Consider the following 115343-nt stretch of genomic DNA (forward strand, 5'->3'; position numbering starts at 1 on the left):
TTAAAGCGTTTAGAGAAGAACCAATTGTTCCAACCAAAACCGCTATCATCACACAGATTACCAAACCGTTCATTCCGCTCGGAAAAAGATTCGTAACCATGGTCATATAAGCCAAATCAGAATTGCTTCCTAATTCTGGATATAGCGCATAACATAAAATTCCAGGTAAAATAAATAACGGAAGCGCCATCACTTTTAACCATCCAATAAAGTTTACTCCTAATTGCCCTTGTTCTAAGTTTTTCGCTCCCAAAACACTTTGAACCATCGATTGATCGGTACAGAAAAAAGCCACTGCGGCGACAGGATATCCTAACAAAATAGCAGGCCATGGATAATGCGCATCATCTGAAGGTCGGACTAAATTCCAAAAATTTGAAGGAGTTTTGGCTATTAAAACATCAATTCCGCCTAACTTTTGTAAACCTAAAAAGGAAAGAGTTAATGAAACGACAATCAGCAGAATCATCTGAAAAACATTCACTTTAGCAATTGCTTTTAATCCTCCTGCGAAAGTAAAAATTCCAGAAAAAATCACTAAAACCGTAACGCTCTGCCACATCGGAATTCCCAGAATCTGACGAACTAAAACGCCTCCACTGAATAATCCTAAAGACAACCAGCTTACTAATATTTTTACCAAAGCATACCAAGCCAAAATATTCTGCGTACTGTCGCCGTAGCGTTTTCCCATATATTCGGGCATCGTACTTACTTTACTTGCAATATATCTTGGCGCAAAAACCATTGCTAAAAGCAGTAAAAACACAAAAGCATACCATTCGAAATTTCCTGCTACAATTCCCGTCGCGTAACCAATACTCGCAAAAGCCAATAATGACGAAGGCCCAACGTTGGTTCCCCACATATTAAACCCGATGCTGTACCAGTTTAATGAGTTTCCGGCTAGAAAAAGCGTTTCGTTTTTCTTTCTCTGTTTCATACTTACCACATATCCAATGACTAATAAAGCCACTAAATAACCCGCAACAATTACAAAATCGAGCGTGGTTAGTTTATCGTAGATACTGTTCATAGCCCGTATTCGTTAAGAATATCTGCAATTTTAACTGGTGCGCCACTTTGCAAAGATCGATCCATAGCCTGAAGTAATGCTACAGTTCCAATTCCTTCCTCCATATTTGGATAAGCTTCAAAACCTTGTTCGATACTATCTGTAAAATATTCTAAATAATTCTGATATTCCCCACCGTGATGACTTTGTCCTTCAAAACGGAAATAATATTTTATCGTGCTGTCGCCCCAAGTAATTACTTTTTCTTCGCCAGTTTTATCTGTAACGGCATAACGCAATTCATGATAATCGGCCTGGCTTGCTCCTTCTGTTGCTCTTAAAATTGTGCTCATGCCGCTGTCACGTTGCGCTGGCTGTGTTGGTGAAGTGTAAACACCACTCACACGTGCAATTCTTCCATCAGTTGCTTTGAAGATAAAATGCATAGTATCTTCATTTTTTAATCCAGCATTTTTTCCGTTACTGCTAATCATTCCGTACCCCATCACTTCTTCGATATTTGGAAGATACCATCTGATAAAATCAACGGGATGACTCAAACCTCCGTACAACCATTTAAACGATTGCAAAAGCGACCATTCTTTCTTTAAAAACCATCTGTGATCAGCGTGATATTGCGCTTCGATTGTGATTAAATCCCCAATTAAACCTGCTTCATAATCGGCTCTTTGTCTTTTTGCTGGTTCGAAGAAACGGGAACTTTGACCAATAAAAACTTTCTTTCCAGTCGATTTGCTTAATTCTAACAGCTCTTTGGCATCCGAAAGGTCATCAATAAAAGGTTTTGTACATACGACATGTTTTCCGTGCAGTAAAGCTTGTTTTACATGTTGAGCATGAAGATGATCTGGTGTATAAATCGCGATAATATCAATTGATGCATCATTCAATAAATCATCATAATTGGTGGTGTACGAATGAAAATCGAATTCTTTTGCTCTTTGTTTACACAATTCTTCGTTTCGATCGCATATTTTAACGAGTTCTAGTTTTGAACTTTCTATAGCAGCCGACATTGTGCTTCGTCCTTCTCCAAGTCCCAGAATGGCTATTTTTAACATTGGTAGTTATTTTAGGTTTTTGATAGTTATTTTTTTTTAGCCACGAATTCACGAATTATTTTTTTACAATCTGGATGTAATATTAATTCGAATTATTCGAAAAAATAATCGTAAAGATTTTCAAATAATAATTCGTGAATTGCTTCGCCTGTTCGCTATCGCTCGAGTCGTGGCTATTTCTCTTTTATTTCGTTTCTACTTTATTCAAGAAAATCCAAGTTTCATCTGGTTTTGCACCTTCAATTCCAGATTGGTATTTTTTCATTAAGGCGTTCCAATCGTCAACTCTTGGATTATTTTGGGTGGTTTTTGGATTTAATTTATCCAAATTTTCCCCTTTCGGAATACTGATTACCAAAATTAATTGTCTGTCTTTTTTGAAAACCTGCAATTGCTGAAAATCGGCATTACAGAAACCTTTGGCAACTTCTGGCCATTTTTCGAATTGCGTTTTATGATACTCCACATATTCTTTTTGCAATTTTTCATCTACAGGAAGATTGGCTGTTAAAACCACATTTTCCCAATCTGATGCTGGTTTTGAGTCTTTACATCTTTCGAAATTTTGGAAATCGTAAACCAAATCTTCATAGATTTTAATTTCTAAAGAAGGAAAAGCGCCTGCCAGTTTTCGTTTTGTTCTTTCGGGTTGATTCATCTTTCCGTAAATAACCAAATGATTTTTCCATTGGTACAATTCCTGACCAACGATTCTAAATCCCGTTAAAGTTGATTTGATTTTTTCGATATCAAAATCAGAACCAATCAATTCAATTGCATACGGTTTTGGCATTTCTTGCAATCCCCATTTTTCGTCGATTACAACTTCTTTTTCTAAATCTTTATACGGTTCTCTAATTCCGGCTGCATCTTTTATTTTGGTGCTTACATATGGATCATTGTGTTCCCAGATATTTCCTTTTGGTCCATTATGGTTTTTAAGGATTTTCTTTTCGGCAATCCAGTTGTTTTTAATCGTAAAACCTTCACTTCCTTCATCAGTATACAAATACAGCCATAAAAACGGATCGTGTGCATACGGACTGTTGTAAACCTTATCAATATAATTTTCTTCAATTCGGCTGTTTGGCTGAGCCGAAAGTGTATAAATTCCCGCTACATCATGTAAATGTTTGGCATAATGATGAATTTTATTTCCTAGAATTTTATTGTTCTGCATCACGTTTGGCGTATGTGTCCAACCCCAGCCCATTGCCATTCCAGAATACGATACATCCGAAATTTCGTTGTGTTCAATCGTAATATTTCGAACAAAACCAGCGCTGATTCCCAGCGTTCCCCAATCTTCATTGGTTACGTTTGTAATCAAATTATCTGAAATCACTTCATCAGAACACATTTCTCTTTCATCTTTTATGATTAAAGGCAAATGTGCTTCAAAAGCTTCTTCAGAGAAAATTCCAACATTGATGGCACTTCCGCCAATATCTTTAAATAAATTTCCTTTTACGGTATTGTGATTTGTTCCTTTACTTAAATCTAAACCAGTTGAAGCCAAATGCTCAAAACGACAAGATTCAAACTGAATATTATTAGCATAATTTACTTCAACCGCAGCGCGAGGCCTTCCAACCCAAGCTTGATTTTCTAAACTCGCCTGATTTGGCGTTCCAGGAACTTTTAATTTATAAGCGTCTAACAAATATAAACCGGATTGCAACGGCACATGACCTTGCTGAGAAGGGCGAAGCCAGTTGCTGTACTGAAACGAAATTCCTTTAAACTGAAAATGATGAACAGGAGAATCGATTGTTCCTTTTACTTCTACAAGATTTTCTAAAACTGGAGCTGTAACGGTAACCGAATTAATCTCTTCTCCAGCTCTCGGAACATAATAGATTTTAGCATTTTTCTTGTCCAAATACCATTCCCCAGGCTCGTTTAAAAGTGAAAAAGCATTGTTTAAGAAATAAGCTGAGTTTCCATTATTTTTAGAAATCCATGGCGCTGGCCAAGGGTGTTCGCTTTGAATACGGCTTTCTGGTTCTTCAAACGAAAGTTTGGCGCTGTCTTTTTGCACTTCAATATTTTTGATGCGAAGATTGGCATTTGACCACCATTGTACAATAAACATTTCCATTCCCGGCTCAAACTTAACCGACTTATCTTTAAACGGAATCCAGCAGGTTTGTTCCTCGTGATTCCACGATAAAATACGCTCCATTGTAGTTCCAGCAGTATTTTTGGCTCTTACGGCTTTTTTACCATCTACCCATAATTGTCTGTAATCAATCAGACTTCCTGCTTTTTTAGGAGCATCGGCCACCCAAACGGCGCCTTTTTTCAATCCGTTGATAACGGTTGTCGATTTTGTCCAGTTTTTAATTTCGATTCCACCATTTATAATTGGTTTAGCATTTATATCGGCTTGAATTGTTGTTGGACTTTCTGCTGTTCCTGAATCTTCAGGGCGAACAAACAAAGGTTCGCTTAAATAATACGTTCCATTCATTACTATGATTCGGATTCCGTCTTTTATCGATGGATCTTTTAAGCGACGAAGTTCTCTAGCTTTTCGCATTGCCATGTGAATCGTTGCCAACGGGTTTGATTTTGTTCCGATGTTCGAATCTTTTCCTGATGGTGAAACCCAGATTTCAGCTCCACTTGCCGAAAACGAGAATATCAGTAAAAAAACGACCAGTAATTTGTTGAAAGGAATTAAACGCATTATTTATAGTATTGATTTTTTTCTTAAGCTAAAATTATGAGGCATTTATTTAAAGCGCTATAATTTTTACAAATAATTGTATTTTTAACACTTTTACCAAATAACAGGGACAATTTAAAAGAATATAAAATCACAAGCATCCTGTACCCTCCTGTAATATTGACTTTAAGTCGGGATTCTTTAAAAACTCACTTTTCACTATCTTATGATTTTATAAATAGAAAAAGTTAAATTCATAAAAAATCTGTGATAAACTGGCTAAAACTACTATTTCGTATTATTTTTTTAATAGATTTGTGTAATCGATTACATTTAAAGATTATTATTTATAAGAACTTAAATTTTCATATAAATAAAATAAACACCAAAAAAATTACTAACAATGAAAATCAACCGACTACAATTTGCTTCTCTTGCACTCGCTATCATGATGTGTTTGAGTTCTAAAAACCTTACTGCTCAAAATACCTCAAATGGTGCTTATCAAAACATTGAGTTTAAAATGTCTAAAATTAATGAGCCTGTTATTCCTAACAATACTGTAAACTTAAAAGATTACGGTGCTGTAAACGGAGGTTATATTTTAAATACTAAAGCATTTGCTGATGCTATTGAGGCACTTTCAAAAAAAGGTGGAGGAAAGCTAATTATTCCACCTGGGATTTGGCTTACAGGACCGATTATATTAAAAAGTAATATTGAGCTGCATGCAGAAAGAGGTGCTCTGATAAAATTTTCTCCAGACAAAACTTTATATCCTTTAGTAGAAACCAATTTTGAAGGTTTGAATACTTGGCGTTGCATCTCTCCTATTTATGGTAAAAACCTTGAAAATATTGCTTTTACTGGAACTGGAGTTTGGGATGGTTCTGGAGAAGTATGGAGACAGGTTAAGAAAAGCAAAGTGACAGATAGCCAGTGGAAAGAAGTTATTGCAAGAGGCGGTGTTTTAAATAAAGACAAAACAAGCTGGTATCCATCAGAGGTTTTTATGAATGCTTCTAAAGGTGCTGACCAAAATGTACGTCCGGATTTAAAAACAAAAGAAGAATTTGAAACCATTCATGATTTTCTTCGTCCGGTAATGGTAAGCATTCAAAATAGTAAAAGGGTTTTATTTGACGGCCCTGTTTTTCAAAATTCGCCAGCTTGGAATATCCATCCTTTTATGGTGGAAGATTTGATTGTTCGAAATGTAAGTGTTCGCAATCCTTGGTATTCTCAAAACGGAGACGGTCTTGATGTGGAATGCTGTAAAAACGTATTAGTTGAAAATTCAAGTTTTGATGTAGGAGATGATGCAATCTGCATTAAATCCGGAAAAGATAAAGACGGACGTGAAAGAGGTGTTCCTTGCGAAAACATCATTGTGAGAAATAACATTGTGTATCACGGTCACGGCGGTGTTACGGTTGGAAGTGAAATGTCTGGTGGTGTAAAAAATCTTCACGTATCGAATTGTACTTTTATGGGAACAGATGTAGGTCTGCGTTTTAAAAGTGCCCGCGGAAGAGGTGGTGTCGTAGAAAACATCTTTATTTCGGATGTGTTTATGACTGATATTCCATCACAGGCTATCTCGTTTAATTTGTATTACGGAGGAAAATCGATTGCCGAAACATTAGAAGAAGGCGGAGACAAAGTGGTCAACAAGGCGATGCCTGTGACAGTTGAAACTCCTCAGTTTAAAAACATTTCGATTAAAAATATCACTATCAAAGGTGCCCAGCAAGCCGTATTTTTACAAGGTCTTCCAGAAATGAATTTAGAAAATATTGAAATCACAAACTTAATCGCCAAAGCTGAAAAAGGGTTTTCGATTATTGACGCTAAAGGAATAAAATTAAATAACTTACAATTAGATATTGAAGCTAAAAATGCATTTGAGATTTACAATGCACAAAACCTTTCTTTAAAAAATGTAGCATTTAATCCTTCCTCTTCAAATACCATTACAATTGCAGGAGAAGCCAGTAAAAATATCGATTTAAGCGGTTCTAATTTATCAAAAACTACTACTGTCGATAAAACTGTTCCTAAGAAAGCTGTTAAATTTTAAAACGGAGATTTTATGTTCAATTCCATAAACAGCTCGAAATTATTGGCATCAGCGTTTTGTGTCTTTTCATTTTTGTATTCAAATGCACAGACAAACAGCGAGATCAGTACAAAACCTTTTACAGACGGCACCAATCATTGGTATTTTATCAAAGACAAAACCAATATCATAAATCCGATTCCGAATCAGCCGAAATATGCCGAAACGGATTATACGAAAATTGCCGATAATATTCTGTATTTCCAACGTGATAATGGAGGCTGGCCTAAAAATTATGATATGAAAGCTATTTTGACAACACAACAAATTGATAGTGTAGTCAAAACGAAATACATTGAGCATACGACCTTTGATAATGAAACAACTTACACTCATATTCATTATCTGGCGCAGGTTTATACACTTAGCAAAGATCCAAGATATAAAGATGGGTGTCTACGAGGTATTAATTTCACTATAAAAGCACAATATTCAAACGGAGGCTGGCCACAATATTATCCGCTCGAAAAAGGCTATAGTCGCCATATTACCTTTAATGACGGAGCCTATATGGGAATTATGAATCTCTTAAAAAAGATTGTAAACAATGATCCTGATTATGCTTTTATTGATGCCAAAACTAGAAAAAAAGTAGCCACCGCATATCAAAAAGGACTAGAGTGTATTTTAAAAATGCAGATTAAAGACAACGGAGAATTAACCGCTTGGTGCCAGCAACACGACGAAATAACACTTGAACCTGCTTGGGCGCGTAAATTTGAACCGCCAAGCATCTGTAATGCAGAAAGTGTTGATGTAGTTTTGTTTTTAATGGATATTGATAATCCGAATGAAAAGATTATTAATGCCGTACAAGGTGCAGTAAAATGGTTTCAGGATTCTAAAATCTACAATACCAGAGTTGAAAGTTTTGCAGCTGAAGAAATGGAATCCAAATACAAGAAAATCAAAAATGACGTAAGAATCGTAAACGACCCAACAGCACCGCCAATCTGGACTCGTTACTATGAACTAAAAACACATAGACCTTTGTTCTCTGATCGTGACAGCGAGTTTTTATATTCTCTAGCTGAAGTAAGCCGTGAAAGAAGAACGGGTTATGCGTGGTATACGGATAAACCTGAAAAGGCGTTGAAAAAATATCCAGAATGGCAGAAGAAATGGGCTCCGGAAAATAATGTTTTGAAGAATTAGAAATTTTTTTGCCATTTCGAGTGAAGTCCAATTTTCAAATATACCCCGTGGTTTCAACCACTGGAACGCAATATTGTAACGGCCTGTATTGTGTTCCCGTGGTTGAAACCACGGGCTATAGTAGACAAGTTTGCGAGTAGAATCTTTGTCAATGTTTTAAACTTTGACAAATAGGAAGAAAAAAAAAGCGTAAATATTAAATTTACGCTTTTTTAAATTCTCTATTTATTTAGATCATAAAACGCATTCGCATTCTCAAACCAAATCTTATTCTGGTCTTCAATAGAAAACTTCGAAATATAATCTTCTAAAGTTCTAACCACTTCATTATAATCCGAAGCAACATTGAGAACTGGCCAATCTGAACCATACATTAATTTATCAACTGAAAAGTTTTCAAAAATTACATCTAAATAGGGCTTTAAATCTTCTCGTTTCCAGTTTTTCCAATCGGCTTCTGTGACCATTCCTGAGATTTTACACCAAACGTTGTCATACTTTGCGATTTCTTCAATGCCGCTTTTCCAAGAATCAATGCTCCCTGATTTAATATCCGGTTTTGCAATATGATCAATTACAAATTTTTGGTCTGGAAAATCTTTTACCAAACTTATTGCAGCTGGTAATTGACGTTCAAAAATCAATATATCATAAGTATAATTGAAGAATTTTAAAGCTGTGATTCCTCTTCTGAATTCTGTTCCGGACATAAAATCATCTGGTTCTCCTTGCACAACATGTCTGAAACCTTTCAGTTTTTTTTGATCTGAAAAGAATTGTAAACGTTCTTCAATGTTTTCATTTCTCAAATCGATCCAGCCTACAACTGCTTTTATGAAATCATTTTTAGAAGCCAAATCCAATAAAAATTCAGTTTCTTCTTCTGATTGGCTTGCCTGAACTGCTACACAACCTTCAAATTGATTGACGTTTAATAGCGGCTGTAAATCTTCCGGAAGAAAATTTCTTTGGATATTTTGCATCGTTTCATCAATCCAGCTGTCTCTAACTGGGTCAAATATCCAAAAATGCTGATGGGAATCTATTCTTTTACTCATAACTTTTTAATTAACATCGCTGATTAAAGCGCGGTCTAAATGTACGTAACCTCCATCCACAAAAACAAATTGTCCCGTAGTATGCGATGATTTTTCAGAAATAATGAAAAGGGCCGTATCTGCAATTTCTTCTGTTTTGGTCATTCGGCTTTCTAATGGAATCGTTTTACTAATTTTTTTCAAAACTGCCTCTCCATCTGGCAAAGTTTTAATCCAATCTTCGTAAGCAGGTGTATAACTTTCAGCAATAATAATCGCATTTGAACGAATTCCGTACTGAATCAAATCTACTGCCCATTCTCTAGTTAAGCCCAAAACTCCACCTTTCGCAGCAGCGTAACCAGAAGTGCCGCCCTGACCTGTTAAAGCCACTTTTGAACAAATATTTAAAATATTTCCTTTTGATTCTTTTAAAAATGGAAGCGAATATTTAGCCAATAAAAAATAACTTACCACATTCAATTTCAAAGAATTCATAAAATCCTCGTAGCTTGAATCTAATCCTGCACCGTCATTCACGCCAACATTATTAATTATAGCATCAATTCTTCCATATTTTGCTCCGATTACTTTTACAGCATTTTCTATTGCAACAGGGTCGGTTACGTCAGTCTGTACAAATAAAGAATTAACTCCTCTTTTCTGAAGTCTTTCCACGTATTCGAAACCTCTTGCATTTCTGTCAACTAAAACCGGAATTGCGCCTTCATCTGCCAATCTATTAATGATTGTTTCTCCAATACTGCCTTCTTTTCCAGCCGAACCAGAAACGACAACTATTTTGTTTTTTAAGTTTAAATCCATTTTTGTGGTTATTTAAGATTCATTTTTAAACACATAAAAACATAGTTTTGGAACCGCATAAAGGCGTTTCACTTGCATTAATTCACATAGTTCTATGTTTTAGAAACTAGTTTCTTTCTATTCTCTTTCAAGAAACAAAAAAATCTATGTTTCTATGTGTTTTAAAAAAATTATTCTATTTCAATCAACGCCTTAATTACATTATTTTTAGGGTCAATCAAATTCCCAAAATCAGTAATCATTTCATCAAAACTAGTTCTGTGCGTAATGTATTTCTTCGGATCGATTTTTCCTTCTTTCAAACATTTCATCACATATTCGAAATCTTCGATTGTTGCATTTCGGCTGCTCATTAAAGTCGATTCTCTTTTGTGAAAATCGGGATGACTAAAACTTAATTCTCCTTTTTGAAGTCCGACCAAAACAAATCTTCCGCCATGCGAAATATAATTAAAAGCGCTATTCATTACTTTCTGATTTCCAGTAGCATCAATAACCACATTCGCCATATCACCGTTTGTCAATTCAGCTAATTTTTGAGCAACATCATCGTTCAACGGATTAATCGTTTCATCAGCATTTAGTTCTGTTTTACAGAAATTTAATCTGTAATCGTTGATATCCATTACGATTACTTTTGCTCCAGCAATTTTAGCAAACTGAATCAAACCAATTCCAATTGGTCCTGCTCCCATTACTAAAACGGTATCTGTCGGTTTTACAGTTGCTCTTCTAACGCCATGCGCTGCAATTGCCAAAGGCTCAACCAAAGCCAATTCATCATAATCTAAACCTTGACCGTGCAATAAATATTGTTCTGGAATCGACACATATTCTGCCATTCCGCCATCAATATGAACGCCGAAAACTTTAATATTTACACAGCAATTTGTTAGTCCGTTTCTACAAGCCACACATTTTCCGCAGTTGAAATACGGAATAAAAGTTACCTTATCACCTGGTTTAAAACCTTCTGCATTTCCTTTTACATATTCAGCTGCTAATTCGTGACCTAAAATTCTTGGATATTCAAAATAAGGCTGAGTCCCACCAAAAGCATGGATATCAGTTCCACAGATTCCGATTCTTTTAATTTTCAATAAAACTTCACCTTCTTTTGGTTCCGGAATACTGGTTTCTTTTAGTAAAAATTCCTGCGGTTTTTCGCAAACTATATATTTCATTTTATACTTTCTTAATTTTTATTTTTGATATGCTACAGCCTTTTGTTTACTTGTTCCTAAACCTTCAATTCCTAATTCAACAACATCGCCAGCTTTAATATAAATCGGATCTGGTTTAATTCCTAAACCAACTCCCGGAGGCGTTCCTGTACTGATAATATCACCCGGAAGCAAAGTCATAAACTGACTTAAATAATGTACCAAATAAGGAATCTTGAAAACTAGATTTAGTGTATTACTATCTTGGTATTTTTTACCGTTTACCGTCAGCCACATCTTTAAATTGTCCACATCTGCGACTTCATCTTTTGTAGCCAAAAATGGTCCAAGAGGCGCAAAAGTGTCACTCCCTTTTCCTTTTGCCCATTGTCCTCCACGCTCTAATTGAAAAGCTCTTTCGCTATAATCATTCAATAAAGCGTAACCCGCAACATAATCTAAAGCTTCTGCTTCTTCAACATAACTTGCTTTTTTGCCCACGATAAAAGCCAATTCTACTTCCCAGTCTGTTTTTTCACTATTTTTTGGAATAATCAAATCATCGTCTGGACCGCACAAAGAAGTTGTTGATTTGAAGAAAATAATTGGTTCTGTCGGAATCGGAGCATTTGTTTCTTTACAGTGATCAATATAATTCAATCCAATACAGATAATTTTTGAAGGTCTTGCCACTGGCGAACCTAAACGTATTGAAGCATCTACTTCTGATAAAGTTGGATTGCTTTCTAATGCTTTTTGTAATTTTTCTAATCCGTTTTCTTCAAAGAAACTTTCGTTAAAATCGGTTACAATCGAAGAAACATCATATCTCTTTTCTCCAATCAAAACTCCTGGTTTCTCTTTTCCGATTTCTCCAAAACGTATTAATTTCATAATCGTATATTTTTAGTTGTTAGTTTATAATTTGTAGTTATTCTTCATTCATCAATTCAAAATTCTTCAAAAAGAACATAACAAAATTAATAAATGTAAAAATCACAATTACAAAAATACTTTTTAAAAATTAATATCCGAGAGATATTTCGTTTTCCTATTCTTAAAATAACTAAACTTTAAATTTTTATAACATTTTTTAGATCGTTTGTAAAAATTATATCACTAATTATCGATTTATGTAAAAAAGATTTCTTAAAAAGAAAGGATTTCTTGTGCATTTAAATCTTATTTCTACTTTTGTAATTGTAAATTTTACATTTATTATTTCAATCGATTTCACTACTCAAAATTCCTATATCCAAATGATAAAATTAAAAGGCATAACTTGGAACCATACAAGAGGTTTGCTTCCAATGGTTGCTACATCGCAGCGTTTTACAGAATTACATCCTGATGTTGAAATTTCTTGGGAGAAAAGAAGTTTACAAGAATTTGCAGATGCTTCTATCGAAGACTTAGCCAAAAGATTCGATTTATTGGTAATCGATCATCCTTGGACAGGTTTTGGAGCGCAGACCAAAGCGATTCTTCCGTTATCTGATTATTTATCAAACGAATATATTAAAGATCAAGAAAATAATACTGTTGGAAAATCGTACGAAAGTTATGTTTTTCATGATAAATTATGGGCGCTTCCAATCGACGCTGCAACTCCGGTTGCCTCTGCCCGCTTGGATCTTTTAGAAAAAAATAATTTAGAAGTTCCAAAAACTTATGACGATTTATTGGCTTTAGCGAAAAAAGGCTTAGTCGCTTTCGCTGGAATTCCGGTAGATGTTTTAATGAGTTTTTATATGTTTTGCTGTAGTTTGGGCGAAGCTCCTTTTCTTTCAGAAGAAAAAGTGATTTCTGAAACTACAGGAATCAAAGCACTTCAAATGTTTAGAGAACTGGCTCAGTTAATTGATCCAGCTAACTTTAATAGAAATCCTATACAAGTTTACGAAGCAATGGTTAATTCAGACGAAATTGCCTATTGCCCATTTGCTTACGGTTATTCTAATTATTCTCGTATTGGCTACAGCCGTAAACTTTTACATTTTTACGATTTAGTAAGTTTGAATGACAATCCAATGATTTCTTCTTTGGGCGGCACTGGATTAGCGGTTTCTTCATTCAGCCAACATATTGAAACTGCCATAAAATATGCTGAATTTACGTGTTCATCACAAGTGCAGCAAAATATTTATACCGATAATGGCGGTCAGCCAGGTCATTTGCAAGCTTGGAAAAACGAGCGAATTAATGGTGTAACGCACGATTATTTCAAAAATACACTTCCTGCATTAGAGCGCGCTTTCCTTCGTCCGAGATATTATGGACATATGTATTTCCAAGATCATGCTGGAGATGTGGTTCGTAATTATTTAATGAATGGCGGAGATGAATTAAAAGTATTGGAAGAAATGAATTCGCTTTACGCGGAATCTCTAAAAATCCAGACCATATGAGACCTTTAGAAGGATTAATTGTTCTGGAATTCTGTCAGTTTTTAGCAGGACCCTCGGCTGGATTAAAACTGGCTGATTTGGGTGCACGCGTCATCAAAATCGAGCGTCCTGTAAAAGGTGAAGCCTGCAGACAATTGAGCATAAAAGATTTATTTGTAGACGACAGCAGTTTACTATTTCATACGATTAACAGAAATAAAGAATCTTTTGCAGCCGATTTGAAAAATCCAGACGATTTGGTTTTGATTAAAAAACTAATCCAAAAGGCTGATATTATGACGCATAATTTTAGACCCGGAGTAATGGAAAAAATCGGTTTAGATTTTGAAAATGCTTTGGCTATTAATCCACAGATTATTTACGGAACCATTACAGGTTATGGAAATGAAGGTCCGTGGGCAAAAAAACCGGGACAAGATTTATTGTTACAATCGCTTTCCGGATTAAGCTGGTTAAGCGGACGCAAAAGTCAAGGCCCAGTTCCGTTTGGTTTGGCTGTAGCCGATTTAATGTGCGGGAATCATTTTGTACAGGGAATTTTAGCCGCACTTCTAAAAAGAGCTAAAACCAAAAAAGGAGTTTTGGTAGAAGTTAGTCTGCTGGAATCTATTTTGGATGTGCAATTTGAAGCGATTACTTCTTTCCTAAATGATGGCGGTCAATTGCCTGAACGTGGTGATATTAAAGGAAGTGCACATGCTTTTTTAAGTGCGCCTTACGGAGTTTATCAAACACAAGACGGTTATTTATCTCTAGCAATGGGCGATTTACTTTTTATTGGAAAAACATTAGGTTTAGATTTAAATGCCTTTGCAGATAAACATCTTTGGTTTGAAAAAAGAGATGAGATCAGAACGATTTTGAGCGAAAGAATTCAAACCCAAACTTCTGATTATTGGATTGAAATCTTGCAGAAAGAAGGTATTTGGTGCGGAAAAGTTTTCAATTACGAAGAACTGGACAATCAGCCTTTTGTAACTGAATTACACCTAAAACAAACCGTAAAAAATACCGAAGGCGAAACTTTGGTAACCACCAGAAGTCCGATTCAGTTAGACGGTGAAATTTTATTAAGCGAAAAAGCCGCTCCAAAAGTAGGACAAGATAATTTAGTAATACATAAAGAGTTTATTCAACAATAAGCTAAAATTTATTATTCATCAGTTTAGATTAAAATCAGCCTAATCTGCTTTAATCTAAATAAATCTGCGTGACAAAATTTATACGCAAAAAAAGTATTTCGCGCAGATTTAAAATGATTTGAGCAGATCAAATTAGATTTTTAATTGTTGAATAAAACGATTAAACAAATAAACCATAATAAACGGTTAAACAGAAAAAATGAAACCATTAGAAGATTATTTAATTATAGATTTCAGTCAGTTTCTTTCGGGGCCGTCAGCGAGTTTGCGTTTGGCAGATTTGGGAGCGCGCGTAATAAAAATTGAAAAACCGGGAACGGGAGATATCTGCCGTACTTTATATACTTCTGATTTGATTATGAACGGCGAATCGTCTGTTTTTCATACCATCAACAGAAACAAAGAATCTTTTGCGATTGATTTTAAACAGCCAGAGGAACTTCAAAAACTAAAAAAATTATTAGCCAAAGCAGATGTTGTCATGCATAATTTCAGACCTGGAGTAATGGAACGCATTGGTTTAAGTTATGAAGACGTAAAAAGCATTAATCCAAATGTAATTTATGGGGCAATTTCAGGTTTTGGAGAACATCCAGATTTAAAGGATTTACCGGGTCAGGATTTGCTTTTACAATCTTTAACCGCTTTAACTTGGCTGAGCGGTAATCAAGAAGATGGACCAGTTCCAATGGGATTGTCGATTGTAGATATGCTTGCCGGAGCTCATTTAGCGCAAGGAATTTTAGCTGCTTTATACCGAAAAGCAACTCATAACATTGGCGCACAAATTCAAGTGAGTATGCTGGAATCTGCTTTTGATTTTCAGTTTGAAACGATTACGACTTATTTTAATGATGGAGGCGAATTGCCTGTTCGAACTAAAACCAATAACGCACACGCTTATTTGGGCGCGCCATATGGAATTTACAAAACCCAAAACGGTTATTTAGCCTTAGCAATGGGTTCCATTCCTGTTTTGGCTTCTTTGCTAAAATGTGATGCTTTATTGGCTTTCCCGGAAAATAAATTTACGCTTAGAGACGAAATCAAAAATATTCTTGCCGATCATCTGCAAACACAGGAAACACAGTTTTGGTTAGATATTTTAGAACCAGCCGACATCTGGTGCGCAGGAGTTTTAAACTATCAGCAGTTATTTGCAGAAGATGGATTTAAGGTTTTGGATTTTACACAGCAAGTCGAAATGTTGGATGGCTATACTTATAAAACAACACGCTGTCCGATAAAAATTGACGGCGAATATCTGACTTCTGGAAAAGGTTCTCCAAAACTGGGTCAGGACAACGAGAAAATTATTAAAGAATTTATTGACTGTTAATGGAAAAAATTAGAATCGCTGTTCGTAAATTCGATCCTTTCGAAAGTACAATTCAAAAATTGTGGGATGCTTTCTGTCTTCAAAACAACATAAAAATGGAAGCAGAAATGGTTGCCTTAGAACTTCATGATTTATATGAAACTACAATTTCAGAAAAAGGTCTAAAAGAAGGAAAATGGGATATTGCTCATATCAATACCGATTGGATTTTTGATGCTGCAAACGAAAATGCGGTTCTAAATTTGTTTTCCTTAATTGGAGAAAATCCACCTGAAAATTATCCTTTTGGATGGCATAAATCGCTTTTACATTTACAAAAGCTGAGTAACGGTATTTTTGGACTTCCGTTTCACGACGGGCCTGAATGTCTGATTTACCGAAAAGATTTGTTCGAAAACGAAACAGAGAAAGAGAATTTTAAAAAGCAGTTTGGTTATGAACTTGCTACACCAAAAACATGGCAGGAATTCGCAGAAATAGGCACATTTTTTAATCGTCCCGAACAAAATTTATACGGTGCTGTTTTTGCCAATTATCCAGACGGACACAACATGGTTTTTGACTTTTGTCTGCAATTATGGACACGCGGCGGTTCTTTATTAAACAAAAAAAATCAGATTGACATTCATAATGAAGCAGCGATAAAAGCATTGGATTTTTATCGAAAAATGGTCAATGACAAAAATGCGGTTCATCCAAAATCGAGAGAATTTGGTTCGGTTGAAGCAGGTTTGGCTTTCGCCGAAGGACAAGCTGCAATGGCAATCAACTGGTTCGGATTTGCTTCTATGGCAGAAGTAATTGAAGAATCGAAAGTGAAGGGAAAAATCGACATCACTTCTCTCCCATCCGATCCTGGTCATAAAACGGCTTCTTTAAATGTTTATTGGCTGTATACCATAGGCTCTGGAAGCAAACACAAAAAACTGGCTTACGATTTTTTACGTTTTGCCACAACGCCAGAAAGCGACAAATTATTGACCACAGAAGGCGGCATCGGATGCAGAAAATCAACTTGGAAAGATGCAGAAATCAATACTTTGATTCCGTTTTATCATAAACTGGAAATGCTTCATGAAAATGCATTAACACTGCCTCAAACACCAATCTGGCCAAAAGTAGCCGAACTGATTGACGGCACTGTTTTAAAAGCCATTGAAACGGATATTCCATCAGCAATACTTTTAGAAGAAACTCAGAAAAAAATTAGAGAATTAAGTCAAGGAACAACATTACACAGCTCTGTCAAAAATTAAACTTGGCAGACTTAATTTCAAAATATAGAACAAATGAATATTCCCTATAAACCTTTACTTCCCCAAACAGAACAGCCCATTGTAATTATTGGAGCGAGCGGTATTGTAAAAGATGCGCATCTTCCTGCTTACGAAATGGCTGGTTTTAAAGTTTTTGGTATTACCAACAGAACGATTTCGAAAGCATACGATTTACAGAAACAATTCAAAATCGATCATGTTTTTGAAAGTGTTGCTGATGCGGTTAAAAATGCGCCTTCAAACGCTGTTTATGATATTACCGTTTTACCTGATCAATACATCGAAATTTTAGAACAATTGCCAGACGGAGCTACAGTTTTGATTCAGAAACCAATGGGAAATGATTTGGCTCAGGCTCGTGAAATTGTAGAAGTCTGCGAAAGAAAAAATTTGGTTGCTGCAATCAACTTTCAATTGCGTTTTGCTTCTTTTGTAAGTGCAGCCAGATATTTAATCGATCAGGGCATTATCGGCGAATTATACGATTTAGAATTTAAAGTTACCGTAAATACGCCTTGGGAATTATTTCCTTTAATTAAAGAACATCCGAGATTGGAGATTCTTTTTCACAGTGTGCATTACATTGACTGCATTAGATCTTTTCTGGGAAATCCGAAAAGTGTATTGGCAAAAACGGCTAAACATCCGCTTAAGAAACTATCTTCAAGCCGATCTACAATTATTCTTGATTATGGCGAAGATAAACATGTTGTGATCAATACGAATCATGATCATCATTTTGGTCCAAAGCATGAAGAAAGCTACATCAAATGGGAAGGAACAAAAGGCGCTGTTAAAGCAAAAATGGGTCTGTTAATGAATTATCCTGACGGTCTTCCTGACGTTTTTGAGTACGCGCTGCCAAAAAAAGATAATGAAAATGAATACGAATGGACAGAAGTAAAATTAGAAGGTTCTTGGTTTCCAGAAGCTTTTATTGGTGCAATGTCTAATCTGATGCGTTACAAAGAGGGTTCTGATTCAATATTATCTGCCAGCGTTCAAGATGTTTTAGGAACAATGAAAGTTGTGGAGGCTTGTTACGCCAGCAGTAAAAACGGTGGGATTTCTTTTGATGAAGTGTAATTAAAACACTATATTTCAAAACCAAAAAAACAAATTTCAGTCCTCTTCAAAACAAACGTGTTTTTTAGCATTAATTTGAAAGAGCAAGACGGATAAAAATATCAAGATTATGTATTTTAAATCTACTTTTTTCGAAGATTATCAAATCGACGACAAACGAGTAACATTAGGCAGAACAATCACAGAAACTGACTTCGTAGTTCACGCCGGACACACCGGGGATTTCTTCCCGCACCACATGGACGAAGAATGGTGTAAAACACAACCTTTCGGACAAAGAATCGCTCACGGAACGATGGTTTTTGCGATCGGAATCGGATTAACTGCTTCAGAAATAAATCCAGAAGCTTTTTCTAGAGGTTACGACAAAATGCGTTTTGTAAAACCCGTTCATATCGGCGACACCATTCACTCTGAAATTACGATTTCTGAAAAAGGAGAAGCCAAAAATCCAGAAATGGGAACCGTAACAGAACATGTAGAAATCATCAACCAACGCGGTGAAGTCGTTTTGGTATGTGATCATTTACTTTTAGTGAAGAAAAAATAATTTTTCTTAAAGTGACAAAGAGACAAAGTTGCAAAGTGACAGAGGTTTCTACACTTTGAACCTATGATTTTTTTGCCACTTGACCTTTAATAAAAAACAACACCAAAGAGACATGAGTTTAAAAAAACTTTGAGCCTTTGTCTCTCTGTCACTTTGAACCTAAAAAATAACAAAAAACTATCTAAACAATGCAAATTACAAACCAAGCTGGTGATCAACACGAAGTGCCGACAGAAGGCGGAAAAGGAAATCAATATCTTTTGCCTTTCATTCTTGTTACCTGCCTATTTTTTCTTTGGGGAATGGCCCACAACTTAGATTCTGTTTTGATTCCGCACTTGAAAAAAGCGTGTGAATTAAACAATCGTCAATCTACTTTAATTGATACTTCTGTATTCTTTGCTTATTTTATTATGGCAATACCTGCAGGAATGCTGATTAAAAGATTTGGTTATAAAAACAGTATCATAACGGGATTATTAGTTTTTGCTGTGGGAGCATTTTTGTTCGTTCCAGCGGCTAATACTAGAACTTACGAATTGTTTTTATTTGCACTTTTTGTTATTGGGTGTGGTTTAACTATTTTAGAAACCAGTGCGAATCCTTACGCAGCAATTTTAGGACCTGCAGAATCTTCTTCTAAAAGATTGAATTTAGCGGCTTCTTTCAACGGATTAGCCGCAATGGTTGCTCCAATTGTAGGTTCGTTATTTATTCTTTCAGGAACCAATCATACGCCGGAACAAATGGCAGCAATGCCTGAAGTAGAAAAAGCGGCATATTTATTAGGCGAAGCAGCTTCTGTAAAAATGCCTTATATCGTTTTGGGAAGTATTTTGGTTTTGGTAGCTATTATATTTTACTTCGTACAATTGCCTTCTATGAAAGCAACTCATTCAGAGGCTGAAATTAAACCTGGGTTTTTCTCTGTTTTAAAATTCAGACATTTAAGCTGGGGCGTTGTGGCTCAGTTTTTCTATGTTGGAGCGCAGGTTTGTATTACAAGTTTCTTTATCCGTATTGCACAGCAAGGGGCTGGATTAGACGAAAAAACGGCTGGATATTATTTAGGAATTTATGGTTTCCTTTTTATGGCTGGACGTTTTATTGGAACATTCTTTTTACGTTTTGTAAAGGATTATGTTTTATTATCTATTTATTGTGTAATGAGCGCTGTTCTTTGTCTAGTTGCTATTTACGGTTCTGGAATTGTGGTTATTTACGCTCTTGGAGGAATTGGATTCTTTATGTCGATTATGTTCCCAACCATTTTCTCTTTGGGAATTAAAGGCTTAAAATCAAATACGGAAACAGGTTCTTCTTGGTTAGTAATGTCAATTGTTGGTGGTGCGATTATTCCGTACGGAATGGGAACTTTGATTGATATGAATCATGATGATATTCAGTCGGGATATATTATTCCTTTAATCTGTTTCTTGATTATTCTTTCTTTTGGAGCTATTGGACATAAAGTAAAAACGGTTTCGGAATAATAAATACAAGAAGTTACATAATTGAAAAAAGGCTTTCTCCAAAGAGAAAGCTTTTTTTATTAATACCAATTGCTTCAGAGAAGCAAATAAAATTATAGCATCAAAATAAAGCTCCAGAAGAGCGACATAAATGTTACAATGATACGTTTCCCGTGGTTGAAACCACGGGCTATGTTGAAATACTTGGATAGTACAATGTCTTTATTTTTTTTATAAAATCAAAAACGCCTCCAATTTGGAGGGTTTTTATTACAGCCTATTTTCAATTAACGATGATTTCCGTTAGAATGATTTTGATCGTGGTTTTTGTCTGACTGTTGTTTGGAGTTATTATTTCCTTTGTTTTTTCCTTTATTATTACCTTTATCGTTTCCGTAATGATTTCCATTGTTGCCTTTAGGTTTTTCTCCTCTGTTTTTTTGAGGAGCGCCGTGGTAACCTTTTGGATACGCTTTTCTGTGATTTGTATGATAACTATAAGGCGAATCTCCTCTATAATCTGTCAAAACAACTTTGTAGCCTGAATACAAATCATAGTTTCTGTATCTTGAAGGAAGCCTTTTTTCACGAATCCATTTTCCACCATTGTCGTAGATAAATACGCTTTGATTAACGTCATAATATACATCGATATCTGGCAGGTAATAATATCTGCTGTCATCGTAGCCTTGTGGTCCCCAATTTGGCGGTGTTCCAATATTTACATTGATTGACACTTGCGCTTGGGCGAAAAAAACACTCATAAAGAGTACTGAGGCAAATACTAATTTTTTCATGATCTTTAGTTTTAAATATTAATTTTAGTAGATATCAATCTAAAGTAATGCCAATATTTAACACAGGATCATTCATTATACAGAACGGTAAAAATAATCGACGAATAGTCCTTTTCAGCCGATATAGATTTCAAAAAAAAAACGCCTCATTTCTGAGGCGTTTTATAGTCATGTTTTTATTTAAATTAAGTGATCATCGAATGATCTTGATCGTGGGAACTTAAAAGTATACTTTTATTTTAACCGTTTCAAAGGTAAATCCAATTCTATAATAATTAATAATTTATTAGACGAAAGGTGCAGTATTTCCGACAAACGGTTATTTTTATAAAATTTAAAGCGTTTTTACTTCCAGCCTCCACCTAAAGCTCTGTATAAATTTACAACAGCCTGTAACTTTTGCAGATTATCATTTATACCGCTCAATTGCGCAGACAAAAGATTTTGCTCTGAAGTCAATACGTCTGTATAATTAGTAGCTGAACTATATTCCAAAAGCTGTTGCGTAAAATCAACTGCTTTTTCTAAGGCTTCAATCTGTTTTTGTCTTGAATCTTCTTTTTCAACTGCCATTTCATAAGAATACAAAGCATTTGAAACTTCCTGACCTGCTACTAATAAAGTCTGCTGGAAATTATTATACGCTTGTAATTGTTGTGACTGAGCTGTTGTCAATCTCATTTTATTCAATCCTTGATTAAAAATTGGTTGCGTTAAACCTCCAATTATCGAATAAAAAATAGAGTTACTGAAAAAGTCTTTCAATTCTAAATTAGAAAAACCTGTACTAGCAGTAAGCGTCAAACTTGGATAAAAATAGGTTTTCGCCAAGTTGGTAGATTCAAAAGCAACTCTAAAATTAAATTCCGCTTGACGAACATCAGGACGATTGTTTAATAATTGAGCAGGCATACCAAGAGCAATATTTTCAGGAATAATTTGAGTTCCTAACTCTCCTCTATCAATTGGCCCTGGTGCTTGTCCTAACAAAATATTCAAAGCATTTTCTGTTTCGCGGATATTCTGTTTCAAATCTGGAATCAAAACTTCTGCAGCATGTTGATTAGCTTCACTCTGAACAACTGCAGCTCCTGTAACAATAGCACCTTCTTTTAAAGCTTTAATTGTCTCCACATTTTTGATACGGCTTTCCAAAGTCTCCTGCGTAATTTTCAATGATTTATCATAAGCCAATAACATAAAATAATTATTCGCAATATCTGAAATCAATTGTGTTTGAACAGCTTGTTTTGCAGCATCGGTTGCTAGATAAGTTGCTAAGGCCGCTCTTTTGGAACTGCTTAATTTTCCCCAAACATCAAGTTCCCAAGACGTACTTGCACCCAATTTATAAGTGGTAGTCAAAGTATTGATATTAATTCCCGCAGGAAAGTTAAGTCCTGCTTGAGACTGCTTGTTATGAGTAGCACTTGCATCCAATTGTAAAGTTGGATAATAAGCTAATTTGCTCTGACGCAGAGAAGCACGAGCTTGTACAATATTCTCTATCGCATTTTTCAGATTCAGATTTTGATCTAAACCTTTTTGAATTAATGCGTTCAATTTTTCATCTTTAAAAACACTCTGCCAAGGCATATCAGCAATTGTAGTCGAATCTGTAGAAGATTGATCACGATACAACTGATCTGTTTTTAAGGTTGTAGGACGTTCGTATTTCTTGGTAACAGAGCACGCGCTAATTAGTGCGGCTGTTATTACCATTAAAATATATTTATTTGAACTATTCGTCATTTCTTTCTTAATTAAATTTTACTCTTTGTGAGCTTCTATTAAATGAATTTCCTCTTCATCGTCGTCATCGTCATAACCATCTTTCGCTGGGCCACTTATCTTTTCCTGTAAGTTTTGGAAAATGATAAATAGAACTGGAATTACGAAAACCCCTAAAATGGTTCCTATTAACATACCTCCAACAGCTCCAGTACCAATCGATTTGTTACCAACAGCTCCCGCTCCAGAAGCAAACATCAATGGAACTAATCCTAAAATAAAGGCGAATGAAGTCATCAAAATTGGACGTAAACGTGCTACTGCTCCTTCAATTGCAGCTTGCACAACTGGCAGTCCTTTTCGTCTTCTGTCTAAGGCAAATTCGACAATCAAAATACCGTTCTTGGCGAGAAGTCCAATCAACATGATTAAGGAAATCTGTAAGTAAATGTTACTATTCAATTTGAAAATAATCGAGAACAAATAAGCTCCAGCTAATCCAAACGGAATTGACAATAATACCGCAAATGGCAGAATATAACTTTCGTACTGCGCACTTAATAAGAAATAAACGAACACCAAACACAGCACGAAAATGAATATCGTTTCACTTCCAGAAGCTAATTCCTCACGGGTTAATCCAGAGAATTCATAACCATAACCCGCTGGAAGATTTTCTGCAGCAACTTCCTGAATTGCTTTAATCGCATCTCCAGAACTATAACCTGGTTTTGGTGCTCCCGTAATCGAAATTGACGTAAATAAGTTAAATCTCGAAATAGATTCTGGCCCAAAAACTCTCGTCATTTTTACAAACTCAGTAATTGGTGCCATATTTCCAGCGCTGTTACGAACAAAGATTTTATTCAATCCCTGCGTATTCGCTCTAAACTCTGGAGAAGCCTGAACCATTACACGGTATTGTTTTCCGAACTTATTGAAGTTGGAAGCATACAATCCTCCGTAATAACCTTGCATTGTTGAAAGAATTGTATTTACAGAAACTCCCGCATCTTTCGCTTTCGCTAAATTAATATCCATCATATACTGAGGGAATCCAGGGTTGAAAGGCGTTGTTGCGTACTGAATTTCTGGACGTTCAGATAACTTCGCTAAGAATTCGTTATTTACTTTGAAGAATTCAGCAGTAGTATGCCCTCCTTTATCCTGTAATTGGAATTCGAATCCACCACTTTGTCCAAAACCTTGAATAGTTGGCGGCGAAATAAAGAATATACTAGCCTCACGAATACCGCTTGTTTTAGCAAAAAGCTGTCCGATTACATCATCAACACTTAAATCACGCTGATCCCAAGGATATAATTTCACGATTACCATACTGTAAGCACTACCTGCTCCAGCTGTAAAGTTCTGCCCAACAATTCGAAGTGTATTTTTTACTCCAGGAATTGTCTTCGCAATACTATCGACTCTTTTGGCAATAATATCCGAACGCTCCATAGAAGCTGATGGCGGTAAGCTGATATTCGCGAAAACTGTTCCCTGATCTTCCGAAGGAACGAAAGCAGACGGCGTAGTTTTCATCATATAAACCAATGCCAAACCAGCAATGATAATAGAAGCTAAAGCAATCCATTTTTTAACAGAAAGGAAACTTACAGAACGTTTGTATCGCTGCGTTACATTATCAAATGCAACGTTAAATGATGTATAAAAACGCTGTAAAAAGCTTTTATGTTTGTGATCGTCAGCATGTGGTTTCAATAAAAGCGCACACAAAGCAGGACTTAATGTCAAGGCATTTACTGCCGAAAGAATAATCGCTACAGCCAGTGTAATACCAAACTGTTTGTAGAAAACCCCTGTTGATCCCGTAATAAAGGTTACTGGAATAAATACCGCTGCCATTACCAATGTAATCGAAATAATCGCTCCCGAAATTTCATCCATTGCATGAATAGTCGCTTTTTTAGCCGATTTGTATCCGTCATCCAATTTGGCGTGGACGGCCTCGACGACGACAATCGCATCATCGACCACAATACCAATAGCGAGTACCATCGCAAAAAGTGTCAATAAGTTGATCGTGAATCCGAATAAATTCAGGAAGAAGAACGTACCCACAATCGCAACCGGAACTGCAATTGCTGGAATTAAAGTCGATCTAAAATCTTGAAGGAAAATAAAAACTACGATGAAAACTAAGATAAATGCTTCAACCAAAGTGTGAATTACTTTCTCAATAGAAGCATCTAAGTTTTCGTTGACATCTACCATGATGGTATATTTCATACCTTTTGGAAAGCTTTTTGCCGCTTCTTCAATTAATTTTTTAGAATTGATAATTACATCACGTGCATTTGATCCTGGAGTCTGGCTGATTGCCATTGCTGCAGATTCTACACCGTTTGTTTTAATTGTGGAAGAATAACTTAAAGATCCTAACTCTACTTTAGCCACATCTTTAAGTCGCAGCATCTGTCCATTTCCAACAGATTTAATGATAATCTCCTCGAATTCTTTAGCCGATGTTAAACGTCCTTTGTACTTAATAACATATTGAAATGCCTGATTTCCGTTTTCTCCAAATTTACCTGGAGCTGCTTCTATATTCTGCTCTGCTAATGCTGCCGAAATATCGCTCGGAATCAATTTATATTGCTGCATTACGTCTGGTTTCAGCCAAATTCTCATTGAGTAATCTTTTGCACCAAAAACGGTCACATCTCCTACTCCAACTACACGCTGAATCTGTGGTACAAGATTGATTTTAGCATAGTTTTGAAGAAACGTCTGGTCGTAAGCTTTATCATCACTATATAAAGAGAAAATCAATAAGTTACTACTCTGACTTTTGGTTACAGTAACCCCAGCCTGCGTTACCTCGACAGGTAATAAACTTGTTGCTCTGGAAACTCTGTTCTGAACGTTTACCGCAGCTAAATCAGGATTGGTTCCAACTTTAAAGAAAACTTTAATAGAAGCATTACCATCGTTTGTTGCTGTAGAAGTCATATAAGTCATGTTTTCTACACCATTAATCTGCTCTTCCAGCGGAATTACGATACTTTTAAGTACCACATCCGCATTGGCTCCTGTATAACTCGCTGCCACGTTTACCGTTGGCGGCGCAATATCCGGATATTGGGAAATCGGTAACTCAATTAGGCCTAAAACACCTAAAATAACGATAATAACAGATATTACCGTCGAGAGTACGGGTCTTTGTATAAATTTTTTAAACATTCTTTTTTTATTTTAAATCAGCGTAAACTGTTTCTGGACTTTGCTTTTGCGCTTTAATTTCAGTTCCTTCTTTTAGAGAAGCTACTCCTTCTAAAACTATTTCGTCTCCTGCCTGCAAACCGCTTGTTACTACATAATAGTTTCCTGCCGTATTTTCAAGTACTGTGATATTAGCATTTCTTGTTTTTCCGTCTTTTCCTAAAACAACTGCAAACATTTTATCTTGAAGTTCGAATGTTGCACTTTGAGGAATAATGATTCCGTCTTTTACTTCTTTTGGAATACGAACTGTAGTACTGCTTCCGCTTCTGATAATTCCTTTTGGATTTGGGAAACGCGCTCTAACGTTTACCGTTCCAGTTTCAGTATTGATTAATCCGTTTACAGTTTCAATATGTCCTTTTTCATCGTAAGCAGAACCATCTGAAAGCAATAAAGAAACTGCTGGCATACTTTTTAATTTTTGGTTTAATGAAGCTCCTGAATCTTTAGTAAAATTCAATAGTGTTTTTTCATTCATTGCAAAATAAGCATACACATTACCGATACTTGAAACTGTGGTTAAAGGTTCTGTAGTATTTGAACTTACCAAACTTCCTAAACGAAACGGAATAGAACCTACCACTCCATTTACTGGACTTGTTACAGTAGTATATCCTAAATTAACTTTAGCATTTACTAAAGCTGCATTTGCCTGAGCCAAAGCCGCCAAAGCTGACTCATAAGTATATTGCGCCGATTCTAAATCATATTTACTGATGATTCCTTTTTCAACCAAAGGTTTTACTTTATTCACAGCCAGTTTAGCCGAACTTAAATCTGCCTGAGCACTTTTAATACTTGCAGTTGCCGTTCTTACTTGCTGCTCATATTCTGGAGCACTAATTTTAAATAAAGGCTGTCCAGCTTTTACCACTGCACCTTCATCTACAAAAATTTTGTCAATATACCCCTCAACTCTTGGGCGGATTTCTATATTTTGCTGTCCTTGAATACTTGCTGGAAAATCGCTGTTTAATGTCGCTGATTCCTGCTGTAACGTCACAGTCTTATACTCTTTTATCTGCGGTGCTCCGCCAGCTTGAGCCGACTTATCATTTTTACCACAAGATGCGATAATAAATGCTGCTGCGAGAATACTTAAAAATGATTGCTTATTCATTGTGAAAAATGTGTGATTATCGATTATATGACAACAAAAGAACTAAAATATAACAAACGAAAATTTTCAAATAGACGAAGAGCAAAAGACAATCGATAAAGGCAACCTTAGAACCGATGGACTTTTTTAAAATATTAAACAAGTGTTTAATTTTTGTCTTATCGGCTCTAAAACGCTTTTTAGAGACTCTAAATCCCTGTTGGGCGATTGCTAAAAAATTGTATTCGATTAAAATGTAATATTGCCATATAAATCATAAATTGTAATGACACCAAATATTTTTAGACCCTATTTATTTACCGGATTACACATTCTAAGCTGGGTATTATTAGGCTTTATCATGTTGTTTTACATGCCATTAACTTGGAATGTAATACTTCCAGGTGCATTTTGGCTTTGGCAGATTATTATATTGCTCTTATTAATGGTTATTTTTTATTCTAATGCGAGAATCATTGTTCCCAAAACCATCTTTAAAGACAATATTTCTCCTTTTATGATTTGGGCTCTTGTCATCATTTTTGCCATGCAGCTTATTGCTTATTTTTATACATCACAGACCGATCTTCATAATAAAATTAGTTTGATCTTAGGATTCAAAAAATATAGAAATCCTTACTTTGACAATTACGTTTTGACCCTCACTTTGTTGGTTTTAGGAATCAGTACGAGCTGGGCGATGCTTCAATATTGGCAGAAAGCCGCACAGCACAAGCAGAAATTAGAGCAGGACAAAACAATGGCTGAACTGGCAATGCTAAAAGCACAGATTAATCCGCATTTTTTCTTTAATTCCTTAAACAGTATTTATTCTCTGACTTATACTGATATTGAAGATTCTCGAAATGCACTTCATACCTTAAGCCGTATGATGCGTTATTTACTTTACAGTACTGAAGGAGAAAGAACAACTTTATTAAAAGAAGTCGAATTTCTAAAAGATTTTATTGCTTTAATGAAACTGCGTGCTAACAGCAAATTGACTATTACAACTGAGATTCCTGAAAAAATTCAGGATTATCCAATTGTTCCAATGTTATTACTACCTTTAGTAGAAAATGCATTTAAACATGGTGTTCATGCCACTGATAAAAGCGAAATACACATAAAATTGACACAACAAGGAACTGACTTAGAGTTTGAAGTAGAAAATACTTTCTTCGAAAAAGTCTCTATTCCCGATGTAGGAGGCATTGGTTTAACCAATACCAAACGAAGATTGCATCTGATTTACCCCAATCATCATTTTATGACTTTTGGTGTTACTCCAGATGGAACTTATAAAATTAAATTGAAAATAACTTTAGAGCAATGACCGTATTAAGATGTATAGCAGTAGATGATGAACCATTAGCTTTGAAATTGGTTGAAACCTTTATTCACCAGACGCCATTTTTAGAATTGATTACTACCTGTGACAATGCTGTAGATGCAATGGGTATTATTAGAGAAGAAAAACCGGATGTGGTTTTCTTAGATATTAATATGCCGAATTTGACGGGAATGGAATTGGCAAGACTTTTACAAGATCAAGCTGGCCCATTGCCAAAAATTGTTTTTACAACGGCTTACAATCATTATGCTATTGAGGGTTATCGAGTGAATGCTGTAGATTATCTTTTAAAGCCTTTTAGTTATGAAGAATTTCTACGTGCGGCCAATAAAGTGTTGCAATTGCATGAAGAAGCGAATAATAATGTATTCCAAAACATTGCTGCAGATGATGAGTTTATCTTTTTAAAAGTCGAATACCAATGGGTTCGTATTTCTTTAAAAGACATCTGCTATATTGAAAGTTTGAAAGATTATGTAAAAGTGCATCTTGAAGATTCACAGAAAGCTGTACTCTCACTTATATCCCTTAAAGCTTTAGAAGAAAAACTTCCATCTTCAAAATTCATGCGCGTACACCGCTCTTTCATCGTTTCATTAGATAAAATCAGCGCCATCAGTAAAAACTCCATTTTTATCGATAAGATAGAAATTACGGTTGGCGAACAATACAAAGAAGCCTTTAAGACAATGGTTGATAAATGGCTAAAATAAAATTAGAATTATAATAATTATGGAAAAAAGATCAAACAAATATTATTTAACCTTAAGCCTTAAGGAATATGCAAATGGCGAAACTGAACCTGCAAAGGAATTAGGAATCGAATTTGACAATCACGATGAAATTTTTGGAATCATTGACAGAATCAAAGAAAAGAACATTTTTGCCGACGATTCTGAAGCTGTTCAATTTGCAATCGGACTAAAATTATTCAGCGAAATCAAAATCAAAAATCGTAAAAACCCTCTTTTTGACGAATTAAATGAAGTTTTTCCTGTTTTCATGAAAAAACTAAAAAGTCTTTAAGAATCCCTTGAAATTCAAGACCCCATCGATATTGCTTTTCAAAGTTTGAATGTTAAATTTAACTTAAGAAATAAATAATCCAATTCTTACTGGCAATAATCTCTTACAAATTCCCGTTTCAATTAAGCATGTCCCACTAAATGCTTTTCCAAAAGAAGTTTAATTTCTGTTTTTGAAATTCTTTTGCTTCGCTTAAAGCATTTAGGCATTCTTAATTGAAAATATTAAGGAGAATTTATTTAGAAACTGACCATTTCATTTTAAATAAATTTCCAAATCAATCTTCTCTTTCGAAATGTTCGATAATGCATAATTTATTTTTTAACCATTAAAATGAAAGCATTATGATAATTCAAAAAAGTATTTTACTTCTTGTTGGAGTCTTAGCCTTAAGCAGTTGTTCCAACAATGACAATGATGACAATACCAATACTGGGCCAACAGGGCCACCTGTAGAGACTGGGACGGCTAACACTTCTTATCAGCCAGCATTTTCCGGACAAACACGTGCAGGAAGCATTCAGACTACCACCGAAATTGAATCTAAAGTTATCACCAGCGGTTTAAGCGCTCCTTGGGGCGTTGCTTATCTTCCTGACGGACGTCTTTTAGTTACTGAAAAAGCGGGAAATATTAAAATTGTTACTCAAGCAGGAGTAATTGGTAATGCCTTAACAGGAGTTCCCGCAGTTAATCCAGCTGACCAAGGAGGTTTACTAGGGATTTGTCTTGATCCTGCATTTGAAACAAATAGAATGATTTATTGGGTATTTTCTGAAGCAGTAGCAGGTGGCAATATTACCGCTGTTGCAAAAGGAAGAATATCTAATAATGAAACTGCTCTTGAAAATGTTACCGTTATCTATCGTTCTAACACACCAAATGCCAGTACGCTGCATTATGGAGGCCGTGTTTTATTTGATAAAACTGGAAATTTATTTGTAAGTATTGGAGAAAGATCTGTTTTACAAACGCGTCCTTTAGCTCAAGCAGTAAACAGCAGTTTGGGTAAAGTGGTTCGTATTACAACTAACGGACAAGCTGCATCAGGAAATCCAACTATTACAGGAACTGGTGCTTTACCAGAGTTATATACTATTGGACACAGAAATCCACAAGGATTGGCTATACATCCTACAACTGGAGAATTATGGCAGAGTGAACACGGGCCAAGAGGTGGTGATGAAATTAACAGAATTAAAGCGGGAGCTAATTATGGCTGGCCAACGATTACTTACGGAATCGAATACGGCGGTGCTAAAATTGGTGACGGGATAACACAAAAAGAAGGAATGGAACAACCTGTTTATTATTGGGATCCTGTTGTTTCTCCAAGCGGAATGACTTTCTACGCAGGAAAACGTGTCCCAGAATGGCAGAATAATCTTTTTATAGGTGCCTTAAGCGGTCAGCATATTGTTCGTTTAGCTTTTAAAGACAATAAAGTGGCTGGAGAAGAAAGATTATTATCTGGAGAAGGACAAAGATTTAGAGATATTACACAAGGAAAAGATGAAGCATTATACGCCGTTACCGATCAAGGAAGACTTTACAAAATTGATAAAAAATAGAAAGTAAACTTGTTCATTATACTAGCCAAAAACGCCCCAATAATGGGGCGTTTCGTATTTTTAAAAATTTTGTTTCAGGTTTCAGGTTTCAAGTTTCAGGTTGCTATGCTTTGTGTTTTTCTTACCGCAAAGCACGCAAGGTTTTTTGATATGTAAAATCTATGGAAAACGCAAAGTTCGCAAAGCTTTGTGTAAAAACTTTGCGAACCTTGCGGTTATGTATACATATCGTATATCAACCTGAAACTTGAAACCTGAAACAAAAAAATTAAGCTTTTGCTTTTCTTTTAACTGTACAGCCAATTTCTTTTGTTTGTGTTACAGCTGGTTTTTGTCCACTTTTTAAAGATGCAATTACATCTTCTGCATATTTTACTTTATCGGCTTTATTTCCTTCTGGATCGTTATCGATTGCTCCAACATATTCTACTACGTTTCCTTTTGCTGTTTTAGAAATAATAAAAACATGAGGCGTGCGTTTTGCTCCGTATTCATCAGTAATTTTTTGCCCTGGATCAAATAAGTATGGAAAAGGATATTTTTTCTCTTTTGCTAAATCCTGCATTTTACTGAAAGTATCTGCTGTCGAAGCTTCCGGATCATTTGGATTAATGGCAATTACCGGGTATCCTTGCGGTCTGAATTTTTTATCTAAATCGATGATTCTCTGCTCATATCCAATTGCATACGGACAAGTATTACAAGTAAAAACAACGATATAACCTTTTGCATCTTTAAAAGTTCCGAAAGAAACTTCTTTGTTGTCAACATTCTTTAATTTAAAATCTGGTGCTTTATCTCCTGCTTTAAGAGTTGCTCCTGTCTGCGCCTGCGCTAGAAAAGCAGAAAACGCTAATGCTAATAATAAAATTATTTTTTTCATGGTTTACGGATTTATAGTTTTTTATATTCAGTTAATAATTGTTCATAGGTAAATTCACTTTCGACAAATTTTCGTTTGTCTCCTTTTATAAAAAGTGTTGCCGGAATACTTCCTGACCAGCTTGGATCAATTCGGTCAATGAATTCCTGCGGACTGCTTTCGTTTAAAAGAAATACTTCATTTTTAAGATTTTTTCTTTTTACAAACGGAATTACATTTGATTCTAATTTCGATTTAAAATCTAAACTTACTAATAAAACAGCCAGTTTTTCTGATTTGTGTTCGGCACTTAATTTCTCAAAATGTGGTAATTCTTTTATACACGGCGCACACCAGGTTGCCCAAAAATTAACAACATACGTACTGTCTTTTCCATTTTTGATTCTTTCATTGAGCTGATCGATATTCATCAGTCTAACCTTCTGACTATATGCTGAAATGGAAAAAATAGTGAATAAAAATATATAGAGAATTGATTTGATTTTCATAAAAAACGCTTTAGGATTAATTTGAGTCTTACAAATATAAGCTAATGGAATCTTACTTTTTGTTAACGAAAGTTTAATGAGTTTTTCTAAGATGCTAAGGGACTAAGATTCTAAGTTATTAAGATTTTATAAATCGTTCTACGGAACTTTATAATCTGTTTTAATTCTGTTTTCAACAGATTGATCCCGATAGCTATCGTGAGTTGCTACAAAATGCAGAATTACTAAACCAACTCGTTTTGATTTTTCTAAAAAATAATGCAAATCCGTCTTAGAAGAATTAGCTTGTTTCTAATCCGCAATAAACATTTGAAAAATCTTTTTTAGCCAGATCGCTTTTGTGAATGACAAAATAAATTTCTCCAGCATCCCAAAAACAAAAGCCCGGATTATTATCACTGCTTACACGCAATAGTACCATCCATTCTTCCTGTTTTCCTTTCAATGTATTGACTGCTTCTATTTCAGGCGAATCATGTTGTTTAAAGACATAATTATTAATTCCGTGAGAAGATTTAGTATTAAAAGGTAAAAGTGCTTCTTTTAAGGCTTCGGTTTCGTCGTATTTCTCTTCTAATTCCTTTAATTCAGGCGCGATGTCTTTATAATAATGCTCATCATTATAAAATGATGGAAGACTTATACATTTTTCCGAATTGGTCTTAAACGCCTGGTAAATGCCAGATTCATCGTAGATAAACTCTTCATCAATATTCAATTCTTTCGCCGATTTTAGATTATCCGTTTCCCCTTCATAAAAAATAACTCTAGGAACAAAATCCTGCTGATCTTCAATAAAGAAATAAAGCATTCCTGTACGAGGCAGATAATTCTGTAAATTAGCAATAGAGGCGCAATTAATTTGGGCAATGAACTGATAACCTTTTTTTTCATCATCGCTTTTTACTGTAGGATAATCTACATTTACAGGCAAATCAGGAAGCCCTCCTATTCGATTATTTCCTACTTCATCGTATAAATCTGGAATTGTAGTAGCAAAATTTACTGCATGACGAGCAATTTTAGAAAGTCCATTTTCATATTCCTGAAAACCTTTTTCTTCAATAGCTTTTCGAAGGTTTGAATTTAAGTCCGAATCGTTACGGGCATAGAATAGTTCATCTTCATATGGCACTACTCCGTTGTTATCTGCGCCTTTATAGGTGTAATCAAGTAAAGTCATTTTTTTCTCCAGTTCCAAGTCAAGTTCTGGAATATTTTCAAGTCCACTAGGAAGGGATTTAAGAGGGTTGTTTTTAATATGGAGTTTTCTAAGATTCTTTAATTGAGTATATGAATTTGGAACATCCGTCAGTTGATTTCCTTCTAAATGTAAAACCTCCAAATTATCAGGTAATAACTTAGGAGCAGATCCTAAATTGTTATTTTCAAGAAAACATAATTTAAGCTTTGAAAGATACTGTAAGGTGTAGGGATGAATTCCTTCAACTTTACTTCCCGTTAGCAATAGAAATTCTAATTCACGAAGATCTCCAATCCATTCTGGGAATTTGGTAATTGCTGCAATACCCCAAAGATGTAAACTTTTTAAATTCTTAAAATGTTTAATTGATGAAGGTATTTCAGTAAATGCTTCAGCCTCTTTACTGTTGTTTGAGAACTGAATTGTAAGTGATTCCAAATGAACTAATGAATGAAGCTCTTCTCTTAATTCGGTTGGGTCTGGATCTTTTAATTTTAATTGACGTACAATTTTTGGTAATGTCTTTTCCAATTCTTTGAACATTGTAAAATCATACTTTTCCCATTCTAATTCTTGTGTTGCTATTTTTTTAGCTAAGCTTATTTTATATCTTTTAGGATCCCATTTATCTTCCAGATACCCATTCAGCCCTATCCATCCCTCTTTTAAAGTAACATTTCCCGTAAAACCAAGCGAATATTTGAAACCTCGATCCCATAAATAATGATTATAACTTTCGTCTCTACCTTTCTCAAAAGGAACTAGACCAGTAGGTATTCCTTGATTGTATATCTGACTAAGAGAAAAATTTAATGCTACTGCTCCGTTATAGGAATCAACAATGTAGCTATGTTTTTTCTCTTCAAATTCAGGAATAATTCCCTCTAAATTAACGTACAAAGTTCCATTTACTGAAGCACTGCATTCTGGTAAAAACTGTAATTGAATATCATCTATTATCCAATATTCTTTGTCGTCTACCGGAATAGAAAATTCTTCTATAAATGGAAGAATGCTGTTTTCCTCTAATTGTTCTTCTTCGTTAAAATTATTCTCTGATTTTCTATGATAATAAAAATCTTGTAAAAATTTAGGCAGTTTATCTATTGCTTCCTGATGATTTCCAAAGTACTCCAAACTTTGCCAAATAGCTTCAAACAGCGGTTCATAGAAAGCTCTATGTTCTATTTTGCAATCGCCTTTAAAAATATAACAAAATTGATCACTTATCTGAACAATAGCCAAATAATAGAAAATATCATCTTTTGATTTCACTAATCGAATATTCGAACTATGACCTGCTACCTGAATTTCCTTTTCTTCTATCAGCTCAATTTCCTCGTCTGCTAGTTTATTAGATTGCCAAAAGCGCAAAACAATATTCTCTCCATCAAATTCATTAAAAAATTCTACAGGAATAAGAGTTGTTGTTGCGTATGATAAATAATCATCATCGGGCAGTTCGTGCGCTGCTCTGATGCTTTCCCAAACCACCTGCATATCTGTATAAACAGAAGGAATTAAAAGAGAGAATGTATCGGTTTCAAATTTTCGGTTTTTGCTATTGCTTTCCATAAAAAAGATTATTTGGCTTATATTAATACTATTTGAAGTAAGCTATTTTAACTTAATCAGAAGTTTATTTAATTCTTCAACGTTCTCTTTATAACGTGGATATGTTCCTATATTCCTTACGCTATGATTTTGATTATTGGTTATACCAACTCCTTCTAATTGATAAAATCCAGATTCCATTACCAAACCGTTTAAAATACAATCGGCAATATATTCAGAATGCGTTTCGAATTTTGGAATTGAATTTAAGTGGTTAATTATAAAAGGTTTTAAAACCAATCTTTCATTTTCAACAATTCCTGTCATTGGTAGAAAAAGGAGAAATAATTCAGGATATTTTTCAAAAGCTAATAATTCCTCTAATGTAAAAAACCAGGCTTCGAAATGTCCGCCCAGATTTCCAATATAAATATCATTCAGAAAAAAGTTGATTTCATATTCCTGAAATTCAATTGCGTAGTTTAAATCCTCTGTCAGCTTTTCTGCAATAAATCTTGGATTTTCTTCTATATCTTCTTCATTCAAAAATGATCTTTCCCATTCGTACGCTTTACTTTCATCTGTTTCGACAACTTCCAGAACCTCATCGATGTTTAATTCTTTTTCATTATCATAACCTCTTGACCAGCAAAAATAAAATTTCCAGAAAAAGGTATTATTACTGATTTCGTCTAGTTGAATTTTTCTATTCATGTATCTCTACTTTAAAAGGATAAGTAAAATCAGCCATAAAATCTGGTTTTTCGACAGTAGGTTTTAAAACAAATTCAAAAGTAGGTTCCATACTTTCAAACTCTTCTATTTCTCCTGAAGCTGTTTCTACTTTTAAAAGTTGTTTGGTCAATCCCGCCAAAATGGCTACCGAATACCAGCCGTTTGGTAATTCTATTGTTGCGTGTTTATATTTCTTTAATAATCCTAATTTGGTTTCTGTAAAATCTCTTAAATAGGGAATTGTATAAAGATAGATTCTGCCATTCACTACCTTCAAACAATATCCATCACGCTGATGCTGCACTTCATTTCCTTGCTTCAACAACTCTGGCGTTTCATCTGACAAATTGAAATAAACGGTGTAAGGATAATTTTCAATTCCTATCATGGGTACCATTACACCTTCTTCTACAACCTGATCTCCAGTTTCTTCTGTTGTGAATTCTGTCAGCAAATCATCGGGTAGGTTATTCTCTATCTTGTATTGAAGTAAATAATCCGGATCGCCCAGGATAAAATAATCCATTAGATCATTTAAAACTTCATCAAATTTATATAATGCCATAATTTTAGAGTTTGGTTCTTTTTCCCATATAGTAACTGTATTCTTTATCAAAAGCATATCCTCTTTCGTCGATCACTTTAAAGTGAAAATCATTCAGACTTTTCGATTTTATCACTTTCACTTCAGTACTTATTGTTCTGATAAAATAAGCCTGTTTGTTGTCTTTCGCATAAAAAGTGTTGTCGCATTCCAGATAATAAGTTCCATCTAAACAACCTTCCAGAATTTTAAATGTCTTTGGATCTGCTTCCGGAATTATCTCTCCTTTAAAGAAAACATGATCTTTATCCATTGCCAGATTTTCGATTAATTCCGAATGTGGAATTGTAAAAGATTCTAAATCGACATTTTCAATCAACTTCACGTCTCCAAAATACAGTTGATCCTCAACTTGAATGTGATAGTTGTTAAGGTGTTTTGCTTTACTAAGATCAAAAGGCATTTTATCATCGTGGCGATAATAGTTTCCGTTAGAGAAAGTATATCCTTTTTGAATGTCTATTACTTTAAAATCATCTGGTTTTGCATCTTCTATTATTGAAAAAGCGGTAAAAGCACTTTGGATATAAACCTGATTTTTATCTGCAAAATAGATTGTAGAAGCAAAACCATCATTATCAAATTCTGCGTTAGTGGCAACTATTACAAAAGTCTCAAAGTCAATTGTTTTATAAAACTTTTTAAACACTTCACTGTCATAACAAAGAATAAATTTATTGTCTATAACTTTATAACCGTGTCCTAAATCTTTTATCATCACTTAGTTTTTTAAGATTGTCCCCAGTGAAATTCACAGTTATTAAAATTCAGATTCTTCAAATCAATTTTATCAATTAAAACGCTGAAAACACCTTCGTCATTAAATCCGTTTTCTCCAATCTGCAGAAGCACTACTTTATCTGAATTGACAACTTCTAATATTTCTTCTTCCTGCCACTGGCAATGTGTAAAGATTCCGAAGATTTTAGAAGTTTCACTTCCTTCAAAATAGTCCCATAATACACCTTCATCGTTGGTGTATTCTTCTTCATCTTCGTCTTCAGGCTGGCGATAACGACTTGTCAATTTTTCGGTATTAGCAAAAGCTTCTTTGATTAATACACCTTCGAAGAAATTGTCTTCGTGATCTTTTATCACTCTTACGAGTTCGCTGTTATCTATATCTGCATAAGCGACCAAACCTTTTTCTTCCATAATATCAGCAAAAAAGAACAAGTGTCCGGTTTTTGGCAGAAGTCCCGATTTATCATGCGGTGCAATCTGTTTTAAATCTAACTGACCTGCAAAACGCAGATCATCAGGATATTCAAAATCTTTTGGAAGATCTGCAATTGGCCCTGCGTAACGTGAATGTCCCAGTGGGATATCTAATGTATTTGCTTTTACCAAAAGTCCGTCTTCTAAAAGAATATCCGGCATTTTTAAACTGTCTCCATAATAATGTTTTGTCGCTGGACGTAATTCTATGATATCAAATTTTTCCTGTTTCATGGTATCAATGGGTTTATGAGTTGCTCCTTGCGCAATATTTTTTATTGATTTTTAAATTTCAAAAGGATGATTTTCTAACAAAAGACCACTAATTTCTTGTAATCTTTGTTTGTATTCTCTTTTTATTTCTTCACTGATTTCATCTTCTGTTTCGTAGATTTCATCCAACTGTTTATTTAGATAAGCGAACTGAAGCCATTTCTCAAAATTCAATCCTAAATCAGTAAAGTTTTGAGTACACATTTCTTCCTGATTGTGATCGTAGAAATAGACTTTTTGTTTAGCATCAAACAGCCAATAATCTCCTTGTCCGTTTTGGGCAAAAAACCAGAAGTTTTCTATTCTTTCTTTTGTATTTTCAGACCAGTAATCGGGATTTGAAAACTCTTTTGTTTCATTGTATGATTCAACACTGTCGAACAAAATACATTCTGATGAAATTTCAACGGTTTTGATCTGAGTCACAATATCTCTATATAATTCAGCAAAGGGAAAAGAAACCAATTTTGGAAAATTTCTAATCGATTGGTTATTTATTAAAAGCTTTTCTTTTATGTTTTGAATAGACAGAATTGTAAACATCTTTTCTTTCTTAATTAATCATCTTCGTCTTCGTCATCATCATAATCTTCATCATCATAAGACAAATAAGACCAGTCAATATCTATTACATCCAAAATAGCATCAAAACGGTTCTGATCACTGCTCCCAATAAAAGAAGCAGTGCAATTATTGTTCTTATCAAAAGACAAACTAATTACATCATAAAAATCGTCTGTATATACTTTTTGATTGTCTCTACTGATTTCAGGCACAAATGTCCAATTTTCTTCTACCTGTTTTACTATAGCAGAATCTATATCGCCAATATAGTTTCCATTGTATTGTAAACCGCCTAAAGTTCCATTATAAACTCCCATAAATAAAAAGAAGTCCTCTGTGGTTTGTGTTTCAATTTCCCATTCCGATCTTTCGATTGTATCATAATTTCCGTAAACCGGCGGATTGTCCAGTTTTAAATCATCATTTTTGATTCCCCAGATAGCGACATTTTGGTTTTCTTCATAAATAACCAGAAAATCGTCTTCAGAAAAAGCAACTTCTTCAGGTTTCAGTAATCGGTTGTAGACATAATTGAGATTTTCTTCTTTTCCCAATTCGAGATAATATTCTTTAAGTTTTATGGGAAGAGTAATTTCTAAATCCTTTTCAAGTTCAAGAATTTCGGCTTCTGAAAATCCGTAGTTTTCATTTTCAGACAAGTTATAAAGGCGTTTAATCTTTTGAATATAATTCATTTTGGCTTTGTAAAATTTTATTGAAATGTGAAAATACGTAATTCTTTGTAAGATTGCAATTACTTTATGATTCCTAAACCTGATTTTTAGAAAAAAATGACAATTCCTTAAAATTGAAACTCTTTTTTCTAGTCACATTTTTTTGACTAATTGACTTGTGACTAAATACAGACGAACTTTGTTTGAAGTTAAATTTTTAAACCCAGGCGAAAATTTAAAACAATTATATGAAAGTACTTTCGCTATTCTTAATCTTGATTTGCAGTGTAAGCTGTCAGTCTCAAACGCATTCTAAAATGAACGAAAACAAAACAAATCCGCTTTTATGTGATCCTGTGAGCGGAACCTGTGAAATGCCTGTTGGCGAAACATCCAATGAAAATATTGCTATTAAATCTGAAAATAAACCTGTAAAAATAATCTACTATACTGACCCTATCTGTTCTTCCTGCTGGGGAATTGAACCTCAGCTTCGAAAACTAAAACTAGAATATGGAGATGATTTCGAAATCGATTACCGAATGGGCGGATTACTTCCCGATTGGAATTATAACAGTGGAGGAATCAGTAAACCATCTGACGTTGCACATCATTGGGACGAAGCAAGTTTGTATTACGAAATGCCAATTGATGGCGATGTTTGGCTGGAAGACCCATTAGATTCTTCTTATCCCTCTTGTATCGCTATGAAAGCGGCTCAAATTCAGAATAAGGAAAAAGCGGTCAAATTTATGCGAATCCTTCGTGAAAAATTATATTTGGAGAAAAAGAATATTGCCAAATGGGAAAACATAGTCGAGGCAGGAAAACTTGCAGGTCTTGATCCTGAAAAGCTAAAAAAAGATTATGATGGAGATGCCAAAAAACTTTTTGAAGAAGATTTGAGACTTGGAAAATCACTTGGTGTCAGAGGATTTCCAACATTGTTTTTTTCTGATGGAAATACTAATCAATTAACCGTTTATGGTTCTAAACCTTATTCCGCTTATGAAAATGCTTTGTTAGCGTTATATCCTGAAAGTAAAAAAGAAAAAATCGTTGCTAAAAATACCTTATCCATTTTCGAAGTTTATCCCACTTTAGCACCAAAAGAATATGCGGTTATTCAAGATATTTCTGTTAAGGATGCTATAATTATTCTGGAAGAATCATACAGCAAAGGAAAGTTAAATAAGAAAACCATAAAGAATGGTTCTCTCTATTCTGTAAAATAACATTCTGTTAATTTCGTTCCGTAGGAGCGTTTGATTGATCATAACAAAAATGACATCAGACGTCCCTACGGGACGAAACATTAAATCCAACATTATTTTTTCTACCAATGAGATGTTCCTAGGGGAACATGATTTTTTTGACAAAAAATATTTTTCATGGAATGTTTTAGTGCTGAAATTTATCCCTTAGATATTCTTATAGTTATTGAATTGGCTCTCTAAAAATATATCTATTATCATATTCAATTTCAAAAGCTCTCAATTGTTTTTGATATTCCTCTAAAAATGTTTCTTTTTTATGATGCTCTTCCTGATTTTCTATGTATCGAATAACATTCGATACTTGACTTCTTGAATAGGAAAATGCTCCATATCCCTCCTGCCATGCAAAATTTACACATAACTTTTGCTCTTTAATCCATTTTGTTGTTTCAGATTTTACATTTTGCATAAGAGACGAAATAGACTGTGTTGGTCTCATTCCGATAAATATATGAATATGATCAGACATACTATTTATACACAACATTTTGTGCTGATGTGACTGAATTATACCTGTAATATATTTATGCAATTTATCTTTCCATTCTGGTGCAATTAACGCTTTTCTGTATTTTACTGCGAAAACAAATTGTATATGTAATTGTGTGTACGTATTTGCCATAGGTCTACCGATGAGATGTTCCTAGCGGAACATTTTTTAAACATTTGCTATAAAATTCAAAAAAATCAATAATTCATCTATCTTCCAAAAGACATTAAAATGTCATTTTAAGCCAAAATGAAAATGTTCCATTAGCAGAACCCAATGTCATTAACATGTGAAAAATGTTCCGGTAGGAACATCTCATCGGTAGAACTCAATGTTAATCGCCATTTTATTTCGTCCCATAGGGACGTTTTTGACAATCCGGATTTCGTTTTAATATTTTACGATTTAGCATTCAATATAAAGACATAACGGTAACCAACTGAAAATTATAGAAATACCGAACATATTTCTGTAATACATTTTGGCAATTGCCAATTTAACTTTGTAAAACAGGCATTTTTCTAATCAATATAAACATTAAAAAAAGAAATTATGAAAAATCTAAATAACGAAAATTATGGTCAACACGATCCTGATTTCATAGACCAAAATACTCCCGTAGATTATCAGGCTGATTCTTTTTATGATGAACAAAATTTATTTCAAGGTATAAATGAAGATAACTACGGAGAACAAGATCCTGATATTATGGATCAAAATACTCCTATTGAAAACGAAAACGCTATTTATGAAGAGGATTATGACCAATATCAGTATCAAGAAGAATTTATTGATGACGGAAGGAATGCTTCCAATGATAGTCATCAAAATGAAACTCTAAGAGCAGAAAATATTCCGAATCAGGAAAGGATCATTAATGAAGATGGGCTTATTACAAATGATGGCGAAATAAATCATCATAATGATGATGAAAATTATCCTCCAACTGATTTAAATCAGGAAAATGACGAAGAAAAAGAACGAGATTTGGATAAAGATGAAGAACTGAATGATTTTGATGCTGAACACTATCCCGAAAACCATCCAAGAGAATAAATTAAAGTTCTCTCCCTGCAACTATGGAAATTGTAACACAAATCATTTGGCTTTTTGTTTTAGCTATTCCGATCGCCTGCATAAGCTGGACGGTAACGCATGAAGAAATTTTTAGGGAACCTCATGAATGGTGTGTCAGTCATGCAAAAAATGACAGATTTTTACTATCCAGAAAATTTTTCTATCTTTTAACCTGCGAATATTGTTTCAGCCACTATGTCACAATTGCGTTTTTGATTCTTTGTGATTATAAACTTTTGTTAAATGATTGGAGAGGCTATATTTTGGCAGGGTTTTCTCTGGTTTTTGTAGCAAATGTTTACATGAGTCTTTTTGCTTTACTGCGTCAGGCCATTAAAAAAGAAAAGGTTGAAATCGAAAAAATCGAGAGTGAAACTGAAATCGATAAACAATAATTAAAATAAGTAATAACTAAATAAATTAACATGATGGACAATTTAAATTTCATAGACCCATTATTGCATGGAATCACTCCAGAACCAAGTAAATCTCTTAATCTTTCTGTAAAGCAAATGGTCTTTGCAGGTGTTGGAGCTCTTGTTGCTTCGGCAGTTCTAAAAAAAACGGGACATCCAAAAGCCAGTGCAGTTGTAGGAAGTATTGCCTTGCCGATTTTAGCTTCTGCGTGTTATAAAAAATACAATGAAATTACGAAAGAAAAAATCGATGCTAAATCAAGCAGCGGTATCGAATACAATCATTAATATTCTGTATCATATATAATGAAAGAGCGCCTAAAAAAGCGCTCTTTCTCATTTTTAAGTGTTTAGGAAATATTTCCTTCAACCCAGTTTAATGCTTTATTAAACTCTACTCTTTTATATCCTCTAAACTCGCCTGGAATAATAAAACTGAATCCGTTTGTAAAAGATATGATTTCATCTGTATCAGTTACAATTGCAGCTCTATTCCATTTACCTAGATGTTTCAACCCAAGCAGTGCGTCCTGAAGCCATGCACCGGCAGTGAAATTTTGGATATCAGTATCTAATACTAGTAAAAAGTTAATTTCATTTATTTGTTTTACGAGATGCTCAACAGCAGGAACGACAGCTGTTAAAAAATCGTCTTTTGTTACTTCTGCCAAAGCTCTAAAAGCTACAACATTATCAGTAGTGTCAATTTGATGTATCATATTAAGTACTTTTGAGTTATTTAATTAAGTTTTTTTAAGATTTCAAAAAATGCTTAATCTTATACTCAAATATACTTATTATCAACCACATAGAAATTATATTTAACTATTAGTTTATTATATTATTTCGAGTGAATTAGGTTGCTTTTACCGCAAAGTGCGGAAAAAATTACGCAAAGGTCGCAAGTTTTTTTATCTAAGATTATGCTACATAAAAGTAAAAGTTCGCAAAGCTTTATCTATAAAGCTTTGCGAACTTTTTTATTTGTAAAATTCAACTTAAAAAATTCTTTGCGTGCTTTGCGTAAAATCTTAGCGCTCTTTGCGGTTAATCTCACCAGTATGAAGATTAACTGTAAAATGATCTGCCGGAACTTCATGCATAAATTTTTCTAAGATACTGAAGAACAATTTCATTTGTTTTTGCAAAGGTTTTGAAACATCATCTTTAGTATCTAAAAACAGCTTTGCTAAAACTTTATAAGCCGCTGTTCTTCTTTCCGAAACATCGGCAAAAGCCAATTCATCGGCATTTCTAAAACGATAAAAATCAATTAGAAGATCATTTCCTGTCCAATTAAAATCTTCATTTTTGAGTTTGCTTTGAACTAGAATTTGCTGTGATTTCATTTCAGCTGTTTTCCATTCTTTCTCAAACTGACTTTTATTTTTTAATATAAAATCAAAATCCTGATCGGCTTGTATGTTAGCTAAAACCAGTAAATCTTTAGCAGAAACATTCAAAATAAAATCCTTAAATTCAGTTGGCCAATCATCTTTTAGAAAGCGAAGACGTACTAATTCCTTCAAATGAAAATCGGTAAAATCATGATAATTTTTGGTATTTAGAATATCGATATTCCAAATATCTTTAGAGTTTTGACTTTCTAAAAACTGATATTCCATTTTATACAAATCGAATAGTTCATCATACCTCGGAACATTATCAATTGTAATCGTTTGAATATCGACAACATTATCTTTCTTTAAAGTCAGTAATTTATAAGCTGGAATATAGGCTGCAAGTGATGGAGTCTGAATATTTACTAAAGTATTTCCCTTTTGAGTTGTTCTAACTCCCGTGTCATTAATATGCATGTGACCGCCAAAATGAATCTTCAAACCCGCGTCGGCAAAAACCTGTGCTACTTCTTCTACTGGAACTCGGTTTAACTGCCATTTATTTGGGCCAAGCAATTCTTTTATTTCTGAGGAAGCATCATCATTAAAATCAATCATTGGAAAATGACTAAAAGCAACTAAAGTTTTTCCCTGCTTTTTGGCCTGCGCCGAAATCTCTTCGACCCATTTAATCAAATGTTTTTTATTTGAAAGTACATTATTATAACCCGTACTGGCTTCAGAATAACTTTTAGAATCTTTTGGATCGCCATCCATTTTCTTCGGGATATAAACATTTCCATCAATTGCCATTAACCAAAGTCCTTCAATTGGTTCAACCACATAACTCACATCTGGAACTTGGTAACCAGGCGCTACCTCATACATTCGATTAAATAATTTTGCGCTTTCTGCAGCTTTTTCAAACGAATAATTTTCATTTGTATAATGAGAAAATGGAGTTGCCCAAAATTTATAATTCTTGTTGGGATAAAAACCAAAACCTTTCAGGTTATCTGTAATTCCTAAATAACCCATTTTAGCAATATCGGCTGTTAGGACAACAGGCTGTTCAATTTGTAGATTGGGCGTATACATACCGTCTTTGCTATAAATGGGCTGACTTTTACCTTCTTTACCTAAAAAATCTTCTTTGCCAGATTCTTGCGCAAATGGCCCAACTGGATCGTGATTTCCTGTAGTAATAAAGAATTCTATTCCGTATTTTTTTTGATATTCATCTAAAATCTTTGCCAAACCGCGAACGTGTATGGGCTGGCCATCATCAGTATAATCTCCTGGAAGTGCAACGTATTTTATCTTTCGCTTGGCGATATCTTCCAACGCTGCTAAAAAGGCAAAATAGTTTTCGTTGAATATTCGAGTTGAATGAAGCTGTGAAGACATTGTTCGTACCAAAGAATATTGTCCCGTTTTCGGATTTAAAACGCCTTTATAATCTGAATCTGAGAAACCTCCAAATAAATCCTGAAGATGAACATCGGATAAAAATGCAATTTGTGTTCCGTTTAAGTTTTTTATTTTTTGTGCAGAAATGCTAAAATTGAAGAAAAGAAAAAAGTATAATATATAAACTGAAATGTATTTTGAATTCATAGGTTTTTAACTTTAATAAAATGGGGACTATTAGAAGTTTTGGGACTTTTAATAAGCAGCAATTTTATCGATTTAATACCTAAATGAGTTTACGATATTGTTATTGAATGATAATGTTTATCGCATTCCTATATTGAAAACTAAATATGCAACATTTTGAATTGTCCCTACAGGACAAACATATCGGTCGTACATTTTTTTTTCTACCGATGAGAAACTCCTAACGGAGTTTACTTTGATGGTCTATAAAAATTAATATTTTTATAGACTCTATTATTCATCCTACAAATTTGTTTCGTTGAATCATTTCAATTTAATCAGAGAAAATACTAATCAATCCCAAGCATGGTGTCTAACTCTTTGTAACTATGAAAAAGAATTGCACCTTCTTGTTTTAAATCTTCATTATTAAATCCATTGGCAAAACCATATACTTTAAATCCGCCGTTTATTCCTGCCTTAACACCTGCAACACTATCTTCTATTACAATGCAGTCTTTCACATCAAATCCCATTTCTTCGGCCGCGTGAAGAAAAATTCCAGGATCGGGTTTCCAGCTTTTAATGACATAGGAACTATAAATTCTGTCTTCAAATCTATCCAGTAAACCAGCAAGTCCAAGATTAAGTCTAATTTTTTCTAATGGCCCGCTTGAAGCTGTACAATACGGTATTTTAAGATTATCGAGAAAATCTACAATTCCTTCCATTGGTTTAGTTTCTTTTTTGAAAGCTTCAAAACTCCTATCTCTATAGTTAGATTCAAAATCTTCCGGAAGTTTTTTCCCTATTCCGTTTTCAATCTGCACAAAACAATCTTTAAGGCTTCGACCGTTAAATAAATGATAGGCTTTTTCCAATTCTAATTGAAATCCGTACTCTTTTGCCATTTCTAGCAATACTCCGTTTCCTATTTTTTCTGTATCTACCAAAACGCCATCACAATCGAAAATAATACATTTAACCATTTTTGTTGATTTTCATTTAATTATAAATTCTACTGAAGTAAAAGTCAGCGAATGTAAATTACAAAAAAATATCTGTTTTCTTTTTTACTCTTTTTTGTTAATTTTCAACATTCCGTACACAATTACTCCTATTCTGTATTCCTATTTATTTTATGATTTGTACTTTTATAAAATCCTATCAAACCGATTTTAAAAAATTAAATTTATAAATTTTGAAGAAGTACTTTTTATTTACCGCGATTCTGGCTGGAACTTTTACTATTCAGTCACAAAACAAAATCATCACAATCAGCAATCCTTTAAAAGTTGACCGAGAATTTGAAACCATAGAATTAACTAAAAAAACGCTGGGATTAGCTTCAGATTCAAAACTTGAAAACTTTATTATAAAAGATTTAAGCAGCAATTCACTTTTAGAAACTCAAACCGTAGATAATGATGGAGACGGAACAATGGATGTTCTTTTATTTCAGCCTAAAATTAAAGCTTCGTCTAAACAGGATTTTGAAGTTTTAGTTGGAACTAATCCGAATGCTTCTCAAACAATCAGCTGTTATTCTCGTTTTGTTCCAGAAAGAACAGATGATTATGCTTGGGAAAACAATAAAGTTGCTTTTAGAACGTATGGCCCAGTTGCTCAAAAAATGGTTGAAGATAATGTTCCCGGCGGTACTTTAACAAGCGGCATTGATGCCTGGCTAAAAAGAGTTGAATATCCAATTATCAACAAATGGTACGATAAAATGACTACTGGAAAAGGTACTTATCATAAAGATACAGGAGAAGGTTTAGACAATTTTCAAGTTGGCCCGAGTCGTGGCGTGGGCGGAATTGCCGTAAATGTAGATGGAAAATATTATTTTTCTAAAAACTTCATCAGCTGGAAAACGATCACAACTGGCCCAATTCGAACTAGTTTTATTTTAACCTATGCAGATTGGGATGCGAAAGGCAATAAAATAACGGAATCAAAACTGATTAGTTTAGATTACGGAAGTCAGCTTTCTCGTTTTGAAATCAATATTACAGGAACTAAAACTGTGGCTGCTGGACTAACTCTTCACGATAAAAAAGGAACTACTGGAACAAACCTAAAAGAAGGATGGTTAAGTTATTGGGAACCAATTGATGATTCTGAAATTGGTTTAGGATTGGTTGCGCCAAAAGGCTCATTACTAAGTTTTGACAATCATGTTACAAATGAAATAGATTTGAGCAACTTGTACGGCAATATAGCAGTTAAAAACAATAAAGCCATTTATTATGTTGGTTTCGGATGGAAAAAAGGAAGTCCGTTTCAAACGAAACAAGAATGGGAAAAATATTTGAGTTCTTTTGCGGAGAAAATTAATAATCCTTTGACTGTAAAAGTGAAAAAGTGATTTTTCTTTTGCCGCAAAGGCACTAAGATACAAAGTTTTTTTTATTCTTTAATTGTAAACATAGCCCGTGGTTTCAACCACGGGAAACGTATTGTGGTTATGCATTGTGTTCCCGTGGTTGAAACCACGAGCTATAATTGAAAATGATCAACTCTAAAAGGGTTATTTCTAAAATCTACAATCAAACAGTTTTCCTCGCAGGAAAATAATTCTCCTTCAAAATAATTTCCAGCGGAATGTAATGGGTATGTTCCGTTTCTTCCTGAAGAACCAATTTCTTATACAAATAATTGATTCCCATATATCCTTGGTCTTCGGGCCTTTGGTTGATTAAAAAATCAATTACGCCTTTATTGAGATATTCAATATTTTCTTTCAATAAATCATAACCAATGATTCGGACACCTTTTATATTGTTTCTGTATAAAAATTCCGCAACAATATAAGCTCTCGAATTGGGAACAAATACGCTGTTGATGCCAGCAAACATATCTAAACTCAATTGATCTATTTTGGAATCTTTTAAAGTAACTTCCGAAAATTTAAAATTCGTCAGTTCGTTATGATCTTTAAAATAAGAATAGAAACCATCAATTCGCTGTAAATAAACCGAAGTACTTTCTATTTCTCTTGTAATTTTAAAAATCAAAACCTGTCTTTCATTTTTTACAGCAAAACTGATTAACCTTCCTGCTAAATAACCACTCTGAAAAGCATTCTGCCCCACATAAGCATGCTGATTTCCTTCAGAAATATCAGAATCGATCATGACAACTGGAATGTTTCTCTTTTGATATTCATTTAAAAACTCAACCGAATCCTGATAAAATATCGGTGCAAATAACAAACCATCGCAATCAAACTGCATTACTTTATGTACGGTTTCTTTGAAAGATATTAGATTATAATCGTAGAAAAAATAATCCAAAACGATTCCGAATTTACTAAACTCAATAGCTGCTTTTTCAATACCATCAACCTGACTTTTCCAATACTCTAAAGTTTCCGACTTCGGAAGAAAAACAGCAAAATGAAATTTTTTATTTAAAGCCAGATTACTTGCCAATATATTTCGTTTATACCCAAATTCATCAATTATCGCATTGACCTTATCAACGGTCTCCTGCGCTACTTGTCCGCGTTTGTGTATGATTCTGTCAACCGTTCCCGGAGAGACATTCGCTAATTCGGCAATTTTTTTGATTGTTATGATATTGATTCTTTTTAAGTTAAAAAAATAAACGCAGTGCGGTAAAACTAATTTATTTTATCAAAAATAAGTTGTTTTACAATGCATTTTACATACATTTGTAAAATACCGTGTACGCACACGGCAAATATACACATAACATTAAAAAAACAATTCTTTTTTTCTGTTATCTATTGAAAACTAACTATTAAAACCAAAAAAATCTATAAAAAATGATAGTAGATTCATTACATAATGCTGCAAAATATTACAGCCTTCATCCTAATTTTCAAAAGGCATTTGATTATGTAAATCAAAATGACATTGCCAATCTTGAAGAAGGAGCATTTGAAATTGGCGAGGGCTTAAAACTAATTGTAATTGTCGGACAAGGAAATACTAAGGAAGAAGCTGTAAAAGGTTTTGAATGTCATGATCAAAATATTGACATTCAGATTTCGATTAAAGGCCCTGAAACTTTTGCATGGAAACCGAGAGAAAAATGTGTAAATCCAAACGGCGATTACAGTGACGAAAGAGATGTTCGTTTTTTTCATGATGCTCCAGATACGTTTTTTCAATTGCAGGAAAAACAATTTGCCATTTTATTTCCTGAAGATGTTCACACAGCAATGATTGGCGAAGGATTATTGAAGAAAATTGTAATTAAAGTAAAAATATAAGGAATGAGTACTATTGAAAATGCGATAGAAGTTATTGTAAAACAAGGAATGCTTCCTTTATATTTTAATGCTGATGAAAATAAAAGTGTTGCGATTTTAAAAACACTTTATAATTCAGGAATTCGAGCGGTGGAATATACTAGTCGTGGCCCTGAAGCTATTTCAAATTTCAATAAATTAATTGAAGTTCGAAATACAGAATTACCAGGAATGCTTTTAGGAATTGGCACCATCAAAAACTTAGCTCAGGCAGAAACGTATTATTTAGCAGGCGCCGATTTTTTTATTAGTCCAGGTTTTGTTCCTGAAGTGGCTTCGTTTTTAATTGGTAAAGAAGTTTTGTATGCGCCAGGCTGTATGACTCCCACAGAAATTATTGCAGCTGAAAATGCAGGAGTAAAATTCATCAAGCTTTTTCCTGGAAATATTTTAGGCCCAGATTTTATGAGTGGGATTAAAGACGTATTCCCAGAATTAATTTTTATGCCAACTGGAGGCGTTGACACCACTATCCAAAGTATTGAAACTTGGTTTAATGCTGGTGTTTCTGCTGTTGGAATGGGAAGCAAACTAATCAGTAAAAAAGTAATGCAAGAGGAAGCTTATGATACAATCGAAGAAGAAACGAAAAGAGTTTTGGAATTGATTGAAAGTATCAGAAAGTAGAATTTCAAAATATAAATTATAAAAATAACATGGATTCAATATTTAATTTAAAAGGAAAAATTGCTTTAATAACAGGCGGTGCCGGAGTACTGGGAAGCAGATTTGCAGATGTATTGGCACAGCAAGGTGTTATTGTGGGAATTGTTTCTCAATCATTAGAAAAAGCAGAAAATACAGTTAAAAACATTGAAGCAAATGGAGGACAGGCATTTGCTGTTCAAGCCAATGTTTTAAACAAAGAAGAATTAGAAAAAGTAAAAGACTTAATTGTAGAGAAATACGGTCGTTTGGATATTTTAATCAATGCTGCTGGAGGAAATATGCCTGGTGCAACAATTCAGCCCGATCAAGCAATTTATGATATGAAAAGCGACGATTTACAAAAAGTAGTCGATTTGAATATTATTGGAACTATGCTTCCGACTCAGGTTTTTGCGGAGCTTTTTGCAAAACAGAAATCAGGAAACATCATTAACATTTCATCTGCATCGGCACAAAGACCTTTAACTAGAGTTGTGGGATATTCAGCTTCAAAAGCAGCGATTGACAACTTTACACAATGGATGGCGGTTGAACTAGCGCAAAAATATGGAGAAGGACTTCGTGTAAATGCAATCTCGCCTGGGTTCTTCATTGGAGAACAAAATCGTGCTTTGTTATTGACTCCAGAAGGAAAATTAACTCCAAGAGGCGAAAAAATCATCGATCATACACCAATGGGAAGATTTGGAAGTCCAGAAGATATTGACGGAGCACTTTTATTTTTATGCAGTGACATGTCAAAATTCGTAACAGGAACTATCTTAAAAGTAGATGGCGGATTTGCTGCAACGAGCATTTAAGATTTCTCAAACTACTGCAAGGTTTTCAAAACCTAGTAGATATAATTTTTAATTTATAATAATCTATAATAAACCTACAAGGTTTTGAAAACCTTGCAGGAACTAAAAACATAAAACATGGAACAAACATTAAGATGGTTCGGGCCAAATGATCCTGTTTCTTTACAAGATATCAAACAAACCGGAGCAACCGGAATTGTTACGGCTTTACACCATATTCCAAATGGAGAAGTTTGGAGCATTGACGAAATCATTAAACGTAAAGTTGAAATCGAACATGAAGACGGTGATCCTAAAAAAGGAGCTTCAGGACTAACCTGGTCGGTTGTGGAGAGTATTCCGGTTCACGAAGACATTAAAAAACAAACTGGAAATTACCTGCAATACATTGAAAATTATAAAGAAAGTATTCGTAATCTGGCTTTGTGTGGGATTAAATGTGTGTGTTATAATTTTATGCCGGTTTTAGATTGGTCAAGAACTGATTTATCTTATACAGTAGAAGACGGCTCAAAAGCTTTACGTTTTGATATCAACGCTTTTGCTGCTTTTGAATTGTTTATTTTGAAAAGACCTGGAGCAGAAAAAGAATATTCAGCAGAACAGACTCAAAAAGCAAAAAGCTATTTTGAAGCTATGACAGCCGAAGATAAAGTAAAATTACAGCAAAATATCTTAGCTGGACTTCCAGGTGCTGAAGAAGCTTATAGTGTTGAAGATTTTCTTGTAACTTTAAGTGCTTACAATCATATTGACAGACAAGCTTTGAAGGATAATCTTTTCTTCTTTTTAAAAGAAATTATTCCAGTTGCAGAAAGTAAAGGCGTTTTGATGGCTATTCATCCAGACGATCCTCCCTACCCGATTTTAGGTTTACCAAGAGTAGTAAGCACAGAAGAAGATTTGATTGAATTGATGAACGCTGCTCCTTCTCAATCCAACGGATTTACGATGTGTACAGGTTCTTACGGCGTAAGAGCTGATAATGATTTACCAGGAATGGTACGACGCCATGGCGATAAAATGAATTTTATTCACTTAAGAAGCACACAGCGTGACGAAGAAGGAAGTTTCTACGAAGCTAACCATTTGGAAGGAAATGTTGATATGTACGAAGTTGTAAAAGCAATTTTAGAAGTTGAAAAAAGAAACAACAGCACGTTGCCAATGCGTCCCGATCACGGACACCAAATGCTGGATGATTTAAAGAAAAAAACAAATCCAGGTTACTCTGCAATTGGCCGTTTAAGAGGTCTAGCAGAACTACGTGGACTTGAAATAGGGATTAAACGATCTTTATAATTGGTTTTGCCACTAAGGCACTAAGACACAAAGATTTTTTAGGCTTATGCTTTAGTCTCGCAAAGTCGCAGAGTCACAAAGTTTTCTAGATTTTCGAAATCAACATAGCCTGTGGTTTCAACCACAGGGACAAAAAGTATATAAATACCACCGTTCCCGTGGTTGAAACCACGGGCTATATTAAAAAAAAAGAAAAACTTTGCGCCTTAGTGCCTTAGTGGCAAATCAAAAAAAAAACTTACTAACCACAACCACAAAAACCATGATTCGCCAAGCCATTATTGTCTCCTGTGGCTTTTTTATGAATACCATATTGGCGCAGGAATTACCTAAAATTATTACTTCAAAAACAAACTATCTTCCTGATTTTAGTTATGCAGGTTATCGCTTCGGCGAAAGCCCGATTCCTGAAGTCAATGGAAAAGTTATCAATGCAGCCGATTTTGGCGTCAAAGCCGATGATCAGCTTGACGACTCAAAAGCATTATTAAAAGCTTTCAAAGCGGCTAATGCTGTTGATGGAAATGTCATTTTGCAATTACCAAAAGGAAAAATTATCCTTAGTGATATTCTCTACATCGAAAGAAGCAATTTTGTGCTTCGAGGCGCAGGTTCTGATGAAAACGGAACAGAAATCTATTGCCCAAGACCCATGATGTATCTTAAAGATCCTGAGTCTTTAGCAGAACTTCGCGAATATTTAACCACTTTTGACAAAAGACAGCGTGAGTCCGAAAATAATATCGATTTGCCTTTTTCTCAATATGCTTGGTCTGGCGGTTTTATCTGGACACAAGTTCCAGGCGAACGCGTCAAATCTTATTTAGATAAATATGAACCTGAATCTAAAGTTTTAGCAAAGGTCAGTTCTGGAAAAATGGGAGAATTTACCATCAATGTTTCTTATGTAAAAAATCTAAAAGTTGGAGATATTGTCGAATTACAGTTGTTTAATAAAGACGGCGAAAATGGCGAAATTATTAAAGATTTATACCAAGGTGCTAAAGTAAAACCAGGATCACATCACTGGCAGTTTCCTAAACTTCCTATTGTCAGACAGCAGGTTGAAATTGCTAAGATTTCTGGATCAAAAATTACGCTTAAAACTCCTTTGACCATTTCAATCAAACCCGCTTATCAGGCACAATTGGTGGAATGGAAACATTTAAACGAAGTCGGAATTGAACATCTTCGTTTTACCTTTCCTGGTATTCCTAGAATTGCACACCATGTGGAACCAGGAAATAATGGGATTTTTTTGACCCGTTTGTTCAACAGCTGGGTTAAAGATGTGAAAATAACTAACGCTGACAGCGGCATTTTAGCCGAAGAAGTTTCAAATGTAACCATCCAAGATATTACAACCGATGGATCACATTTAGCACATTATACTGTAACTTTAGGCGGTGTTCACAATGTGTTGGTCAAAAACCTAAAAATCTATAATAAGACGGTGCATCCGTTAAGTTTCAACACTTTTGCAACAAAAAATGTATATCAAAATTGTGAGATTTTTGCAGATCCGCTTTTAGACCAGCATTCAGGTGCTAATCATCAAAATTTATTTGACAATATTACTGTTCATATTACTCCAGATAAAAATAAGAGTTATTTGTTGTTTGGCGGTGGCGGCGCTGAATACTGGAAACCTTCACACGGGCCTTTCAGTACATTTTGGAATTTAAATGTTCAGGTTACAGATCCAGATATATCAAAACCTGTCTTGTTATACGGAATGAAAGATGGCGCTTTTGCCAGAATTATTGGCGTACATGGAAACACAAAATTTGAAATCAAATACGATGTTGATCCTTATATTGAATTTTTGAATACACCAATTGATAAAATTTCATCTCTTTACGATTATCAATTAAAAAAACGCTTAAAAAAATAATTTAAACACATAGAAACATAGATCTCAAAAGCTTTAAAAAAGGCGTTTCACTTGTATCAATAAACATAGATCTTGCGTAAACTATGTTTTAAAAAACTAGTTTTTTTTCAATTTCCTTCTGTAAAAGAAAAAATCTATGTTTCTATGTGTTTAAAAATTCAGCCGCATTTAATTAATCTCGAAAAGATTAAAAGAATTCACACCTTTGTGTCTTTGCTACTTTGCACCTAAAAATAAACGCTATGAAATACAAAATAGCTTTTCTCACAATTGTATTTGTTTTCGGAAATTTATTTTCCCAAAATAAATACCGCCTTAAAAATATCTCTACAACCGACGGACTTTCACAGAGTTCTGTTATTGCCATTCATCAGGATAGATTTGGGCAGATGTGGTTTGGTACGCGTGATGGCCTCAACAAATATGATGGCAGCCGATTCACAATTTACAGAAACGATGTCAACGATAAATTCTCCATCAGCAACAATGATATTTTGGCCATCGAAGAAGACAATTCAGGAAAAATATGGATTGGAACTTACAATGGATTAAACTGTTACGATCCTGTTTCAAATAAATTTACGAGATATCTTCATACCAAAACCAATCATACTATAAGTAATAATGCGGTTTGGAGTATCCGAGAAATTGGTGGAGAAATGTGGTTTGGAACTTCCAAAGGACTAACGGTTTACAATAAAAAATCGCGGGCATTTAGTTCTGTTTTTCATTCTGAGGAAGATGCTTCAACTCTTCCAAGCAATAATATTCTGAGTATTTTAAAAACCAAAAAAGGTAAAATCTGGATTGGCACTACAAAGGGTTTATGTCAGCTTATAAGCAGAAAAGATGGAAAATTTGTATTCAAAAATTATCCGCTCAATACCACTGATTTATTAAATGTTCAATCGGTTATCGAAGATCAAAATGGAGATTTATGGGTAGGAACAAAAAACAAAGGGCTTTTAAAATTCGACCTAAAACAAAAAACTTATGTTTCTTTTTTAGAGGCCACTAAATACCGTGAAATTAATACGGATATTAGATCCTTAGTGATTGACCATCTAGGTTCGTTATGGGTTGGTACTTATGACGGAATTTACATTTTAGGAAAAGATAAAAGTCTGCAGAAAATCAATAATAACAATAACAGCATTGGGATCGACAAAGTAAAATCGGTTTTTATGGATAAAAAAGGCTCTATCTGGATTGGTTGTTATTACAAAGGCGTTAATCTTTGGGATGTATCGAACGTCAATTTCTCTAACTATAATCAGAATTCAAAAAAGATTCCTATGAGTTTTGATGTAGTGAGTTCTATTATTACTGATAAAAACGAGAATATTTATTTTGGAACCGAAGGCGGTGGTATTACAATTTTCAATAAAAATACAGAGTCAGTAAGCTACATAAACAGTAAAACAGGACAAACTAACAAAAATGATATCAAAGCAATGTGCTTTTCTGACAATCATATTTTGTGGATTGGAACTTTTTCTAAGGGATTATCTGCTTATAATACTATTACAAAAAGAATTGAAGACAACAGAATTGCTGCCGAATTAAGTGAATTATTAAAAGACAGTGGTGTTTATTCCCTGAAAACTGAAGGTAATATTTTATGGATTGGAACTTTTGGAAAAGGACTAATTTGGTACAACACAACGACAAAAGATTTTAGAATTATTGGAAATGACAATACAAAACCAGTCTTTTTGACCAATAATATTCTCCGAACCATTTTAGTTGACAAACAAAATTTTCTTTGGGTTGGAACTCAAAACGGACTCAATCGAATTCCATTAAAAAATTTCAATCCGCAAAAATATACGATTCAGCATTTCTTTTATAATCATGCCGCTTTATCTGGCGATGATATCCTGACTTTGTTTCAGGATACTCAAAACAAAATCTGGGTTGGCACTAAAGCAAAAGGATTATTTTATTTTGACGGAAAAAAATTCAATCCCATCAATTTAAAAATTGGAAATACAGTGATCACTTCTATCCATTCGATTTTAGAAGATGATGATCAAAACTTATGGATTAGCACCAATCAAGGAATTATCAAATACGGCACTATTAAAAAAAATGTAGTCATCTACGACCAAAAAGATGGATTGGCAAGCAATGAATTCAATGATAATTCGGCTTTAAAACTGGCTTCAAATCAATTTTACTTTGGAAGTCCATCTGGCGCTACTTTTTTTGATCCTACGAAGATTTCTTTAAACCAATATGCACCACAGGTTCTAATAACAGATTTGAAAATTAAAAACGAAACCATAAATGCAGCTGATAAAACTGGAATTCTAGACAAAAGCATTGGCTTTACTCAAACTATAACCTTGGATTATGATAAGGCCAATTTCTCTATAAATTTTGCACTTCCAAACTACATTCGATCCAAAAACAATCTCTATAGTTATCGCTTAACTGGATTGGAAAACAACTGGACGACAACAAAAAATACCGAAGCTAATTTTGCTATTCAAAATCCAGGAACCTATACTTTCGAAGTTCGAGGCGCAAATAACGATGGTGTTTGGAACAAAACTTCTACAACCTTAACTGTTATTGTAAATCCAGCTCCGTGGCGCAGTATTTGGGCATTCTTACTTTATGGTATTATAATCGGATTAGGATTATATGGTTTAATCTGGATCATGAAATCTAAAGCGCATCTAAAACAAAAACTGGAACTAGAATATCTAGAAACCAAACGAATAGAAGAAAACAACAAACTTAAGCTTGATTTCTTTACTAATATTTCTCACGAATTTAGAACACCTTTAACTTTAATTCTAGGCCCTTTACAACAAATTCTCGCCGATTACAACGGAACGAACGAAATGTATAAAAAGCTTTTGGTTATTGAAGGAAGCGCTAATCATCTTTTGAGTTTGATTAACCGTTTAATGGATTTTAGAAAACTCGAAAATCATCAGGTTACACTGGAATCAGCAAACGGAAATATCGTCAAATTTACCAGAGAAATCTATTTATCTTTTATAGAATATGCCAAAGATGGCGGTTATGACTACACTTTTGAAACTTCAGAAGATGAAATTTTAGTCTACTATGATCGCTATAAATTGGAACGTGTTTTTTATAATCTGATTTCAAACGCTTTTCGATATACTCCAAAAGGTGGGGCGATTAACATTAAAATCAGTCATGACAACGAAAATCTTTTTATTGCAATTGAAGATTCTGGAGTTGGAATTGACGAGGAACATATCGATAAAATTTTTGATTTGTTTTTTGAAGTTCCAACGCATAATCAAGTTCAGAAGAATTATAATAAAGGAACAGGAATTGGACTCTCCATTGTAAAAAATATTGTAAAATTACATAAAGGGTCTATTGATGTAACCAATAAGCCAACTGGAGGCGTTATTTTTAAAGTAACTCTTCCGCTTGGACGCGAACATTTATCAGAAAGCGAAATTATTACTGATTTTAAAATCAGCGATGATATCGAACAATACAAAGCTCAGTTAGAACCTTCTGAAATTGTTGAAAGTGAAGATATCGAAGATTTAATTGTCAACGAAGAAAAACAGACGATTTTAATTGTTGAAGACCATAAAGTGCTGAGAAAGTTCATGAAAAATCTTCTCAAAAAAGATTACAATATTATGGAAGCCGAAAACGGAAAAATTGCCTTTGAAAAAGCTTTAAAATATGTTCCGAATTTGATTATCAGCGACGTAATAATGCCCGAAATGGTAGGAACTGAGTTGTGTTCGAAGATAAAAGAGAATTTAAAAACCAGCCATATTCCTGTAATTCTTTTAACTTCGAGATCTTCGTTAGTATATAAATTTGAAGGATTAGAAAGTGGTGCCGATGATTACATAAGCAAACCATTCAATTTAATGGAATTCAGGCTTCGTGTCAAAAATTTACTGAACACAACTGAACGCTTAAAAATCAAATTTTCAAGCGAAGACAGTTTTATTCCATCAGAAATTACAGTTTCTTCTTTAGATGAAGAACTATTGAAAAAAGCGTTTAAAATTGTCGAAGATAATATTTCAAACGAACAATTTGATATTCCATTTTTCTGTTCCGAATTAGGCGTAAGCCGAACCATGTTATTTTTAAAAATTAAAGCTTGGACGAATTGCACGCCAAATGAATTTATTCATGAAATTAGATTGAAACGTGCGGCACAATTATTAGAACAAAATAAATTGACTGTTTCTGAAATCAGTTATAAAGTTGGTTTTAACAACCCGAAATATTTCAGCAAATGCTTTCAGAAAAAATACGGAGAAACACCGTCTCAATACGCAGATAAATTTTATAAATCTTCGTCTGTATTTTAATAAATCTACATTTTTAAAGGCTTAAAAAAGGGTATCTGTATTTTTAGATACCCTTTTTTGTATTTCTGTTTCTTTTTTGGCTTCTACATTTGCCTTATGAAAATCAAAAAAACGAAATTCTTATTACTTCAAATTTTATTTGTCATTCTCATAATTGGAATGAGTTTATTGCTTTTCTACTTTATCTAACTTATTAACCTTAAAACCAAAAAATGAATGTTTGCAAACCAAAAAAACAAACCGTTTAAATGGTGTTTACTGGTATCTTTTTTACTGGTAAATTTCATGATGAATGCACAGGAAAAAAAAGTTACTGGAAAAGTAACTTCCAGTGAAGATTTACTTGGACTTCCTGGTGCTAATGTCTATATCAAAAATTCTTCTGTTGGAGCATCTGCAGATATGGATGGAAATTACACCGTTATTGTTTCAGAAAAAAATGCTGTTTTAGTTTTTAATTTCGTCGGATTTCAAACTGTTGAGATTCCAGTTGGAAACAAAACCGTAATCAATGTAAGCTTAAAACCAGATACCAAAGCACTTGACGAAGTAATTGTTGTAGGATATGGAACTCGTAAAAAGAGTGATATAACAGGTTCAGTATCTTCTGTAACAGCAAAAGAACTAACTGCATATCCTGTCTTAAATGCAGAACAAGCCTTGCAGGGGCGTGCAGCAGGGGTTTCTGTACAAACCAATAATGGCGGGGAACCTGGTGCTTCAACAAAAATCAGGGTTCGTGGAGGAACATCAATCAATGCCAGCGGTGATGCGCTTATTGTAGTTGATGGTTTTGCGGGTGTTTCTATGCCAGCTCCTCAGGATATTGCTTCTATTGAAGTTTTAAAAGATGCTTCGGCAACTGCCATTTACGGATCTAGAGGTTCAAATGGAGTTATTATGGTTACCACAAAAAAAGGGAAACCTGGTAAACCGGTAATAGAATTCAGTAACTCCACTTCAATTCAATCAGTAAATAATAAACTTCATTTATTAAACGCAGATCAATTTGTCGCATACCGAAAAAGTTTCACAACGCATACCGATGCAGGTTCAAATACAGACTGGCAAGATGTAATTTATCGTGACGGAATGATTTCGAATACACAATTATCCTTTTCTGGCGGTTCTGAAAATGTGAAATATTATGTTTCTGGAACCTATTTCAATCAAAATGGAGTTGTAATTAATTCTGGAATTGATAAATACACTATTGTAAGCAACCTCGAAGCCGATTTAACCTCTAAATTCAAAGTAGGTTTAAACCTTTTTACCAGTAAACAAAACAAAGAAGGAATTGTGAGCCAGACAAGCGCTGGAGGAACGGGTGCAGCAGGTGTAATTGCATCAGCATATCGATTTATGCCTGATAAAGGAATTTACAATGCAGATGGTTCTTATACTACAACAGCACCAATTGGAGATGATATTGACAATCCTTATGCAACAGCAATGGAAAACATTTTGGAAACTGTTTCTATAGTAAACAGAAGTAATTTCTTTGCTCAATATCAAATTACAAAAGATTTAGATTTTAAAACTACCTTAGGTTTAACTGATAATAATTCGCAGACAGGAAGATTTATTCCATCAACCTTAATTGCAGGGAAAAATATCAAAGGAGAAGCATCTGTCAACAATACTCGATTTTCTTCTTTCTTAACAGAAAATTATCTGACTTTCAAACGTGAAATTATCGATCACGGAATTTTGACTGTTCTTGGAGGTTACTCTTATCAAAAAAACAAAAACGAAAATTCGTATGCAGCTTCAAGAGGTTTCTTAACCAATACCAACTCTTACAGAAATTTAGGCGCTGGAACGGTATTCTTAAAACCAGATTCTGGTTTATCTGAAACCGAATTAATCTCTGCTTTTGGAAGGTTGAATTTCGATTATGATGACCGTTACTTACTGACTTTTACTGCAAGACGAGATGGTTCTTCAAGCTTTAGTAAAAACTACAAATATGGAACGTTTCCGTCTGGAGCAATTGGATGGAACATTAGCAAAGAATCTTTCTTAAAAGACAATAAAACCCTTTCAAATTTAAAATTAAGAGCAAGTTATGGTGCTACTGGTAATCCTTCTATCGGTGCCTATTCTACTCTTTCTCGTTTCTCAGAAATTTATTATGTAAGTGGCGACGTGATTGTAAATGCAGTGCAGCTGACTTCATTGGATAATCCGAACTTAAAATGGGAGACTTCCTATCAGCAGGATTACGGAATTGATTTAGGTTTATTTGATAACCGAATCAGCATCACGGCAGATTATTATAAAACCATCACTAAAGATTTGTTGTTTAACAGACCTCTTCCGGGAGTTTCAGGAATTGCTACACAGCTTCAAAATGTTGGAGAATTAGAAAACAAAGGATGGGAATTAGGAATTAATACCAAAAACTTCATTGGAGCCGATTTCACTTGGTCAACTAACTTCAATATTTCATCAAACAAAAACAAAGTATTAAAATTAGCCGATAACAAAGATTTATTGATTAACTCTGCTCCAGGTCATTTCTTAGCAACAGAATCGCAGATTTTAAGAGTGGGGCAGCCAGTCGGATCATTCTTTGGTTTTGTATATGATGGCGTAATTCAGCAAGGGGAGCCTGTATTACCAGGAAATTTTGAAACTATTGCCGGGGGAGAAAAATTCAAAGATGTTAACGGAGACGGTAAATTAGATTCTCAGGATAAAACGATCATTGGAAATCCAAATCCTGATTTCATTTTTGGTTTCAACAATGATTTCACTTATAAAAATCTAGACTTGAATATCTTTTTTCAAGGATCACAGGGAGGTCAAATCTTAAATTATACTTTGATGGAACTAGCCTCTGGAAACAATAATGCTACAACAGAAGTTTTAGATTCTTGGACGCCGACAAATACAGATACTAACGTACCGATTAATGCGGCAAGAACGAAAAGAATTACCTCAAGATTTGTTTATGATGGAAGTTACATTCGTCTGAAAAACATTTCTTTAGGATACAGTTTAGATGAAAAATTTGTTTCTAAAATGGGATTAAACAAAGTGCGTTTCTATGTTAGTGCACAAAACATCTGGACGATCACTAATTATCCGGGAACAGATCCTGAAACAAGCTACTTAAACGATTCTAATGCAAGAAGCAACACTTACTTAGGATTAGATTACGGTGGGTATCCAAACGTGAGAACATTTACAATGGGTCTTAATGTAAAATTTTAGTCTAAATTCAACTATCATGAAAAAATATATAGCATTTCTATTTTTAGGAACTCTAACCTTTTTTGGCTGTTCTGACTTGGAAGAAAAACCAGTAGGAATTATTCGTCCAGAGAACTTTTTTAACAATACCGATGATTTACAAGCGGCCGTAAATGGTGCTTTTGCCAACATTGCACACAATAATTATTGGGGAAGAGAATTTACAATCTCCTTAATGCTTCGCGACGACATGGCCGACATTGGCGATAGAACGACTCAGGCGGCACGTATAGATGTAAACGATATGAGCATGAATGATACCAATGCGCTTGTGGCAAACTTTTGGCCTCAGTCGTATGTTATTATCACAGCAGCTAATCAAGCTATTGCCGGCGCTAAGAAAACACCCGGCGATCCTGCAAAAGTAAATGCGATTGTGGCACAAGCCTATTTTGCAAGGGCTTTTGCTTATTATCATTTAGTACGCCTTTTTGGAGATATTCCATATATTGATTTTGTGGTAAATGATGTCAATCAGATTAATTCAATCAGTAAAACAAAAGAAGCTGATGTTTATCCAAAAATCATTGCCGATCTAGAATTTGCCAAACAATGGCTGGATGATAAACCAAAAGTAAAAGCAGTTCCAGGAAAAGGTACAGCAGCAGGTTATTTAGCATCTGTTTATCTGACTTTAGGAAATTTCCAAAAAGCCTATGATGAAGCAAAATATGTAATTACAAACGAAGCCAAATTTGGTTTAGGTTTGGATGCTGATTTTCAGGATTTATTTAACGCTACTAAAACTGCTACATTAAAAGAACCTTTGTTTACAGTAGATTTTAATAACTTAACCTCAGGAAATTACGGTCAAGATTACACAGCATTTTTTACAGGTTCATTAAAAGATGACAGTTACAGCTATGGGCAAGGATTTTCAGTTGCTGTTCCATCTTTAAAAGTATTCAATACTTGGGATCAGAGAGATTATAGAAGAGCGGTAAGTTTTGATACCATTATTAGAAAAAAAACTGGGCCAGGAGGTTCATTGCAAGTTTATCCTTCAAGTGACAACGAAAAAGCGCCTCGTCCTCATATTGCAAAATATTTCCGTTTTCCAGGAAAGGCAGGTGCTAATGGAAGAACTTCGCAGCACAATTACATTACGATGCGTTTTGCCGAAGTTTTATTGACTGCTGCAGAAGCTTTAAACGAAATCAGTCCAGGAACAACGGAAGCTGATGGTTATGTAAACCGTGTTCGCGCCAGAGCTAGAAATAAAGCTGGAAAACTGGTCTCTTTCCCAGCAAACGTTACTCCAGGATTATCTCAAGCCGATTTTAGAAAAATGGTAATTGACGAAAGAAGATTGGAACTGGCTTTTGAATACGTAAGATGGTATGACATAAAGAGATTAAAAATTGGCCCAGAAGTATTCGGCCCAAATGGCTTGGAACCACATGCTAATTTCGATGCAAACAAAGACTATTTATGGCCGTTGCCGGGAACCGAATTGGCTATCAATCCGAATTTAAAGCCAAATAATCCTGGTTATTAATTATATTATTTTTTTTAACACATAGAAACATAGTTTAGATAACGTAGAAAGGCGTTTCACTTGCTATAAGTAAACAGAGCTATGTGTTAATGACTAGTCATTTTTTTATTTACTCAGTCAGAAATAAAATCTATGTTTCTATGTGTTTAAAAAAGACATTAAGCAGTTACACAATATATATTATTTTAATATGAAGAATGTCAATTTCATTTCTCTAATTCTTGGGTTTGCATCGTTGGTAACAGCGTGCAAATCCAGAATTAATCCTGAAGCAGCAAAGGCATCTGCTGCAACCGAAAAATTACTGGAAACGCGTTATAAAATGCTGCTCGATTATCCAGTTGATTCAATGTCAATGCCAAGAAGTATGAATATCAAAACCAACGAGATTCGTAAAGTTCCTTCCAAAGACTGGACAAGTGGCTTTTTTGCCGGAAATCTTTGGCAGTTATACCGATTAACAGGCGATTCAAAATATAAAGAACAAGCCGAAAAATGGACTCCTTTCAGCAAAAGAGAAAGTGTTAATAGTAATTCGCATGACGTAGGTTTTAAAGTGTTTTGCAGTTTTGGAGAAGCGCTGAAAGTGGAAAACAAGAAAGAATACGAAGCTGTAATTGTTAAAGGCGCAGAAACATTATGCAAAAGATTTGATCCTAAAGTAGGCTCAATACGTTCTTGGGATTTCAATAAAGAAATCTGGGATTATCCGGTAATCATTGACAATATGATGAATTTGGAGTTGCTTTTTGAAGCTTCAAAAATATCTGGAAATCCAAAATACCGCAACATTGCAATTCAGCATGCCAATACCACTTTAAAAAACCAATTCAGAGACGACGACAGCTGTTATCATGTTATTGATTATGATCCAAAAACGGGCAATGTAAGAAAGAAAACCACACTTCAGGGATATAATGATGATTCCGTTTGGGCTCGCGGTCAGGCTTGGGCTGTTTACGGTTTTACAATGGCTTATCGTTATACCAAAGATGAGGCTTATAAAAAACAAGCAGAAGCTACTGCCCTATTCTTTATGGTAAATAAAAACCTGCCAGAAGACGGAATTCCGTATTGGGATTTGAAAGATCCAAGCATTCCAAATTCGGCACGTGATGTATCTGCAGCGATGGTTATGGCATCTGCATTATACGAATTGTATGGCTACACTAAAAAAGAAAATTATCTGGCTTTCGCCGATAAACTGATGACGTCTGTACAAAGCAAAAATTACATTTTAGACCCTAAAATTAAAGCTCCTTTTCTTTTTGATCACAGCACAGGCAACTGGCCAAAACATGATGAAATTGATGAACCAATAATCTATGCCGATTACTATTTTCTTGAAGCTTTATTAAGAAAAAGTAACATAGGTGCAAAGTAACAAAGTCACAAACATTTTCTGCCTTTGTAACGCTGAATCTTTGAACCTTTAAAAAAAAGCCTAATAATCTTATGAAAAAACGACATTTTAATAGATTTTCAATTTTTGCGCTTTTTGTTTTGTTTCTAATTTGTCTGAGCGGTTCTGCTCAGACAAAAAAGAACATTAATGACAATTGGCTGTATTTAGAAAATCCTACCTCAAATCTTAGCGAAGCTCAGAAAAATCAAAACTGGGTTTCTTTACATTTACCGCATACTTGGAATGCCGAAGATGCAACCGATTTAAATCCAGGTTATCGTCGTGATGCAAGCTGGTATCAGAAGAAATTAAATATCACACAGATTGACAAAAACAGTGTTTATTCTTTATACTTTGAAGGTTCCAATGTGACTACAAAAGTATACGTAAACGGAAAAGAAGCTGGAAGTCATATTGGAGGTTATATTGGATTTTCCATCGATATTACCAACCTCATTAAAGAAGGAAACAATGATATTTTTGTTCGAGTGGATAATAGTTATGACATCGAAATTATTCCATCACAAAAAAGCGATTTTTTTATTTACGGAGGAATAACACGTGATGTCTGGTTGGTTTCAAAGTACAAAAATCATATAGAGAATTTAAAGATTACAACTCCAGAAGTTTCGGCTAAAAAAGCCTCAGTTCAAATTGTATCTTCATTTGTAAATCCCGACAATTCAAAAGATTTATCATTAACGGTAACGCTAAAAAATCCGAAGGGAAAAAAAGTAGCTAGTAAAACGATTCCAATCTCAGATAAAACTGCAACAATTACTTTTGAAAACATCAAAAACCCAGAACTTTGGGATACAGAAAAACCGAATTTATATAAACTAACAGCTGTCTTATCAGAAAAAAATCAGATTAGAGATAGTATTTCCGAAAAAGTAGGATTTAGATGGTTTGAATTTAAAGATCATGAGCCGTTTTACCTTAACGGAAAACGTTTATTAATTCGTGGTACACATCGCCATGAAGAGCAAGCTGGGGTTGGTGCCGCAATGACAAACGAACAGCATTGGGCAGATATGAAATCCATCAAAGATATGGGTGCCAATTTTGTACGTTTAGCGCATTATCCGCAGGATCCTGAAATTTACAAAGCTTGTGACGAACTTGGACTTTTGGTTTGGGACGAACTGCCTTGGTGTCGCGGTGGCATTGGTAATGAGGTTTGGAAAACGAATGCCAAAAATATGCTGGCAGAAATAATCAATCAAAATTACAACCATCCGAGTATTATTATCTGGTCTTTAGGAAACGAAATCAACTGGCTTCCTGATTTTCCTGATGGCGATAATGCCGATAAAACCAACGTTTTTTTAAACGAATTAAACGACATTGCACATAAACTTGATCCAACTAGAAAAACAGCGATTAGAAAATATTATGAAGGCTCACATATTGTAGATGTCTTCTCTCCATCGATATGGTCTGGCTGGTACTCTGGAAGTTATAAAAGCTATCAAAAAGCAATTGATGTCTACAAAAAAGAATACAAACATTTTATTCACGCTGAATATGGCGGAGACAGCCATGTTGGACGTCACAGCGAAAATCCTGTAACAGGGGAAAATGTTATAAAATCTGAAGGCTGGGAAGAAGCCATTGTGCAGACCAAAGTGGCTAACATTGCTCAAATTGGAGACTGGAGTGAAAATTATATTGTTGACTTATTTGACTGGCATTTGCATGTATCCGAAAATGATCCAACATTTGTGGGTAATATTCAATGGGCCTTTAAGGATTTTGCAACACCATTACGTCCAGAAGATGACATTCCGTACATGAATCAAAAAGGACTCACAGACAGAAACGGGAATCCGAAAGATGCTTATTATGTTTTTAAAAGCTATTGGGCAAAAGAACCTTTCACTTATATAGAATCGCATACTTGGACAGAACGTCAAGGCCCTGAAAATACGCCGAGAACTATCAGTGTTTTTAGTAATTGTGAGAAAGTAACTTTATTTCATGACGGAAAAAATCTTGGCGAAAAGCAAAGAAATATTGCTCTCTATCCTGCATGTGGCTTAACTTGGGATGTTAATTTCAAAAAAGGAGAAAACATTTTGCTTGCCATTGGTAAAAACAAAGATGGAAAAACGGTTTCTGATACTCTAAAAGTTAATTATCGTTTTACTAAAAATGATACGGCTTCTTCTTTACAATTATCAGCTGAAAAATTAAAGAATGGAAATTATTTAGTAACGGCTATTGCTATTGACAACAATAATTTACGCTGTTTAGATTATGAAGAAAGCGTTTATTTCCAATGTTTAAAAGGTGGAAAAACTTTAAAAAACCAAGGAACTCCAACAGGAAGTGAATCCATCAGAATGGCAAATGGAAAAGCATCCATAGAAGTGATTCCTGATGGTTCAAGTAATCCGATTGAAATGACGGCATTGAACCAAAGTTTTAAAGGGGAATATTTGAGGATTCCTGTGAATTAGCTTAACCGCAAAGTTCGCAAAGAAAAGTCGCAAGGCACGCAAAGCTTTGCGAACATTGTGTAAACCTTAGCGTGCCTTGCGGTTAAAACCCTCCTACAGATTACAATAAATAATTTTACAAAATGAAAAAAATCCTAACATTTCTATTCCTAGCCTCGTTAACAATTGGACAATCACAAAATTTAATTTCCAACGTATCAAACCGAAATACTACTTCATTAAACGGTGTTTGGAATTACATTATCGATCCTTATCAAACTGGTTTTTATAGTTTTCATTTGGATCAATATGATAAACAGGAGAAACCTGCAAAAGGAGCCTTTTTCAATAATTATCATGCTGAAAACAAACAGGAATTGGTAGAATATGATTTTGATAAATCGCCTACAATTACTATTCCAGGCGATTGGAATTCACAGGTTCCAGAATTGAAATATTATGAGGGAAATGTCTGGTTCAAAAAGTCTTTTGATTATACTTTAAAAGATAAAAAACGTCTGTTTTTATATTTGGGAGCTATCAATTACAAAGCTGATGTTTATTTGAACGGAAAAAAACTAGGAACTCACGAAGGCGGTTTTACTCCGTTTAATTACGAAGTAACTTCAATTGTCAAACCTACCGGAAATTATCTGGTCATTAAAGTGGATAATACCCGTCATAAAGAAGATGTTCCAACTGTAAATACAGATTGGTGGAACTATGGCGGTATTACGCGTGATGTGACTTTAATTGAAGAAGAAGCTTCATTTATAGAAGATTATACTATTCAGCTGAAAAAGGGCAATGCAAATGTTATTTCAGGTTTTATTAAAATCAATAACTTAGATGCCTCAAAAAATCAGGTTTCGATTTATATTCCCGAATTAAAAATCAGTTTTAAAGGAAAAGCTGATAAGCAAGGAATTTTAAATTTCGAAATCCCAGCAAAAAAAATCTCTTACTGGTCGCCAGAAAATCCAAAATTATATGATGTCAATATTGATTTTAATGGAAAAAAATTAAACGATCAGATTGGTTTTAGAACAATCGAAACCAAAGAAGATAAAATTCTACTAAATGGAAAACCAGTCTTTTTAAGAGGAATTTCGATTCACGAAGAAAATGCAAAAGGCGGGCGTGCCAATTCTCAGGAAGATGCTTTACGTTTACTTAACTGGGCAAAAGAATTAGGCTGTAATTATGTTCGTCTGGCACATTATCCACATAACGAAAACATGGTTAGAGAAGCTGATAAAATGGGATTAATGGTTTGGGAAGAAATTCCGGTTTACTGGACAGTCGAGTTTAAAAATGAAAGTACCTATAAAAATGCCCAAGATCAATTAACCGCAGCTATTACAAGAGATAAAAACAGAGCCAGCATTGTAATTTGGTCAATGGCAAATGAAACTCCAGTTTCTGACGCACGAAATACTTTTATCACGAATTTGGTAAATCATACCAAATCATTGGATGATACAAGATTAATAAGTGCTGCTTTATTAACGCATAATGGAAAGATTGACGATGAAATTGGTAAATCACTTGATATTATTGCTTTCAATCAATATTTAGGCTGGTACGGCGGTAACTTAGAAAATGCTGAAAAAACATTCTGGACTACACCATACAACAAACCTGTTTTTGTTTCTGAATTTGGCGGTGATGCCAAAGCTGGTTTTCATGGAGAGAAAAACGAACGCTGGACTGAAGAATATCAGGAATATCTATATATTCAAAATCTAAAAATGATCGAAAAAATTCCACATTTAAGCGGAACAAGTCCATGGATTTTAGTTGATTTCAGATCGCCGAAAAGATTACTTCCAAGCATTCAAGACGGCTACAATCGTAAAGGATTAATTTCGAATGATGGAGAAAAGAAAAAAGCATTTTACATTATGCAGGATTGGTATGCGAAAAAGAGTAAAGAATAAAGAGTAAAGAATATTACCAATTCATTAACAAAAAACAAACTGGAATTATATGATTTTTCTTCATTATTAATTTACTTTGTAGTAATTCTAAAAATTGTAATCCTATGAAAAAATTATGTTTATTGGCAGTTACTTTATTTGCTGCCATTACAGTTCAGGCACAAGATGTGGTAAAATTTGCTCCTCTTGATGCAAGTCCAGTTGATATTTCTTATTTCCCAAACAAAGCAGTTAAATTCAAAAAAACAGACAATCCAAATCCGGTTGTTAAAGTTACTTACGCAAGACCTTCTGCAAAAGGAAGAACTATTTTTGGTGATGTAGTAAAATTTGGAGAAGTTTGGAGAGTTGGTGCTAATGAAAATACAGAAATTAAATTCTACAAAGACGTAACAATCGGCGGTAAAAAAGTTCCTGCGGGATACTACAGTTTATTTGTAATACCTGAAAAAGATAAATGGACAGTAATCATCAACAAAGAATTAGACTTGTGGGGTGGTTATGCTTATGATGAAAGCAAAGACGTTGTAAGAGTTTCTGTTCCTGTTAAGCCAGTTTCTACTCCAATCGAGGCTTTATCAATTGCTTTTACTACTGAGGGCAACATTGCAAATCTTGTGATTGGCTGGGATAAAACAACTGCTGAATTACCAATTACGGTTAAATAATTAATCGGTTTTAAAAATATAATTCTATATAAAAAACATAGCCCGTGGTTCCAACCACGGGCTATGTTTTTTATATAGAAGAAGAAACTGATGATAATAGGATTTCCTTATGTTTTGCTCCCCAATTACTCAATTGATTCCATATAGGAACTAATTCTTTAGCAATTTCGGTTAACTCATAATCTACTCTTGGAGGAACTTCTGCATAAACTGTTCTTTTAATCAAACCTTCTTTTTCAAGCTCTCTTAACTGAAGGGTCAGCATACGTTCTGTAATGCCTTTTATTTGATTGCGTAATTCACTGAAACGTAATTTTCCATTTTCAAGCTTGCAAAGGATTAACAACTTCCATCTTCCTCCTATTTTACATACTGCATAAGTTAAATTACAGCTTTCTACAATATAGTTCTCATTCAACATATTAGTTGAATTTTCTTTTCTTTTTCCCATTACTTACAAATTTGTTAGTACCATACATTTGAATGTGTACTATACAAATTTAAGGATTGTGAAATAATTTTGTCCATCATCCTAATAAAAATAATATGATAGTATCAAAACAAGTACAAAATGTATTAGACTTTATTCAAAAAATTGAAATAGAAGAGAATCTAAACCCGTGGGAAGCAAATAGGGCTTTTTACACAAATTTTATACCTCTGGCAGGGAAAAAAGAAGCCGTTTTTCAAATTACAGAACAGACATTATCTGATAATAATAATTCAATTAACTTACGAATTTATCGTCCGAATGATGATGAGAAACAACCTGTCATTATTTATTTTCATGGTGGCTGGTTTAATGCTGGGAGCCTCGAAACACACGATACACCTTTAAGACAGCTGGCTAATGCAACACAATCAACTATAATTGCGGTAGATTATCGGCTTGCACCAGAACATCCATTTCCAGCAGGGTTAAATGATTGCGAGTTTGTTGTAAAATGGCTGATTGAAAATGCCTTATCAATTAATATTGATCCAGAAAAAATAATCATTGCAGGTGACAGTGCGGGTGGCGCTTTGGCTTCATCAATTACAAGAAAATTCAGAAGTAAAATTGCGGTACAATTGCTTATCTATCCTGTAACAAGCAATGATTTAAAAACAGCTTCTTGGATTGAATTTCAAAACGGGCCGTTGTTGGATTTAAAAAGCGGTATTCAAGCATGGGATTGGTATTTACCCGATAATTATAAAAACGATTCAGATGCTATTCCTTTACTAGCAAATGATTTATCAGGACTGCCTCCCACATTCATCGCTGTGGCAGAATATGATCCGTTAAGAGATGAAGCGATTCAATACGCCGAAAAAATAAAAAAAGCTGAAGGAAGTGTCAAATTAAATCTATATAAGGGAACTACTCATGGTTTCTTTCAAATGGGAGGATTCATTGCTGATTCTAAAATCTTGATGCAGGATATGGTAGATTTTTTAAATAATACTGTTATAACAAAATGAAAAAATACGCGTACATCGGATGTTTAGGTTTTATTGCCGTTATTACTACAGAATTTGGTGTGATTGGTATTCTGCCTCAGATCGCTGAACATTATAATTTAAGTATTGATAAAGCTGGAATGCTGCTCAGTGCCTTTGCTTTAGTAATTGCCTTAACAGGCCCTTTCATGACTTTACTTACTTCAGGTTTTGATCGTAAAAAAATAATGATTGCATCAATAATTACTTTTCTTTTTACAGGAATTATTTCATCATTTTCTCCACCCTTTTGGTTACTGATGCTGGTTCGAATACTTCCCGCATTTTTACAGCCTGTTTATATTGCCACAGCTTTATCAGTAGCCATTTCTGTAGGTAGTAAAAAACAGGAAAATGAACTCATGAGTATTGTTTTTAGCGGCGTTGCAATTGCGATGGTTTCTACAGTTCCATTTGCTACTTGGTTAGCCAGCATCTTTTCTTGGCAATATTCTTTTATGATTCAGTCTCTAGTAAGCATTATAGCTCTGCTCGTAATCTATTTCTTTTTACCAAAAATGCCAGTTACAGAAAAAAAGTCTTATTCTAGTCAACTGAAAATACTAACGCAACCTATTTTTATTATAAGCACAGCTATGAATTTCTTTATGATAGCCGCCTGGTTCTCAACTTACAGTTATTTTGCCGAATATTTGAATAAAGCCAAAGGAATGGACAATACAATGGTAAGTTATATGCTTTTTATATTTGGAATAATAGGTGTCATTGCTAATCGTGTATCTGGTAAAATGCTAAACAAAAATATAGCCAATACAACTGCCCTGTTTTTATCCGGAACTATCATTATTCCTCTATTATTATATTTTTCTGGTTCAAATACAATTGCTATCATTTTTGTGGTGGCACTTTGGGGATTTTTATATTCTCCGAGTTTTCTTAATGCCTCAACTTACATGATTTCATCAGCACCTGATTCATTAGAATTTGCGAACAGTCTTGCTACTTCATTTGGAAATATGGGAGTTACTATAGGCACAACATTTGGAGGATGGATTATAGTTACTAAAGGTGTTCAATATACACCCTGGCTTACTATGGTATTTGGTATGCTAGCGTTTTTAATGATTCTGTTGCGGAAATATTTAGAAAGAAATAAACCCATTGTTGTAAACTGATCAATGTTTTTTTTTAATATTTTTCCGCATTTCTAATCATCATCCTTTATAAAGATAACCCGTGATTTCAACCACGGGAAACGGATTGTCTTTTGATTGTGTTCCCGTGGTTGAAACCACGGGCTATGTTTAAAATCGGGGCGTAAAACAAGAAGAGACATTAAAAAATGTCTCTTCTTGTTTTTTAAACCTTAATGGTTTCTATAATTTTATCTAATGTAATTGGTAAATCTCGCACTCGTTTTCCAGTTGCATTAAAAACAGCATTTGCAATTGCAGGTGCCATTCCAACCAAAGCAGTTTCTCCTAATCCTTTTGTTCCCATTGGATTACTAATAGGATCTTTTTTATTAACAAAGAAAACTTCTTGTTTTTCTATATCAGCATTTACAGGAACATGATAATCAGCAAAATTATTATTGATTGGACGACCAAAACGATGATCGATTTCTAAAGCTTCCATCAACCCCATTCCGATTCCTCCTACCGCACCGCCAAACATTTGTCCGGCAGACGTTTTCTGATTGATAACCGTTCCAATATCAGCACAAGAAACCACATGTGCCAATCGTATTTTACCCAAATTCGGATTTACCAAAACTTTCACAAAATGTACAGAAAAAGAATAAATGGAATATTTCTTAGCTTCTTCATCTGCCTTTGAAAGATTTTCTACCGCCAGTTCGTCTAATTTATTCGCTGTTAACAAAGAGGCTAATGTAACGCTTTTTGAATTGTTCTTCTTAGACGAAATTACTCCATTTTCAAAAGTCAACTCTGTAATAGGAATTCCCTTAAATGTTGAAGTTTCACTCGCTAATCCGACCGCTTTACTGACTAATAAATTACAAGCATCGTGTACTGCAGAACCCACCGATGAAGTCGTAGCCGACCCTCCTTGAGTTGGGCCTTTAGGCAGTCCGCTTTTTCCCATTTCAATGATTATATTTTCAGCAGGAAATCCTGTAATTTCAGCACCAATTGCTGTCATCATGGTCGCGGTTCCTGGCCCCATATCGTTTACACTGCATTGCAGTAATAAATTTCCGTCAGGTAAAAATTTTGCTTTTACTGAAGTTGGACTTCTGTAACAGCCAAAAGTTCCTGTTCCCATTCCGTAACCTACAAGCCAGTTTCCTTCTTTAACTGAACCTGGTTCATTTTTACGATTTTTCCAGCCAATGCGTTCCATTCCGCCTTCATAACATTCTAGAAGGTATTTACTGCTCCAAGGTTTATTCTGCTCCTGATCTTTTTCCGCATAATTTAGTTTGCGGAATTCAATTGGATCCAAATTTAATTTATATGCCATTTCATCCATTGCGCATTCCAACGCAAACGAACCGGTTGCTTCTCCCGGCCCACGCATCCAGATTGGTGTACAAGTGTCTAATGGTACAATTCTGTAACGTGTCGAAACATTGGCACAATCATAAATAAATCGGGACATGTTTACAGTTCCTTCCATGAAATCTTCATAACTGGAAGTCATCGCAACAGCTTCATGAGTTAAACCTGTTAGTTTTCCTGCTTTTGTAGCTCCAAGACCCATTTTCTGAATTGTAAAAGGTCTGAAACCAACATTAGTAAACATTTGTTCACGATGCAAAACCAATTTTACTGGACGATTTAGTTTCTTTGCGCCCATCAAAGCAGCGATTTCATAAGGCCAGGTATGTAATCCCATTCCAAATGCCCCGCCCAGATATTCTGAAAACACCGAAACATCTTCCACTGGAACATCAAAAACACCAGCCACACTTCTACGGGTTCCTTCTACACCTTGACTTTTGGTATATAAAGTAGGTTTATTTCCGTCCCATTTTGCAATGATATTGGCTAATTCCATTGGATTGTGAACTTCTGTCGGAATCGTGTATTCTGTTTCTAAAACTACTGCTGCATTTTTATAACCGTCATGTTCGCCACGATGGTAATCATTACCTTTTTCAGTATCTATTTTTTTCTCTTTATCAGCTGCTTTTTGAAGATCTGTTGAATGTTCTTCTTTAAAATAATCTGCTTTAATCAAACTCGCTGCATATTGCATGCGCTCAAAAGTATCTGCAATAACCAGTGCAATTGGCTGATCGTAGTATAATACTGAGTCATCTTTAAAAATTTGTAATGGCTGCCCAAAATTACGTTTGTCTTTTGCCTTTTGATATCCTGTAGGTTTATCTACATTCAAATGGGTAATGACAGCTAATACTCCAGGTGCCCATTCTGCTTTTTTAGTATCAATACTCTTGATTCTTCCTTTAGCAATAGTACTTCCTACCAAACAGCCATAAACCACTCCAGGTGTTTTGTATTCAGCAGAATATGTTGCAGACCCCGTTACTTTAGCAAATCCGTCAACTCTATTAATATTACTTGTCTTGCTCATAATTCTAATTATTTTGATGCTGCTATCGTAAGTGCTTCTGTTATAGTATTCGCTCCAAGCGTAATTTTAAAGTCATTTCCGCCATAAGTTCTAGCACCTTTCATAGCTAAATCGCCTGCTTGTTTAAAAACTTCTTCTGAAACTGTTTTCCCTTTTAGAAATTCTTCCGCTTCAGTCAATCTCCAAGGTTTGTGCGCCACACCTCCCATGGCAAGTCTGACATCTTTTATTACATTATTTTTTAAATCCAATGCTGCAGCAACAGAAACTAATGCAAAAGCATAACTCGTTCTGTCACGAACTTTCAGATAATGAACATTTTTAGTAAAATTATGATCAGGAATTTCAACAGAAGTAATCAGCTCTTTTGCTTCCAAAGTATTGTCTTTTTCAGGCGTATTTCCCGGCAGACGATGAAAATCTGTGAATTTTATTTGTCTTTTTCCTTTTGGTCCTTCAACCAAAACCTGCGCGTCTAATGCAGCCAATGCAATACACATATCACTTGGATGAACGGCAATACAACTATCTGAAGCTCCAAAAATAGCGTGCATCCTGTTGAAACCGCCAATAGCACCGCAGCCGCTTTTTGGTGTTCTTTTGTTACATGGCATATCGGTATTGTAATAATACGAACATCTGGTTTTCTGCAGCATATTACCTCCGACTGTTGCCATGTGCCTGATCTGTTGTGAAGCTCCTGCAGCTAAAGCCAAAGCCAATAACGGATGTTTTTCTTTTATCGATACATCTTCGGCAACCTGACTGTTTTTTGCTAAAGCACCTATCGAAACTTTTCCTTTTAGAAATTCTATTTTCTTTAAATCTAAACCGTTGATATCAATTAATTTATCTGGCGAGACAACATTCTTTTTCATTAAGTCCACCAGATTTGTTCCGCCTGCAATAAACATGGCTTCTTTTTCTTTGCTGATATTCGTTACAGCTGTTTTTGATGATAAAGCTCTAATTATCTGGAAATTTTTCATAACTCTTTCCCTCCTTCCTTCACTTCAGTTATAGCATCTACAATATTATGGTAAGCACCACATCGGCAGATATTACCGCTCATGTATTCTCTGATTTCTTCTCTGCTATTGGCATGTCCTTCTTTGATACAGGCAATTCCCGACATGATTTGTCCAGGCGTACAATAACCGCACTGAAAACCATCATGTTTGATAAAAGCTTCCTGCATTGGGTGCAGTTTTTTTCCTTTTGAAAGACCTTCAATTGTAGTAACTTCTGCATTTTGCTGCATGGATGCCAAAGTCAGGCAGGATAAAATTCGCGTTCCGTTTACATGAACTGTACAGGCGCCGCATTGTCCGTGATCACAGCCCTTTTTGGTTCCGGTAAGCTGTAATTGTTCTCTTAACAAATCAAGCAAAGTAGTTCTCGGCTCGATATTAAGATTGTGTTTTTTACCGTTTACTTCAATAGATAGCGGTACTGTCTCTAAATACTCTGCTATTTTTTCATCCCATTTGTTCTCTGAAGCCATCACCAATGAAGGTGGCGTAAAGGCAAGCGCAGTAAAAAGTCCCGATTTTTTTATAAAGTCACGGCGGGAATTGGAGTCATTCTCCGTTACTTCTTTCGGATTATTTTTTTTAGAAGCCATTCTATCTATCTTTAAATTAGCAAAATCACTTGGGTATTCTAACAAATTTAACAATCTTAAATCACAAAAAGTTATGAAATTCAAACATTAGGATTATTTAGAATAATTACAATTTGTGTTTTTGTCTAACCGCAAAGAGCGCAAGGATTTTTTACTATTGATCCCTTTATAAAACGCAAAGTTCGCAAAGCTGGAATCGGAAAACTTTATAAATATACTTTGCACATATCCGTTTCCCGCAGATTTTGCAGATTCCACAGATTTTTATTCTACTAAATTTATCTGCAAAATCTGCGAGAGAAAAAAACTTTGCTCCCTATAATCATCTGAATTGTCGTTAAACACTGAAAATTGTATTTTTACAAGACTAATCTTTGATTTATGTCACATCAACAAAATATTTATCTTGATAATAACTCCACGACTCGTGTTGATGCACGCGTTTTGAATGCTATGCTTCCCTATTTTACTGATTTGTATGCCAATTCTACAAGCAGTCATATTGCAGGACTAACGGTAAACGAAGCTGTAGAAAATGCTGCTTGGCAAGTTGCTGCTTTAATTAATGCAGACGCTGAAGAAATTATTTTTACTTCGGGAGCTACAGAAGCAATCAATCTGGCAATTAAAGGTCTAGTTAATCAAGATAAAAAACATATAATCACTATTTCTACAGAACATAAGGCAGTTCTTGAAACTTGTGGTTTTATGGAAAGTAATGGTTTTGAAGTCAGTTATTTAGAGGTTGACAGAGACGGACTTTTAGACCTTAATCTTTTAAAGGAGACCATAACCGATAAAACTCTGATTTTCATTGGAATGTTTTCTAATAATGAAACTGGTGTCATACAAAACAGCAGCGAAATTTCTAAAATACTCAAAAGTAAAAATGTGTTTTTTTTGTGTGATGCTACACAAGCAGTTGGTAAAATTCCGATTGATGTTAAAGCTTTCGGAATCGATCTTTTAACTTTGTCTGCTCATAAATTTTATGGCCCGAAAGGAGTTGGTGCTTTGTATGTTTCGGCGAAAGCCCAAGTAAAATTAATTCCTCAGATTTTAGGTGGAGGACAACAGCGAAAACTACGCAGTGGCACACTCAACGTTCCTGGAATTATCGGTTTAGGTAAAGCATCAGAAATAGCTGTAAATGAATTAGAAAAAGACTCAAATAGAATTCATCTATTACGAAATAAACTCGAATCTGGATTACTACAATTCGAAGGCTCTTTCGTAAACGGAAACACTCAAAACCGAATTTATAATACTACTAATATTTGTTTTCCGGGTGTGAATTCGGAGCAGCTTATTATGGCTTTGGGGAATATATCGGTTTCTAATGGTTCGTCTTGTTCTGCGGTTACTTCGGAGCCTTCACATGTTCTGAAAGCAATGGGATTGTCTGATGAAGAAGCTTTGAGTTCCATTCGTTTTAGTTTGGGACGATTTACTACTGATGAAGAAATTGATATTACGGTTGAACGGGTTTTAACTTTGGCTCAACAATTTGTTTTGCCACGAAGGCACTAAGGCGTTAAGTTTTTTGCCACTCCCGATAACTATCGGGATTCACAGATTAAAAGGATTAAAAAAAACTCTGTTACTCTGTTACTTTGTTACTTTGCCCCTCCTTTAAAAATCAATTTAAAATAATCTTCCTCAGTATCAATATCAATATTGCCTTTTTCAAATGAAATCGAGGCAGTATCTTCTGAATATTTTTTAATGAGTTTTTTTGCTCCTTCCTGCCCTTTTAAATCCAGTAATTCTTTAAAATATTTTTTATGGAACAAAACTGGAGTTCCTAGAGTTTCGGAATACGCTGAAGCAACAATTCCTTTTTGGGTAATCTGATGTTCTTTTATAAGATTTTCAAATATGGAACTGGTCACAAAAGGCTGATCGCAGACTGCAAAAATACATTGTTCATAATCGGGGTTTAAGTTCAATAATTCGCTTAAACCTTTTACAATTGAAGATGACATTCCATTTTGCCAATCTGTATTTAAACAAATTCTTAATTGGGGGAAATTAAGCTCCTTTTCGATAGTTTCGTGGTTTGCACCTGTTACAACTAATACGAATACATTTTCGACCTTTAAGGCTTCGGAAATTGTGTTTTTTAAAAGTGTCGATTCTTTATATTCTAGTAATTGCTTGGGACGGCCTAGTCTGGAAGAATTTCCAGCGGCCAAAATGATGATTCCTGTTTTATTTTGAAATTTATCCCTCATGCGGCACCTCATCATGGATCTTACCCAATTTATATTTTAAAGAAGTACCAGTCTTTCCTGCTGAAAAAGCTTTGATTTCTGCGACAATTGAGAGCGCAATTTCCTCTGAAGTTTCTGCTCCAATATCTAAACCAATCGGACTGTAGATGCGTTCCAATTGTTCGTTGTTAAGCTTTATTCCTTCGTTTTCAAGATCATCCAGCATTCGGTTTAATTTGGTCTTAGGGCCAAGAATTCCAATATATTTACAATTGGTTTCTAAAAGTTGTTTTAGAACCGCTACATCATATTTATAATTGTGAGTCATTAAAACAAAATAAGTCTGCTCATCAATTATACTATTTTCCAAAAATTGTTCCGACTTAACAGTTTGAACTTTATCTGCCTTTGGAAAACGCTTTTCTGTAGTATGTGTGGTACGCCCGTCTCCAATAGTAATTTTCCAGCCCAATATAGAAGCCATTTTTACTAGAGGCTGTACATCATTTCCGGCTCCAGCAATTACAAGTGAAATTGGCGGATTAATGTATTCAATCAAAGCTTCATTATCATTTCCGGTTTGAAGTTTTTTTACTATTGATGTTTTGGTTTGCAACACTTCTTTCGCGTAAGCAATCAAATTTAAAACGTCGTCATTATGATTTAAGACTGGACTGTCGTTCCTAAAAAATAAAGTAGTTCCTGTTTGAAAAGCATTTCTTTTGAGTGAAAAAACGGTAACAATTACAGCTTCTTTCCTTTCTAATTCTAATTGTTGTAAAAGCTGTATTGGATTATTTGACTGTTCATCGTCAATGTATTCAAAAAGAATATGAACAATTCCGTTGCAACCCAACTGCAAACCTAATTCAGCATCATCTTCATTACTGGTATTGTATGTAATGAGTTTATTCTGTTTTTGATGAATGGCAAGCAATGCTTTTCGAAGGGCATCTCCTTCCAGACATCCACCGCTTATAGCACCAGTTAACTGACCATCTTCAGTAACAAGCATGCGAGCTCCAGGTTGACGATAGGACGATCCTTCAACTTTAACTACTGTGGCTAAAGCTGTTTTCTTTTCTTCCAATTTTGCTTTTGAATATGCTTTGAGAATTTCGCTGATTTCTTTCATAAAAAATACTATCACCTGCCAAAATTAATATTGAAACCCTTAGCAGGCAATTATAAAAATACAAAAAAGCTTTAGAAGTTAAATAATTCCCATTGCAAAAGCAGTCTGTACTGCCTCTGCCGTATTGGTCACTTTCAATTTTTCAATAATATTTTGTCGGTGTCGTCTAACCGTATAAACTGAAATATGCATTTCGGAGGCAATTTGTTCACTTTTGTTTCCTTTTGCTACACTGCTTAAAACTTCTATTTCTCTTTTAGAAAGTATGGTTTCTGCATTGTTTTTATACTTTTCAGATTCAATAACTTCTCCTGTCTGAATATTGATGATTTTTTCATCAATACCGGTTCTTGATTGTAAATCTGTTGACGGAAGATACAAACACAAGGCTAATGAAATACTTCCGTTGTTGAATGTTTTAAGATAAATAGTTCGATGATTAATATAAATATTTTTTTCTGCACTACTTTTCATTCTAAGACGGCTGAAAGTACTGTAATTGCTATATTCTTCTTTTGGAATTCCTTTTAAAAACTGATAGAAATTAAGTTCTAAAACATGACGTTGCACTAAATCATCCTCATTTATTTTTGTAAAAATACATTCTTCAAAAGCGGAATCAATTATAGAGTTTTCATCCGGAAGTCCAAAAACAGCACCAAAACTTCCTGCATATATGTAACTACAATCGGCTTGATAATCGGATAAAACGGCTACACATTGCTCAATTTTTACATAATTGGACACAAACTGTTTGTACATTTCGATATCATTAGATTCTTCAATCTCAAATTTTTGTTCTAAAAACGTGGTCATTAATTGATTTTCGATTGAAGGATTTTGTAGCATTCCGAATTGTAATTGGTTAATTTTACGTATTGCCTTTATTTGGAAGCAACACTATTTTTGGAAAACTAAAAATATCACTTTATATCCCAAAAAAATAATTTATGAAAACAATTTTTTATAGCGCTATTACTATTTTGAGTCTTTCTGTATTATCAAGCTGTAATAACAAAAATGAAACTGCAAAAACAACGATGAAAGAAGAAACCAAATTAGACTCTGCAATTGTTAATGGTTTGCCATGTGATATTAAGTTGTCAAACATACATTTTACTAAAGCAGTAAATGGCGCTGATACTTTAATTAAAAAAGAAGCAAACGAGAAAATCATCTTTAAAGCTGGAGAAAAATCAGATTATTTCTCTGATCCTGACGGCAAACTATCCAACACTACTGCTCCAATGCTTTTGTCTAAAGTTGACAATAGCAAACCTTTTACGCTAACGACTAAAGTTACACCTAAATTTACCGAAAAAGGATTGTACAATGCCGGCGTTTTATATATTTATGTAAATGACAGTTTTTATCAGAAATTCTGCTTTGAACAAGACGAAAGGGGCAATCACAGAATTGTAACGGTTCGTACTATGGGCACTTCTGATGATAATAATCATGATGTTGTAAAAGAGCCTACGGTTTATATGAAAATCTCTTCGGATACCAAAACAGTTGCAAGTTATTATTCTTTAGATAAAAAAAACTGGCAGATGGTGCGTTTGTATAAAAACAACTATCCAAAAGAAATTTGGATGGGAATTAGCACACAGTGTCCTGTAGATAAAGGAACTCAAAGTATCTTTGAAGAAATTAATCTGGAAGAAAAAAGTGTATCTGATTTTCGTTTAGGAATATAACTTTAACTTAATAAAGGAAGTGCTTTTTTGATCATTTTTATTGTTTTGATAATCATTTTTTCAAACTGATGTATGATTTATATGACTAAGTTTTGTATTTTTATCTTTAGCAAAATGAATATATTACCTAACTTTAATAATAAACTACATGGGAAAATTTGTAATTACGACCAGAACAAATGGAGAGTTTCAATTCAATTTAAAAGCTGGTAATGGCCAGACTATTCTAACAAGCGAAGGTTATACAACAAAAGCGGCTTGTAATAATGGAATCGAATCTGTAAAAACTAATGCAAGCGACGATAACCGTTATGATAGAAAAGAAGCCAAAAACGGAAAACCATATTTCAATCTAAAAGCTGGAAATGGACAAATTATTGGTTCAAGCGAAATGTATGAAAGTGTTGCCGCTAGAGAAAACGGAATCGAATCTGTAAAGAAAAATGCTCCTGATGCCACTATAGATGATCAAGCATCATAAATTAAAATATAAATAATGAAGCGAGGTTTTAAGCCTCGCTTTTTTTATTTGTTCTCCTTGCTGATATAAAGATACCCTGATTTTCGCTTTGTTTTACCTGCACTTTCATATTCTAAAATATAAAAATAGGTTCCATCTGGCAACCCTTCATTTTTCTTCACTGTATCACGTCCTTCTGAATAACCTCTAAACATATTATCACTCTCATTATACGATTTGGTATCATATACTTTTACACCCCAACGGTTATAAATTTCGACTTTGTTATTTGGAAAATTATCAATTCCTTTAATGTGAAAAGTATCATTTATTCCATCTCCATTTGGAGAAACAGCATTATAAATTACAATTTCATCAGATGGTGGTTCTGGATTTTCCTTTTTAACTAGTGCTATTGTAAAGACACTATAACCGCTGACCTGAGTAGTTATTAGTTTTGTATACTCAGCTCCTGTAAGAAGATCTGTGGTTGCTCCTTTCTCGTTAATCCATTTAGATGTTGGAGCGTCCCATCTTACTATTGCCAATTCCCTATCATCACTTTCCTGAAAGAAAATAGCTGGTGTTGTGTTTTTGTCCAAAGTAAGACTCAAAACTGCTTTATCTGATCCTTGTTCCTGAGTCAAATTCCAATATTCCACTTCATCTATAGTGATAATACTTTCTTCTTTGCTAGTATAAGGATGAATAATACCTATCGTTTCAAAGAAATATTCGGTAGTGTAAATATTATTAGGGTTGCTGTTGGCATCATTTAGAGAGGGTCTGTAATACACATCTCCAATAGGAAATTCAAATTTTGCCGAGCCTTTTTTCTCTACTCTTCCATCGACAAAACTTAAATTACTTGTATTTGTGTGCGAAGCATTTTCATTAAAAATAACTTTACCAGTATCTAGAGAATTATCGACAATGCCACTCTTAAAAGATGCCAGTTTATTAATAACGATTTCAGTTGTTAACAAAAAAGGAGTTTTAGCCGAAGTATTATCAAATTCAATATTTTGAAAATCAGAGGTTGACAATCCTTCTATTTTTTGCTGAGAATTTCCAATAAAAAAAGTTTTTCCATTCGATAAATCGCTATAGGTAAATAGGCCGTCATTTTTAAAATCTGAGTAGGCATAAAAATTTCCATTGTGCAAAACATCTCCACTCGCTTTATTATCAAAAGCAAAAAGGGTTGAAAAGTCTGTATTAGGTTCAATTGTTAACACTCCTGTATTGACAGTTTGTGTAAAAACTTTCCCAAAACAAAATATAAAAAAAACACCAAATTTTATCTGCATCTTCATATAATCAATTTTTTAAGTGATATTTAAAATTATTCTTTATGAGAGATTTTTTTCTCTAATTTTTCTGAACCAGTAGGTCAGATCCATTTCAAATGCTGCTTGACTACGTTTTTTTAATTTGTTGTGCTTTTACTCTACTTTTAATTTCCCGTTTTTTAGTTACTCACATACCAAGAAGTTCCATCAGAAATAACAGTTATATGATCATTAACTCCAGATGCATTACTAAGAACAATGCTTGTGCTTCCATGAACAGCTGGGGTTGGACCACCAATAGCATTGGCAGGCCAGCTACCATCAAATTTTTCAGTAGTTGAGGAGGTATTAACAGTAACTGAACTTGCATTAATCATACTTATTTTAATCAAGAGTACACGTCCTTTGTTTGCAACTGCAGATGGCAATGTAATAATGTTTACAGAGCTACTGCCAGAAGGAACAACTAGCATATAGTCATTCGTTTTTACAGTATAACTGCCAGCAGCAATAGTGACTTTTACTACCTGTGATCCCTGTACATCTAGAGTTGCATTAGGGGCATTGGTATTAATACCTATTTTACCTCCTGTTCCACCTGCAGCACCATTGACACCTGTACCAAACAAAGTGTTACCGATATTCATTTCGTTACTGACAGTTTGTGTAGATGCATTTATAATATTGCTTGATGATCCACCAATCAATATGTTGTTGCTACCAGTTGTAAGACCAATTAAATTACCAGTACCAGTATTGGTACCAATAGCTACATTATAATTGCCTGTTGTGGCAATATTAAGAGCATTTGTCCCCACAGCAATATTGTTAGAACCGGAGGTATTGTTTTGAAGTGCATTAAACCCTACTGCTGTATTACTGTCGCCTGTAGTTTTATTCAATGCACTTGCACCCAAAGCAGTATTATATCCACTTGAAATATTGCCCACTAAGGCTAAATATCCTACAGCGGTATTCCAACCATATCCAGAACCTGAGCCAAGAACCCCTGTAAAACTACCTAGTACTGATCCGCCTATTGCGGTATTGCCAACCGTTCTGGTTAAATTTTTCAATGCGCCATACCCAACAGCCGTGTTATCTGCCACGTCTCCTCCTTTTGAAAGGGCATTCACTCCAATGGCCGTGATCCCACTACCAACTGTACCTGTCATTAAAGACTGATAACCAAAAGAAGTATTGCTTGTAGTAAGTAAGCCGGCTTGGATATTGTAGATTTTAAACATTAAATTCTGGCTATCAGTAGTACCTAGGAAATTAGTGCCTGGGGTTGTACCTGCGTTACCTATTGTAGACCACATTGCCTGAGTAACTGTTTTTAAAACCCCGCTTGAAGGGTCAATAGCTACAAGTCTGTCTGATGGTGCTCCAACTGGCAAGTTACTAATTGCAAAACTATTGCTATTCGTATTTATAGTGGTAGGTTGTATCAATGTACCTCCTAATTGTACCTTGCCATTTGTCACTGTTAAGGCATTATCTGCTGCAATTAATACAGGAACTGAAGGAGTTGCTATACCATTTACAGTTGATATTAAACTTCCGTTTGTGGCTGTCAAAGTGTTGCTGTTTATTATGGTTACTGGTAATCCTGTTTGACTGTTTACAGTAGTGGTTAAACTATTGTCAACTGAGGTATTTGAGACAGTTGTAGCAGAGCCATTAACAACCACAACATCACCAGTAGCATTTACTCCAATTGTTTTTCCGGTTAAGTCTGCTGGGCTTGCTGATGTTAAATTAGTCAGTCTAAGTCCAGAAGTATTAGCCGCTATTGAATTAATTTCTAATGTGTTTGCGGGTGCAGCTGTACCTATACCGATATTGCCAGATGACGCAATACGCATTCTTTCGGTGTTGTAAGTTCTAAATGATAAATCTTGATTATCTATAGTTCCTAAAAAATTAGTTGCAGGATCAGTTCCAGCATTCCCCAATAAATGCCAGTCGTTTGGTGATAATTTAGTAATATCTATTTTTCTAACTGAAAAGTCACTTGGATTCCAGGTAAGCAAATCGTCAGTCAATTCTCCGTCAAAAGGAGTATTCAATTTTAATGCAGGTAATGTGGTGCTACCTCCGTTGCTAATATACAAGCGGGAATTGATCGACACATTTGTTGTATCAATTCCTATGGCTACATTTCCGTCAGTGTTTTTATTAAATAGATTAGATCCCACCTGAAACCATTTGCTTGGATCTACATAAATAATTGTACCCTTATTATCAACCACTCTTATGCCCTTCTTCTGAGCCAAAAGCACACAAGGGAATAAAAGAGACAACAATATTACTAAATACTTATTCATTTTTTTAATCATTTAATTGGAGTACTATTTTTTATACACCCCCTAGTTCTATATTTACACTAAAAAACACTAAAAACCTGACAACATTTTATCGAAAAAACGCTAGACACATTGAAAAAAAAAAAACATTTATAAGGCAACCTAGACAGGTTGCTTTATAATTGAATATCAATCTATTATTACTTTTTATAATCACCTTTACCTCTCTTGCATTACAATATACAGAGAGATAAAAGTGATTGAATACTAATTTAATTACTGCTTTTTGAGCACTTAATTATTTAACCCACTGAATTTCTATCTTGTCATTGGTTATAAAAGCATAGTCATCAGGAACTGTTGTATTCTGATATTTAACCGTTACAGTAGTTCCTGCCAAAGTATAATCTTGACCTGCCACTAATTTTGCGCCATTACGATATACCCATACTTTTTGCACATTATCTACTGGAAGAGTATCATCGTTAAAAGTGATATTTGCACCCTCAGTAGCTGGTAATACTGTCTGTCCTCCATTTACCAAATCTGCAAATTTCATTTTCATAGTTTCACCTGTGGCTTCATTACGTACTAAAAGAGTTAGACCTGTTCCTGTACCATGTGCAGATTGGGTAGTTGCATCAGTTGAAGCAGTTTCGTTAGTTACCAACGTAATTCCGTCCAAAGCAAATTTTGCACCTTTTGCATCAATATAGGTGTCATCAGTTAATGTACCTCCTAATTGCCATGTAGTTACAATACCTCTATCAGCGGTATTATTTGTTATTTGGGTAATTCCATTTTTGACTTGTAAATATTTAATCGTCCCTTTATTGTCAATTACCCTCACAGATCCTTGACTATCGGCTGTACCATTTCCAATTTGCCCCATAGTTGTAGGATCTTGTTTTTTTATGGCGTTCGATTGGTCTTGTGCCTGAGCATTAAAGCCTGCTAAAGCTAATGACAGTGCGAAAATTGCTTTTAAACTTGTTTTTTTTATTGTATTATTTTTCATGATTGAAATTTGTTAATATTTATTGGTTACTGTTGTTTATTATGAATATTTAAAAAAAATATCCTGTTTGTTTTTTTTCTTTTTTTCTATTTCATTTCACATATTTCTATATTGTTTAAGAATTATTTTTTTATTTTAATATCAATGTATTATTTACCTCCATTGGTAAATTTTTATTTGATCGCCTTCCAAACATCCTCCATTAGTATCAGCATATAGCTGCAGTGTTAATTGGGAAGTTCCTGGAGTTGCGGTAAAATTTATTTCGGTACCGTTTCTAAAAACTTGTATTTTATCTAAAGAGCTAATGGGCTGTGTAGTAGAAAAATCCTTCTGTCCATTAAAAGCAGTAAATTCCTCTTTTATAACCCCAGTCAACTCGTTGCTACTTATTTTTCTGATGACACCCGTATTAGGCTCCACCATAAGTAATTCCTCAGATGGAGTTCCCTGCTGCAAGCCTTTAAGAGCCAAAGTATTGGTATTATCAGTAGTTATGGTAGTGGGTTGGGTTAAACTTCCTCCTAATTGTACCTTGCCGTTGGCTGCGGTTAAACCATTGTCTGCAGCAATTAGCACAGGAACGGATGCTGTGGTTGCTACTCCGTTTACAGTGGATACTAAATTTCCATCTACCGCTGTTAAAGTGTTGCTGTTGATTATAGTTACATTTGGTCCCGTAACACCATTTACAGTAGTGTTTAACAGGTTTCCAGCAGAAGTGTTAGATACCGTTGCAGCAGGCATTGAAGGTGTATTGATTTTATAAGGATCTGCGGTTGTTCCAGAACCGATTACTGTTGTATTAGTTCCGTCAACAATTAAACCAATGCCACCTTGTGCTCCAGCGACTCCGTCGTTTCCTGGAATACCTTGTGCTCCACTATCTCCTTTGTCTCCTTTTGCCCCATTATTTCCAGCTATTCCTGGAGGTCCCTGCGGTCCGACTGGCCCCACTGGTCCTACTTGTCCAACCAATTGTAAAACATTTGAAACGCCGTTTTCATCTTTGTAGGTTAATCTATTGGTATTGGCATCATACGTCAGGGTAGTCAATGTTTCATTAAATATAACAGGGTCACTTTTTCCTATTAATCTAATCCACTTATCAGTTTGCCAATAATAAAAACCTGGAGTCACATCATTTACTGTCGCTGTATTATAAACCAGCAAACTATTTGTAATGGCACCTGCAACCGGACTTTGATTTGTAGTTTGTATTAAAGATAGTCTTGGAATGAGTAAACCTTTATTTGTAGCAGTTACATCCAATTGAGCTGAATTAGCAGGAGTCAGTGTTCCAACTCCTACTTGCGCATGGCCTAAAAAACTTATAATAAAAATTATAAGAATAAATAATGACTTCTTAGGTAGTTTTAAGTTCATCTTGATTAAATTAATTTCTTAAAATCTAATGTTTAATTGTTTTTGTTAGAAGGGTTTTAGAAAATGCAAATTTCCGTTTAGGAGGCGATATTTTTTTACCATTAAACGTTTTTAAAATATCAGATTAAGACATTGTTATTACATATTGAATATCAATAAGTTAAACAAATAGAAATGATAAATGTTTTTTCTTACAAATTACAGGCAGACAAATAATATTCTAAAAATGGGTTTTAAAGGAAAGAAAGTGTTTTTGGCTATCAGAATATGCAAAAAACATTTAGGCACAGATGATTAAATATTAAAAAATCAGCATATTACCAGCCTCATTAAACACTATTCCTTTTAGAACTTTGAAATAGTTTGCCATTTATCGCTTCCAGCAGTAATAATCTGGTAGGCTGTTTTGATATCAACCGATATAGAAGTATCTGTTTCGTTAACCGAAGCACTTGCACCTGTAAATGTGATCGTAACTACGTTAGCTGCAAAACTGTCAACGCGCTTAATATTAAATACTCTTCCAACAGCTACACCAGAAGGAACTGTAACGGTCACATTATTCGAAGCTGCATCTATTAATATCACATTATCTGTTGCAGGATCTACGGTATAATCAGCCGTGTTTCTCACAATATTCATCGTAACGGCACTACTACTTGTTGGAGAAACGGTTCTTAAATTGCCACTTGCATCAACAGTAACGATATTGTCTGTTGGTGCACCTGCTGGCAAAGTACGTACACGGGCAGCTCCATTAATATCTAAAGTGGCTGTTGGCGCATTCGTGTTAACACCTATTCTGCCTGCAGTTCCTCCTCCAACACCATTTACACCTGTTCCAAATAAAGTATTACCAATGTTCATTTCGTTACTGACAGTTTGTGTCGAAGCATTTATATTAATCCCAGATGCCCCACCAATCAATATATTATTGTTGCCAGTAGTAAGACCAACCAAATTTCCAGTACCCGTATTAGTTCCAATAGCTACATTATAGTTGCCTATTGTGGCAATAGCAAGAGTATTTGCCCCTACAGCAATATTATTAGAACCTGTAGTGTTTACAGCAAGTGCACTATATCCAAGTGCTACATTATTACTCCCCGTGGTATTTACATTCAATGCTGTAGATCCCAAAGCACTATTGTAAGCACCGGTACTAGTCGCTGCCCCGCCAGGTCCTGCGAGTGTCAAATAACCTACAGCTGTATTCCAGCCACCGGCAGCACTGCCTATAAACTTGCTTAATGCCAGCCCGCCTACTGCGGTATTACCTACTGTAGTCGTTAATCTATTCAGGGCATTAAATCCTACTGCTGTATTATCTCCAGCACTAGCTCCTGATGATCCCAACGCACCTACTCCTATAGCGGTACTTTCAAAAGAAGCCGAGTTCATGGACTGATAACCTAAAGTAGTATTGCTGGTAGTAAGCATACCTGATGGAGTATTGTTTATGCGGAACAATAGAGGCTGATTACTAATCGTGCCTAAAAAGTTACTTGTTGTTGTACCTGTATTTCCAGATGTTAGCCAACCTATAGTACCCACTGCATCTGCTACCGTTCTTTGGTGTAAGACTCCGTTACTATCCGTTGTTACCAGATTATCTGTTGTAGGGGTTGTAACAGTTTGTAAACCTGAAATAGCCAAAGTATTTGTAGCATTAGTAGCAATGGTACTCGGTTTTATTAAACTTCCATCTAATTGTACATTACCATTAATTACTGTTAAACCATTGTTCGCTGAAATTAGCACCGAAACTTCTGGTGTTGTTGCTACACCATTTACTGTTGATACCAAGTTGCCGTTTAGAGCTGTTAAGGAGTTATTGTTGACAATCGGTGCACCTGTGCTTGTTTTTCCGTTCACGGTCACAGTTGCCGTATTTCCTACAGATGCATTAGAGACAGAAGTTGCGTCTGCCAGCGATGTTGACGTGAATAAAGATCCTCCGTCTGTTCCAACAGTTAAAATATTTCCTGCATTTGTACTGGTTACATTCGCCGTCTGACTGGTTCCGCTTTCATTAGTATACGTAATAACTCCAGTACTTGCAGTCTGAACTAAATCAGTAACGGTCTGCGATGCCGAAATTGCAGGAGCTAAATCCAAAGCCGTACTTGAAACTCCGTTTACCGTTGTTGTCAGGTTTGTTCCTGTTAAAGAAGTTTCATTTAAATTAATAATATTGACATTGTTGCCAGTTACATCGTTTACCCTTGTATTCAAGATATTTCCAGTTGATGTATTTGAAACACTACTGACAGTAACTAAATCGCTTGGAGCTATTATTTTTAAAACTCCATTGGCATCAGCTACGACTAAATTATTTGTCGCTATTCCTGTTCTAAGTCCATCAATTCGAACAGGGTCATCAGTCCCAATAGTTTGAGGTGAAACATGAAGCGTGTTGGTTGGCGTATCAATATTAATACCAATTTTTGAAGCTTTAGCAGAAGTTGAAAGATTATTAATTCCTGTGCCAAAAATAGCATTTCCAATATTTAATCGGTTATTTCCACCTGTTGAAGGAGTCAGTGGAAAAAGATCGACAGTATTTCCTATAATAATATTTTGATTTCCTGTTGTTAGGTTCATCCCGGCTTGATAACCTAAAACTGTGTTACCAGTTCCAGAGTTTAAAACACCAAGAGCAGAATTACCTATTGCAATATTCTGATTACCTGTAGTTTTAACTATTAACGCTCCTACTCCAATTGCAGTGTTAAAATTCCCAGTATTAACTTCTAAAGCTCTATATCCCATAGCAACATTACTTGTTCCGCTTGCTGTACTTGTTAGTGTATTATGCCCAAAAGCTGTATTATTGGTACCTACCGAATTTGACAATGCTCTAAGTCCAAAAGCTGTGGCACCAGTTTGAGACAACATTCCAGCTTTTACATTGTTAATTTTAAACATTAAAGGTTGTCCATCTGTAGTTCCTAAAAAATTCACTGTAGAATCTGTTCCTCCGTTACCTGTCGTTCTCCAAAAATTTGCTGTAGCAGGAGTTATAGTACGCAATACACCTGTTGACGTAGCTACTACAAAATTATCAGTTGTTGAATTGCCAGTTTGTAAACCTGCAAATGCAAATGTATTGGTAACATCTGTAGTTATGGTCGTTGGTTTTATTAAGGTTCCATCTAATTGTACGTTGCCATTAGTCGCAGTTAAGCCATTGTTCGCTGCAATTAGCACCGAAACTTCTGGTGTTGTTGCTACACCATTTACTATTGATATCAAGTTGCCGTTTACAGCTGTTAAGGCGTTACTGTTTACAATTGGTGCGCCTGTGCTAGTTTTTCCGTTCACGGTCACAGTTGCTGTGTTTCCTGCAGATGCGTTAGAGACAGAAGTTGCGTCTGCCAGCGATGTTGACGTGAATAGAGATCCTCCGTCTGTTCCAACAGTTAAAATATTTCCTGCATCTGTACTGGTTACATTCGCGGTCTGATTGATTCCGCTTTCATTGGTATACGTAATAACTCCAGTACTAGCAGTCTGAACTAAATCAGTAACGGTCTGCGATGCCGAAATTGCAGGAGCTAAATCCAAAGCCGTGCTTGAAACTCCATTTACAGTTGTAGTCAGACTTGTTCCTGATAATGAAGTTTCATTTAAATTGACAATCGGAGCACCAGTACTTGTAATTCCGTTTACCGTAACTGTTGCTGTATTGCCAGTTGAAGCATTGGAAACTCCGCTGACTGCATCTGATGTTGAGGAAACTCCATTTACATTTGAAGTCAGTGTATTTCCCGCCAGACCTAAAGTATTGGTTGTGCCGGAAGCTAAAATTGGACTTAAATCTAAAGCCGTACTCGAAACTCCATTTACAGTTGTAGTCAGACTTGTTCCTGATAATGAAGTTTCATTTAAATTGACAATCGGAGCACCAGTACTTGTAATTCCGTTTACCGTAACTGTTGCTGTATTGCCAGTCGATGTATTGGAAACTCCGCTCACAGCATCTGATGTTGAAGAAACTCCATTTACATTTGAAGTCAGTGTATTTCCCGCCAGACCTAAAGTATTGGTTGTACCGGAAGCTAAAATCGGACTTAAATCTAAAGCCGTACTTGAAACTCCGTTTACAATTGTAGTCAGGCTCATTCCTGATAATGAAGTTTCATTAGAATTTACAATCGGAGCGCCGGAACTTGTAATTCCGTTTACCGTAACTGTTGCTGTATTGCCAGTCGATGTATTGGAAACTCCGCTCACAGCAGCAGAGGTTGAAGAAACTCCATTTACATTTGAAGTCAGTGTATTTCCCGTCAGACCTAAAGTATTGGTTGTGCCGGAAGCTAAAATCGGACTTAAATCTAAAGCCGTACTCGAAACTCCATTTACAGTTGTAGTCAGACTTGTTCCTGATAATGAAGTTTCATTTAAATTGACAATCGGAGAACCAGTACTTGTAATTCCGTTTACCGTAACTGTTGCTGTATTGCCAGTCGATGTATTGGAAACTCCGCTCACAGCAGCAGAGGTTGAAGAAACTCCATTTACATTTGAAGTCAGTGTATTTCCCGTCAGACCTAAAGTATTGGTTGTGCCGGAAGCTAAAATCGGACTTAAATCTAAAGCCGTACTTGAAACTCCGTTTACAATTGTAGTCAGGCTCGTTCCTGATAATGAAGTTTCATTTAAATTGACAATCGGAGCACCAGTACTTGTAATTCCGTTTACCGTAACTGTTGCTGTATTGCCAGTCGATGTATTGGAAACTCCGCTCACAGCATCAGAGGTTGAAGAAACTCCATTTACATTTGAAGTCAGTGTATTTCCCGCCAGACCTAAAGTATTGGTTGTGCCAGAAGCTAAAATAGGACTTAAATCTAAAGCCGTACTCGAAACTCCATTTACAGTTGTAGTCAGACTTGTTCCTGATAATGAAGTTTCATTTAAATTGACAATTGGAGCACCAGAACTAGTTACTCCATTTACTGTAATTGTGGAAGTATTGGCAGTTGAAGCATTAGAAACAGTCGTAGATCCAACCGGAATTGAAGAAACATCTAACATTGCACCACCATCAATTCCCACCTTAAGTAAATTACCCGCACCAGCACTTACCACTTGGGATGTAGTTGAATTTCCTGCTTCGTTTGTGTAAGTTATTGCTCCTGTTGCTGTATTTTGAATCTGGTTTGTTACAGTTTCATTAGCTTTTACAATTGTACTAAAATCAATTATTTGAGAATTTCCAGAATTATCAATATATGAAAAAGTCTGATTAACCGAATTGTAAATAACAGATCCAGCTGGCACAGCTGTTTCTCCTGACACTACAATTCGATTCCATTTATTGTCAAACCAGTAATAATATCCTGGTTTTATATCTGCAACTGTTGCGGTATTAAACACAAGTAAGCTATTAACGTTTCCGTTAGTAATTGTAGATGTATCTGTCGAAGCTGTTAAATTTATTCTGGGAATCAGTACTCCTCGATTAGCTGCAACAACTTCTAATTGTGAAGAGGCATTAGGCACTGGTGTACCTATTCCAACTTGAGAATAAATAGTAAAACTCCCTAAAAATATAAATATGCAAAGTAATTTATTCTTCATAAGATTGAATTATTAGAATTAACAATTTTAAATTATAACAGAAATAAAAAAACAGAGAAACAAATTCTTGCCCCTTTTGACTGGGCTGAATTCTGAAAAAACTATTGCTTAAACGAAAAAAATAATTGATAAGTGGCAATTGTATTCCTAATACACTGATTTAAAAAGGCAGGTAATACTAAAAGGAAAATTGGTGCAGATATGTGATTTAACTAAAAAATAATCTATTTATTTTTTGATTTGTAAATTTAAACAAAAATAAAGTACTAATAATCAAATATTTAAAACTTTATTATTACTAAAAAACTTATACAGAAGCATTTAGACAAAAAAAAAGCCAATTTCTTAATTGAAATTGGCTTTAAATTCTGAGCTAATAAAAACTTATTTTAAACTTTCTATTCCTTTATGTGTTGGAACAACCTGCTTAATAGTTCCATCTGCATTAAACTCTAATTTATCAATGCAGACTTCACGATGAAAACCTCCTGCATTGCCCATTTTTATTCCTGTCGGATAAGAGAATCTGTGATAGACAATGTACCATTCATCTTTGTTTGGAATTTGTAATATCGAATTGTGTCCTGTTGCATAAATTCCTTCTTCTGGTTTTCCTTGAATAACAATATTATTCTCTGGAATTTCTAACGGTCCAGTCGGAGAATTTGAAATTCCGTATCTTACTTTATATTTCGGACTTCTGGTATCATCTTCACTCCAAAAGAAATAATATTTTCCGTTTCTGTAAATCACATAAGTTCCTTCACGGAAAGAATTATTTACTGTTATGATTTTTTGAGTATTTGGCTTCAGAGAAACCATATCTGGATTTAATTCGGCTACAGCCATATACATATTTCCCCAGTACAAATAACTTTTGCTCGTTTTAGGATCTGTAAAAACGTCGGGGTCAATTTCTTGTCCGTCTTTTATTCCTTCTGGTCTTTGGGCTACAATTGCTTTTCCACTGTCTTTAAAAGGGCCTGTTGGATTATCTGAAACCGCTACTCCCACCTTTTGAGCAGCAGTAAAATAATAGAAATATTGATACTTTCCTTTTATCTTTTTCTCCACAATACAAGGTGCCCAAGCATTTCTATTTCCCCAAGGGACATCTTTTTTAAGATCAAGAATTACGCCTTCATCTTTCCAATCTACTAAATTATCTGATGAAAACGTTTTAAAATAATAACCAGACCAACTGTCAAATCCATCGCTTGTTGGATAGATATAATATTTCTTTGTTTTATTTGAGTAAAGAATTTCAGGATCGGCATAATAACCTTCTAAAACGGGATTGTGATTTACTTTTGGAAATTTTTCAGGAATTCCCCATTTGTCTGTAATTCGTTTTAATTCAGAACGTGTGATCGGCAGAATAGTTCCGTGACGCGGATTAAAATCCATTGAAATATCATTATCAATTACACTAAAATTTTCTAGGTCTTTCGTTTTTGTGAATTGATATCTTCCTTTGGTATAAACATCATACATCAAAATATATTCATCAGAATTGTTTAGTTTGAAAACACTCGAACCTTCTACTCCATCTTTTGTTTGTTGCAGATAATTGTCATTTTCAATCCATTTTCCTGAAGTCAAGTCTTGTGTAACTGCCACTTTGATTCCTGGCGTATTGGTTTCTGTTTTATAGAAAAGATGATATTCTCCATTTTTTTCGATAATATCACCATCAATACAAGCGTTACCAGATTTTGGAACAAACAATAATTTCGGCTCACTTTCTAAAGCTGTAAAATCTTTGTTCGCATAAGCGTAATAAATTTTATCAGGACCACCAGCATGCTGCATACTAAAATAAATCATGTATTTTCCTGCTTTCGCATCATAAATAGTCTGCGGTGCCCAAACTCTTTTTAGATTTTCGTTTCCTGGAAATGTATTCTGAATATTTACAATACTGCTTTTCCAGTTAACCAAATCGGTACTTTTTAGTAAAACCATAGCACGGTTGCTGTCCCAGCCTTTTGAAGAAGTCATATCAGTCAAAACCATATAAAATGTTTTGCCATCATCTCCACGTAATATATGCGGATCACGAACACCTCCTGTAGAACTTATTGTTTTACTGTCTATAACAGGTTTGTTGCCGTTAAGACTGTAATAGTGATATCCATCTTGACTTACGGCATAATTAACCGCTTCTTCTTCGACTTTATTTCCAATAAAATATACGAATAAATAAGCTGTTAAATCTTTCTCTGCCACTGCAGGCGGAATTCCTTTTGGTTTATCTTGTGCTTGTAAAAAAGTTGAAGTCAATAACAAGAATACAAGACTGAATTTTAATTTTTTCATTTTATAAAAAGTTTATTGCTGTTGTATTTTCGAAAATAATACAACAGCTTATTTTTTGGTTTTAATACGAATCAAAGTAAAAGAATATGGAGGTAATTCTTTTGAAAATGCTTCTTTAACAGTAACATTTTTAGTTATGGGTCTAGCATCTGTTTTTTCTGGATTTCCCGCTAATACCGTATAACTTGCATTTTCAGTTGTAGCCAAATTAGCGATTTCAATTGATGGCGTAACCGCAACTGGAAGCACATTAACCAATTTTATAATCAAATCTCCCGAAATACTTTCTTTAACAACAGATACTCCAATGCGTTTATTAACCTCAGCATTATCCGAAGCTTTTATACTTCTCTCCAAATAAATATCGCCAGGATTCTGACCGTAAAGTTTTTGAACGAAATAATTCACAGTCGGTTTTACTTCATTTCCATTAAAATATATGAGATCTGGATTCCATTGCGTATGTTTTTCTCTTGCTAATAACGGCGCATAAGAAGCCATTGAAACCACATCTCCATTTCGTTCAACACCTGTAAGATACAATGCCTCGGCTAATGCATTATAAAACTTATTGCCCCACGAAGCATATTCTCCCAGATAGACTTTAGATTTAGAACGATCATAGCTATCATAAAAATCCTGATTATTGATAAACCAGCCCGGAGATTGGTAATAATGTTCATCAACAAGTGGTAGTTTCAAATCATCGGCAATTCTCCATCCTTCTCTATAATCTGTTCCTTCAAAAAATGGCCCGACAGTACCGATAATTATAATCTCAGGATATTTTTGCTGTACTGCTTTTACGATCATTCGATAACGTTCTTCAAAAACATCGCTGATTAAATCTTCATTTCCAATCCCGACATATTTTAGATTGAAAGGTTTAGGATGTCCAGCTTCAGCACGTTTTTTACCCCAAACGGTATTGACACTTCCGTTAGCATATTCAATTAAATCCAAAACATCCTGCACATATTCGTCCATATCTTCCATCGGAATTCCGAATTGCTGTCCAGATCCTCCATCAGATGAATTTTGGCAAGGAACTCCCGCTGCTAAAACTGGAACAGGCGCCGCACCTAAGTCTTCACAAAACTGAAAATACTCAAAATAGCCCAATCCCATTGATTGATGATAGCCCCAAATATTTCGCGATCCAATTCGGCTTTCAAGCGGGCCAATGGTGTTTTTCCATTTATAGATATTATGCAATCCATCTCCATGTGCTACACAACCGCCTGGAAAACGTACAAATTTTGGATGCATTTCCGCAATTGCTTCAGCTAAGTCTAAACGTAATCCGTTTTTACGATTTTTAAATGTTTTCTGCGGAAAAAGTGAAACCATATCAACAGCAGTTTCTCCATTGGTACTAATTTCTAAATGAGCATCATTTACTGTTTTTAAAGGTTTTAAAACTAGATTAAATTTCTTCCATGAATTTGACGGAGTAAATGCTGCTTCCGCTAAAGTTTCTCCGCTTGCCGTTTTCAGACGAACAATCGCTTTTGTTCCTTTAGCAAAAACACTAAAATCGTATTTTTCATTCGCTTTAAGCGCAATTCCATCAAAACCAGAATTACTAATACTTCCTTTTGAAATTACAGCATAATTAGGATTATTAGCATGAATTGGATTCTCTTTTTCAATTTTAAAATTCCCGCTCCAAGCCATTGAAGCATTCCATTTTTCATCTCTTCCTTTTTTATCATGAAGCGAATATTCGAAATCACGATTCTGAATCAATTCTCCGTATAAACCGCCATCTGCTGCATAATTGATGTCTTCAAAGAAAACCCCCGTTAGCATATTGCTGATTTTTTTTGAATCCTGACCGTTTATTTTAATTTCGGCCTTAACCGGTTTTAAACCTAAGAAAAGTAAACTATCACTTTTAGGAGAAGTATTATTTTGTTTATCTCTAAACTTAACCGACTCCATATTTTTAATCATGTTGTCAACCAAACTCCAATTAACCTGATGTATCGTTCCTTGTAAAACTTCGCCTTGAATTTTGATTTCATTTCTTAATTTTAATGAAGAAGCATTAGCATCAATTACAGTAGGAGTATAATTTTGGAAATCTTTTGTGGCAGTATAATAATTTTTCCCGCTTTCGCTAAAGTGAACCAGATATTGCCCTTCTTTTTGGCTGACCTGAACATTTAGAATTACCGATTTATCTTCGCCTTTTCCAACAAAATTTTTCATTCCCTGAATATAATTTTGTCTTCCCCAATTGATCAAGTCTTTGCTTTCTGAATGCGCAAAAACATCATCCCTAACACTCCAAAAACAGTGAAAAATTCCAGCATTATCTTTAACTAAAAAAGCTTCTGACATACTTTTTCCCGTTGGCCCCCAGCTTCCAAAGTCTGATTTTAGGAAACTGAATTCAGGGCCAATCGCAAACCAGTTTTTCTGATCTGTACTCCATGCAAAATGAAGTCCGTTTTTTCCATTATTTTTTACAGTAGAATAAGCAAACAAATACACTTTATCTGGATTTTTATCATTTGTTTTGATGTTAAATCCAGATATTCCAAAAATAATAAGAAAAGATAGAATCAGTTTTAAACTACTATCAAGCAAAAACCTTTTCATTATTTTTTGCTTTTTAATTGATACAGAACTGAACTATGCGGTTTTAAATCGGCTCCAATTTCTTTTGAAGTTGTTTTAGATTTTTCTCCTGTCCACATATTTAAAACTTCAGCTGTACCTGAAATTCCAAGGTCTGAAAGATTTACAGATACTTTCTCTGAGTCCTTATCTGAAATATTGAATAGCGCCAAATAAACACTTCCGTCCTTTGCATTTTTTGAAGTCACTGCAATTTTTCCGTCTTGCTGGAAAAGTTGTTTTACAGCCGTGCTTTCGTTATGCATTTTTACAACTTCTTTATTCGTCAATAATGATAAAGTGAAAGCATCATTACTTGGTAAATCTCCGCCAAAAAACAATGGCGATTTGAAGATATTGAAAAATGTAATTAAAGTATATTGCTCGTCTTTTGTTAAACGAGTCATTCTGTCGTTGCCACGTTCTCCTCTAATCGAAATACGTCCTAACGGAATCATATCGCAATCTGGCCATGTTCCCGGTGCAATGTATGGGTACCATTTTTGTGCTACATCCATTAAATGTGTGATATGCGGCCAAGTATCCCAAACATCATCAACCATACGCCACATGTTAGCATGTGTACTTACGTGCTGTGCAGCAGAAATTGGTGTTTCTCCTGGCGACGTGCTTAATACAATCTTGCGTCCGCAATGGTCAATCGCATTTCTAATCAAATTGATTTCGCCTTCGTGATAAGGTCTTGATAAATCATCAATTTTAATAAAATCTACTCCCCATTGTGCGTACAATTCAAAGATAGAATTATAATATTCCTGAGCTCCCGGTTTATCCGCTACAACTGTATAATTGTCTCTCAACCATTCGCACTGTAATGCTGTTGAATAGATCTGATCTGCTGTAATTCCGTTTGTTCCTTTAATCGGCATTTTATCTTCAACCGCTTTTTTCGGAATACCACGCATAATATGAATTCCAAATTTCAATCCTTTTTTATGAATATAATCGGCTAACGGTTTAAAACCTTGCCCGTCTTTTGCTGAAGGAAATCGGTTTACAGCAGGAAGATATCTTCCGTACTGATCGATCACATAACGTGGATCCGTTTGATTGTATCCACCTGCTTTGTCATTTTCGACAAACCATCGGATATCCACTACGACATATTCCCAGCCAAATTTCTTCAGCTCTTTTGCCATATAATCGGCGTTGGCTTTTACTTCATGTTCTTCAACAGTCGGCCCGTAACAATCCCAGCTGTTCCAACCCATCGGTGGTGTCTGAGCCCATTGTTTAAATTCTTCTTTTTGAAATGGTTTGGTTTGTGCGGTAGATACAATTGATAGGAAAAATGTTCCCATCATCATGGCTAGTAAGTTAGTTTTTTTCATTGTTTTATGGTTATGTGTATTTTTTACACTTTAAATATAATAAAAAAAAAATATCCCATTGTTTTTTTGTCAATTACTTGATACAATGGGATAAACAATTTCATTATTATATGCTTTTCATCTCAATCGATGAGAGATTAATAACGTTTCAATAGGACATTCTATATTTTACATTAATGGTTACCTCTACTACCTATGAGATGTTCCGATGGAACATTTTTATTTTACATTAATCGTAACCTCAACTGGTTTTAGCCATTGGCTTGTGAATTTAACTTTGATAGGTTCTGTCGAATCTCCTTTTGACTGAATATAAGCTGCAATATGTCCGTGGAAAACTCTCTGCACATTATCCGTATAATCAGTCATATCGCTGTTGTTTCCTGCTTCTAATCCTAATAATGTTCCTGGGCCACTTATTGTACACGTAACTTCATTATCTGAAAGCATTACCGGAAGTCCGTTTTGGTCTTTAACCTGAACCATGATTTTTGCTACACCTTTCTCTTTGCTGATTGTGATGTTTTTCTCTGCAATTGTCAATTCAACCGGCTGTTGTGTTGAATTAATCGCATAACGACTCACTTCTTTATCGCTTTTATCTAAACCAACAACCTCTAATTTCCCTGAAGCAAATGGAATATCCCAATATATAATTCCTGTTTTTTCGTCGTATAATTTAGCTTCTCCAATTACTTTACCGTTCAATTCTAAACGTGCTTTTGCAGCGTTGGTATAACAAACCACACGGATTTTTTGTCCGTTTTCGTAATTCCAAATTGCCCATGCATCTTTAGAAATATCTTTTTCATTTACTAAAGGATACGTTCCTAAATACGCCATTGGTTTATCTGACCATAAAGACTGGCGGAAATATCCTCTTGGTTTGATTACTCCAGCAAAATCAACTAAACCTGAGTAAAATCCTCTTGAAGGCCATCTTCCTGATTCTCCTAAATAATCGATACCTGTCCAAAGGAATTGTCCAAAAATGAACTTATTGTTTTTTACTGCCAGCCAAGGCTCCATATCGTGAACATTCTCACTTCCGTAAATTACCCTTTTCGGATATTTAGCGTGATCTGTCTGGTATTTGCTTTCTGTATAATTGTATCCTGTAATATCTAAAGCGCCTGGATATTCTGTTTCATTAGACATGGCAACTCCTGCTAAACCAGCTGTTGTTGGACGCGATTTATCGTATTTTTTAACTGCTGCCACCAAACGTTTTGCGATAGCTCCAAGTCGCATGGCATCTGGTGCATCTGGTTTATAACCGCCATAAGCTGCTTGTCCGAAACCGTCTTTTCCTTTATCTAAAACAGGATGCGAATACGGATCGTTTGGATAATCTACTTCGTTACCAATACTCCACGCAAATACAGAAAGATGATTTCTATCACGACGCACAAAATCCTCAAGGTCTTTTTCAGCATACTCTGCGAAAATATCAAATGAGCCTTCAAAACCCGGAGTTCCGTAATTCCAGCCTTCTAACCATTTACGTTTTGGGAATTCCCATTCGTCATACGCTTCGTTTAAAACTAATAGTCCTAATTCGTCGCAAAGTTCATAAAAATCTGGTGCCTGCGGATTATGACTTGTTCTGATGGCATTTACACCAATTTCCTTCAAGGTTTGCAATCTTGTTTTCCAAACTTCTCTTGGAACTGCTGAACCTAAAACTCCAGCATCGTGATGTAAACAAACTCCCTTCATTTTCATCCATTTTCCGTTAAGAGCAAAACCATTATTTGGATCGAAAGTAAAATTTCTAAAACCTGTTTGTGTTACTGTTTTATCGATTTCTTTTCCGTCTTGTAAAACGGTTGTTTTTAACTGATACAAATTCGGATTGTCTAAATCCCATAACTGTGGATTCTTAACATTGATTTTAGCCAAAATTTTTCCGTTTTGATTGGGTGCAACTTCGACTTTAGAAGTTGTTTTTCCAACTGATTTTCCATCTTTTGAAAACAATTCATTTACAACGGTTAAAGTTGATTTCGAAGCAGAACCATTTTCTACATCTACCTCAACATTCAATGTTCCGGCTCCTTTTTTAACTTCTGGATAAGCATAAACACCCCATTGTGCAATATGAACCGGATTAGCATACACTACCCACACATTTCTATAAATTCCTGAACCCGTATACCATCTTGAATCGGCGCTCTGGCTGTGGTCAACACGAACTGAAATTGTATTTTCTCCACCGTATTTTACGAATTGAGTCGCATCATAAGCAAAAGAAATATAACCATTTGGACGTTTCCCTAATGATTTTCCGTTGATGAAAACTTCACTTCTGTTGTAAACTCCCTCAAAGTACAAATACACCTTTTCGCCCGATTTGCTCTGCGGAATATTAATTGATTTTCTGTACCAAGCTATACCGCCCGGCAAGTATCCTTGACAGCTTGCCAACGTTGGACTCAGTTGTCCTTTTACGCTCCAATCGTGCGGTACATTTACGTTCTGCCATTTAGCATCATCGAAATTGGCATTTTTTGCATCGGAAACATCCTGAAGATTGAATTTCCAATTGTCATTAATTTTCTTTGAATCTCCAAACGAAATCTGACTGCTCGCAGACAGACATGAAAAGAGTAAAACAGGGATTAAAGTTTTCTTACTTAACACTATATTTTTATTTTTTAGTTAATTTTTGGTTTCAAGATTTGGATTGGTATTCAGTTTTCAGATTTCTAGTATTCAGTTCTTGGCTTAGTTTTTATTCTTAACAAATCTTCAACTTAAAACTGAATACTAAAAATCTGAACACTGCCACTACTCAAATTCTCCCACAAACGTCACTACTGACTTTGCAGGAATCTCTAAATTATTAATTTTCTGCGAACTGGTTCTTTTTAAATTTAAATTATCAGAAGTTATATAAGGCGTGAACTCATTGTTTTTTAAAGTTCCTTTTGATAAATCGAACTTGTATTTCTGAGCTTCTTTTCCGCAATTTACTGCCACTACGATCAGTTTTTTATTTTGAATGTCTTTGTAAGCGGTCAGCATTACATCATTTGCTGAGTCCAGTTCTTTTTGGTTCGGAATATCAATTCTCTGCATTCCCGGACGAACAAAAAGCGAATAATTACCTAAAGCCCAAAGCAGTTTTGAATCGTGAAATTCGCCATCATTTTTCACATAATTGGGCTCAGTTCCTCCGTTGCTTTTTCCGTCATCCAGATAGATCAAACCGTCTTTGTAATCTACTCTTGTGATCGAAGTCCACCATTGCCATGAAGCGGCATTGGCTACTGCAATATCATTATGAATTAATCTCGCTACAAACAAAGCGGTCTGCATTCCTAAATCTCTTCCACCTCCAGAACCTCCCGGAATTTCAGCTTCTCCTGGATTTTCTAAAATACAGTATTCAGACTGCCAGTATTTTAATCCCGGTTTTTGTTTTATTTCTGCGGCGATTAATTTACGACTTAAAACTTGTCTTTCAATTGGCCAAGTTGTAAAATAACTGTGTCCAAGGATTACATTTTTAACATTTGGAAATTTAGTGACATTCGTTTTAGTCTTTCCGAAGAAAAAATCAATTTGATTGTCACGATTTTCTGCATTTACATTTTCATATAAATAATCAATTTGTGCTGCTTCTGCAATCACAATTTCAGTATTCATTTTTTTAGCTAACAGCTTTTCCGAAAGTGATTTGGTTAAATCATAAATTTCCTGATTCGTTGCCGGCGTTCCTTCCTGACTGTTGGTATCGCCTTGTTTTGGCATCCATTCCCACTGCGGTTCGTTTATTGGGCTCACATAATCGAATTTGATCCCTTCTTTTTTCTCCAATCCCTGAATACTTTGAACTAAGAAATCGGCAAATTTTGGAATTGCACCATCTTTTAGATTCAGTTTATTCTTTTGAGAGGCGAAAGATAATCCGTTGTTTGTCATGTAAACCGGAGGACTATTGGTAAAAATAAGAAATTTTTCTACTCCTCTTTTTTTAGCCGCCTGCAGAAACCATCTTTGTCCTTCTTGCTTGGAGAAATCATAAGTCCCATCAGCATTTAGAAAACATTCACTTCTTCTCCATTCATCAGAAACTTTGCTGTTTTCTCCTTGTTCCGTACTTCCGGCTCCCAGATTAAATCGCCAGATCGAAAGTCCAATTCCTTTTGGATTTCCGTTTGCATCGATTTCTTTACTGAACAGCAAATCTGCAATGGCATTTTTTTTCTGTTCTGGCCAATTTTTCCCCACAAACTGAGTTCGCCAGGCATCAGAACCTCCAAAACCGTCCATGGTTTGTACTACCTTATCTGTACTAATAGTAACAGTTCGCTGTGCAAATGACAGCGAACTAATTACCAATAAAAGCGAGAGATATATTTTTCTCATTTATTTCTTGTTTTTTAACCGCAAAGGCGCTAAGTTTTTCGCAATCCCGATAGCTATCGGGAGCAAAGTTTAATTTAAGCTTTGCGAACTTTGCGGTTTGTCTTTGCTACTTTGCGGTTAATTTTTTATTCTTATTTATACATTCCTACGTAGGTTACTACAGATCTGGCAGGGATTTCAAAACCAGAAACATCTACCGTTGTTCCTTTTTTCAAACTCAATGTTTCAGAAGTGGTGTAAGGCGTTAATTTATTGTCGGTTACTGTTCCTCCCGAAAGATTCAATTTATAGGCTTTCGCCGATTTGCTCATATTAACCGCAACCACAACTAGTTTTTTGTTTGTCGCATCTTTATAAGCGGTAACCATGACATTATTTAGTTCCGTTGTATTATCAACACTTGGAATTTGAACTCTAACCATTCCTGGTTTTACGAAGAATGAAAAGTTTCCTAATGCCCAAAGTGTTTTAGAATCTCTGATGTAACCATCGTTTTTACAATAATCTGCATTTCCAGCTCCGTTGCTTGCGCCATCATCTACGTGAATCAAACCATCTTTGTAATCTCCACGGCTGATTGCTGTCCACCATTGCCAAGAAGTTACACCTCCAACCGCAATATCAGTGCTGACAATACGAGCAGTCCAAAGTGCTAATGACATTCCTAAATCTCTTCCTGCTCCTGCTCCACCTGGAAGTTCAGCAGTTCCTGGACTTTCTAAAACACAATATTCTGATGACCAAAGACTAACTCCTCCAACCGACTGAATTCTTGATGCAGCTTCCTGTCTTGACGAAATAAGAGTGCTTAATGGCCAAGCCTGCCAATAACTGTGTCCCGAAATAGTCTTTTTTACATTGCTTAAACCTGTGATTTTTTTAGAAGAATTCGCAGCAAAGAAATAATCAATCTGATTTGATCTGCTTTCCTTTCCTGAAACGGTTTTGTACAAAGGCTCATAAGCTCCTGATTCTCCCACAACAATTTTAGCTTCTAAATTTTTGGCCTGCAATTTTGGAGATAAAATATTTACAAAACTGTAAATATTAGTATTCGTTGCCGGCGAACCTTCTTGTCCAGAACCATCCCATTCGTATTGCGGTTCATTAAACGGACTCACATAATCGATTGTTAAACCGTGTTCTGTTTTTAATTTATCTAAAGATGTAACCCAGAAATCAGCTAAATCGGGCATTTTACCGTCTTTTAAATTATAAAACTCTTTGATAGTAGCATGTGCTTTTCCGTTTTGAGTCAAATACACTGGAGCACTGTTAGCAAATGCTAATAATTTATCTACACCACGTTCTCTTGCTGCTTTCATAAACCAAACCTGTCCAGCTTGTTTTGTCATATCATAGGTAACACCGTTAGTCGTAAAACATTCCGATCTTCTCCATTCATCTGTAATATCACTGGCATCTCCCTGCTCTGCACTTCCTGCTCCAATATTAAAACGCCATAATGACAATCCAATACCTTTTGGATTTCCGTCAGCATCTAAACCTTGGCTGAACAATAAATCAGCTATTTTATTTCTTTTCTCAGTTGGCCAGTTTTTTCCAATAAAGTTACACTGCCAAGCATCCGAAGCTCCAAAACTTTCCATAGTCTGAAGATTCATATCCAAACTTACTTTCAATTCTGTTACCGCATTTTCTGAACCTGAATTTTCAGATTTCTCAGAATCACAGCTTACAAAAAGAGAACTTGCGAAAAGTAAGCCTGCACACAGCAGACTTACTCTATTTTGATTATTAATCTTCATATTAGTATCCAGGATTTTGTTTAATTACACCACCGCTCAAATCGATTTCTAATTGTGGGATTGGCCACAACAAGTTTTTAGCAGGGTTAAAATTGATTCCTTTATCCTGAGGTTCTCTCAAGTTTGTAGTTTCGTATGGATCTGTAGAACTCAAATTGTATTTCACAAAAGTTCCGTTTGGTCCCATCAATGACTCAATAACTGGTCTTCCTGTTGTTGGATCTTTCTCACGACGAATATCGAATAAACGTAACCCTTCAAAAGCCAATTCTAAACGACGCTCTTTATAGATTTGTCTTAAAAGTGTTGGACCAGAAATTCCTGTCTTTGGATCTAATTTTACACGTGCTCTGATGATGTTGATATCTCCTAAAGCATCTCCGCCTGTATGATAATTAGCTTCTGCTCTTGTTAAATACATTTCAGCTAAACGAATCAATGGAATATTTAATGGTAAGTGAGCATCTTTTTTATCTAATGAACGACGTGTTGCAATTGGAATATAATATTTACGGCAGATACGCCCCGATTTATTATCGTTTAAACTGAATTTATGTGTTGGATTTAAAACCTCATCTCCGTAAGCAGCTTCTCCCCATTTGGTAATGGTGCTTCTACGACGGATCACATCATTTTCAGATAAATAAGCATTTTCTAAATCACTTGTTGGCATGCACCATCCCCATCCGTCTAAAACATCTGCTGCATCATTACTTGGAAAATTCTTTTTGTCTTCTCCTCTTGCTCCAGATAAAGTTGGAAGAGCTGCTCCTAAGTTTCGATCTTGAACCGAAGAGGATTGCGCTTCTAAAATAGATTCTACTCCGTTATGGTTGTTTACATTCCAAATATTTAAGAAATCTGCTTCTAATTGAAACGGTCCTTCTGTAATAACTTTGTTAGCATAAGTTTTCGCTTCTGCCCATTTTTCTTGAAACAGCGATACACGAGCCAATAAAGCATAAGCAGCCCATTTGTTAATTCTACCATTTCTTGCAACTGGAGCACTTTCTAATTTTGCTGCTGCATCTTTAAGATCAGCTTCAATTTGTGCATATACATCTGCCGCAGAACTTCTTTCCAAAGTTAAATCTGATGTTCCTAATGATTTTGTATATAACGGAACTCCTCCAAAAAGATTTACTAATTCGTAGTAGCAATAAGCACGTACAAATAATGATTCTCCCATATATTGGTTTTTCTGAGCTTCAGTAATTGGTGATACAGCCATTTTCTCCAAACCAATATTTGCCGATTGAATGGTGTAGTAATGAGCCGTATAAATACCATTCATATCTCCCATATTATCTGGTGTAATGATATATTGTGAACAAGGTCTGTGCGCGCTGTTGTCCTGTCCTGTGTTTCCCATCCAAGCGTCATCAGTAGACATTTCGTTGGTTACTCTTGGAGCAGTTAATACCCACCATTCTTTTGCCAATAACAAACGCTGCGTCAATTCATTTGCATAGTTTTCGCATTCTTGTACCGTTTGAAAATAGTTTTCTAACGTCTGCTTTCCTCTTTGTTCTTTTTCAATAAAGTCGCTGCAAGAAGCTGAGAATAGAGAAAAAGCTATAATTGATACTATTATTTTTTTCATGATCTTTTTAATTAAAATGCAACATTAAGTCCCATCAAGATTGTTGGCTGTACTGGATAATTCCATCCTCCAAAACCTGCTCCTTTTACTCTGTCCTGTTTATCAGGATCTCCAGCACCTACTTCAGGATCAACTCCCGTGTACTTTGTCCAAGTCCATAAATTCTGTCCTGATAACGAAATTCTTAATTTGTCTAAACCAAATTTGTTGTAGAAAGAATACCCCAGCTGTAAGTTCTTCATACGTACAAAAGAACCGTCTTCGACATAAAAAGAAGAGAATTTTGTAAAGTTTTCGTTGTTATCATCTTTTGATAATCTCGGAATGTAGTTAGAAGTTCCTTCTCCATGCCAAGCCATTTGTTCTAATCCGCTTACTTTATTCGTTAAACTTGCTCCATTATACAAATCTGAAATATTTTCATTTACTATATCATTCCCAATACTTGAATAAAAATTCGCTATTAAATCAAAGTTTTTGTAAGCAAAATTTAAGTTCAAACCAATATTGTAATCTGCCCACGGAGAACCAATTTTTGTTCTATCCTTATCATCAATTTTTCCGTCTCCATTAAGATCTTTAAAACGAATGTCTCCCACTTGCGCATAAGGCTGTAATTTGGTTCCGTGCTCATCTGTATGCGAATTTAATTGGGTTTGGTTTTGGAATAAACCATCTGCAACATATCCGTAGAAATATCCTGGTTCGTTGCCTTTTACCGTTAATGTTCTATTGTTTGAACCGTATAGTCTTTCTCCATCAGCAGAAAGAGACAGCATTTCAACATTTACCGTTGTAAAAGTTACATCTACACCGTATGTGAAATCACCTTTTTTGTTTTTATAAGAAAGTAACAAATCGATACCACTTGACTGCATAGATCCAATGTTTGTCCACATTCTAGAGTTATCTGGAAATCCGCTGTAAGTTGGAAATTGTTTTAAGAACAACATATCGTGTGTCTGTTTTCTGTAATACTCCAAAGAACCAGATATTTTGTTTTTAAAGAATCCGAAATCAAGACCAAAACTCATGTCTTCAACCGTTTCCCATTTGATGTCTTTGTTTGCCATTGAAGAAGGATACGAAGTATCTACAACTTCACCGCCAATTACATAATAACCTTGTCCAATATTAGATTGATAAACTGCATCTGGCAACCCTTGATTCCCTACTTTACCCCATCCTGCTCTAAGTCTCAAATCACTTACAACATCTTTAGCCGATTCCATAAAACCTTCGTTTAAAATTCTCCAAGAAACTGATGCCGAAGGGAAATTGGCCCATTTATTTTCAGTCATGAATTTTGAAGAACCGTCTCTTCTGAATGTTCCTGTGAAATAATATTTACCGTCATAGTTATAAGAAAAACGAGAAATATAAGACATCAAAGAATTTGAGGTTCTGTTACCACTACTGTTACGGTTTTTAGTAGCGGCATCCAATTCTCTCATAGAATCAGAGTTGTTTGGAACTCCCTCTCCATATCCCCAAAGTTTACTTTGATTGTATTCTTCCATTGTATTACCTACCATTAAAGACGCATTGTGTTTTTCTGCGAATGTTTTATTATAGGTAATTGTGTTTTGCCATGTCCAGTTAACATCAGTAGTATTCCATTTTTCAACACTGTTGATTTCTGCTTTTTCGTGTGCAGCATCAATTACAAAATCTGGGCTGAATTTATTTCTAACAATATCCCCAACTTCAATTGAAGCTTGTGAACGAATCACTAAACCTTTGATTGGTTCGTACTGTAAATATCCGTTTGTATTCAAGTTATACTGGTCTGAATAATCGTCATATCTTTTTACAGATGCAACTGGATTCCATACATACGACGGAGATCTGGCATAAATACTGTATTCATTCTCTGTTCCGTTTAACTGATCTGGTGTTTTATAAATTGGCGTAATCGGATCAATTTTATCAAAATCTGCCCAGTTTCCAGGAGAACCCCAAGTTTCATAACGTGGGTTTAAAGTAATTCCTGCAGAGAATTTGTCAGAGAACTTGAAATCATTTGCGATTCTCATTGTGACTCTTTCCCAGCCTCCAATTCCATACATAGAATCAGAATTATAGTAGTTTAAACTGATGGCATAAGTATGTTTATCAGAACCTCCGGATATACCTAAAGAAGCATTAGTAACCGGTGTTCCTTTTCTAATTCCAGCATTCCACCAATCAGTAGTTTTTCCTCTGTATTGAGATGGATTTGGCAGATAATCTGAATAACCAGAATTGTTATAAGCCGTATTCATAATCGTTGCATAACCTTCGGCATCAGCCATATTATAAGGATTATTCATGATCTGCATACCAGAACTTAAGTCAAAATTGAATCTTGTTTTACCCACTTTTCCTTTTTTGGTAGTAATTAAAATAACTCCATTGGAAGCACGAGAACCATAAATAGCACTCGCAGAAGCATCTTTTAAAACCTCCATAGATTCGATTTCATTGTTGCTTAAGAAGTTGATGCTGGTTCCCATTGGGATACCATCAACCACATAAAGCGGATCTGTGCTTAAGTTTAAGGTAGAAATACCACGAATTAAAACCCTAGGCTGTGCTCCCGGACCTCCAACTCCCGTTACTTGAACCCCTGCAACTTTACCTTGCAGCGATTCGGTTACGTTACCCACAGTCATAGTTTGAAGCTCTTTTCCTTTTATAGAAGAAATCGAACTGGTTACATCGCTCTTTTTAACCGCAGCATAACCTACTACAACTATCTCATCTAATGCCTGGCTGGATTCTTCCAGAATTACATTAAGTTCTGTTTTATCTCCAATCGTTTCTACTTTAGTGGTAAAACCAACAAAAGTGAATTCGATCTGCGCATTTTTATTCGGAACATTCAGCACGTAATTCCCATCAAAATCAGTTGCTGCCGATGATGATGTTCCTTTTACCAATATATTCACCCCCGGAATCGGCACATTGGCTTTATCCTTTACAGTCCCTTTTATTTTTATTTGTCCAAAGGATACCGCAGTACACAAAAGGGCAATAAAAAATCCTATATATTTAAATTTCATATGAAGCTGTTTTATTTATTAATGTTACAACAAAGGTCATAACCCACTATTTTTTTGTGATAAATACTCTTTCTAATTCCGTATCTAAAACTACTTTGTATACACCCGGAGCAGCAGGATATTTAGCATTTCCATTTTCTCCTGGAGACATGGTTGCAATTCCGTTTTTAATTAATCTCCAAGATGGATCCCACCATTGTCCTGTGAAAGTAGCTTCCATAGTACCCGTTAAAGTATATTCTCCAACTAATTGATATGGATTTGAAGCATTATTAGCTAAGTGCAATCCTTTTTGTGTCCAAGCATCCCAAGTATCCCATGTTGCTCCTTGAATTCCACCACCGCAGACACTTACGAATGGTCTTCTCTGCGCTGCATCATCGTGCCATAAACCGTTTGCTATATTTGCCCAAACTTTACTTGAAGGCGTGTATTTTTCTGCAGTATATTTTAAAGTATTTGGATTTACTTTAATCTTGTAATATCCTTTTGTTGGTAAAATAATTGGTGTTGAAGACACATCATCTATTAATTCATTTGCTGCATTTAAACCAAAACAATGCGGTGCAAAATCTGATTCTTGACCTAGGAAATAAATTTCTTTATTGTCTTTATCAGCATAATATTTGAATTCGAAATCCTGTCCGCTTTTCTCATGGAAATACATTGGAACTCCAACTGCATCTGTTGTCAAATTAGTTCCTTTTGGCTGATCGCATAAATAAATGGCTGGATATTCGTTTGTTGCTACGATGTTGACATTTATTGATCCCGTGTTTGGAATCGCAAATTTATCTTTAGCTGTAATCGTTAAAGTGTAGTTTGCCGCAGTTACAGGTAAAGTATAGGTTTTATTGAAGGTATAAGATTGTGGCGAATTTGTCAACTGAACTGTTTCGTTGATTCCTAAAGCTTCCGATTTGATCTGAATAAAATCAATACCTGAATCATCGTTTACTACAAAATTTACCGGCAGTTTATTGCTTGTTGACAATAAAACAACCGCTCCATCTTTCGGCGTTATCATGGTAATACTAGGCGCAGCAAATTCTCCGTCAAGACGTAAATTGATTTCTTCGTTTACAACATTTCCTGAAACGTCTGTAATGATTAATTTTATTTTGAATGCTTCTGATGTTCCTCTGTTTGCTGGAACTTCAAAAAAGTAACTCAGATCATACGATTCTAAAAGCGGATCCGTCTTAAAACTGATTACTTTATCCAATGATAATTCTGGAATTTGAATCTGTACGCTTTTTAATCCTAAATCATCGGCAAGAGCTGCTTTGATTTCAAATTTTCTAGTTGGTGCTCCATAAATTTCTTTAGTAGAAACAACCACCGTAGGGTTATCAGAACTAGGGAATCCTGATTCATTATTTTGGCATCCCGTTAATAGAACGCCAAAAAGAGCAAGAAAAAATAAAAATACTTTTTTTTTCATTTCTTTAATTTTAAGGTTTAGTTAGTTAGGTTTCTTTCGTAATCGAAAGTTTGTTTTAATCGTAGGTTATTCAAGTTTTCTCTTCCTCTCTTGAGGCAGAAAAGAAGTCGAAATTAATTATGTGGTTACTTTCATATTGAATTGAGTTTGATTAATTGTTTGCTATTTTTTTTCTCTTTTTACTTCTTAATTATGTTAGTTATTTTTTAAATTAACCCGCAGCTTATTGCTAAACTGCGGGTTCAAAAAGTAATGTAACCAACCATTACTTTTAGAAATTTAAAGAGTGCTCAGCTCTTTAAAACAGATAAAAAAATTATCCTGAAACTAACATTTATAACTAACAGCAATTCCGTACTAATTGATTGCTACAAGTGCAAAGAAATGTTTATTACACACTTCTAAGGAGGGGTAAAATGGAAAAAAAAGGAGGTCAAAATTGCAATTAACTATAATTTTTGAATAAATTTTACGAAGTATTAAAAATTACATATATATTTTTGAATTATATGCAATTATTAAATAAATAGCAGTTTTTCAGCTAAAACGATTACGCTGAGTAGAAGATATTAATCATTCTGGCTAAAATTGCTCCAATTATGCAAGCAAAAATTAATATCCGTTTAACTATTTAATAATGTTTAAGTCAGAATTGAAAGAGTTTTTGTATTTTTTAATATATTCTGAAGGCGTCATTCCAAAAAGTTTTACGAACTGCTGTCTGAAATATTTAGGATCTTCAAAACCAACTTCGGCACTTGCTTGTGCGATATTCATTTCTTCGGTCAGCATCAGCATTGCGGCTCTTCGAATTCGTAAGGAACGAATGAAAGCGTTTAAAGTCTGTCCCGAAATAATTTTGATTTTGGTATAAAGCGTTCTGTGGCTCATTCCCATTTCAAGTGCAAAAGTCCGAATCGTAAAATCCTTTTTATGAATGTTTGCTTCTACAATATCAATACATTTTTTTAACATCTGTTGATATTCGACAGGAACTTTCTGCGTGTTTTCTTTTAGCGTAATGCTATCTAAGAAATAAGCCCGTAAATTGTGTCGGTTTCGCAATAAAGATTCTACTCTGGCTGTCAGAATATCATCATCAAAAGGCTTGGTAATATAATCGTCTGCCCCTTCATTAATTCCCTGTAAATGTGTTTCAGGATTTTTGGATGCCGTTAGTAAAATAACAGGAATGTGCGATAAAGCATTGTCTTCTTTAATTTTTCGGCATAATTCCAAACCATCCATTTCTTCCATAGTAATATCGCTGATTACAAGATCTGGAATGTGTTTTTTGGTCAATTTTAAACCTTCTTCTCCATTTTCTGCACTGTATACAATGTAATTATCCGAAAACAATTTGATCAGATAAGCCCGAATTTCAGCATTATCATCAATAATTAAAACGGTGCGTTTTTCAGTTAACATTGTCTTTTTAAAATCGCTTTCTGAAACCGAGTTTATTACAGCCAGCTCTTCCAATTCATCTGGAATCAATTCATCAAATAACTGGCTTCTGTGTGGTTTTTCGTCTGTTATTTCAGCATTTTCAAAATGGCTGTTTCCTTTTAAAAATGTTAGCTTAAAAATACTTCCCTTTCCAGCTTCACTGCTACAGGTCACAGAACCTTTGTGTTTATCCACAAAATATTTAACAATATAAAGTCCGATACCAAAACCAGTTCCCACGGAAACTTTAGAATTGATCTGCTTGAATTTTTCAAAAATAACGTCAATATCTTTTTTATCAATTCCGTCTCCGCTATCGCTTATTTCAAGAAAAACTTCATCCTCATTTTCGGTTACTTTTAAATTGATTTCTCCTCCAACAGGTGTGTATTTAAAAGCATTTGACATTAAGTTGAACAACGAAATTTCGATCTTTTCATAATCGCCAATGATTGTAATTTCATGGTCAGGAATAATGAAATTATAACTAATCTGCTTTTCTTTTGCCTGATTGACGAAGCATTGATAAACTTCATTAGAAAGATTATTTACATTGATTGGAGACAATCGCAGGGAATCGGCATCGTTTTCAGCTTTTCTTAATAAAAGCAACTGATCAACCAAACTTAAAAGTCTTCTCGCATTTCGGTGCGCAATAGCCAAATCACTTCCAGCAGAACCATTTTCAACATTTTCTTTCTGAACCGCTTTTTTCAACGGATTAATAATCAGCGAAAGCGGCGTTCTAAATTCATGCGAAATATAAGTAAACATTGACGCCTGTTTTTCGGCTATCTCTTTTTCTTTTTTACTTTCCAGTTCGGCGATTTTTACCTTGTACTTTAATTTCTCTTTGTTTTTATTATAATCCAAATATAAAAATAACATACCTCCAATTACTACTAAATACAAGGTATACGCCCACCACGTTCTATACCAAGGTGGTAAAACGGTTATAGAAACTAAACTAACTTCTTTATTCCATCCGCCCTGGAAATTGGTTGTTTTTACTTTAAAAGTATATTTCCCTTCCGGAAGTCTAGAATAATTTGCTTTTCGGGTTTGTCCAACATAATTCCATTGTTCGTCCCAGCCTTCTAGAAAATAGGCGTAATTTATTTTGTCTGAGTTGTTATAATCCAACGCAACAAATTCTAATGACAATGTCGTTTGATCGTATTCTAAACTAACCTCTTTTATTTTATCTGAATCAGTATCAACTTCTGCTTTACTTTCTTCAATCAACTGATTATTCACATAAAAATCAGTCAGTAAAACATTGTTCTTTTGGTTAAAACCCTTTATGGCTTCCGGATAAAAAATATTAAAACCATTAATTCCTCCAAAAAGAAATTCTCCAGAAGAAAGTTTGATACCTGCATTAAAACTAAACTGATTGCTTTGAAGTCCATCGTTTACAGAGAAACTACGGAATGTTTTACTCTTTTTATCATATCGGCAAATTCCGTTGTAGGTACTCATCCATAAGTTGCCGTATTTGTCTTCCAACAACCTTAAAACCGTATTCGACGGCAAGCCATCATCAATCGTTAATCTTTTAAAAGTATTTGTTTTTCGATCG

The 115343-nt window shown here is 34.8% G+C and carries 82 protein-coding genes (2 of these 82 running past the window's edge); 35 read left to right on the forward strand and 47 right to left on the reverse strand.

The window, feature by feature from the left end; translation table 11 throughout:
- The 3 genes from P2W65_RS20545 to P2W65_RS20555 all read right to left on the reverse strand — a co-directional run.
- A protein-coding gene (locus tag P2W65_RS20545; RefSeq protein ID WP_289660687.1) for a sodium:solute symporter crosses the window boundary here: on the reverse strand, positions 1–1036 show its 5' portion. It extends 545 nt beyond the left edge of the window; only the first 1036 of its 1581 coding nucleotides appear in the window; its start codon is at positions 1034–1036; the stop codon falls past the left edge of the window.
- Positions 1033–2097 carry a Gfo/Idh/MocA family protein gene (locus P2W65_RS20550; protein WP_289660689.1) on the reverse strand — a complete coding sequence of 355 codons (1065 nt, stop codon included), beginning with the start codon at positions 2095–2097 and terminating at the stop codon, positions 1033–1035. Before P2W65_RS20550 ends, P2W65_RS20545 begins: the two co-directional genes overlap by 4 nt.
- Before the next feature lie 184 nt (positions 2098–2281).
- On the reverse strand, positions 2282–4789 hold the full coding sequence (locus P2W65_RS20555) for a right-handed parallel beta-helix repeat-containing protein (RefSeq protein ID WP_289660690.1): 2508 nt from the start codon (positions 4787–4789) through the stop codon (positions 2282–2284).
- A 382-nt stretch (positions 4790–5171) separates the two neighbouring features.
- Between P2W65_RS20555 and P2W65_RS20560 the strand changes: the two genes are divergently transcribed.
- Positions 5172–6848 (forward strand): glycoside hydrolase family 28 protein, encoded by a 1677-nt coding sequence (locus P2W65_RS20560; RefSeq protein WP_289660692.1) that lies wholly within the window; start codon positions 5172–5174, stop codon positions 6846–6848.
- A gap of 12 nt (positions 6849–6860) precedes the next feature.
- Complete coding sequence (gene pelA / locus P2W65_RS20565; RefSeq protein WP_289660694.1) at positions 6861–8042, forward strand: pectate lyase; 1182 nt, start codon at positions 6861–6863, stop codon at positions 8040–8042.
- 221 nt (positions 8043–8263) lie between these two features.
- Here pelA and P2W65_RS20570 read toward each other — a convergent pair whose 3' ends face one another.
- From P2W65_RS20570 to P2W65_RS20585, 4 genes are all read right to left on the reverse strand, one after another.
- Entirely contained in the window at positions 8264–9100 is an 837-nt protein-coding gene (locus tag P2W65_RS20570; protein ID WP_289660696.1) for an amidohydrolase family protein, read from the reverse strand.
- Positions 9101–9106: 6 nt separating this feature from the next.
- On the reverse strand, positions 9107–9904 hold the full coding sequence (locus P2W65_RS20575; protein WP_289660699.1) for an SDR family oxidoreductase: 798 nt from the start codon (positions 9902–9904) through the stop codon (positions 9107–9109).
- Between the two features lie 170 nt (positions 9905–10074).
- Positions 10075–11088 (reverse strand): zinc-binding alcohol dehydrogenase family protein, encoded by a 1014-nt coding sequence (locus tag P2W65_RS20580; protein ID WP_289660702.1) that lies wholly within the window; start codon positions 11086–11088, stop codon positions 10075–10077.
- A gap of 18 nt (positions 11089–11106) precedes the next feature.
- Positions 11107–11961, reverse strand: a complete 855-nt coding sequence (locus tag P2W65_RS20585; protein WP_289660705.1) for a fumarylacetoacetate hydrolase family protein — start codon at positions 11959–11961, stop codon at positions 11107–11109.
- Positions 11962–12326: 365 nt separating this feature from the next.
- Here P2W65_RS20585 and P2W65_RS20590 point away from each other — a divergent pair, with 365 nt between their 5' ends.
- The 7 genes from P2W65_RS20590 (at position 12327) to fucP (ending at position 20362) form a co-directional block, all read left to right on the forward strand.
- Entirely contained in the window at positions 12327–13475 is a 1149-nt protein-coding gene (locus P2W65_RS20590; RefSeq protein ID WP_289660708.1) for an ABC transporter substrate-binding protein, read from the forward strand.
- Positions 13472–14617, forward strand: coding sequence for a CaiB/BaiF CoA transferase family protein (locus tag P2W65_RS20595; RefSeq protein WP_289660711.1), 1146 nt, complete (start codon positions 13472–13474; stop codon positions 14615–14617). The genes P2W65_RS20590 and P2W65_RS20595 overlap by 4 nt, the downstream gene beginning before the upstream one ends.
- Positions 14618–14816: 199 nt before the next feature.
- The gene (locus tag P2W65_RS20600) at positions 14817–15956 is read left to right on the forward strand and encodes a CaiB/BaiF CoA transferase family protein (protein ID WP_289660714.1); all 1140 of its coding nucleotides are present in this window, start codon (positions 14817–14819) and stop codon (positions 15954–15956) included.
- Positions 15956–17212, forward strand: a complete 1257-nt coding sequence (locus tag P2W65_RS20605) for an extracellular solute-binding protein (RefSeq protein ID WP_289660717.1) — start codon at positions 15956–15958, stop codon at positions 17210–17212. The genes P2W65_RS20600 and P2W65_RS20605 overlap by 1 nt, the downstream gene beginning before the upstream one ends.
- Positions 17213–17245: 33 nt before the next feature.
- On the forward strand, positions 17246–18319 hold the full coding sequence (locus tag P2W65_RS20610) for a Gfo/Idh/MocA family protein (RefSeq protein ID WP_289660720.1): 1074 nt from the start codon (positions 17246–17248) through the stop codon (positions 18317–18319).
- 109 nt (positions 18320–18428) lie between these two features.
- Complete coding sequence (locus P2W65_RS20615; protein ID WP_276173181.1) at positions 18429–18869, forward strand: MaoC/PaaZ C-terminal domain-containing protein; 441 nt, start codon at positions 18429–18431, stop codon at positions 18867–18869.
- A gap of 188 nt (positions 18870–19057) precedes the next feature.
- Positions 19058–20362, forward strand: coding sequence for an L-fucose:H+ symporter permease (gene fucP / locus P2W65_RS20620; RefSeq protein WP_289660726.1), 1305 nt, complete (start codon positions 19058–19060; stop codon positions 20360–20362).
- Between the two features lie 266 nt (positions 20363–20628).
- Here the strand turns inward: fucP and P2W65_RS20625 are convergent, their stop codons facing one another.
- The 4 genes from P2W65_RS20625 to P2W65_RS20640 all read right to left on the reverse strand — a co-directional run bounded on the left by P2W65_RS20625 (position 20629) and on the right by P2W65_RS20640 (position 27238).
- Entirely contained in the window at positions 20629–21138 is a 510-nt protein-coding gene (locus P2W65_RS20625) for a hypothetical protein (protein WP_289660729.1), read from the reverse strand.
- Positions 21139–21483: 345 nt separating this feature from the next.
- Entirely contained in the window at positions 21484–22890 is a 1407-nt protein-coding gene (locus P2W65_RS20630; protein WP_289660732.1) for an efflux transporter outer membrane subunit, read from the reverse strand.
- An 18-nt stretch (positions 22891–22908) separates the two neighbouring features.
- Positions 22909–26076 carry an efflux RND transporter permease subunit gene (locus tag P2W65_RS20635; protein WP_289660736.1) on the reverse strand — a complete coding sequence of 1056 codons (3168 nt, stop codon included), beginning with the start codon at positions 26074–26076 and terminating at the stop codon, positions 22909–22911.
- Between the two features lie 7 nt (positions 26077–26083).
- Complete coding sequence (locus P2W65_RS20640; RefSeq protein ID WP_289660740.1) at positions 26084–27238, reverse strand: efflux RND transporter periplasmic adaptor subunit; 1155 nt, start codon at positions 27236–27238, stop codon at positions 26084–26086.
- Positions 27239–27503: 265 nt separating this feature from the next.
- Between P2W65_RS20640 and P2W65_RS20645 the strand changes: the two genes are divergently transcribed.
- The 4 genes from P2W65_RS20645 to P2W65_RS20660 all read left to right on the forward strand — a co-directional run bounded on the left by P2W65_RS20645 (position 27504) and on the right by P2W65_RS20660 (position 31168).
- Entirely contained in the window at positions 27504–28553 is a 1050-nt protein-coding gene (locus P2W65_RS20645) for a sensor histidine kinase (RefSeq protein WP_289660742.1), read from the forward strand.
- Positions 28550–29284 (forward strand): LytR/AlgR family response regulator transcription factor, encoded by a 735-nt coding sequence (locus P2W65_RS20650; protein WP_289660745.1) that lies wholly within the window; start codon positions 28550–28552, stop codon positions 29282–29284. The genes P2W65_RS20645 and P2W65_RS20650 overlap by 4 nt, the downstream gene beginning before the upstream one ends.
- A gap of 19 nt (positions 29285–29303) precedes the next feature.
- Positions 29304–29597, forward strand: coding sequence for a DUF3861 domain-containing protein (locus tag P2W65_RS20655; RefSeq protein ID WP_289660748.1), 294 nt, complete (start codon positions 29304–29306; stop codon positions 29595–29597).
- 344 nt (positions 29598–29941) lie between these two features.
- The gene (locus P2W65_RS20660; protein ID WP_289660751.1) at positions 29942–31168 is read left to right on the forward strand and encodes a PQQ-dependent sugar dehydrogenase; all 1227 of its coding nucleotides are present in this window, start codon (positions 29942–29944) and stop codon (positions 31166–31168) included.
- 268 nt (positions 31169–31436) lie between these two features.
- Here the strand turns inward: P2W65_RS20660 and P2W65_RS20665 are convergent, their stop codons facing one another.
- The 9 genes from P2W65_RS20665 to P2W65_RS20705 all read right to left on the reverse strand — a co-directional run bounded on the left by P2W65_RS20665 (position 31437) and on the right by P2W65_RS20705 (position 39386).
- The gene (locus tag P2W65_RS20665; protein ID WP_289660754.1) at positions 31437–32051 is read right to left on the reverse strand and encodes a thioredoxin family protein; all 615 of its coding nucleotides are present in this window, start codon (positions 32049–32051) and stop codon (positions 31437–31439) included.
- A gap of 11 nt (positions 32052–32062) precedes the next feature.
- Entirely contained in the window at positions 32063–32539 is a 477-nt protein-coding gene (locus P2W65_RS20670) for a TlpA family protein disulfide reductase (protein ID WP_289660756.1), read from the reverse strand.
- Between the two features lie 280 nt (positions 32540–32819).
- Positions 32820–35318 carry a DUF1963 domain-containing protein gene (locus P2W65_RS20675; RefSeq protein ID WP_289660759.1) on the reverse strand — a complete coding sequence of 833 codons (2499 nt, stop codon included), beginning with the start codon at positions 35316–35318 and terminating at the stop codon, positions 32820–32822.
- A gap of 42 nt (positions 35319–35360) precedes the next feature.
- On the reverse strand, positions 35361–36011 hold the full coding sequence (locus tag P2W65_RS20680) for an Imm19 family immunity protein (protein ID WP_289660761.1): 651 nt from the start codon (positions 36009–36011) through the stop codon (positions 35361–35363).
- Positions 36004–36597 carry a hypothetical protein gene (locus P2W65_RS20685; protein WP_289660763.1) on the reverse strand — a complete coding sequence of 198 codons (594 nt, stop codon included), beginning with the start codon at positions 36595–36597 and terminating at the stop codon, positions 36004–36006. The genes P2W65_RS20680 and P2W65_RS20685 overlap by 8 nt, the downstream gene beginning before the upstream one ends.
- A 4-nt stretch (positions 36598–36601) precedes the next feature.
- Positions 36602–37354, reverse strand: coding sequence for a DKNYY domain-containing protein (locus P2W65_RS20690; RefSeq protein ID WP_289660765.1), 753 nt, complete (start codon positions 37352–37354; stop codon positions 36602–36604).
- An 11-nt stretch (positions 37355–37365) separates the two neighbouring features.
- Positions 37366–38088 carry a DUF1963 domain-containing protein gene (locus P2W65_RS20695; protein WP_289660767.1) on the reverse strand — a complete coding sequence of 241 codons (723 nt, stop codon included), beginning with the start codon at positions 38086–38088 and terminating at the stop codon, positions 37366–37368.
- A 51-nt stretch (positions 38089–38139) separates the two neighbouring features.
- A complete protein-coding gene (locus tag P2W65_RS20700; protein ID WP_289660770.1) occupies positions 38140–38670 on the reverse strand; it encodes an SMI1/KNR4 family protein in 531 nt (176 codons plus the stop codon).
- A 14-nt stretch (positions 38671–38684) separates the two neighbouring features.
- The gene (locus P2W65_RS20705; protein WP_289660772.1) at positions 38685–39386 is read right to left on the reverse strand and encodes an SMI1/KNR4 family protein; all 702 of its coding nucleotides are present in this window, start codon (positions 39384–39386) and stop codon (positions 38685–38687) included.
- 296 nt (positions 39387–39682) lie between these two features.
- On the opposite strand from P2W65_RS20705, the gene P2W65_RS20710 reads away from it, so the two are divergent.
- Entirely contained in the window at positions 39683–40600 is a 918-nt protein-coding gene (locus P2W65_RS20710) for a DsbA family protein (protein WP_289666211.1), read from the forward strand.
- Positions 40601–40802: 202 nt separating this feature from the next.
- Here the strand turns inward: P2W65_RS20710 and tnpA are convergent, their stop codons facing one another.
- Positions 40803–41264: an IS200/IS605 family transposase gene (gene tnpA / locus P2W65_RS20715; RefSeq protein ID WP_289660774.1), complete on the reverse strand. Its 462-nt coding sequence runs from the start codon at positions 41262–41264 to the stop codon at positions 40803–40805.
- Positions 41265–41684: 420 nt separating this feature from the next.
- Here tnpA and P2W65_RS20720 point away from each other — a divergent pair, with 420 nt between their 5' ends.
- The 3 genes from P2W65_RS20720 to P2W65_RS20730 are packed head-to-tail and all read left to right on the forward strand — an operon-like array spanning position 41685 to position 42913.
- Positions 41685–42188 (forward strand): hypothetical protein, encoded by a 504-nt coding sequence (locus P2W65_RS20720; RefSeq protein WP_289660777.1) that lies wholly within the window; start codon positions 41685–41687, stop codon positions 42186–42188.
- Between the two features lie 23 nt (positions 42189–42211).
- Entirely contained in the window at positions 42212–42604 is a 393-nt protein-coding gene (locus P2W65_RS20725) for a hypothetical protein (RefSeq protein WP_179005667.1), read from the forward strand.
- Between the two features lie 30 nt (positions 42605–42634).
- Positions 42635–42913 (forward strand): PrgI family protein, encoded by a 279-nt coding sequence (locus tag P2W65_RS20730; RefSeq protein ID WP_246611293.1) that lies wholly within the window; start codon positions 42635–42637, stop codon positions 42911–42913.
- A 62-nt stretch (positions 42914–42975) separates the two neighbouring features.
- Here P2W65_RS20730 and P2W65_RS20735 read toward each other — a convergent pair whose 3' ends face one another.
- The 3 genes from P2W65_RS20735 to P2W65_RS20745 all read right to left on the reverse strand — a co-directional run bounded on the left by P2W65_RS20735 (position 42976) and on the right by P2W65_RS20745 (position 46550).
- Positions 42976–43344 carry a SpoIIAA family protein gene (locus P2W65_RS20735; protein ID WP_179005665.1) on the reverse strand — a complete coding sequence of 123 codons (369 nt, stop codon included), beginning with the start codon at positions 43342–43344 and terminating at the stop codon, positions 42976–42978.
- 312 nt (positions 43345–43656) lie between these two features.
- Entirely contained in the window at positions 43657–45582 is a 1926-nt protein-coding gene (locus P2W65_RS20740) for a metallophosphoesterase family protein (RefSeq protein WP_289660783.1), read from the reverse strand.
- 329 nt (positions 45583–45911) lie between these two features.
- Entirely contained in the window at positions 45912–46550 is a 639-nt protein-coding gene (locus P2W65_RS20745) for an HAD family hydrolase (protein WP_289660785.1), read from the reverse strand.
- Positions 46551–46762: 212 nt separating this feature from the next.
- Between P2W65_RS20745 and P2W65_RS20750 the strand changes: the two genes are divergently transcribed.
- The gene (locus tag P2W65_RS20750; protein WP_289660787.1) at positions 46763–47932 is read left to right on the forward strand and encodes a BT3233 family polysaccharide utilization protein; all 1170 of its coding nucleotides are present in this window, start codon (positions 46763–46765) and stop codon (positions 47930–47932) included.
- A gap of 181 nt (positions 47933–48113) precedes the next feature.
- Here the strand turns inward: P2W65_RS20750 and P2W65_RS20755 are convergent, their stop codons facing one another.
- A complete protein-coding gene (locus P2W65_RS20755) occupies positions 48114–49151 on the reverse strand; it encodes a LacI family DNA-binding transcriptional regulator (protein WP_353511560.1) in 1038 nt (345 codons plus the stop codon).
- Positions 49152–49354: 203 nt separating this feature from the next.
- On the opposite strand from P2W65_RS20755, the gene P2W65_RS20760 reads away from it, so the two are divergent.
- From P2W65_RS20760 to P2W65_RS20815, 12 genes are all read left to right on the forward strand, one after another.
- The gene (locus P2W65_RS20760) at positions 49355–49804 is read left to right on the forward strand and encodes a NanQ anomerase/TabA/YiaL family protein (protein WP_179005658.1); all 450 of its coding nucleotides are present in this window, start codon (positions 49355–49357) and stop codon (positions 49802–49804) included.
- Between the two features lie 3 nt (positions 49805–49807).
- A complete protein-coding gene (locus P2W65_RS20765) occupies positions 49808–50470 on the forward strand; it encodes a bifunctional 4-hydroxy-2-oxoglutarate aldolase/2-dehydro-3-deoxy-phosphogluconate aldolase (protein WP_289660790.1) in 663 nt (220 codons plus the stop codon).
- A 29-nt stretch (positions 50471–50499) separates the two neighbouring features.
- On the forward strand, positions 50500–51312 hold the full coding sequence (locus P2W65_RS20770) for an SDR family oxidoreductase (protein ID WP_289660792.1): 813 nt from the start codon (positions 50500–50502) through the stop codon (positions 51310–51312).
- Positions 51313–51429: 117 nt separating this feature from the next.
- Positions 51430–52614, forward strand: a complete 1185-nt coding sequence (gene uxuA / locus P2W65_RS20775) for a mannonate dehydratase (RefSeq protein ID WP_289660795.1) — start codon at positions 51430–51432, stop codon at positions 52612–52614.
- Between the two features lie 262 nt (positions 52615–52876).
- Complete coding sequence (locus P2W65_RS20780) at positions 52877–54508, forward strand: DUF4955 domain-containing protein (protein ID WP_289660798.1); 1632 nt, start codon at positions 52877–52879, stop codon at positions 54506–54508.
- A gap of 242 nt (positions 54509–54750) precedes the next feature.
- Complete coding sequence (locus P2W65_RS20785) at positions 54751–58842, forward strand: two-component regulator propeller domain-containing protein (protein WP_289660801.1); 4092 nt, start codon at positions 54751–54753, stop codon at positions 58840–58842.
- A gap of 216 nt (positions 58843–59058) precedes the next feature.
- A complete protein-coding gene (locus tag P2W65_RS20790; protein WP_289660803.1) occupies positions 59059–62061 on the forward strand; it encodes a SusC/RagA family TonB-linked outer membrane protein in 3003 nt (1000 codons plus the stop codon).
- A 16-nt stretch (positions 62062–62077) separates the two neighbouring features.
- Positions 62078–63598, forward strand: a complete 1521-nt coding sequence (locus tag P2W65_RS20795; protein ID WP_289660807.1) for a RagB/SusD family nutrient uptake outer membrane protein — start codon at positions 62078–62080, stop codon at positions 63596–63598.
- 190 nt (positions 63599–63788) lie between these two features.
- The gene (locus P2W65_RS20800; RefSeq protein WP_289660810.1) at positions 63789–64982 is read left to right on the forward strand and encodes a glycoside hydrolase family 88 protein; all 1194 of its coding nucleotides are present in this window, start codon (positions 63789–63791) and stop codon (positions 64980–64982) included.
- Between the two features lie 71 nt (positions 64983–65053).
- Positions 65054–67465, forward strand: coding sequence for a glycoside hydrolase family 2 protein (locus P2W65_RS20805; protein ID WP_289660812.1), 2412 nt, complete (start codon positions 65054–65056; stop codon positions 67463–67465).
- A 122-nt stretch (positions 67466–67587) separates the two neighbouring features.
- Positions 67588–69384, forward strand: a complete 1797-nt coding sequence (locus tag P2W65_RS20810; RefSeq protein ID WP_289660815.1) for a glycoside hydrolase family 2 protein — start codon at positions 67588–67590, stop codon at positions 69382–69384.
- A 104-nt stretch (positions 69385–69488) separates the two neighbouring features.
- Positions 69489–70052, forward strand: a complete 564-nt coding sequence (locus tag P2W65_RS20815) for a DUF2911 domain-containing protein (RefSeq protein WP_289660817.1) — start codon at positions 69489–69491, stop codon at positions 70050–70052.
- Between the two features lie 70 nt (positions 70053–70122).
- Here P2W65_RS20815 and P2W65_RS20820 read toward each other — a convergent pair whose 3' ends face one another.
- The gene (locus P2W65_RS20820; protein WP_289660820.1) at positions 70123–70503 is read right to left on the reverse strand and encodes a winged helix-turn-helix transcriptional regulator; all 381 of its coding nucleotides are present in this window, start codon (positions 70501–70503) and stop codon (positions 70123–70125) included.
- A gap of 95 nt (positions 70504–70598) precedes the next feature.
- Between P2W65_RS20820 and P2W65_RS20825 the strand changes: the two genes are divergently transcribed.
- On the forward strand, positions 70599–71516 hold the full coding sequence (locus tag P2W65_RS20825; protein ID WP_289660823.1) for an alpha/beta hydrolase: 918 nt from the start codon (positions 70599–70601) through the stop codon (positions 71514–71516).
- Positions 71513–72670 (forward strand): MFS transporter, encoded by a 1158-nt coding sequence (locus P2W65_RS20830; RefSeq protein WP_289660825.1) that lies wholly within the window; start codon positions 71513–71515, stop codon positions 72668–72670. The genes P2W65_RS20825 and P2W65_RS20830 overlap by 4 nt, the downstream gene beginning before the upstream one ends.
- Positions 72671–72854: 184 nt before the next feature.
- On the opposite strand, the gene P2W65_RS20835 is transcribed toward P2W65_RS20830, so the two are convergent.
- The 3 genes from P2W65_RS20835 to P2W65_RS20845 are packed head-to-tail and all read right to left on the reverse strand — an operon-like array spanning position 72855 to position 76683.
- Entirely contained in the window at positions 72855–75059 is a 2205-nt protein-coding gene (locus tag P2W65_RS20835) for a xanthine dehydrogenase family protein molybdopterin-binding subunit (RefSeq protein WP_289660827.1), read from the reverse strand.
- An 8-nt stretch (positions 75060–75067) separates the two neighbouring features.
- Complete coding sequence (locus P2W65_RS20840) at positions 75068–76048, reverse strand: FAD binding domain-containing protein (RefSeq protein ID WP_289660829.1); 981 nt, start codon at positions 76046–76048, stop codon at positions 75068–75070.
- Positions 76045–76683, reverse strand: coding sequence for a (2Fe-2S)-binding protein (locus P2W65_RS20845; protein ID WP_289660831.1), 639 nt, complete (start codon positions 76681–76683; stop codon positions 76045–76047). The genes P2W65_RS20840 and P2W65_RS20845 overlap by 4 nt, the downstream gene beginning before the upstream one ends.
- A gap of 381 nt (positions 76684–77064) precedes the next feature.
- On the opposite strand from P2W65_RS20845, the gene P2W65_RS20850 reads away from it, so the two are divergent.
- Entirely contained in the window at positions 77065–78213 is a 1149-nt protein-coding gene (locus tag P2W65_RS20850) for a cysteine desulfurase family protein (protein ID WP_289660833.1), read from the forward strand.
- A gap of 86 nt (positions 78214–78299) precedes the next feature.
- On the opposite strand, the gene P2W65_RS20855 is transcribed toward P2W65_RS20850, so the two are convergent.
- From P2W65_RS20855 to P2W65_RS20865, 3 genes are all read right to left on the reverse strand, one after another.
- Positions 78300–78917 (reverse strand): nucleotidyltransferase family protein, encoded by a 618-nt coding sequence (locus P2W65_RS20855; RefSeq protein WP_289660835.1) that lies wholly within the window; start codon positions 78915–78917, stop codon positions 78300–78302.
- Positions 78907–80031 carry an XdhC family protein gene (locus P2W65_RS20860; RefSeq protein ID WP_289660837.1) on the reverse strand — a complete coding sequence of 375 codons (1125 nt, stop codon included), beginning with the start codon at positions 80029–80031 and terminating at the stop codon, positions 78907–78909. Before P2W65_RS20860 ends, P2W65_RS20855 begins: the two co-directional genes overlap by 11 nt.
- Positions 80032–80109: 78 nt before the next feature.
- A complete protein-coding gene (locus tag P2W65_RS20865; protein ID WP_289660839.1) occupies positions 80110–80880 on the reverse strand; it encodes a response regulator transcription factor in 771 nt (256 codons plus the stop codon).
- A 101-nt stretch (positions 80881–80981) separates the two neighbouring features.
- On the opposite strand from P2W65_RS20865, the gene P2W65_RS20870 reads away from it, so the two are divergent.
- Both P2W65_RS20870 and P2W65_RS20875 read left to right on the forward strand, forming a co-directional pair.
- Positions 80982–81731 carry a DUF1349 domain-containing protein gene (locus P2W65_RS20870; protein WP_289660841.1) on the forward strand — a complete coding sequence of 250 codons (750 nt, stop codon included), beginning with the start codon at positions 80982–80984 and terminating at the stop codon, positions 81729–81731.
- Positions 81732–81879: 148 nt separating this feature from the next.
- Positions 81880–82212, forward strand: coding sequence for a YegP family protein (locus tag P2W65_RS20875; RefSeq protein ID WP_289660843.1), 333 nt, complete (start codon positions 81880–81882; stop codon positions 82210–82212).
- Between the two features lie 44 nt (positions 82213–82256).
- Here the strand turns inward: P2W65_RS20875 and P2W65_RS20880 are convergent, their stop codons facing one another.
- The 15 genes from P2W65_RS20880 to P2W65_RS20950 all read right to left on the reverse strand — a co-directional run.
- On the reverse strand, positions 82257–83507 hold the full coding sequence (locus tag P2W65_RS20880) for a T9SS type B sorting domain-containing protein (protein WP_289660845.1): 1251 nt from the start codon (positions 83505–83507) through the stop codon (positions 82257–82259).
- A gap of 155 nt (positions 83508–83662) precedes the next feature.
- On the reverse strand, positions 83663–85813 hold the full coding sequence (locus tag P2W65_RS20885) for a beta strand repeat-containing protein (RefSeq protein WP_289660847.1): 2151 nt from the start codon (positions 85811–85813) through the stop codon (positions 83663–83665).
- Positions 85814–86090: 277 nt separating this feature from the next.
- Positions 86091–86810 (reverse strand): hypothetical protein, encoded by a 720-nt coding sequence (locus tag P2W65_RS20890; RefSeq protein ID WP_289660849.1) that lies wholly within the window; start codon positions 86808–86810, stop codon positions 86091–86093.
- A gap of 153 nt (positions 86811–86963) precedes the next feature.
- Positions 86964–88196, reverse strand: coding sequence for a phage tail-like protein (locus P2W65_RS20895; RefSeq protein ID WP_289660851.1), 1233 nt, complete (start codon positions 88194–88196; stop codon positions 86964–86966).
- Positions 88197–88541: 345 nt separating this feature from the next.
- Positions 88542–93782, reverse strand: coding sequence for a beta strand repeat-containing protein (locus tag P2W65_RS20900; protein ID WP_289660853.1), 5241 nt, complete (start codon positions 93780–93782; stop codon positions 88542–88544).
- 384 nt (positions 93783–94166) lie between these two features.
- A complete protein-coding gene (locus P2W65_RS20905; protein WP_289660855.1) occupies positions 94167–96101 on the reverse strand; it encodes a glycoside hydrolase family 43 protein in 1935 nt (644 codons plus the stop codon).
- A 48-nt stretch (positions 96102–96149) separates the two neighbouring features.
- Positions 96150–98708 carry an alpha-L-arabinofuranosidase family protein gene (locus P2W65_RS20910; protein ID WP_289660857.1) on the reverse strand — a complete coding sequence of 853 codons (2559 nt, stop codon included), beginning with the start codon at positions 98706–98708 and terminating at the stop codon, positions 96150–96152.
- Positions 98708–100078 carry a glycoside hydrolase family 27 protein gene (locus tag P2W65_RS20915; protein WP_289660859.1) on the reverse strand — a complete coding sequence of 457 codons (1371 nt, stop codon included), beginning with the start codon at positions 100076–100078 and terminating at the stop codon, positions 98708–98710. The genes P2W65_RS20910 and P2W65_RS20915 overlap by 1 nt, the downstream gene beginning before the upstream one ends.
- Before the next feature lie 219 nt (positions 100079–100297).
- The gene (locus P2W65_RS20920) at positions 100298–102721 is read right to left on the reverse strand and encodes a glycoside hydrolase family 2 TIM barrel-domain containing protein (protein WP_289660861.1); all 2424 of its coding nucleotides are present in this window, start codon (positions 102719–102721) and stop codon (positions 100298–100300) included.
- 147 nt (positions 102722–102868) lie between these two features.
- A complete protein-coding gene (locus P2W65_RS20925; RefSeq protein ID WP_289660863.1) occupies positions 102869–104452 on the reverse strand; it encodes a glycoside hydrolase in 1584 nt (527 codons plus the stop codon).
- A gap of 131 nt (positions 104453–104583) precedes the next feature.
- Positions 104584–106221 (reverse strand): glycoside hydrolase, encoded by a 1638-nt coding sequence (locus tag P2W65_RS20930; RefSeq protein ID WP_289660865.1) that lies wholly within the window; start codon positions 106219–106221, stop codon positions 104584–104586.
- 1 nt (position 106222) lies between these two features.
- On the reverse strand, positions 106223–107824 hold the full coding sequence (locus P2W65_RS20935) for a RagB/SusD family nutrient uptake outer membrane protein (RefSeq protein WP_289660867.1): 1602 nt from the start codon (positions 107822–107824) through the stop codon (positions 106223–106225).
- 11 nt (positions 107825–107835) lie between these two features.
- A complete protein-coding gene (locus P2W65_RS20940) occupies positions 107836–110868 on the reverse strand; it encodes a SusC/RagA family TonB-linked outer membrane protein (protein WP_289660869.1) in 3033 nt (1010 codons plus the stop codon).
- Between the two features lie 46 nt (positions 110869–110914).
- Positions 110915–112312, reverse strand: coding sequence for a hypothetical protein (locus tag P2W65_RS20945; protein ID WP_289660871.1), 1398 nt, complete (start codon positions 112310–112312; stop codon positions 110915–110917).
- Positions 112313–112939: 627 nt separating this feature from the next.
- Positions 112940–115343, reverse strand: the 3' portion of a protein-coding gene (locus P2W65_RS20950; RefSeq protein WP_289660873.1) for a two-component regulator propeller domain-containing protein. 1619 nt of this gene lie beyond the right edge of the window; the window shows 2404 of its 4023 coding nt (coding positions 1620–4023); its start codon lies beyond the right edge, outside the window — the gene reads right to left on this strand; it ends in the stop codon at positions 112940–112942.

The organism is Flavobacterium panacagri (genome assembly GCF_030378165.1).
Lineage (GTDB): Bacteria > Bacteroidota > Bacteroidia > Flavobacteriales > Flavobacteriaceae > Flavobacterium > Flavobacterium panacagri.

Coding starts and splice junctions, on each gene's coding strand:
- P2W65_RS20810 (WP_289660815.1), top strand. CDS start 67,588: ATGAAAAAAATCCTAACATTTCTATTCCTAGCCTCGTTAACAATTGGA.
- P2W65_RS20645 (WP_289660742.1), top strand. CDS start 27,504: ATGACACCAAATATTTTTAGACCCTATTTATTTACCGGATTACACATT.
- P2W65_RS20845 (WP_289660831.1), bottom strand. CDS start 76,683: ATGGCTTCTAAAAAAAATAATCCGAAAGAAGTAACGGAGAATGACTCC.
- P2W65_RS20740 (WP_289660783.1), bottom strand. CDS start 45,582: ATGAATTCAAAATACATTTCAGTTTATATATTATACTTTTTTCTTTTC.
- P2W65_RS20690 (WP_289660765.1), bottom strand. CDS start 37,354: ATGATAAAAGATTTAGGACACGGTTATAAAGTTATAGACAATAAATTT.
- P2W65_RS20590 (WP_289660708.1), top strand. CDS start 12,327: ATGATAAAATTAAAAGGCATAACTTGGAACCATACAAGAGGTTTGCTT.
- P2W65_RS20705 (WP_289660772.1), bottom strand. CDS start 39,386: ATGAATTATATTCAAAAGATTAAACGCCTTTATAACTTGTCTGAAAAT.
- P2W65_RS20835 (WP_289660827.1), bottom strand. CDS start 75,059: ATGAGCAAGACAAGTAATATTAATAGAGTTGACGGATTTGCTAAAGTA.
- P2W65_RS20710 (WP_289666211.1), top strand. CDS start 39,683: ATGAACGAAAACAAAACAAATCCGCTTTTATGTGATCCTGTGAGCGGA.
- P2W65_RS20815 (WP_289660817.1), top strand. CDS start 69,489: ATGAAAAAATTATGTTTATTGGCAGTTACTTTATTTGCTGCCATTACA.
- P2W65_RS20790 (WP_289660803.1), top strand. CDS start 59,059: ATGTTTGCAAACCAAAAAAACAAACCGTTTAAATGGTGTTTACTGGTA.
- P2W65_RS20735 (WP_179005665.1), bottom strand. CDS start 43,344: ATGATACATCAAATTGACACTACTGATAATGTTGTAGCTTTTAGAGCT.
- P2W65_RS20650 (WP_289660745.1), top strand. CDS start 28,550: ATGACCGTATTAAGATGTATAGCAGTAGATGATGAACCATTAGCTTTG.
- P2W65_RS20860 (WP_289660837.1), bottom strand. CDS start 80,031: ATGAAAGAAATCAGCGAAATTCTCAAAGCATATTCAAAAGCAAAATTG.
- P2W65_RS20695 (WP_289660767.1), bottom strand. CDS start 38,088: ATGAAACAGGAAAAATTTGATATCATAGAATTACGTCCAGCGACAAAA.
- P2W65_RS20875 (WP_289660843.1), top strand. CDS start 81,880: ATGGGAAAATTTGTAATTACGACCAGAACAAATGGAGAGTTTCAATTC.
- P2W65_RS20560 (WP_289660692.1), top strand. CDS start 5,172: ATGAAAATCAACCGACTACAATTTGCTTCTCTTGCACTCGCTATCATG.
- P2W65_RS20685 (WP_289660763.1), bottom strand. CDS start 36,597: ATGGCATTATATAAATTTGATGAAGTTTTAAATGATCTAATGGATTAT.
- P2W65_RS20575 (WP_289660699.1), bottom strand. CDS start 9,904: ATGGATTTAAACTTAAAAAACAAAATAGTTGTCGTTTCTGGTTCGGCT.
- P2W65_RS20550 (WP_289660689.1), bottom strand. CDS start 2,097: ATGTTAAAAATAGCCATTCTGGGACTTGGAGAAGGACGAAGCACAATG.
- P2W65_RS20570 (WP_289660696.1), bottom strand. CDS start 9,100: ATGAGTAAAAGAATAGATTCCCATCAGCATTTTTGGATATTTGACCCA.
- P2W65_RS20825 (WP_289660823.1), top strand. CDS start 70,599: ATGATAGTATCAAAACAAGTACAAAATGTATTAGACTTTATTCAAAAA.
- P2W65_RS20655 (WP_289660748.1), top strand. CDS start 29,304: ATGGAAAAAAGATCAAACAAATATTATTTAACCTTAAGCCTTAAGGAA.
- P2W65_RS20670 (WP_289660756.1), bottom strand. CDS start 32,539: ATGAAAATCAAATCAATTCTCTATATATTTTTATTCACTATTTTTTCC.
- P2W65_RS20945 (WP_289660871.1), bottom strand. CDS start 112,312: ATGAAAAAAAAAGTATTTTTATTTTTTCTTGCTCTTTTTGGCGTTCTA.
- P2W65_RS20915 (WP_289660859.1), bottom strand. CDS start 100,078: ATGAAAAAAACTAACTTACTAGCCATGATGATGGGAACATTTTTCCTA.
- P2W65_RS20615 (WP_276173181.1), top strand. CDS start 18,429: ATGTATTTTAAATCTACTTTTTTCGAAGATTATCAAATCGACGACAAA.
- P2W65_RS20885 (WP_289660847.1), bottom strand. CDS start 85,813: ATGAATAAGTATTTAGTAATATTGTTGTCTCTTTTATTCCCTTGTGTG.
- tnpA (WP_289660774.1), bottom strand. CDS start 41,264: ATGGCAAATACGTACACACAATTACATATACAATTTGTTTTCGCAGTA.
- P2W65_RS20820 (WP_289660820.1), bottom strand. CDS start 70,503: ATGGGAAAAAGAAAAGAAAATTCAACTAATATGTTGAATGAGAACTAT.
- P2W65_RS20870 (WP_289660841.1), top strand. CDS start 80,982: ATGAAAACAATTTTTTATAGCGCTATTACTATTTTGAGTCTTTCTGTA.
- P2W65_RS20600 (WP_289660714.1), top strand. CDS start 14,817: ATGAAACCATTAGAAGATTATTTAATTATAGATTTCAGTCAGTTTCTT.
- P2W65_RS20805 (WP_289660812.1), top strand. CDS start 65,054: ATGAAAAAACGACATTTTAATAGATTTTCAATTTTTGCGCTTTTTGTT.
- P2W65_RS20700 (WP_289660770.1), bottom strand. CDS start 38,670: ATGTTTACAATTCTGTCTATTCAAAACATAAAAGAAAAGCTTTTAATA.
- P2W65_RS20640 (WP_289660740.1), bottom strand. CDS start 27,238: ATGAATAAGCAATCATTTTTAAGTATTCTCGCAGCAGCATTTATTATC.
- P2W65_RS20745 (WP_289660785.1), bottom strand. CDS start 46,550: ATGGTTAAATGTATTATTTTCGATTGTGATGGCGTTTTGGTAGATACA.
- P2W65_RS20890 (WP_289660849.1), bottom strand. CDS start 86,810: ATGAAAAATAATACAATAAAAAAAACAAGTTTAAAAGCAATTTTCGCA.
- pelA (WP_289660694.1), top strand. CDS start 6,861: ATGTTCAATTCCATAAACAGCTCGAAATTATTGGCATCAGCGTTTTGT.
- P2W65_RS20785 (WP_289660801.1), top strand. CDS start 54,751: ATGAAATACAAAATAGCTTTTCTCACAATTGTATTTGTTTTCGGAAAT.
- P2W65_RS20910 (WP_289660857.1), bottom strand. CDS start 98,708: ATGAAAAGGTTTTTGCTTGATAGTAGTTTAAAACTGATTCTATCTTTT.
- P2W65_RS20635 (WP_289660736.1), bottom strand. CDS start 26,076: ATGTTTAAAAAATTTATACAAAGACCCGTACTCTCGACGGTAATATCT.
- P2W65_RS20605 (WP_289660717.1), top strand. CDS start 15,956: ATGGAAAAAATTAGAATCGCTGTTCGTAAATTCGATCCTTTCGAAAGT.
- P2W65_RS20580 (WP_289660702.1), bottom strand. CDS start 11,088: ATGAAATATATAGTTTGCGAAAAACCGCAGGAATTTTTACTAAAAGAA.
- P2W65_RS20795 (WP_289660807.1), top strand. CDS start 62,078: ATGAAAAAATATATAGCATTTCTATTTTTAGGAACTCTAACCTTTTTT.
- P2W65_RS20555 (WP_289660690.1), bottom strand. CDS start 4,789: ATGCGTTTAATTCCTTTCAACAAATTACTGGTCGTTTTTTTACTGATA.
- P2W65_RS20905 (WP_289660855.1), bottom strand. CDS start 96,101: ATGAAAAAATTAAAATTCAGTCTTGTATTCTTGTTATTGACTTCAACT.
- P2W65_RS20765 (WP_289660790.1), top strand. CDS start 49,808: ATGAGTACTATTGAAAATGCGATAGAAGTTATTGTAAAACAAGGAATG.
- P2W65_RS20675 (WP_289660759.1), bottom strand. CDS start 35,318: ATGGAAAGCAATAGCAAAAACCGAAAATTTGAAACCGATACATTCTCT.
- P2W65_RS20850 (WP_289660833.1), top strand. CDS start 77,065: ATGTCACATCAACAAAATATTTATCTTGATAATAACTCCACGACTCGT.
- P2W65_RS20730 (WP_246611293.1), top strand. CDS start 42,635: ATGATGGACAATTTAAATTTCATAGACCCATTATTGCATGGAATCACT.
- uxuA (WP_289660795.1), top strand. CDS start 51,430: ATGGAACAAACATTAAGATGGTTCGGGCCAAATGATCCTGTTTCTTTA.
- P2W65_RS20770 (WP_289660792.1), top strand. CDS start 50,500: ATGGATTCAATATTTAATTTAAAAGGAAAAATTGCTTTAATAACAGGC.
- P2W65_RS20830 (WP_289660825.1), top strand. CDS start 71,513: ATGAAAAAATACGCGTACATCGGATGTTTAGGTTTTATTGCCGTTATT.
- P2W65_RS20840 (WP_289660829.1), bottom strand. CDS start 76,048: ATGAAAAATTTCCAGATAATTAGAGCTTTATCATCAAAAACAGCTGTA.
- P2W65_RS20900 (WP_289660853.1), bottom strand. CDS start 93,782: ATGAAGAATAAATTACTTTGCATATTTATATTTTTAGGGAGTTTTACT.
- P2W65_RS20660 (WP_289660751.1), top strand. CDS start 29,942: ATGATAATTCAAAAAAGTATTTTACTTCTTGTTGGAGTCTTAGCCTTA.
- P2W65_RS20895 (WP_289660851.1), bottom strand. CDS start 88,196: ATGAACTTAAAACTACCTAAGAAGTCATTATTTATTCTTATAATTTTT.
- P2W65_RS20800 (WP_289660810.1), top strand. CDS start 63,789: ATGAAGAATGTCAATTTCATTTCTCTAATTCTTGGGTTTGCATCGTTG.
- P2W65_RS20680 (WP_289660761.1), bottom strand. CDS start 36,011: ATGAATAGAAAAATTCAACTAGACGAAATCAGTAATAATACCTTTTTC.
- P2W65_RS20935 (WP_289660867.1), bottom strand. CDS start 107,824: ATGAAAAAAATAATAGTATCAATTATAGCTTTTTCTCTATTCTCAGCT.
- P2W65_RS20760 (WP_179005658.1), top strand. CDS start 49,355: ATGATAGTAGATTCATTACATAATGCTGCAAAATATTACAGCCTTCAT.
- P2W65_RS20865 (WP_289660839.1), bottom strand. CDS start 80,880: ATGCTACAAAATCCTTCAATCGAAAATCAATTAATGACCACGTTTTTA.
- P2W65_RS20925 (WP_289660863.1), bottom strand. CDS start 104,452: ATGAGAAAAATATATCTCTCGCTTTTATTGGTAATTAGTTCGCTGTCA.
- P2W65_RS20940 (WP_289660869.1), bottom strand. CDS start 110,868: ATGAAATTTAAATATATAGGATTTTTTATTGCCCTTTTGTGTACTGCG.
- fucP (WP_289660726.1), top strand. CDS start 19,058: ATGCAAATTACAAACCAAGCTGGTGATCAACACGAAGTGCCGACAGAA.
- P2W65_RS20930 (WP_289660865.1), bottom strand. CDS start 106,221: ATGAAGATTAATAATCAAAATAGAGTAAGTCTGCTGTGTGCAGGCTTA.
- P2W65_RS20610 (WP_289660720.1), top strand. CDS start 17,246: ATGAATATTCCCTATAAACCTTTACTTCCCCAAACAGAACAGCCCATT.
- P2W65_RS20625 (WP_289660729.1), bottom strand. CDS start 21,138: ATGAAAAAATTAGTATTTGCCTCAGTACTCTTTATGAGTGTTTTTTTC.
- P2W65_RS20630 (WP_289660732.1), bottom strand. CDS start 22,890: ATGACGAATAGTTCAAATAAATATATTTTAATGGTAATAACAGCCGCA.
- P2W65_RS20665 (WP_289660754.1), bottom strand. CDS start 32,051: ATGAAAAAAATAATTTTATTATTAGCATTAGCGTTTTCTGCTTTTCTA.
- P2W65_RS20855 (WP_289660835.1), bottom strand. CDS start 78,917: ATGAGGGATAAATTTCAAAATAAAACAGGAATCATCATTTTGGCCGCT.
- P2W65_RS20880 (WP_289660845.1), bottom strand. CDS start 83,507: ATGAAGATGCAGATAAAATTTGGTGTTTTTTTTATATTTTGTTTTGGG.
- P2W65_RS20595 (WP_289660711.1), top strand. CDS start 13,472: ATGAGACCTTTAGAAGGATTAATTGTTCTGGAATTCTGTCAGTTTTTA.
- P2W65_RS20725 (WP_179005667.1), top strand. CDS start 42,212: ATGGAAATTGTAACACAAATCATTTGGCTTTTTGTTTTAGCTATTCCG.
- P2W65_RS20585 (WP_289660705.1), bottom strand. CDS start 11,961: ATGAAATTAATACGTTTTGGAGAAATCGGAAAAGAGAAACCAGGAGTT.
- P2W65_RS20720 (WP_289660777.1), top strand. CDS start 41,685: ATGAAAAATCTAAATAACGAAAATTATGGTCAACACGATCCTGATTTC.
- P2W65_RS20780 (WP_289660798.1), top strand. CDS start 52,877: ATGATTCGCCAAGCCATTATTGTCTCCTGTGGCTTTTTTATGAATACC.